91 protein-coding genes, 2 tRNA genes and 1 other RNA gene (2 of these 94 only partly in view) are annotated in these 115343 nt (G+C 52.9%); 45 read left to right on the forward strand and 49 right to left on the reverse strand.

Annotated features, from left to right (window positions below; all coding sequences use genetic code 11):
- The 4 genes from SH668x_RS12825 to SH668x_RS12840 all read left to right on the forward strand — a co-directional run.
- A protein-coding gene (locus SH668x_RS12825; RefSeq protein ID WP_437185460.1) for a Sua5/YciO/YrdC/YwlC family protein crosses the window boundary here: on the forward strand, positions 1–191 show its end. It extends 925 nt beyond the left edge of the window; only the last 191 of its 1116 coding nucleotides appear in the window; its start codon lies beyond the left edge, outside the window; its stop codon occupies positions 189–191.
- A gap of 3 nt (positions 192–194) precedes the next feature.
- Positions 195–728 carry a ribose 5-phosphate isomerase B gene (gene rpiB, locus SH668x_RS12830; protein ID WP_437185461.1) on the forward strand — a complete coding sequence of 178 codons (534 nt, stop codon included), beginning with the start codon at positions 195–197 and terminating at the stop codon, positions 726–728.
- Between the two features lie 108 nt (positions 729–836).
- Complete coding sequence (gene gcvH, locus SH668x_RS12835; protein WP_437185462.1) at positions 837–1217, forward strand: glycine cleavage system protein GcvH; 381 nt, start codon at positions 837–839, stop codon at positions 1215–1217.
- Positions 1218–1410: 193 nt separating this feature from the next.
- Complete coding sequence (locus SH668x_RS12840; protein ID WP_437185463.1) at positions 1411–2805, forward strand: UbiD family decarboxylase domain-containing protein; 1395 nt, start codon at positions 1411–1413, stop codon at positions 2803–2805.
- Positions 2806–2829: 24 nt separating this feature from the next.
- Here the strand turns inward: SH668x_RS12840 and SH668x_RS12845 are convergent, their stop codons facing one another.
- From SH668x_RS12845 to SH668x_RS12875, 7 genes are all read right to left on the reverse strand, one after another.
- Positions 2830–3753, reverse strand: coding sequence for a prenyltransferase/squalene oxidase repeat-containing protein (locus SH668x_RS12845; RefSeq protein ID WP_437188549.1), 924 nt, complete (start codon positions 3751–3753; stop codon positions 2830–2832).
- Between the two features lie 137 nt (positions 3754–3890).
- Positions 3891–5756 (reverse strand): polyprenyl synthetase family protein, encoded by a 1866-nt coding sequence (locus SH668x_RS12850; RefSeq protein WP_437185464.1) that lies wholly within the window; start codon positions 5754–5756, stop codon positions 3891–3893.
- A gap of 127 nt (positions 5757–5883) precedes the next feature.
- On the reverse strand, positions 5884–7686 hold the full coding sequence (locus SH668x_RS12855; protein WP_437185465.1) for a prenyltransferase/squalene oxidase repeat-containing protein: 1803 nt from the start codon (positions 7684–7686) through the stop codon (positions 5884–5886).
- Between the two features lie 66 nt (positions 7687–7752).
- Positions 7753–8814: an ATP-binding protein gene (locus tag SH668x_RS12860; protein ID WP_437185466.1), complete on the reverse strand. Its 1062-nt coding sequence runs from the start codon at positions 8812–8814 to the stop codon at positions 7753–7755.
- A gap of 127 nt (positions 8815–8941) precedes the next feature.
- Positions 8942–9400: a glycine cleavage system protein H gene (locus SH668x_RS12865; protein ID WP_437185467.1), complete on the reverse strand. Its 459-nt coding sequence runs from the start codon at positions 9398–9400 to the stop codon at positions 8942–8944.
- A complete protein-coding gene (locus tag SH668x_RS12870; protein WP_437185468.1) occupies positions 9393–9959 on the reverse strand; it encodes a hypothetical protein in 567 nt (188 codons plus the stop codon). Before SH668x_RS12870 ends, SH668x_RS12865 begins: the two co-directional genes overlap by 8 nt.
- Before the next feature lies 1 nt (position 9960).
- Positions 9961–11202 carry a DegT/DnrJ/EryC1/StrS family aminotransferase gene (locus tag SH668x_RS12875; protein ID WP_437185469.1) on the reverse strand — a complete coding sequence of 414 codons (1242 nt, stop codon included), beginning with the start codon at positions 11200–11202 and terminating at the stop codon, positions 9961–9963.
- Positions 11203–11284: 82 nt separating this feature from the next.
- Between SH668x_RS12875 and SH668x_RS12880 the strand changes: the two genes are divergently transcribed.
- Positions 11285–12424, forward strand: coding sequence for a GTP-binding protein (locus tag SH668x_RS12880; RefSeq protein ID WP_437185470.1), 1140 nt, complete (start codon positions 11285–11287; stop codon positions 12422–12424).
- A gap of 204 nt (positions 12425–12628) precedes the next feature.
- On the opposite strand, the gene SH668x_RS12885 is transcribed toward SH668x_RS12880, so the two are convergent.
- Positions 12629–15406 (reverse strand): PSD1 and planctomycete cytochrome C domain-containing protein, encoded by a 2778-nt coding sequence (locus tag SH668x_RS12885; protein WP_437185471.1) that lies wholly within the window; start codon positions 15404–15406, stop codon positions 12629–12631.
- A gap of 205 nt (positions 15407–15611) precedes the next feature.
- Between SH668x_RS12885 and SH668x_RS12890 the strand changes: the two genes are divergently transcribed.
- Positions 15612–16874: a lysophospholipid acyltransferase family protein gene (locus tag SH668x_RS12890; protein WP_437185472.1), complete on the forward strand. Its 1263-nt coding sequence runs from the start codon at positions 15612–15614 to the stop codon at positions 16872–16874.
- 271 nt (positions 16875–17145) lie between these two features.
- Positions 17146–18558 (forward strand): BBP7 family outer membrane beta-barrel protein, encoded by a 1413-nt coding sequence (locus SH668x_RS12895; protein ID WP_437185473.1) that lies wholly within the window; start codon positions 17146–17148, stop codon positions 18556–18558.
- A 189-nt stretch (positions 18559–18747) separates the two neighbouring features.
- Here the strand turns inward: SH668x_RS12895 and SH668x_RS12900 are convergent, their stop codons facing one another.
- Positions 18748–19809 carry a hypothetical protein gene (locus tag SH668x_RS12900; RefSeq protein WP_437185474.1) on the reverse strand — a complete coding sequence of 354 codons (1062 nt, stop codon included), beginning with the start codon at positions 19807–19809 and terminating at the stop codon, positions 18748–18750.
- A gap of 359 nt (positions 19810–20168) precedes the next feature.
- Here SH668x_RS12900 and SH668x_RS12905 point away from each other — a divergent pair, with 359 nt between their 5' ends.
- Both SH668x_RS12905 and SH668x_RS12910 read left to right on the forward strand, forming a co-directional pair.
- The gene (locus SH668x_RS12905) at positions 20169–22178 is read left to right on the forward strand and encodes a hypothetical protein (protein ID WP_437185475.1); all 2010 of its coding nucleotides are present in this window, start codon (positions 20169–20171) and stop codon (positions 22176–22178) included.
- A 75-nt stretch (positions 22179–22253) separates the two neighbouring features.
- Positions 22254–23393, forward strand: coding sequence for a hypothetical protein (locus tag SH668x_RS12910; RefSeq protein WP_437185476.1), 1140 nt, complete (start codon positions 22254–22256; stop codon positions 23391–23393).
- Between the two features lie 45 nt (positions 23394–23438).
- Here SH668x_RS12910 and SH668x_RS12915 read toward each other — a convergent pair whose 3' ends face one another.
- From SH668x_RS12915 to SH668x_RS12930, 4 genes are all read right to left on the reverse strand, one after another.
- Positions 23439–24905 (reverse strand): hypothetical protein, encoded by a 1467-nt coding sequence (locus SH668x_RS12915; RefSeq protein WP_437185477.1) that lies wholly within the window; start codon positions 24903–24905, stop codon positions 23439–23441.
- 26 nt (positions 24906–24931) lie between these two features.
- Positions 24932–27544: a VWA domain-containing protein gene (locus tag SH668x_RS12920; protein WP_437185478.1), complete on the reverse strand. Its 2613-nt coding sequence runs from the start codon at positions 27542–27544 to the stop codon at positions 24932–24934.
- Between the two features lie 256 nt (positions 27545–27800).
- Entirely contained in the window at positions 27801–28268 is a 468-nt protein-coding gene (locus tag SH668x_RS12925) for a hypothetical protein (protein ID WP_437185479.1), read from the reverse strand.
- Positions 28269–28455: 187 nt separating this feature from the next.
- Positions 28456–28653: a hypothetical protein gene (locus SH668x_RS12930; RefSeq protein WP_437185480.1), complete on the reverse strand. Its 198-nt coding sequence runs from the start codon at positions 28651–28653 to the stop codon at positions 28456–28458.
- A gap of 359 nt (positions 28654–29012) precedes the next feature.
- On the opposite strand from SH668x_RS12930, the gene ffs reads away from it, so the two are divergent.
- An RNA gene (gene ffs, locus SH668x_RS12935) (signal recognition particle sRNA small type) lies at positions 29013–29110 on the forward strand.
- 384 nt (positions 29111–29494) lie between these two features.
- Here the strand turns inward: ffs and SH668x_RS12940 are convergent.
- Both SH668x_RS12940 and SH668x_RS12945 read right to left on the reverse strand, forming a co-directional pair.
- On the reverse strand, positions 29495–30244 hold the full coding sequence (locus SH668x_RS12940; protein ID WP_437185481.1) for a LysM peptidoglycan-binding domain-containing protein: 750 nt from the start codon (positions 30242–30244) through the stop codon (positions 29495–29497).
- Positions 30245–30546: 302 nt separating this feature from the next.
- Positions 30547–31482 carry a cobalamin-binding protein gene (locus SH668x_RS12945; RefSeq protein WP_437185482.1) on the reverse strand — a complete coding sequence of 312 codons (936 nt, stop codon included), beginning with the start codon at positions 31480–31482 and terminating at the stop codon, positions 30547–30549.
- A gap of 561 nt (positions 31483–32043) precedes the next feature.
- On the opposite strand from SH668x_RS12945, the gene SH668x_RS12950 reads away from it, so the two are divergent.
- On the forward strand, positions 32044–34107 hold the full coding sequence (locus tag SH668x_RS12950) for a type II and III secretion system protein family protein (RefSeq protein ID WP_437185483.1): 2064 nt from the start codon (positions 32044–32046) through the stop codon (positions 34105–34107).
- 200 nt (positions 34108–34307) lie between these two features.
- On the forward strand, positions 34308–34997 hold the full coding sequence (locus SH668x_RS12955; protein ID WP_437185484.1) for a hypothetical protein: 690 nt from the start codon (positions 34308–34310) through the stop codon (positions 34995–34997).
- 133 nt (positions 34998–35130) lie between these two features.
- Here SH668x_RS12955 and SH668x_RS12960 read toward each other — a convergent pair whose 3' ends face one another.
- Entirely contained in the window at positions 35131–35523 is a 393-nt protein-coding gene (locus tag SH668x_RS12960; protein ID WP_437185485.1) for a hypothetical protein, read from the reverse strand.
- Between the two features lie 172 nt (positions 35524–35695).
- On the opposite strand from SH668x_RS12960, the gene SH668x_RS12965 reads away from it, so the two are divergent.
- The 4 genes from SH668x_RS12965 (at position 35696) to rpoN (ending at position 41614) form a co-directional block, all read left to right on the forward strand.
- Positions 35696–37063, forward strand: a complete 1368-nt coding sequence (locus SH668x_RS12965; protein ID WP_437185486.1) for an SGNH/GDSL hydrolase family protein — start codon at positions 35696–35698, stop codon at positions 37061–37063.
- 113 nt (positions 37064–37176) lie between these two features.
- Complete coding sequence (gene dnaX / locus SH668x_RS12970) at positions 37177–39201, forward strand: DNA polymerase III subunit gamma/tau (RefSeq protein WP_437185487.1); 2025 nt, start codon at positions 37177–37179, stop codon at positions 39199–39201.
- Between the two features lie 32 nt (positions 39202–39233).
- Entirely contained in the window at positions 39234–39860 is a 627-nt protein-coding gene (gene recR / locus SH668x_RS12975) for a recombination mediator RecR (protein WP_437185488.1), read from the forward strand.
- Positions 39861–40168: 308 nt separating this feature from the next.
- Positions 40169–41614 (forward strand): RNA polymerase factor sigma-54, encoded by a 1446-nt coding sequence (gene rpoN / locus SH668x_RS12980; RefSeq protein WP_437188551.1) that lies wholly within the window; start codon positions 40169–40171, stop codon positions 41612–41614.
- A 318-nt stretch (positions 41615–41932) separates the two neighbouring features.
- Here the strand turns inward: rpoN and SH668x_RS12985 are convergent, their stop codons facing one another.
- Positions 41933–43357 carry a UTP--glucose-1-phosphate uridylyltransferase gene (locus SH668x_RS12985; RefSeq protein ID WP_437185489.1) on the reverse strand — a complete coding sequence of 475 codons (1425 nt, stop codon included), beginning with the start codon at positions 43355–43357 and terminating at the stop codon, positions 41933–41935.
- A gap of 220 nt (positions 43358–43577) precedes the next feature.
- Here SH668x_RS12985 and SH668x_RS12990 point away from each other — a divergent pair, with 220 nt between their 5' ends.
- A complete protein-coding gene (locus SH668x_RS12990) occupies positions 43578–44636 on the forward strand; it encodes a Gfo/Idh/MocA family protein (protein ID WP_437185490.1) in 1059 nt (352 codons plus the stop codon).
- A 109-nt stretch (positions 44637–44745) separates the two neighbouring features.
- Here the strand turns inward: SH668x_RS12990 and SH668x_RS12995 are convergent, their stop codons facing one another.
- The 7 genes from SH668x_RS12995 to SH668x_RS13025 form a co-directional block, all read right to left on the reverse strand.
- Positions 44746–45717: a lysophospholipid acyltransferase family protein gene (locus tag SH668x_RS12995; protein ID WP_437185491.1), complete on the reverse strand. Its 972-nt coding sequence runs from the start codon at positions 45715–45717 to the stop codon at positions 44746–44748.
- Between the two features lie 194 nt (positions 45718–45911).
- Positions 45912–46892 carry a hypothetical protein gene (locus SH668x_RS13000; protein WP_437185492.1) on the reverse strand — a complete coding sequence of 327 codons (981 nt, stop codon included), beginning with the start codon at positions 46890–46892 and terminating at the stop codon, positions 45912–45914.
- Positions 46893–47123: 231 nt separating this feature from the next.
- Entirely contained in the window at positions 47124–47576 is a 453-nt protein-coding gene (rbfA, locus tag SH668x_RS13005) for a 30S ribosome-binding factor RbfA (protein WP_437185493.1), read from the reverse strand.
- 60 nt (positions 47577–47636) lie between these two features.
- Positions 47637–50825 (reverse strand): translation initiation factor IF-2, encoded by a 3189-nt coding sequence (gene infB, locus SH668x_RS13010; protein WP_437185494.1) that lies wholly within the window; start codon positions 50823–50825, stop codon positions 47637–47639.
- 163 nt (positions 50826–50988) lie between these two features.
- Positions 50989–52392 carry a transcription termination factor NusA gene (gene nusA, locus SH668x_RS13015; protein ID WP_437185495.1) on the reverse strand — a complete coding sequence of 468 codons (1404 nt, stop codon included), beginning with the start codon at positions 52390–52392 and terminating at the stop codon, positions 50989–50991.
- 552 nt (positions 52393–52944) lie between these two features.
- Positions 52945–54339, reverse strand: a complete 1395-nt coding sequence (locus SH668x_RS13020; protein ID WP_437185496.1) for a YbaY family lipoprotein — start codon at positions 54337–54339, stop codon at positions 52945–52947.
- Positions 54340–54467: 128 nt separating this feature from the next.
- Entirely contained in the window at positions 54468–55439 is a 972-nt protein-coding gene (locus SH668x_RS13025) for a PstS family phosphate ABC transporter substrate-binding protein (RefSeq protein ID WP_437185497.1), read from the reverse strand.
- A 445-nt stretch (positions 55440–55884) separates the two neighbouring features.
- On the opposite strand from SH668x_RS13025, the gene SH668x_RS13030 reads away from it, so the two are divergent.
- Positions 55885–55958: transfer RNA gene (locus SH668x_RS13030), tRNA-Arg, on the forward strand.
- Between the two features lie 286 nt (positions 55959–56244).
- Positions 56245–56634, forward strand: coding sequence for a DUF4870 domain-containing protein (locus SH668x_RS13035; protein ID WP_437185498.1), 390 nt, complete (start codon positions 56245–56247; stop codon positions 56632–56634).
- Positions 56635–56878: 244 nt separating this feature from the next.
- Here SH668x_RS13035 and SH668x_RS13040 read toward each other — a convergent pair whose 3' ends face one another.
- Positions 56879–57322: a YidH family protein gene (locus SH668x_RS13040; RefSeq protein ID WP_437185499.1), complete on the reverse strand. Its 444-nt coding sequence runs from the start codon at positions 57320–57322 to the stop codon at positions 56879–56881.
- 59 nt (positions 57323–57381) lie between these two features.
- Positions 57382–59466: a carboxy terminal-processing peptidase gene (locus SH668x_RS13045; protein WP_437185500.1), complete on the reverse strand. Its 2085-nt coding sequence runs from the start codon at positions 59464–59466 to the stop codon at positions 57382–57384.
- A 578-nt stretch (positions 59467–60044) separates the two neighbouring features.
- Here SH668x_RS13045 and SH668x_RS13050 point away from each other — a divergent pair.
- The 3 genes from SH668x_RS13050 (at position 60045) to SH668x_RS13060 (ending at position 63119) form a co-directional block, all read left to right on the forward strand.
- Positions 60045–60548 carry a hypothetical protein gene (locus tag SH668x_RS13050; RefSeq protein ID WP_437185501.1) on the forward strand — a complete coding sequence of 168 codons (504 nt, stop codon included), beginning with the start codon at positions 60045–60047 and terminating at the stop codon, positions 60546–60548.
- Between the two features lie 219 nt (positions 60549–60767).
- On the forward strand, positions 60768–61196 hold the full coding sequence (gene mntR, locus SH668x_RS13055) for a manganese-binding transcriptional regulator MntR (protein ID WP_437185502.1): 429 nt from the start codon (positions 60768–60770) through the stop codon (positions 61194–61196).
- Positions 61197–61265: 69 nt separating this feature from the next.
- Positions 61266–63119: an ABC transporter ATP-binding protein gene (locus SH668x_RS13060; protein ID WP_437185503.1), complete on the forward strand. Its 1854-nt coding sequence runs from the start codon at positions 61266–61268 to the stop codon at positions 63117–63119.
- Between the two features lie 97 nt (positions 63120–63216).
- On the opposite strand, the gene SH668x_RS13065 is transcribed toward SH668x_RS13060, so the two are convergent.
- Together SH668x_RS13065 and SH668x_RS13070 are read right to left on the reverse strand one after the other, a co-directional pair.
- Positions 63217–63483 (reverse strand): GlsB/YeaQ/YmgE family stress response membrane protein, encoded by a 267-nt coding sequence (locus SH668x_RS13065; protein WP_437185504.1) that lies wholly within the window; start codon positions 63481–63483, stop codon positions 63217–63219.
- Positions 63484–63589: 106 nt separating this feature from the next.
- Entirely contained in the window at positions 63590–64012 is a 423-nt protein-coding gene (locus SH668x_RS13070) for a DUF4112 domain-containing protein (RefSeq protein WP_437185505.1), read from the reverse strand.
- A gap of 539 nt (positions 64013–64551) precedes the next feature.
- Here SH668x_RS13070 and SH668x_RS13075 point away from each other — a divergent pair.
- Together SH668x_RS13075 and SH668x_RS13080 are read left to right on the forward strand one after the other, a co-directional pair.
- A complete protein-coding gene (locus SH668x_RS13075) occupies positions 64552–65022 on the forward strand; it encodes a PA2169 family four-helix-bundle protein (protein ID WP_437185506.1) in 471 nt (156 codons plus the stop codon).
- Positions 65023–65162: 140 nt separating this feature from the next.
- On the forward strand, positions 65163–65738 hold the full coding sequence (locus SH668x_RS13080) for a hypothetical protein (protein WP_437185507.1): 576 nt from the start codon (positions 65163–65165) through the stop codon (positions 65736–65738).
- Between the two features lie 227 nt (positions 65739–65965).
- On the opposite strand, the gene cysK is transcribed toward SH668x_RS13080, so the two are convergent.
- Positions 65966–66895, reverse strand: coding sequence for a cysteine synthase A (gene cysK, locus SH668x_RS13085; RefSeq protein ID WP_437185508.1), 930 nt, complete (start codon positions 66893–66895; stop codon positions 65966–65968).
- Between the two features lie 499 nt (positions 66896–67394).
- Here cysK and SH668x_RS13090 point away from each other — a divergent pair, with 499 nt between their 5' ends.
- From SH668x_RS13090 to SH668x_RS13100, 3 genes are all read left to right on the forward strand, one after another.
- Complete coding sequence (locus SH668x_RS13090; RefSeq protein WP_437185509.1) at positions 67395–68363, forward strand: hypothetical protein; 969 nt, start codon at positions 67395–67397, stop codon at positions 68361–68363.
- A 530-nt stretch (positions 68364–68893) separates the two neighbouring features.
- Positions 68894–69145, forward strand: coding sequence for a hypothetical protein (locus SH668x_RS13095; protein WP_437185510.1), 252 nt, complete (start codon positions 68894–68896; stop codon positions 69143–69145).
- Positions 69146–69242: 97 nt separating this feature from the next.
- Positions 69243–70007: a 2-phosphosulfolactate phosphatase gene (locus SH668x_RS13100; protein WP_437185511.1), complete on the forward strand. Its 765-nt coding sequence runs from the start codon at positions 69243–69245 to the stop codon at positions 70005–70007.
- Between the two features lie 70 nt (positions 70008–70077).
- Here the strand turns inward: SH668x_RS13100 and SH668x_RS13105 are convergent, their stop codons facing one another.
- Positions 70078–71556 (reverse strand): endo-1,4-beta-xylanase, encoded by a 1479-nt coding sequence (locus tag SH668x_RS13105; RefSeq protein WP_437185512.1) that lies wholly within the window; start codon positions 71554–71556, stop codon positions 70078–70080.
- A 534-nt stretch (positions 71557–72090) separates the two neighbouring features.
- Here SH668x_RS13105 and SH668x_RS13110 point away from each other — a divergent pair.
- The 4 genes from SH668x_RS13110 to SH668x_RS13125 all read left to right on the forward strand — a co-directional run bounded on the left by SH668x_RS13110 (position 72091) and on the right by SH668x_RS13125 (position 75401).
- Positions 72091–72966, forward strand: a complete 876-nt coding sequence (locus SH668x_RS13110; RefSeq protein ID WP_437185513.1) for a formylmethanofuran dehydrogenase subunit C — start codon at positions 72091–72093, stop codon at positions 72964–72966.
- 188 nt (positions 72967–73154) lie between these two features.
- The gene (locus SH668x_RS13115) at positions 73155–74432 is read left to right on the forward strand and encodes a DUF2254 domain-containing protein (RefSeq protein WP_437185514.1); all 1278 of its coding nucleotides are present in this window, start codon (positions 73155–73157) and stop codon (positions 74430–74432) included.
- 169 nt (positions 74433–74601) lie between these two features.
- On the forward strand, positions 74602–74997 hold the full coding sequence (locus SH668x_RS13120; RefSeq protein ID WP_437185515.1) for a transposase: 396 nt from the start codon (positions 74602–74604) through the stop codon (positions 74995–74997).
- Positions 74997–75401: a transposase gene (locus SH668x_RS13125; protein WP_437185516.1), complete on the forward strand. Its 405-nt coding sequence runs from the start codon at positions 74997–74999 to the stop codon at positions 75399–75401. The genes SH668x_RS13120 and SH668x_RS13125 overlap by 1 nt, the downstream gene beginning before the upstream one ends.
- A 101-nt stretch (positions 75402–75502) precedes the next feature.
- Here SH668x_RS13125 and SH668x_RS13130 read toward each other — a convergent pair whose 3' ends face one another.
- On the reverse strand, positions 75503–76174 hold the full coding sequence (locus SH668x_RS13130) for a DUF2306 domain-containing protein (RefSeq protein ID WP_437185517.1): 672 nt from the start codon (positions 76172–76174) through the stop codon (positions 75503–75505).
- Positions 76175–76363: 189 nt separating this feature from the next.
- Between SH668x_RS13130 and SH668x_RS13135 the strand changes: the two genes are divergently transcribed.
- From SH668x_RS13135 to SH668x_RS13155, 5 genes are all read left to right on the forward strand, one after another.
- Positions 76364–76699, forward strand: a complete 336-nt coding sequence (locus tag SH668x_RS13135; protein ID WP_437185518.1) for a hypothetical protein — start codon at positions 76364–76366, stop codon at positions 76697–76699.
- Positions 76700–76969: 270 nt separating this feature from the next.
- A tRNA-Gly gene (locus SH668x_RS13140) sits at positions 76970–77042 on the forward strand.
- A 672-nt stretch (positions 77043–77714) separates the two neighbouring features.
- Complete coding sequence (locus SH668x_RS13145) at positions 77715–78698, forward strand: DUF1559 family PulG-like putative transporter (protein WP_437185519.1); 984 nt, start codon at positions 77715–77717, stop codon at positions 78696–78698.
- A gap of 512 nt (positions 78699–79210) precedes the next feature.
- Positions 79211–80197, forward strand: coding sequence for a DUF1559 family PulG-like putative transporter (locus tag SH668x_RS13150; RefSeq protein ID WP_437185520.1), 987 nt, complete (start codon positions 79211–79213; stop codon positions 80195–80197).
- Between the two features lie 224 nt (positions 80198–80421).
- Entirely contained in the window at positions 80422–80892 is a 471-nt protein-coding gene (locus tag SH668x_RS13155) for a hypothetical protein (protein WP_437185521.1), read from the forward strand.
- A 97-nt stretch (positions 80893–80989) separates the two neighbouring features.
- Here SH668x_RS13155 and SH668x_RS13160 read toward each other — a convergent pair whose 3' ends face one another.
- The 4 genes from SH668x_RS13160 to SH668x_RS13175 all read right to left on the reverse strand — a co-directional run bounded on the left by SH668x_RS13160 (position 80990) and on the right by SH668x_RS13175 (position 85733).
- A complete protein-coding gene (locus SH668x_RS13160; RefSeq protein WP_437185522.1) occupies positions 80990–81889 on the reverse strand; it encodes a 4-(cytidine 5'-diphospho)-2-C-methyl-D-erythritol kinase in 900 nt (299 codons plus the stop codon).
- A 46-nt stretch (positions 81890–81935) separates the two neighbouring features.
- Positions 81936–82817 (reverse strand): alpha/beta fold hydrolase, encoded by an 882-nt coding sequence (locus tag SH668x_RS13165; protein ID WP_437185523.1) that lies wholly within the window; start codon positions 82815–82817, stop codon positions 81936–81938.
- Between the two features lie 244 nt (positions 82818–83061).
- Entirely contained in the window at positions 83062–84513 is a 1452-nt protein-coding gene (locus SH668x_RS13170) for a hypothetical protein (protein WP_437185524.1), read from the reverse strand.
- A gap of 104 nt (positions 84514–84617) precedes the next feature.
- Positions 84618–85733 carry a Gfo/Idh/MocA family protein gene (locus tag SH668x_RS13175; protein ID WP_437185525.1) on the reverse strand — a complete coding sequence of 372 codons (1116 nt, stop codon included), beginning with the start codon at positions 85731–85733 and terminating at the stop codon, positions 84618–84620.
- Positions 85734–86010: 277 nt separating this feature from the next.
- On the opposite strand from SH668x_RS13175, the gene SH668x_RS13180 reads away from it, so the two are divergent.
- The gene (locus SH668x_RS13180; protein ID WP_437185526.1) at positions 86011–87312 is read left to right on the forward strand and encodes a sialidase family protein; all 1302 of its coding nucleotides are present in this window, start codon (positions 86011–86013) and stop codon (positions 87310–87312) included.
- Between the two features lie 157 nt (positions 87313–87469).
- Here SH668x_RS13180 and groL read toward each other — a convergent pair whose 3' ends face one another.
- From groL to SH668x_RS13195, 3 genes are all read right to left on the reverse strand, one after another.
- Positions 87470–89089: a chaperonin GroEL gene (groL, locus tag SH668x_RS13185; RefSeq protein WP_437185527.1), complete on the reverse strand. Its 1620-nt coding sequence runs from the start codon at positions 89087–89089 to the stop codon at positions 87470–87472.
- Positions 89090–89200: 111 nt separating this feature from the next.
- Positions 89201–89509 (reverse strand): co-chaperone GroES, encoded by a 309-nt coding sequence (gene groES / locus SH668x_RS13190; protein WP_437185528.1) that lies wholly within the window; start codon positions 89507–89509, stop codon positions 89201–89203.
- A 579-nt stretch (positions 89510–90088) separates the two neighbouring features.
- Complete coding sequence (locus SH668x_RS13195) at positions 90089–90472, reverse strand: hypothetical protein (protein WP_437185529.1); 384 nt, start codon at positions 90470–90472, stop codon at positions 90089–90091.
- Between the two features lie 181 nt (positions 90473–90653).
- Here SH668x_RS13195 and SH668x_RS13200 point away from each other — a divergent pair, with 181 nt between their 5' ends.
- Positions 90654–91160, forward strand: a complete 507-nt coding sequence (locus SH668x_RS13200; protein ID WP_437185530.1) for a DUF420 domain-containing protein — start codon at positions 90654–90656, stop codon at positions 91158–91160.
- Positions 91161–91170: 10 nt separating this feature from the next.
- Here the strand turns inward: SH668x_RS13200 and SH668x_RS13205 are convergent, their stop codons facing one another.
- Both SH668x_RS13205 and SH668x_RS13210 read right to left on the reverse strand, forming a co-directional pair.
- Positions 91171–91818 carry an RNA polymerase sigma factor gene (locus SH668x_RS13205; protein WP_437185531.1) on the reverse strand — a complete coding sequence of 216 codons (648 nt, stop codon included), beginning with the start codon at positions 91816–91818 and terminating at the stop codon, positions 91171–91173.
- A gap of 119 nt (positions 91819–91937) precedes the next feature.
- Positions 91938–92999, reverse strand: a complete 1062-nt coding sequence (locus SH668x_RS13210; protein ID WP_437185532.1) for an AAA family ATPase — start codon at positions 92997–92999, stop codon at positions 91938–91940.
- 405 nt (positions 93000–93404) lie between these two features.
- Between SH668x_RS13210 and SH668x_RS13215 the strand changes: the two genes are divergently transcribed.
- From SH668x_RS13215 to SH668x_RS13235, 5 genes are all read left to right on the forward strand, one after another.
- Positions 93405–93647, forward strand: a complete 243-nt coding sequence (locus tag SH668x_RS13215; RefSeq protein WP_437185533.1) for a hypothetical protein — start codon at positions 93405–93407, stop codon at positions 93645–93647.
- Between the two features lie 197 nt (positions 93648–93844).
- Entirely contained in the window at positions 93845–94828 is a 984-nt protein-coding gene (locus tag SH668x_RS13220; RefSeq protein ID WP_437185534.1) for an amidohydrolase family protein, read from the forward strand.
- Between the two features lie 239 nt (positions 94829–95067).
- Entirely contained in the window at positions 95068–95166 is a 99-nt protein-coding gene (locus tag SH668x_RS13225; RefSeq protein ID WP_437185535.1) for a 50S ribosomal protein bL37, read from the forward strand.
- Between the two features lie 213 nt (positions 95167–95379).
- A complete protein-coding gene (gene hpnC / locus SH668x_RS13230; RefSeq protein ID WP_437185536.1) occupies positions 95380–96288 on the forward strand; it encodes a squalene synthase HpnC in 909 nt (302 codons plus the stop codon).
- A gap of 1032 nt (positions 96289–97320) precedes the next feature.
- Positions 97321–100344 carry a vitamin B12-dependent ribonucleotide reductase gene (locus SH668x_RS13235; RefSeq protein ID WP_437185537.1) on the forward strand — a complete coding sequence of 1008 codons (3024 nt, stop codon included), beginning with the start codon at positions 97321–97323 and terminating at the stop codon, positions 100342–100344.
- A 286-nt stretch (positions 100345–100630) separates the two neighbouring features.
- Here the strand turns inward: SH668x_RS13235 and SH668x_RS13240 are convergent, their stop codons facing one another.
- From SH668x_RS13240 to SH668x_RS13275, 8 genes are all read right to left on the reverse strand, one after another.
- Complete coding sequence (locus SH668x_RS13240) at positions 100631–101977, reverse strand: Gfo/Idh/MocA family protein (protein WP_437185538.1); 1347 nt, start codon at positions 101975–101977, stop codon at positions 100631–100633.
- A gap of 180 nt (positions 101978–102157) precedes the next feature.
- Positions 102158–103507 (reverse strand): enolase C-terminal domain-like protein, encoded by a 1350-nt coding sequence (locus SH668x_RS13245; RefSeq protein WP_437185539.1) that lies wholly within the window; start codon positions 103505–103507, stop codon positions 102158–102160.
- A gap of 111 nt (positions 103508–103618) precedes the next feature.
- Positions 103619–104581, reverse strand: coding sequence for an ROK family protein (locus SH668x_RS13250; protein WP_437185540.1), 963 nt, complete (start codon positions 104579–104581; stop codon positions 103619–103621).
- 154 nt (positions 104582–104735) lie between these two features.
- Positions 104736–105689 carry a sugar phosphate isomerase/epimerase family protein gene (locus tag SH668x_RS13255; RefSeq protein WP_437188553.1) on the reverse strand — a complete coding sequence of 318 codons (954 nt, stop codon included), beginning with the start codon at positions 105687–105689 and terminating at the stop codon, positions 104736–104738.
- Positions 105690–105956: 267 nt separating this feature from the next.
- The gene (locus SH668x_RS13260; protein WP_437185541.1) at positions 105957–107108 is read right to left on the reverse strand and encodes a 3-keto-disaccharide hydrolase; all 1152 of its coding nucleotides are present in this window, start codon (positions 107106–107108) and stop codon (positions 105957–105959) included.
- A 15-nt stretch (positions 107109–107123) separates the two neighbouring features.
- Positions 107124–108809, reverse strand: coding sequence for an ATP-binding protein (locus tag SH668x_RS13265; protein ID WP_437185542.1), 1686 nt, complete (start codon positions 108807–108809; stop codon positions 107124–107126).
- 60 nt (positions 108810–108869) lie between these two features.
- On the reverse strand, positions 108870–109952 hold the full coding sequence (locus SH668x_RS13270) for a hypothetical protein (RefSeq protein WP_437185543.1): 1083 nt from the start codon (positions 109950–109952) through the stop codon (positions 108870–108872).
- A 108-nt stretch (positions 109953–110060) separates the two neighbouring features.
- A complete protein-coding gene (locus tag SH668x_RS13275; RefSeq protein WP_437185544.1) occupies positions 110061–111638 on the reverse strand; it encodes an Hsp70 family protein in 1578 nt (525 codons plus the stop codon).
- Positions 111639–112411: 773 nt separating this feature from the next.
- On the opposite strand from SH668x_RS13275, the gene SH668x_RS13280 reads away from it, so the two are divergent.
- The gene (locus SH668x_RS13280) at positions 112412–113269 is read left to right on the forward strand and encodes a YiiX/YebB-like N1pC/P60 family cysteine hydrolase (RefSeq protein ID WP_437185545.1); all 858 of its coding nucleotides are present in this window, start codon (positions 112412–112414) and stop codon (positions 113267–113269) included.
- Positions 113270–113291: 22 nt separating this feature from the next.
- Here SH668x_RS13280 and SH668x_RS13285 read toward each other — a convergent pair whose 3' ends face one another.
- Positions 113292–114611 carry a hypothetical protein gene (locus tag SH668x_RS13285; RefSeq protein ID WP_437185546.1) on the reverse strand — a complete coding sequence of 440 codons (1320 nt, stop codon included), beginning with the start codon at positions 114609–114611 and terminating at the stop codon, positions 113292–113294.
- Between the two features lie 136 nt (positions 114612–114747).
- Between SH668x_RS13285 and SH668x_RS13290 the strand changes: the two genes are divergently transcribed.
- Positions 114748–115343, forward strand: partial view of a DUF1570 domain-containing protein gene (locus SH668x_RS13290; RefSeq protein WP_437185547.1) — the 5' portion only. It continues 568 nt past the right edge of the window; the window shows 596 of its 1164 coding nt (coding positions 1–596); the start codon lies at positions 114748–114750; its stop codon lies beyond the right edge, outside the window.

Consider the following 115343-nt stretch of genomic DNA (forward strand, 5'->3'; position numbering starts at 1 on the left):
ATCGTGATGCAGTACTCAGCGCCTATCCGGATTTGTCGAATCAGGTTCGGTTGCTCTCACCTGAATCTGTAGATGTTCCAGACCCGATTGGCGGCGGACTCGATGAGTACGTTCGATGTCGGAATACGATCACCAGAAATCTGGAACATCTCCTCGAATCGATCAATGTTGAAAGTCGGGAAGGAAACTGAAATATGAAAGTCGCCCTTGCAAGCGATCATCGTGGAGTCAGGGTTAAGGGCCAAATTCTGATTCAGGTCGAAGAATTGGGACACTCCGTAGTCGACTTCGGTCCAAATGACACCAAAAGTGTCGACTACCCGGATTACGCCGCCAGCGTTGCAGACGCCATCAACTCCGGGCTCGTCGATCGCGGGATTCTCGTGTGCGGAACCGGCATGGGGATGTGCATCGCAGCGAATAAATTTCAGGGCGTCCGTGCAGTCACCTGTCATGACGACGTCACTGCGGAATATAGTCGCCGACACAACAACGCGAACGTCATGTGTCTCTCCGCAGATATGCTCGGAGATCGATTGCTTGGCCGAATCGTGGAAATCTGGCTCCGCACCGAGTTCGAAGGAGGACGTCACCAGCGCCGCCTCGAAAAAATCACCCTCATTGAGCAAGCAAACGGCTGCTTAAAACCAGAAAACCAATGCGTGACGAGTGCAATTGGCGTTGCGAATCACGATCTCGACATCGCAAATGCTGGCAAGAGTTCGTGACAGTGCATTATGATTCAGACCTAGCTGCCAAAAGGCTTCAAGCCAACTCGCAAGCAGAAGAAGTTCCTTCCAGTCTCGATTGAAATTATCCAACAGGTTTAAGTCGACATGAGCCCAGAAGCTTTGAAGTTCGCAAAGACACATGAGTGGGTTTCACTTGAAGGGGACATTGCCACTGTCGGAATCAGCGACTTCGCGGTCAGAGAACTGACCGACGTTGTGCACATGGAATTGCCAAGCGCTGGCAAAACCTTGAAGGCCGGTCAGGAAATGGGCGAAATCGAAAGCGTCAAAGCGGTTTCGGACCTTTACTCCCCTGTCAGCGGTGAAATTGTCGAAGTCAACTCGGAACTCCCGGACGATCTTTCGAAACTTTCCGACGATCCATTCGGGGCTGGTTGGATGGTCAAAATCAAAGTTTCAGATCCAAGCGAATTGGCCAAGCTCCTGACATTCGATCAGTATCAGGACGAATGTGAATCACACTAATTCGGGTGTGAATCACTCTCAGAGTTCAAACAAATCAACCTGTGTTTGCCTCGCTTTGAAGTGCAAACGCAGGTGATTTTTTGTGCCCTGACAGATCTTTTCAGTGTGATGGTTTCCCTGAAGCCATCACACTTTGATTGAGTTCCCGTAAAGAATGTTTCCGCCGCTGCCGTCCACCTGACGCTGATCCGCTATGGCCTTCGATGATCTCACAAAATTCCTGCAGGTTGCAGCGGACGCTGGAGAGTTGGAGCGCATCCCCGTTGCTATCGAAACCGATCAGGAAATCGCGGCACTCACTCAGCAAATCTGCAGAGAATTTCGTAACGCCTGCCCTGTCATTCTGATTGAGAATCCGTCCGGTTCGCAGATTCCCGTTGTCACAAATCTCCTTGGAAGTCCATCAAGGTTTCTGGCCACGCTTGGAGCAACTCATTTTGACGAGGTCATCGAGCGTCTCAAAGCGGCGCTCGATCCCATTCCGTCTCATCGGGACTGGAAGTCGACGTTTGCAGCGGCAGTCAATTCAGACCGTGCCAAATACTCTGCGAGAACGATCCGGCGGGGCATGGCGCAACAGGTCATCAAAGTCGGGGCAGATATCGATCTGCGAGAATACCCAACACTCCGTTGCTGGAGTCGGGAAACGAATCCTTCGATCACGGCAGCGGTCATCATCACGGAATCAATCGAAGGGGTCCCTTCAGTTGAGCGTCTTCCAGTTGAGGTTGTGGGGCCTCAGACTCTGCAAATCCACTGGCATTCGAATAGTAAGACATACGCAAACTGGCTGGATCGGCAGACAACGCGAGCAGCGTTGCCCATCGCACTCGCATTAGGGGGCGACCCGTTACTCAGCTACATCGCTTCCCTGCCGCTTCCGAATTGGCTCGATGCCTGGTACGTCATGGGAGTCTTCCGGAACGATGGTCTGAACCTGATGCGGGCTCGTTCTCTCGAAATGAACGTGCCCGCCGACGCTGAGATCATCTTCGAAGGAGAAATCGAACCGGGCGAGCTTCTGGGGACCGGACTTCTTGCCAGTGAAGCCGGGATCTACGAAGAACGAACAAACCTCCCCAGGATGTCGCTCACTGCGATTACGCACCGCGCCAACCCGATTTTCCCTGCTCGCGTCTGTTCCATCGACACCAGCGAAGACCTCGTCACGAACTCCTTGACTGAAAAGTTAATACTTGCCGTCCTGAAAATCACCGGGAATTCAGTACACGACTTGCACCTGCCGGACTCTGGCTTCGCTACCGGAATGATCGTTTTCAGTACGCGTGCTACAGATGTTCAAAAGATTTTTCGGGCGATCAGTGGACTTCCGCTTGCAACAACTTCTCGACCGCTCGTTGCGGTCGGTGAGAACATCGATGTTCGGAATGTCGACGCGGTCGTGAAAGAAATCTCATTGAGTCTGCTGCTCAACGACCGCGCCCCTCAACGGCATCTCGCTCACTTGACCTCGCCAAATTGGATCGACGCGACGAACGCTTCTGATTCGTCGACACTGAGCCTGCAGTGTCGACCGACATCGCAAATCCTGGATCAGCTCGCCCGTCAATTTCGTTCTGCGGAATAGTCGCTGGATCGGCCCGATTCAGCTCTACAATTTGCTCTGCATCTCCAGTAAAAGTGCCTGCGTTCCCAGCCCATAAAAGCTGTATTCGACGTCTGGCGAATGATCCCAACCGGCAGCGAGATAACCTCCTTCAGGAACTTCAAGAGCATCCAGAAATCGCTGGAGTTTCGCAGGCGGTAACAATTCCGGTTTGCCAATTTCCAAAGCGGTGAGATATCCGGTGAACGTTGAGAGCAAATCAGAGAACGGGATTCTGGTATTCGCCTGAAACCCGCCGTCATCTCCACGAACTTCTTCTAGAAACCTCGCGATACCATCAACCACCGTCGAGTCCATTCCTCCAACAATCTGAAGCAATGCAACAGCAGCAGCAGTGGGATTTGTGCCACTACTCCGCATCGGAGCGATTTCTACGAACCCTCCATCATCACGTTGACGCTCGAGTACGAAACGCTTCAGGAGTTCAGGTTGCGGAATCGGCTGGGCAATCAGCTCATAACAGCAGGCGATCAAAAATGAATGGTAGGTGCTCCCGGATGCCCCCGCGAAGGACTTCGCATAGCCACCATCCGCAGTCCGGCAACGTTCAAACTGAACGGCTAGTAGTTCTGGCCAACCTGCAGGAGCATCGCTAAGCAAGTCTGTTCCGGTCGAGATTTGAAACAGAAATGCTGACGATAGCCAACTGATCAAATCCACAATCGAGCGAGGTTGAGCGCCGGGAGACTTGAGGAACGTTCCGACCTTCTCAGCGACCTCCCCGCTGAGTTTGTCGATTCCGTGCAGCCCTCTTAACGCGAACGATGTGTAATACAGGTCGGGCTGCGAACCATCTTCGAACAATGGATTTCCATTGAGATCGACATCTCTCCCGCAGAATCCTCCACAGTCCGTCTGACGCGACATCAGAAATGCTGAATGCCGAACACGCGCCGCTTCTGGGAGCATTGCGAGACCGGTCCGGATCCGATCGCCAAGATGTATCAGATACGGTATCGACACTGGATTACGATGCTGGAAGGAGAACAGTTCGAAATAGGCTCAACGTCGGAGCGGCCGAGGGGCAACATGTCCCTGAACACCGTTCAGGAGTGGAGTGACGCGTTTAGGGAAACAAGGGACGCCGGAGGTCCGCTTGCCGTTTCCCGAGCCAACACCGTGTCGATGATGAAATAAAGAAGCTGACGAAACGCTTCGTTCTCTACGGCGTCGGCGAGTGCCTCGGCCCGCGCACGGCACTTGTCCACGAGTGCTTCAGACTTTTCAAAAATCCCGAGATCAGTGTACCACTTCCGCAACAGTGCGGTTCGGGATCCGTTTGGATACTCACTTTGATCGTGAATGAATTCTTCGAGTTGACGTCGCGTCTCGGGTGCGGCTGCTTCCAGTGCCATTGCGAGGAGTAATGTCGGCTTCGCGAGTTCTGCATCGCGCCCGGCGACTTTCTTGTTGTCGATTCCTTCATCCCAGTCTTTGAGGTCATTCAGAATCTGGAAACCGACTCCGACATGTCTGCAGAACTGCGGGATCATGTCGTTGTATTTGTCGGAAGGGCCTGCAAGTCGCACCCCAGCAAACAACGCTGCCTCGAACGCAGGCGATGTTTTCAGTGCATAGATCTTCATTGCTTCCAGCGGGGTGAGGGTCGTCGCCTGAGAACCAGTCCAACGCAGTTCGGCCCCCTGACCTTCACACAACTTCAAGTGTGCAGAAGCGAGACGATCAACGAGATCCGCAACCTGATCCGGTTCCAAATCCGCATGAGCCTGTGTCAGCAATCGATACCCAAGACCAATCAGATGGTCACCGACGTTGATAGCAGTTCCCACATCGTACTTGTGATGGAGAGTCTCACGACCGTAGCGGTAGTCATCACCATCTTCGATGTCGTCGTGAACGAGCGAAGCTTTGTGAAATGCCTCCATTGCCGCTGCAACTCGACGCACCCCCAGCGGGAACTCCAATGGGACAGAATCAACTCCAGAGACAGGAGCAGCGGCATCCTGAGTCAGAGCATGGTAGACGGCTAACGTCACGAATGGACGCAAACGCTTTCCACCATGTATCAGCGCATCACGAGAGACCGCTTCAGTGAATGTCGCTGGTCCCAGTGGATCTGTGGACGTCGCGAGTGCTTTCGACTTTGGCAACACTTCATCAATTTGCTCGTCGAAAATCCGATTCGCTGCCCGCATCAGAGGAACATAGCCCGCTGTTTCCAGACTTTCCATCGGTTCGTACTTGTCGAGGCACTCCCAGACCCAAGGCTCGTCCATCTTTGTGTTCTTACAATCCCCGGAATGCAGGGGAACCGCAAAGGACGGAACGCCAGCCAGCAGCACTTTGTCGATGGCTTTTTCCAGAACATTCAGACAGGCAACTCCGAGGATGCCGTCGATATGGCCAGAAACGATGATCTTCAAGACAACTGGAGATCCTTCTGCCACCAGAACTTTATAACCAAGCTGCTCTGCTCTGACTTTGTAGTCCGCGATTGAACACGCCCCGCATTTCTCACAGTCGAGGCCGAACTCATCGTACTCCGCAGGGCATCCATCTGCATGTTTGAGACAATGCGGCAGGAGCAACATCCGACGATTAAACGGAAGCGCCAGAAATTGCTTCTTCCAGAAGTAGTTTCCGATCAGAACCATCGCGAAGCCGAGATACGCCTCCGGCAATTCCATCTGATCGAGAAGGTCGCGACCAAACGTTTCCAACTGAGCGCGGTTAAATGGGCGGCTTCGATCCAGCCCTTTAGCGTAGACTTCCGCTGCAGCTTTAATCTTCTCTCGAAGCTCAAGAGTGTCCGGAACCAGTTTTAGATGCGAGGTGCTTCTGCGCCCCGGAGTGACAGGCTTTCCAGGTGTATCGCTTGTATTTGGTTTCGCTGCAGCCTCTTCCACACTTTCCGGAAGAACCGTCTCTGTATTGGCGGGAATTACTGACATGCGATTTCCGAAAATTCTGACAAACCACGGACCACTGAATCAACGGAACATCGAAGAGATCACTCAACGTGTTCAATTTGAACTGCTTGCACCAGTTCCTCCAGTGAGATGCTCCAGTAACTGATTCTCAGCTTGGTGCCCCCAATTGTAGGAGTTCAGTTGTTCTTCGTAATGCTGCAACCGCAAAGATTTGTGGATACAACCGTTCATAGTACCAGAGCTTGGCAAAATAGAAACCAATTGGAGTCGCCGGGAGTATTTCCGGGGAACCTTCAATCCGTTCAATCAACCAATTTAACCCTAATTGCAATTGAGAGTTCCGCAGATTTCCGGAATTTAGAAGCGAAACTAGTGCGAGGCTCGTTTCTTCAACGGACGAGGGAATTCCAACCATTCCCCCCCAACCGCCATCCTGATTCTGCTGACCAAGCAACCATTCTTCCCCAGCTTTCATCTCGGGCGTGGTCGTTCCATACCGTTCCTGAAACGCCAGGAGAACCCGACTGGTTCCGTAGACGGGGTTAATGTCATCGGGGGCATCCTGATTTCCAAACCAAAGAGGCTGCCAGCTTCCATCTGGACGCTGACAGGACCGCAGATACTGAAATCCACCATCAATCGCTCGCTCGATACTTTTCCCCCGCTTAGCAGACTCAAATCGGGTCCCTTGGGCAGACCGACTCCAGACAACGAGAGCACGCAGCGCGTGCGCGGTGATATCTTCTGAACTGCGGTCGAAAGGGAGAGCTCCCCAGCCACGACAAAACGTTGGCCATCCCTGATTGCGATTCTGGAGACTGAGCAGCCAATCAATCCCGCGACTGGTTGCCTCAAGACACTCCTCTTCACGGGAAGTTCCGCGGGAGAGCTGTAGTAATGCAAGAATGGCTCCCGGGGTATCGTCCGCATCGGGCACTCCTCCCGATAAGTCCGTCCACGCCCATCCCCCCGGGGCAGCATTAGTATAGGGGTGAATCGTCTTGAGTTGTTGTGCCAAAAGCCAATCGATGATCTGGTTTCGCTGCAAATCACTGATGTCTGACGCATGAAGAGCGTTGACAGAAAGTGTCGTCACCCAAGTGGCCAAATTCGTATCGATCGGCCAGCTTCCATCTTCACGAACAGAATCGACAATGAACTTCAGCCCGAGCCTCACGACTGGATGGTCAGCCAATCCAATCCCCAACAGGCTCATGGAAACAAAGCTCGTGAGAGGCGTCGCCTCGAGAAATCCGCCACTTTCTGGCTGAATCTTTTCCAGCAGCCTGAGCGTTGGCTTTCTCGCTGCCTCACGAACCGCTGCAAGCATTGGATTCCACGACGGAGTTTTCACATGCTTCAACTGTCCAATGGCAATCAATGCGGGGAGCGCATAGCTCACCACCGGAAGGCGAACCGTCTTGTAAAACTGGTGCGGGAGACACCCTAATTCAAATGGCAGCGCCGACACCTCGTTCCAGTCGACTCTCCCTGCCAATGCACATTGAGTGAGGATCGGGACAGAGAAGGTCCGATCTTTCCCATATCTCTTTTTGACGGCAGCGACACCACCCTCGGCTTCGAGATACCGATCCAGCTTCGCTACGGATTCAGGAAATTGCGATTCCACATTAGCGAGAGAAAACGCAGCGCGCACCAGCATACTCGTCGAGATGTTGCTGCGAGAGAGTACTGTGTCCCCCCACCCGCCGTCTTCGAGTTGAGCCTGAAGAATCCAGCGGATTCCATTGCGGATCAAGCGATCGTAAATCTCTGACCGGCTCCGCTCGTCTCGCTGGGCCATTGAGAGTGCGGCAATTGCAGTGGCGGTCGAGAGTGCAGAAGCGGATAGCTCTCCAACCCAGTGGCCTTGAGAAGTCGCTTCAGACAGGAGTGTTTGTGCCCCCTTACGGTAGGCGTCATGAATTCGGTCGTTTGAGAGAATCTGCATGAAATCAGTGAGGGCTTTCCGAAATCACGTTCGGTGATGAGACACGACCAGGCCAACACATTCCGACTAGAAGTCGATGTCGTCGAGAGCATCTACGAGACGGTCGAGATCGTCTTTTGGCTCATTCGAATCTGCATTCTGCCGCTTGGGAATTCCAACTGTCATCCCAACTGCATCCCTGCCATCAAGAACCAGTTCCTGATCACGCTCCATGGCAGCCATTTCCAACGCGGTCGGTGCGCCGAATAGCTTCGAGAGGTCGATTTTGAAATCTCCAGCACCCGAGGTCGGAGCCCCTGCGATTGCCGGAGATTTGTGTTCAGGGAAGATGATTGCATTCGCTGGGCAAACGCGACTGCATGCAGGGCATCCCCGTTTACAGTTATCCTGTTCCTCAACCAGAATGCGATCGAGCGTGTCGACCCCGTAGACCCCAAACAGACAAAAATCGATGCACTCCATGCAGTTGGTGCATCGGCTGTAATCGATCACCGGATACCAGCGACGCTTTGGCTCAACATTCACCGCAGCAACGGGAGTCACCGGCGCCGACGCAAACCCAAGAATCCCCGCTGGCAGTTGAAACTCTTTCGCCGCTTGTGGCGGTGAGACTGCCGGTGTTGGTGTTGGCTGTTTTCCAAACGAGAAATCCAGCGAAACCAGCGGCCCGCTCGAAGCACTTGCAGTTTGGGCGATGCGCTCAATTTCCTGAATATAAACTGCAGGGTCAGAGTGCTTCCGCAAATCCAGAATGTAAATCGAACGCTTCGATGGCAGAACAGAACCAATCGCGTCTGCACGCTGCTCTTCGACAACGTCTTCCTCTTCGTCGACATCGGAAGGGGGAAGCTGAGTCAGCCCGACTTGCCCGGGGATTCCATTGCGATCGAGCACCCAGCGGGTTGCCCGTTCGTAAAGCCAGCTACAAACAACAATGTCTCCGCTGATCGATTTCAACCAGAGTAACCCGTGATGGTCAGCGGGGAGGTCGTACAAATTGGGAATGACAGAAACTTCAGCCGTGCCGGAAAGCATTAACTGAGTGGCAATCTCTTCTTCCAAATGTCGCTTCGTCGGGTTCTTTCCCGGAGCTTGCGAAACAACAACTGTAATTTTGCGACCTGCCATCGATTTCCGATTTCCCATTTCGCTCTGGAAACAACCGTGTCGTATTCACTGGACTTGACGACGGGCTGCGTGCCGTTTGCTGACTCGAATCATATCATGGCTAATCTGAGGGCCTGAGTCCAATTCATCAGGAGTTGTACTGACCTTTCAGTACTCGTTGGGTCTCTTCCCAAATGGAATTCAGATGAGCAGCATATTCCTCGGCGGAAATGACTTCCGCATCTGTCTCAAGTGAAAAGAGCCAACCGCTCGCGTAATTGTCGCCGTTAATCAGCGAGGGATCCTGCAACAATGCAGGATTCAATTCGTGAATGAGGCCTGCTCCTGGAGCATAGACAGACGAAATCGCCTTTGAACTCTCGATTTCTCCAATTTCCTGTTTGGCCAACACTCGCGTCTGCTCGTCGATGGTCCAGTCCAGAAAATAGACGTCCTGCAGGAGGCGGACCGCATAAGCTGTCAGTCCAACATGAGGCGGACCCCCAGCTGGATCGGGCTGAATCCACATATGGCTGCGGAAATAAGAACGATCTGCTGGAATTTTCGCGGGGAACTCCCCCATCATGAACACAATCGGTTCAGACATCGTCAAGCCGGTCAAGAAGATTAGAAAGTTCATCACCGACTGTCGGCACTGAATTTTCCGCACTCAAGGTTTCTGATTGATTGGAAGTACCACTCCCTGAAACATTCGGTTCAGGGGCCTTTTTCAGTATAGAATCGCTTGGAACAGGACGAAAGCCCGCTCCCGAACGCTTTGCAGGCGCCGCCGGTGGAACCTGAAGAAGAATCCGTTCTAATTCGTCGACACAAGCTGTGTAGGAAATCGCGGCTTGTTGAAAGTTGAGATGGGTCGACGCCAAGGGGGCATTCACTGTGAATTCATTCGCAGCGAGCCGCAAACGACGAATTTTCTTCTTGAGCTGTCGGAAATACGCTTCCGGTTCATCAACTCTCGACTCCAGCGACCGAGTCACATCAAATACAGTTCGGGGAAGGGACAGCAATTCAGGAAAGTCCTCGACTTCCGTCGAATGCTTCACAAATGTTCTCACCATCCACGCATGACTGAAGAGGATCTGGCACCGCTGTACCAGAGATGAGAGATCGTGTTCAGCTAGAGGTTGCTCCGACTGTGACGCCATGTCAGTCCTCCTCCCACAACGCAGGAGTACTGCGATAGAGATTCAAAAGTTCTTTCAAGCTGCGCGAGTGCCGCTGGATATTCTGTATCGTCTCGACAAGTTTTCTGGCCGCTTCCAGATCCCGCAAGAGAATCGGGTGATGGAGTACAAGCCCCATCTCATCGATTCTCGTCGCATTTTCCAGTTGACCGACCGGTCGAAACCGGCTTTTTGAGTGGATGCAGTGCAGACCACGAAACACCGGGGCAATTGGTACTCCTTCCGCTCTCAAAGCAGCGACGAACGCTTCCCGTTTGAGTCCATTACACCGCTCAGGGCGGTACATTAGGAAGAGCTTGTAGAAATCTGGCTCGTTGAAAGATTCCTCAAACGGAGATGCCACGAGTTCGACCGCATCCTCATCGCCCAAGTGTCGCCGCATGCCTTGAACGAAGTTGTTGCGGTCCTTTCGCTGTGAGTCGATCGACTCCAACTGTGGAGTGATCACAGATGCTTGAAGTTCTGACATTGGTGAGACATCTGAGCCACGGATCTTCCAGCGACGAACACGTGCTGCGATGTCGTCACGATTGGAAAAAATCGCGCCAGACCGCCCTGCACTCAACAACTTGGAACCACCGAAACTGACGACTCCCACGTCTCCCCAGGTCCCAGCACGACGCCCTTGCACAATCGCTCCAGGCATCTGACAGGCATCTTCGAGAATCTGAAATTGACGTTGATCAGCGAGTTCACACAACCGCCGCATGTCGACCGTACCACCGTGCAAATGTGTCGCGATTACGACGCGAGTTTTCTCAGTCAACGCTGCCTCTACTCGCGTGACATCGAGTTGCGCAGACTTTTCCGCGACATCAACGAGAACCGGAGTCGCTCCCAGCGCGAGGATGTTCAGAAAATTTCCTTTGAAGTCGGACGCTGCGAGAATCACCTCGTCCCCTTCTTGCACATTCACCCCTCGAAGAGCCAGTTCAACAGCGGAAGTTCCACTGCTGCAGAGGAGAACGTGCTCGACTCCAAGAAATTGTTTGAGGGAGCCGATCAGTCCGCTCGTAAATTCTCCTTCGTATCGATTCCAAAGCTGAAGATCGGCACACCGAACAAGCGCTTCGCGACACGCGGGGCTGAAAGACATGGGGAAATCCGGACCTTCTGGAAACGCCTTACTCCCGCCGAAAACGGCGAGCCTCTCCAGTTCTTCTGAGTCGTCATCCTTACTGAAGTTGCGATCAGCTTGCATCATGTTCTGATTGTTCTGGCACTGAGTCTTCAGCTACGATATTGCTCTAACGAACGTCTGATTCAATCGAGAGTTTTGAGGAAACATGATGTCTGAACCAGTAAAAACGATCCGCTTCGTCATGATCGGAGGTTTTTTAGGCGCAGGCAAAACCACAACTCTCGCACGTCTGGCCCGACATTATACCAGTAAAGGGCTCAACGTCGGTATCGTGACCAATGATCAAGCTGCCGATCTGGTCGACACTCAATCGTTGCGTGCACAAGGCTTCTTGGTCGGAGAAGTTGCCGGGGCCTGTTTCTGCTGTCGCTTTGACAATCTTGTCCAGACAATGGAAGGCCTGACCGTCGAACAATCTCCGGACGTCATTCTTGCAGAACCGGTCGGGAGTTGCACGGACCTTGTCGCCACCGTCATACAACCGATGCGACAACTCCATCAGGCGTTCGTTTCAGTCGCTCCGTACGCGGTGCTCCTAAAGCCACATCAAGCCCGTAAACTGCTGCGAAAAGAAGGAGGAACAGGCTTCTCCCCCAAAGCGGCATACATTTTTGAGAAGCAACTCGAGGAAGCTGATCTGATTCTCGTCAACCGGGCAGATGAACTGAAACCCGAAGAATTACAGGACCTGCTGCAACTTCTGGAGGAAAAACACCCTACAACCCGTCGCCTGGCGATCTCTGCCAAAACTGGCGCAGGCTTTCCAGAGCTCCTCGAATTTCTTGACCTCTCCGGGGATTTTGGCCGCCGCGTCTTGGACATCGACTACGATGTTTACGCTGAAGGAGAGGCTGAACTCGGCTGGCTCAACAGCTCCCTGCAAGTCAAATCCGATCAACCATTCGATCTCGACAGCCTGCTGACGACCACAGTTGAGCGCCTGCAAAAGCGATTTGCTGAACGAGGCTTTGAAGCGGCTCACCTCAAAGTCATCGGTCTCTGGGAGGGCTTTTTCGGAGTCGCCAACCTCATCAGCACCTCATTCGCAGCAGAGTTGTCACTGCCGTCCCGATGTCAGGCGACGACCGCCGACGTCGTGGTGAACTCCAGAGTGGCGTGCGATCCTGACGTTCTCCGAGATGACGTCGCTGAGGTGATCGCAGAAATCGCCGAAGAACGCGGCCTCACGATCAAGGAACGCCAGACGCAATCATTCCGGCCCGGGCGTCCTGTCCCAACGCACCGGTTGCAGCCATCGCCCCCAGATATTCCGCCGCAATCCTGAGCTACGTCGGAAGGTGTAAAGGTGCAACGGACTCGATTCAAAACCAAGTCCGTGGCACCGCGATTTCTACAAGACGACCGCGAGAAGTTCCTGAGCGACGATCTAGAGCGCCTCTCACGAGAGTGTGGCGTTCCGGCGGCGATAACCGCAGCGTTTGAACGAGTTTTTGTAACCGTTCGCCGCCACACACCCCTGACACTGGGGCTAGTCGACAACCATGAACTCATTGGTCATAAACAGGGCCTGAATCAAATCTTCCAGCGGATGCTTGGTGAGGAAAGTGCTTAACGAATCCAGTTCCTCAACCGTCGCTTCACGGGAATAGATTCGCTCGATCAGGATTCGAGATTGCTCTCGAAGATCGGAAGTCTGGTTGCGGACCAGATCTGCCAGTTTCTGCGACACGCTCATCGAGAACGACGAGTTCATCGCAAACAATGCCTGCTGCGGGACGACAGTCTGCGGTCGTCCAGGGCTGGACGTATCCGGAGCTGGATAGTCGAAGGTTCGCAACAATCCAGGAAGGTTATTGCGGTCGATCTTCGCGTAGAGCGTCCGCCGTGGTGAATCGGTCGCGTTCTCAATATCAAACGCTTGGCCGCCCAGTTTTCCATCGAAATGGCCGGAAACGAACAGCATCGAATCTCGCATTGCTTCGAAGTTCAAACGCAGACGATTCTGACGCCACAACAGTTGATTTTCAGGATCGATGTTGCGTGCATCAGGGCGGTCTGCACTGCTTTGCAGATAGACGTTGGACAGCAAGATGCGACGATGCAGCGACTTGAGTGACCAATTGTCCTCATGCACAAACGACCATGCCAGATAGTCCAGAAGTTCCGGATTCAATGGAGGTTCAGCCCGCGTTCCGAAATCACTTTGTGTCGCCACAATGGGAGTGCCAAAATGCCACGCCCAAACGCGATTCACAATCACACGTGCAGTTAATGGATTGTCTTCCGCGACAATTCGCTCAGCCAGTTCTGCCCGCCCGCTTCCATTTTGAAACGGAACCGATTCATGAGGTTCAAGAATTCGTGGAGCATGGCGATCGACTTCATCACCGCGACGACCGGGGTTCCCACGAATATAAATGACAGGCTTCGTCGGTGTCGCATTATCCAGCATCACCATCGCACGTGGAGGCGAGTCTGGAGAAACAACGTCCCATTCAGCGACGGCAGCATTCAACGTTGCCAAGTGGTTTCTCTGGTCAGTCTCAAAGAGTGGTGACCCTTCCTGAACGGGCAGGTCAGTCAATGACGCTGGTCCGTAGATGACTTGCCGAATCAGTTCCAGATCCCCGTTGTCGAGGGCAGCGATTGGAGGATCTTGTTTCTGCCCCTCCTTCCAAGCGGTCACTGCACGCTCGAGAAGTCGGCCGTACGCACGTGCGACTTCCAGGCGGCTTTTCGGGGGATTCGCGCGGAATTCCTCTTTGATCAGAGAGGGAATTTCCGCTTGCTCGTCGATCTGGCTCCACACTGGATGATCTGCTTGCGCGATCTCCTCATCCGTGAGGGCCATCAGCTTCTGCCAGGCTAAAAAGACAGGCTTATTTTCGTTCAGCTGACGCTGAATCACTTCCGCCCAACGGTTGATCAGTCGCTTTCTCGGCGCTCCATGCACGAGTCCCAGATCGGTTTCTTCCGGAATCAATTTCAATTGCACAGCAGCAGAAGGGACGTAGTCGACAAGCTGATCAATCGCGCGATTCAACAACTCGTGATGCTGTTGATGAACGTAATCGGTAATCGCTTGTTTTCGTTTATCCCGCTCCACCTGATACGCCTGAAATTGCGGTGTTGTTTCATCAACGCCTGATAATCGTGGCAGTGGCTCCGGTTCATGGCTACTTTGAAAAACACCGAAGAGTGAATAGTAGTCCGCTGTCGGAATCGGATCGTATTTGTGGTCATGACAGCGAGCACACGCGACGGTCATTCCCATCAGTCCACGCGTCACCACATCGATTCGGTCATCGATGATGTCTTCGATCCGGAAGAGAAAACGAGGCCCGACTGTCAGGAAACCCATCGCCGCCAATTTCGGGTCTCCTTCAGGGAGTCCCATTGTGTCCGCAGCAATTTGCAGCTTCACAAACTCGTTGTAAGGCATATCGCTGTTCAATGCGTTCACAACGAAATCGCGGTAGGTATATGCAAATGGGTAATTCTTATTCGAAGTGAATACATACCCTTTTGTGTCCGCGTAGCGAGCAAGGTCCAACCAATGGCGTCCCCAACGCTCGCCGTACATGGGGTCAGCGAGGAGCCGATCGACAAGCTTCTCGACTGCTTGCGGATCTTGATCGTTTTCGAATTCCCGAACCTCCTCGATCGTCGGAGGAACCCCGTGCAGATTCTCCTTGAGTCGGCGAATCAAGACCTGGCGTGATGCCGGCTCACTGAAAGAAAGGCCAGCAGCGTCGAGTGGAACAGAAACAAACTTGTCGATTGTAGATGGATAAAGCTCCGGACGTGCTGGCGTCGGGACAGGTGGATTCTGAATGGGGAGGTAGGCCCAGTGCTGCTGGACCGCCTCTATGAAGTTGATCGTTCCATCGGCATTTTTGGGAATCCCCATCTTCAGCCCCCCCGCAGGGAGAGCCTCTTCCGGCCAATATGCCCCCGACTCAATCCACGTTTTCAGAATGGCTTGCTCTTCGTCGCTGAGCTTCCCGGCAGGTGGCATCTGCACATCGTTGTCATCGTACTTGATGACTTGCCAGAGCCGACTTTCATCGGGCTTGCCCGCCACCACCATGACGTTACCGCCAGAGGGCTCCAGGACCAAAGAGCGGTGATCCAGTCGGACCGAAGACTCCTGCTTCTTCTCCCCGTGACATTCGAAGCAGTGCTTGGCAAGCAGTGGTCGAACCTGAGATTCAAAGAAGACTTCAGAGTCATTTGCTAATGTGATGGCGCTGACCAACTGCAGCATAACGCAGACGCCAGTGATGCGGATTGAAAATGAATTCATCTGTGGGCCAATCTCAAAGCGAGGCGGGAAGTTCATTGGCAGGAGCCCAGTTTCTCATTCGATACATGAAATCGTATGTCAATCTTGCTGAAAAATGGAGCCTTAAACGTAAAAAGAGCCTCAATCTGCGCCGGAAACCGATGACGTAGCGACAGTTCCGGGTATCCTTCAAGCTGCTGCTGCAGGGACACAACCGGAAAGCAAAATGAACCCTCAACCCAATATCACCCCCCCGTATTCGTGGCCCTCACGGTTAAGTCCCCGGTTCGTCCAGCTGTACACCCCGTGGCGACTGGCAGAACTGCGACAGCAACAAATCAAATCAATCAACATTCAATATGCCGAGAACGTCGCGGGAGCCTTACAGGCGGGTTGCGGGGTACTCGTCGTTTCAAATCATTCCTACCACTACGATTCCTTCGTTTTGATTGAATCCGGCCGGAGCGCTGGATGGCTCCCCCAAATCATGACCTCCTGGCAAGTCTTCATGATGTACCAGCCAATCGGTCGCTGGGTTTTACAGAAGCACGGGTGCTTCAGCATCCTCAGAGAAGGTGCAGATCCAATTGCTCTGCGGCAGTCGACATCCATTCTGCAGTCAGGGAACCATCCACTACTGATTTACCCTGAAGGAGACATCTATCACTCCAACGATCGGGTGATGCCATTTCGGTCGGGAGCAGCCGCCATTGCGCTGATGGCTGCCCGAAAAAAGAAACGCCCGATTGTCATTGTCCCTTGTGCAACAAAATGCTTCTACACTACCGACCCCACCAGGGAACTTTGTGATGTGATGAGTCGGCTCGAAGAGCGTATTCACTGGCGCCCGACTCCAGAATCGCCACTGTTGGACAGAATCTATCGGTTTGGAAGCGGATTTTTGGCTCTCAAAGAGGTGGAATATCTTGGAGCCCCGCGCAGCGGCACCGTACGCGACCGCATCCAGTTTCTCGCAAATTCCATTTTGCGAATGATCCGCACAAGGAATGGATTTCACCTCGAGGAGGGTTCTGTATTCGACTATATCCGCACAACGCGTGCACTTCTCGTTCGCAAAATGAACGATCAGACGGCCATCGAACAAGCAGCGAAGCGGGGTGCACACAGTCGCTTATCAACGTCGCTCTCTCCCGACTTCCAACAGGATTTCGATGATCTCTTTTTTGTCACGCAACTCACCAGCTACCACGGGGACTACTCTTCAGCGAGTCCCACCGTCGAGAGGATGGCGGAGACCATCGACAAGTTTGAAGAAGACTTCTTCGAGCTTCCGGCTCCAACTCCACGAGGGATTCGATCGGCACAAGTGACGTTCGGGGCACCGATTGAGGTTTCCCTCGATTCAATGACCACTCAGACGCTGACAATCAGACTCGAAACGGAAGTGCAGAATCTTCTGAATTCGATTCAAGATCCTTCATCAGCGTCCACCACCGAGCGACACCAGCACACCACAATCAACCTGTAACCTCTTGAGAATTCATCCTTTAAGGAAATCCACGACCAAAGAGATGCCGCTCACTGAAAATTCACATTGACAAATTTTCTCTCCTCAGAATTGTAGGAATTCCTACTTTTTCTCCAGCTTGACTCACCTGCAAAGCCGATACAACAAGAACTGGGTCTCAGAGTCAGATCGCTTTACCGCGTCTTCGGCGTCTGAATTCAGGCTTGGTTGAAGAGATGTCGTTGGGGCAAATGTGTTGCCGACATCACAATGTCGGAGGGGAAGGGATTCCATGAACGTCAGAGTTCCATTCAATTGGCTCATGGCCATCAGCCTGCTGTCAAGCAGTGTCGCCGTAGCCCAGGCCCCCAATGCCCAATACGACCAGGGACAGGGTGGCTACGGAACATCTCCCTATGCTGGCGAGCAGTACTACCCTGCCGCAGCGATGGAGCCACAATGGGAACAATATCCCGCTTCCGACCTCTACTCAGAACTCGTCCCATATGATCGCAGCGACATCTCAGCTGACGATGCCCGCATGTTTCTGAATTTCCGCGAGATGCTTCGCGGTTCGTGGTTACGCCTCGAATATGTGCAGGGGGATTTCCTCAGCAATGGCGGCACAACCATGGGGGAAGGCTTTTTCACAACACTCCCAAACGGAAGCCTTTCCACTGAAACGGACGATTTCACCAACCCCGGCCTGTTGGTCTTCACTGACCTCACCGACCCACTGGAACCGGTGACCACAACAGCTTATGGTCAGTCTGTTAACACGAAAGGTGTCAAGTGGAGGAACGCACAGGCAATTCGATCCGGATTCGGTGTTCCAATCACAAAAAATGCCTGGCTCGAAGGAAACTTCCTCATCTTCACACAACAGTCGGAAGTCTTGAATGCTCCGACCCTCCCTGTTCCGGGCGGCCCTGTGTTCGGCGGTGAATTGGATGGCGAAATCTTTGCACCAGCCCCCAACGGCCAACATGGAACGATTGCCCCCACTTTTATTGTCCTGCCGACGCTGCTCAATGGCCAGATCGCCGATTTTACTCGCGTTTATGACATGGGATTCTCCAGCTATTACGAATCGCGATACAAAGGGGGCAACATCGACCTTGCGTTCAACTGGATCACACCTGAGATTGGCTTCCGTGCTCAACCGATTCTCGGCTACAGACACGAGCAGTACGCTGAAGGATTGGGGCTCCAGTATGTCAGGAGTGATTTCGATGAACTCGACCCACAAGTGGCTCAGGTCTCAAAAATCCGGTCGGTCACTCGCAACCAGAGAGATCAAGTTGAATTCGGACTTCGTAACGAACTCGCTATGAAGTACGTAACATTCGGAGTGCAGGAGAAGTTTGGTCTGGGTACGAACAACGTCAATGCGAACGTTGTCTCGAACCTGCAAACCATCGGCGACACCCCTGACGCTGACCTCCGAACCAGCCAAAGAAAGGTTGTCTTTGCACCGTCGTTCGACCTGGACGTCTACGCAAAAGTTCGCGTCAACGAGTGGATGAACCTCCGCGTGGGCTACAACCTGCTTCTGATGGGAAATCTGGGTGTTGCAGACAAGAGCATTTACTGGAACCAGACTGGAACCACTGACGCCCTCGTCAACGATATCCGCACCAATCTAAACTATGATCACCGAGCGATTTCTTCACTGACTCTGGGCGGCGAGATCGTTCTCCCCTAGACGTCCAACAGACTTCGATCACAGTTCAATCCCTCACCCGCAATGCTGCCGATGAGGGATTTTTTATTGACTGACGACAAGACGACTCAGATGACATTGCTCTACAAGCGACTTGGGCTACAGGTAGCGCAATACAGCGTCTGAACGAGTTTTTCCAGCATTCGGCGCGACGCTCATCTGAGACAGTCGCTAGTTTCGTTCAAAGCGGACATTGCGGACGGGCTCCAGATTTTCGCCGACTTCCAGCGTGTAGATCTGATAATCCGAAGCACCAAGCACTTGTTCAGGCTTTTCGAAATAGTCGGCGAGAAACTCGCGACAATCTGACAACAGAGCTTGAGAATCGGGCCGCAACTGAGATCTCGCCCCGATCAACAAGCGATATTTTCCTGGCCTTGAGACCTGAACGTCATACATTCCGGCGTCGTTGGTCAATTGAAACCCGCCGCCCAACCGCTCAACAGAAAGAGCGAGAATCTGCTGATCCACGTCGTCCGCACCAATACGAAATCCGGTTGCTGACAGCTTTGAACTCCCGACTCGCTTCAGTGGAAGAACCAACACTCTTGCGCCTGCCTCGGGACGATCCTCTCCAGTTGGCTGCTCAACGGTGACACTCCCCGTGACTCGTAAATCGACTGTCGAATCTCCCTTTTCAGCGACATGAGGGAACACAACTGCTGGAGAGTCATGCTCCTCAGGATTCGACACGCCAGAAACACGGTGCGAAAAATGACTCGAGAGCATTCCCCCCAGAACCCCGCCGGCAGCCATTCCAACCAACAGGAGCACACCTGTCTTCAATAAGGAATTTCGATTGCGCGACTGCTTCGTGGAAGGGCGTTCCTCGCGCGCCAAACCCTCGAGAATCTGTCCCGATGAAAGCGACTCTTCGTTTCCACTATCTTCAGAAACTCTCACGATCGGTTCAGCCACGTATCCCGCGTCACGTTGAGGGAGAACAAAAACCTCCGCGTGCTGAAAACTTGGACGCTCGACACGTTCCGCCCTCGCCAATGGAGGATCAGAATCCTCATTCGGAAGTTCTAACTCGAGTAGAGAAGCAATGACGACCTTCAGATCTGCAGCATCTTCACCCGGTATCGGCGGTGGAACGGCATTATGCAATCCCGCGATTCCAGGCACTAGCAGGCTTTCTCCGCAGGCTGGGCAATCTGCGGTGCGTCCTGCGTGGCTCATAGCGATCCCCAATAACTGATCGCATTGAGGACAGTAAAATTTGATGGGCATCTTCACCTTCGCCCCGAGCTCATACCACGAGGAAATCGCCCTAAAAAAGCGTCCAGAGGTCCCCGACAAACATTCAATCAACGTTTGGCAACGACTTTGCCGATCTTACCGATAATCCATAGGGGTGAAACGGCGAACCGGCAACATTTGCCCGCCCAAGGCTGATTGACCGCGTTGGAAATCAATCCTCACTGTTCGAGTTCACGGAAACAAGTCACCCTGAACGCCGTGACTCGAGCTGTGCTTTGATTCTACCCGTTTAGCTCCTAACTGATCAGTGCACTTTTACGTCGATTTTCGATTCCCTGTCCTGCAGCGACTGATCCTGTGTTCAGAGACTCGACGACGCTGAGCGTCCCATGGCCCGCAAACATCGCCCCGAGATCACGTTCCACTCCGGATCATTTCTGGACGTGCTGTGCAATATGGTGGGAATCCTCATCATCCTGATCGCGGTCGTCGGAATGCGAGTCGCCAATAAAGACGAACCAGAGGATGATTCCCCTGTCGATGACGCACAGCAAGTCGCCGAAATTCCAGCCCCCCCTCCCGTACCTGCAGTCACGGCAAAGGTGATCCCGCCTCCAGAGCCGATCCCAGAGCTGAAACCAATCATCGATCCGATGATTGAAGTTCGACGTCGCGAACGCGAAGCGAAGCTGGCAGCATACGCCGCCGAAGTTGAAGCCCACGAACGCAGGAGTCGTGAGAAACTCAACGAATGGGAAACACAACTCACTCAAGTCTCCCATGAGAATCAGGTACTCGTCGAGAATAAAGAGAAGGCGAAGCTCGCTGTGGAAGAGACCGCGAGATTGCTCGCGGAAGAGACGGAGAGATTCAACAAACTCGCTGCCCTCGTGGCCGCTGCTGAAAAACAAAACGCAGACATCCACAAAACCGAAAGCCAATTGCAGAAAATGGCGCTGGACCTAATGCAGCGGCGTCAGGAATTGCAGAAAGAACTCGACGCTCAGCAAGTTGCGAAAGCGATCCGCAAACCGGTCTATACTGTCGTCGCACATGATGGAAGTTCGGGAACCAATCGTCGGCCGATTCTCATCGAATGCCGGGCTGATGGTTTGATGTTTGCCTCGGAAAAGATCGAAATCTCTGCGAAGAACCTTAACGATTATTCGCCAGAGCAGAACCCACTTCTCGCTGGCACGGAAGCACTGATCGATTACTGGTCATTGCGAGACAAGCAGGAAGGAATTCAGTCCGCCCCTTACGTGCTGCTGATTGTTCGGCCCGGCGGAACGATCGGCTTCTATGTCGCCCGTGAATATCTGGAAAAGCTGAATCAGGACTACGGTTACGAGTTGGTTCCTGATGGTGCCGATATCAAATGGCCAGAAGCAGATCCGCAAGCTGTTGAGATCTGCAGGGCGGCTGTGGAAAGAGCCTCGCATGAGCGGAAAGTGCTCGGCGGACTCGGCGGTGCGTTTGGACGCGGTCGCAACCCGGATTCGACTGGCGGAGGAAGTGGACGGGAACCTCGTAGTCGATCAATTGGGTCGGAAAACAATATTGTCGGCGCCAATGGGAATTTCGCTCTCGAAGAAGTCGAGAAGCTGAGAAACGGGTCTCCTCGCGACTCGATTGGAATGCTCAGTCCTGAATGGAACCGGCAACGACAGGGACTGCGATCCGAAGCTGCTGGGTCCAACGAACAGGCTTCGAGTGTGAGCAGACTTCAGGCCGAAGAGGAGGCGATCCGTCGCGAGATGCAGGGTGCCATGTCACAGGCGCAGCAGAATGCGGGACCAGGCAGCCCTGCTGCAACTGGTCGTCAGGGTCTCGGTCAGCCAGACTCACAAACATTCAATTCACGAGTGGAATCCGCATCGCGAAATGGACTGAGTGATCAACCGTCTCAGAGCAACGCCGGGCAATGGGAAGCTGGCAACGGTCAAGCTCAAGGCGGAGCGAGTGGAATGTCCTCTGGTGCCGGAAGTCCAAAACGAGCAGGCGATCCATTGGAGCTTCCTCCTTCGCCGATCCGGGAACGGGTCGATGGCATGCCGCAAGACGGTGGGAAAGATCGCCAATGGGGCAAGCCGAATCGAGGTGGATCGATCGGCATCGAGAAGGAACTTGTACTACATCTGAAAGCCGATCGAGTTGAGATCGAAAATGGATCTTCTGCCCGGATCCCGGACGCAATCAGTCGGGTCGAATTCCAGGAACTGATCGCCACGATGATTCAGGTGGAGGCGAACAGTTGGGGTGATGCACCAGCGAAATTTGTCTGGCGTCCCCGACTGAAAATTGTCGTTCATCAAGGGAGCCATCAACAATACATCTGGATGAAAGAACTCATCCAACATTGGGGCTTTACATCGAAAGTGGAACAGGCGCCAAAGTAACTTCCAATATTGAATTCCCGTGCAGTTCCAGTTTCTCAAACCCTCACCAAAAACGAACATCCCTGCCGAGATCCCATGTCACGTCACCACGATGAAGAACTCCTGTTCGGCGCAGACTCCTTTCTGGATGTTCTGAGCAACATGGTTGGGATTCTGATTATCCTCATCGTAGTTGTTCTGGGAATGCGCGTTGCCAAACCACATGAGCCTGTCGTTGCAGCTACGGAGACCGACGAAACACTTGTGGCTGTCGCTGAAGAGCCAGAACTGATTTCCGTTCCAACTCCAGAGCCAGCGCCCGAACCTGAGCCTATTGTCGTCGAGGTTGAAGAACCAGAACTTCCTCTCACATTTCCTCCACTCCCTGAACTTGTTCCGACGCCTGAGATGATCGCAAAAGCGAAGGAACTGCGCGATCATAGGCTGAAACTGACAGATGAGATCGCGAGGTTGAAGGAGAAGGAGGAGGAAAAGAAACAAACCTATCTGACCCGCGTCCAGCAGATACAGGCACTTCAAGTGCAGATGTCGAAGCAAGCGGAAACACTGAAGTACGACCGATCCCAAGCAACTCAACTAGAAACCAACGTCGTCGAACTTCAATCGGAAGTCGCAGCTCTTCATCAGAGAATTGTTGACAGCGATCCTGATGAGGGACCAGTCGAGGTGCTGAAGCACCGTCTCCCGCCCATCGGTCGCGTTGTCACTGGCGACGAAATTCACTTCCGCCTGCACGGTAACAAGGTCTCTCGTGTTCCCGTGACCGATCTGGTTCAGGAAGTACAGCGGGACATCGAGCGCCGAAAAGAAATCCTGCTGAACCGCACGTTCTATCAGGGAACGTCCCGAGCGATCGAGGGTTACAACATGGAATACGTCTTACAGCGGCTCAGCCTGAGCGTCTCTGATCAGCTTCGGAGCGGAACCGGAACCGTCAAGATTGGTGTCACCAGTTGGGTGATCAAACCCGTCGGCCCCCTGCACTCGGAAACGGCCGAGCAAGCATTGCAGGAAGGTTCAGTATTCCATCAATCACTTTTGCTCGCTGGTCCAACAGCGACCGTTACGTTCTGGGTATATCCCGACAGTTTCGACATTCATCAGAAACTCACGTCTGCGACACGCGATGCGAATTTCTGGGTGGCATCTCGACCACTCCCAGAAGGAGTCCCGATTGCCGGGTCCCCTCAAGGTTCGAAGTCCGTGGCACAATAAGCTGACCACCGCGGACTCAACTGGACGGCGAGTCATTTCCGTTCTCTACTGCTGCCAGCCGTTGAGATAGGAGAACGTGAAAACATCGACAAGATTCTCTGTTGTGGCGTTAATTCCTAAACGGACGTAGCGACGGTCAGCGGAGATGACTGCCTGACCCGTCATTTCGCTGCCAGTGCCAGCAGTCTGAATAATTGGCTGAAATCCAACATTGCCACCCCGAGCTCGATTCAGCTGCATCCCCTGGCGACTTTCGCGAAACTGTCGTGCCACCTCAGCCGCACGCGGATCACGTTGACGCAGTTGAACGGGCTCACTGGCCGCCTGCAAAGCGCTCAGTGTGTCAGATGGGTTACGTTCAGTCAGAATCGTCACATGACGTGGAGTTGTACGTCTTCCCTCGGCCAAATCGAATGTGAGCATGACCTCATCATCTTCGATAACGAGGGTTCGAACCACCCGACTCTGATCCGGCATCCCTTCACGGAAAACGACGGTCAGCGTCGCTCGATTTCCAACGAGCGTTCCGCCGGAATTCTTCACCCGCACGCGATATGTTCCAGCGATACCGCGGGGGCAAACATAGGCTTCGTAACAGTCCTTTGAGTCCGGGCCAATCCCATCATGCAGAAATATTCCACCTGTCACCGTTTCCAGGTGTTGAATTGAACAGACTGCACCTGTCGGCTCTTCCACTTCCATGTCGAGATCAGCTTCGCCATTCCATTCAAGACGGATCGAAAGATCTCTGCTCTTGGCTTCTTTCCAACTCTGCTCGAGCCTCTTTACCAATTCATGATCATTCGCCTTGGAGGCCCGACCGATGGCATCTTTCAACGCTGCGTCGGCCAGTTTGTGTTCTTTGGCGTAGTCGGGTTGCCAGTGATTCAGCAGAATTCCTTCGGCAGCCCATTGAATCTCGTCCACATTCCCTGTCTGAGTCGCCAGTTTCAATCCCAGCACGTATGGCTCAGATCGCTCAGGAAGCAATCGGGAGGCCTGATGATAGAGCGCTAATGCCGCTTCCTTTCGCCCAAACCGGTTCAAATATGCCCCGGAGTACATCATGGTCGAGTAATCCGCCTCTCCGAAATCGGAAAGTGACAAGACCACGCGTTCGATCGACTCCTTTGGATAGTTCTCGATTTCCATGTTGAGAGCGAGTACTTCATACATCCACGGTTGAGCCTGCCCATGCAGCATGGCAGCCTGCAGACACGCAATCACCTGTGGATATTGCTTGTCCTGATGCAGCTTCATGACCCAGAAACTCACCTGATTCGGTGAAGGTTTCCGAGTGGAGAAGAGTTTGTCCCAGACCTCAGCCGGATTCCCGGTGCTCAGGTCGGGCATTGGGACATCCTTTTCGTACTCGAATAAGAACCGCTCTTTTGCAGCAGCATTATTCGATTTAGTCGCCCCTGTGGCAGGCTTCCCTTGCTGCAAAACAAAAGCAGGGTCCGCTCCTATTGGAGTCGCACCCTGCTCTTTCTTCTGACCGGCATTCAACACAGGCTTTTCAGCCTGTGCAAGTTGAATTACAGCGTCGGTTTTTTTTTAGCTGCTTCGACGGCAGACTTCAGCTGGCTTGGACCGCCGGAGAGCGGCGTCGCAGGAATGCTTTGCATCATCCCCATACCGCCCATTCCCATGCCACCCATTCCCATGCCGCCCATGCCGCCGCCCATCCCCATGCCACCCATGCCGCCACCCATCCCCATGCCGCCCATGCCGCCGCCCATCCCCATGCCGCCCATGCCGCCGCCCATTGGCTGCACTGGAATGACAAGGTCTGCGACCGGATAAACACGAGTTTGCATCTCTGCATTCGCTTTTGTGACGGTTGTGATTTTCATCACTTCATCTTCGATGATGTAGGTGAGCTCAGCATCACCAGCGACCTTCTCGAGCATCAACTTCAGAGCATTACGGAACTTGATTCCCGAAATGACCAGATTGATTTCCAGATCGTCGGAAACAGATTCATCTTCCAACGCTTTAGTATCCAGAATGATCGGGATGTTATGCTGCGTTGCGAGGAACGAGATTGCGTCCTTGAGTGGAGTTCCTGGGAACTCCACGCTGGTCTGTTGCTCGAGGACGTCGTAAATCTTCTTCTCGTTTTCGCTGTCGAGTTTCAGGTCCACAGACTTCCACTTCTGACGCATCTTGGTCAACGCCCACCAAACTTCTGCAGGCGGGTAGTTCAACGGTGGCTCATCAGGAAACGGAACGTGCGACAGTTCGACTTGATGCAGCGTCTCGAGCAACTTATCAGCTCGGAGATATCGCAAGCGACTTGCCTTATCAACCTGTCCAGCAGCTTCCGTCAAGGTGACGGTTGCAGCACCAATCGCACTTCCTGGGAAGTCGCTCAGCACGATACGAGCCTGAGCTTCCGCATCTTCGAATGCCTGTGGATTTCCTCGATATGCATCCACCATCAAGGTACGAATGCGGTCAACCATCTGCTCGAGCTGCAAATCGCGTTCTGTTGCGTAGTCGATCAGAAGTGTTGTCACTTCCAGTTCAGCACGCAATCGCTGTGCTTCCTGAGCACGAGCATCGTACATCTCACGGCGGTTCTTCACGTCACGGCGAATTGATTCAACGCGGCGGAGAAGATTGTTTGCGAGTTCAGCTGGGACATCGGTTGCCGACTTGATCGTCGCACGAGCCCGGTCCAGGACCCCTTCAGCCTGAGCCCCCATTGAGTTCTCGACGAACTCATAGGCTTGCTCAATTTGCATCTCAACTTCACGCTGGAGCTTTTGGCCCTTGGCCTGCACCATTGCCTGATAGTTGATGATGTTATCGTTACCGGCCGGGAATTCTCGATCAGCCAGACCAGCAGGCACTGGCGTTTCTGGGGCAGGAATCGATGGGACATCGTCGTCGATATCCGGTCCACCAAATGCTCCGGTTCCGGGCAATTGTGCAACCAGCATCGCGCCGGCCTGAGCTTTATCGGCAAGGATGTCCGCGTGTGTGTTTAACGGATCAACGTTCTTCAAGACAGCGGCGATGTTCTCAGCTTGAGTCAGATCACCGTTTGCCAGCGCCCTCTCCCCTTCTGCAGAGATCAGGGTAATCTGGTCTTCAAACGATTGATGGGCAAGATTGACCATCCAATCGCCAGCCATGCCAATCGCAACACCGTCTGTTGCTTTCGCATCGCGCCAGAAGTTCGTGAGGAATGTGTTTCCGAAATCTCGCTTAATCTCTGGGATTTCGAAGGTGATCGTCTGCTGAACGCCGCCGACCGCCCCTGTCACAGAGATTTTCGCTCCCTCTTTGATGTCGCCGCCAACCAGATAAACGGTTTCACGGTCTGATCGCATTGGGAGCGGGCGATTTGGCAGAAGTTCAACATCTGCCTCGCTCACGCGAACGCTTTCTGGATAGAATACCCCAACATGAGTTGCGTTGGCGAGAAGTGCACCGACTTCTTGAGTTTGTGAATTGGAGTTGGTCCATTCGTCCTGCATGACGAATCCACCAGTCTCTTCACCGAGAATTCCCATCAATCGAACGTCTGTTTTGGAACCGACAGCAAACGAGTGAACTGGAATTTTCACGTCGCGCAGGCCACCAGTCAGTTCCTTCAACTCCGCTGGCTGAAAGTAATGAGCCGAGCTCATTCCATCGCCGATGATGAGGATTGAACCGTTCTGTTCCCCTGCCAATTGCTCCTTAGCAGCGAGCAATGCCGACTTCAGATTTGATGATCCCGCTGGAAAACGGGTTTTCAGACTGACCTCAGATTGTGTCTGAGCGTCCTTTGGAGTGGTCCAACCTGCGGTTAACGGTGCTGTACGCACATCGTAGGCGAGAACCGAAACACGATCGCCAGTTGGAAGTGAATTCAGAAAGTTCGCAAGGACTGAAGTTGCCATCAGTCTGTGCTCACCAATCTGGCTAGCTGAGGTATCGAGTAAGACCACATGGCTTACGACACCGCGGTCTGCAACCTTCTCTTGGAAAGGAAGGGAGATCGAGCCGATCTTTTGCCCGTCAACACTTTCGTAAGTGCGGACGACCAGGTCTCCAGCAAATGTAAACGTTGTTCCGAGACTCGCACCGGCCAATGCAAAGCCCGTGAGTGCAGCAGGAAACCAACCGCGTACAGATCGCCAAGTGTTCTTCGTCATCGTCATCTCCGGGCCGTAGCCACTGCTCCAGAACAGGAGTAATCACCAGGCAAAGGAACCTAGGGGTATTTGAGCAGACTAGTGGTGATCAAAAAACAGGTTGCATTGTATCTCAGCAATGCAAGCCCTTAAATCAATATCCAGCGAACTTCTTCGTTCCCGTTAAACTTACGGATTTCACCCCGCACGACCGGAAATAAAGATAAAAGAAAACCGCGTTGCGAAAAAAATGAATCCTGAGTGTTCAGAAACCAGCTTATCTTCCAAATTCGACAATCTGAGTCCGTTGTGCAAACGCCTTCTGAAGCTTGGACTTCGGATAGAGTCTCACAATTTCATTGTTGTAAACAATCTGACCATTCTCGTTCGTACTGAGAAGTGCCTGGATTTCTGGAAGTGCACGACCTGCATACAAACCCGCGAACGTTTCCGGATCGACGCCGCGTCCAGACTCGAGATCTTCACGTGCGTTCCCGCCACCAGTCAGCACGAGAAACGAATTGATGCCGTCTGTGATCGCTTCGTATTTCCCGTCAATTTCCAACGCTTCTTTTGCGTCTTGAACTCGACGTGCTGCTTCTCGAACCTTGGCCCCGGATTTCTCGCTGAGAATCTGATCGCCAACCTGACCTTGGACAACTCCCTGCAGCAGGTTGGATGATCCTGCAAGATATCCGATTCCGAGTAAGGTGACCGCACTTGCAGTATTCCAAAAACGGTTCATACAAAGCCCCTTGATCACCCTCGAAATGACAATCGACATCGACCGTCCGCATCTGCCGCAACTGGAGAAATCCCGTTTCAAACCAGTATCGCTGCACGGAACTCAAACCAGACGCGAAGTGACGACCTGCGATCCAGTTTTTAACTTACAGTGTCGTTGAGACACGACACAACTCTGCCTTTTGTATTTATGCTGCGTGACGTTTGGATTTTTTGGTTCCGCCAGTCCCGCTTCCGGCCTGCACCGGTTTTAACGTCTGTCGCGGCTGGGAGTGACCAGAACCATGATAGCTCAGACTCAACAGTATCATTGAAGCAACCGCTGCCCCCACGCATCCCAGTATGGCAACTTCATTGTCGCTCAGGGATTGGAGAAATTCCATCATATTTCCGATTCCCCTGCTCTTGGGTATCATATGAATCTAAATTGCTGCAATTTCAGCGAGAGATTCACATTTCCTGAATCGGCCTGTCGTTCCATTTCGCTGGATGAAGAACCTGAACAGAAGGTGCAGAAGTTCAAAGCTGCGCTTCGCGGATGGTTCAAGGAATCGATAGCGATCGCAAAACTTGTTTCGATCGTTCCGAATGCTCCGATTTCAAGGCTCTTGCAGCCAAGTGAGAGATCCAATTTAGGAGCACCTTGCTCGAACGGACGGAAAACGTTTTTCCACGTGACTCACGGCACAAAGTCACTTTGAATCCGGAACTTGGAATGCTAATCTCTGTTTTCCGGGGGTTAGCAGGCTATCTCCCGCACGGTGGGGCCGTGTGAACCAGGTCAGGCGGGAAACCGAGCAGCCTTAAGCATTGGGTTCTCAGGTGTGTCGGGAGGTAGCCTGCTGGTCCTCGGATGTTCATCCAGGCAGCGGTAATCAGCCGGTTAGTCCGTTTATTGAGAGTTACCGATCTGCTTGCGTAGCTCAGGTTGCTTGTGGGGGAACTTCTCCCGAGCCCTCTCTTCACCTACCCCTGAGTTCTGCTCTTGCGGCAAATTCTTACTGCCGATCCTACAAGCACTTAGGCACCGCATTCCCATCATAGGTCACTGAGGGGGACCGTCATCCATCGGTGTTCGCGACATATTGTCGGCAAGTGTCTCGCATGTCTCGCATGTCTCGAATAGGGATCTCGACAACTCAGATCGAACTGGATTGGTCGCTTAACGCGAAATTCCTTCCTCACAACGTGGAAACCCAGCGCCCGCGCTCCTCCATCGCAGTGTTTTCACTGGCGGTCGGAAGGTCTTTCTACGAGCCATGGAACTTTCGGAGGATAATGGATTTTCACAGGCTCCGCGCGACCATTGGTCGGTTGACGATCTAAAGGGAACACCTCTTCGTCAATCGTGGCCACGGTGTTTGGCGTCGCTTCTGCCGCAGTGACGCTCTCGATCGCCACTGAGGCAACCGCAGAATTCTCACTGTCTGAGTCCACCGAGCGCTTGTCGCGTTTTGCGATCTGTTTCTCTCCCGGAATTCGAAGCTCCATTCCAATTCGGATTGAATCCGGTGACTTCAGTAAATCACTGTTTTCCTCAAACAGTTCCAGATATCGCCCGCTGCTTCCAAGGGTTTCGAGTGAGATTTTGGAGAGTGTATCCCCTGCCTTCACCCGATACGTGGTCGGAGCAACTTCTTCCTCAATCTCGATCTTTGGCGGATCAGGGACTTCAACATGGTGCACGGGTGTCAGCACTGGGTTCGCTGACAGGCCCATCGCAATTGACGACGAACCGCTGAAAGGTTGACCATTTGACACTTCTGATGACTGGTCGCGGTCACGAGAAGCGACTGGTGTACTTTGAATCTGATAGGCGCGAATCGGAATAATATCGAGCGGTTCGATGACAACGGGGGCGTGAATGGCTGCCTGCGGATGCTGACCCGCCTCTTCTGGCTTTGGAAAGCAGAACGCGACCGCAAACCCGATCACGAGCATTCCCATCGCCAAACCGAGTTTCGCATCGTGCCACATAGTTCTCTGCGATCACACGTTTCAATGCTGAGGTCGTCGTTGCTGGGCCGACCATCGGCTCACTTAGCAACATCACTACAACCGTTTTCCGGAAACGAACTCTAGACTCGTTCTTCGAAATGTCGGATTTCGACTTCAGAAGAATTTCCACCGCTCAGAAGGATTGAACATGCGCGGCTGGGAGTCGAGCCGAAATTCCAACATTGATGAATTTCGTCAACACTGAATTCACCAGTCGACCTGTTACACCGGATTGATAAAATCTGCTGATCGGGCAAACAATCCACGCGTTCGGCCAAAGTTCAATCGCAATGCATCAACTTGATCCAACCGGTTCCCTGGTGAGGAAATTCCCCATCGGCTCCCGTCGCGGCCTCGAATATTTCCGAGAGAATTTCGGCAGACTCCACCAGTCGCGGTCCAGGCCGATTGAAATACTGATTTCCATCGACCACGAATATTCGTCCACTCCTGACCGCAGCCAGCGATTTCCACTCCGGACGCGAGGTGAGAACATCAATCTCAGAAAGCGTGCGTGGGATATCGAACCCACAGGGCATCAAAACAATCACCTCGGGATCCGCTCGCTGCAATGTTTCCCACTCAAAATAGGGAGAATGCTCCCCTGATTTACACAGCATCGCCTTCCCGCCCGCGATTTCGACTAACTCGGGAACCCAGTTGCCAGCGGACATAAGTGGTTCAAGCCATTCCAGACAGACAACTTGTAGTGGAGGATGAGAAACGGTCGCTTTTTCCTGGACACGTTTCAATCGCTGCTGAAGACGCTCGACGAGGTCTGCGCCGCGTTCTTCTACCCCGAGTGCTCCGGCCACATGAACAATATCGTTCCACAGATCACTCATCTGCATTGGCTGCAGGGAGAGGATGGTCGGCTTGCTGCCGATAATTGCGCAAACCGCGGTTTCCACATCCTGCAGACTGACAGCGCAGACCTCGCACTGTGACTGCGTAATGATGTGAGTCGGTTGCAGGTGATTGAGCGTTTCGCCGGAGACGCGATAGATAGAGAGTGCCTCGCTCAGAGACGCTTTTACCTGTCGATCGATCTCATGACTGCTCGCGTTCACATCAATACGAGGTTCAGAGCAGACCGGCAAGGAACGAACTGAGGCTGGAAAATCACACTCATGTGATCTCCCCACCACATGATCCCCCAGCCCGATGGCATGCACAATCTCAGTTCCGCTGGGAATCAGAGAAACAATTCGCGACATGGCTGCCCCCTTTTCTTCATCTGCTGGTCAACTTCTTCCAAAGGTTGTCCGTGATTCCACTTCACAAATAAGGGAGTGGAGATCGACTGTCACTCATCGATTTTGTGACGGAATTGGGTGAATGCAATTGCTTCAGAAATCGAAACGCTGCAACCGAGCAGAACTTTAACAATATCCCCCAATGTTTCACCAAAAGAGTGATTACCCGCAACCCAAGCCGAAATCTTTACCCAAGAGAAACAGTCACCGTAACTGACAATGTACGCGGATCTTACACGAGCGGAATATTGGCGTTCAAAATGAGTGATCACAACAACAAGACCATCACCAACAGCTCTTTTCGTTCAACTCGTGACATTCGGGCAGACGATATTCGCGGTACAGTTTATAGAAAACAGACAGGTGGCGCGAACGGACCATTCCACTTCTGAAGTGATTTTGGAACGAAGTGCGACACGGGCAGCTCCTGTTTTAATGAGACTTCTACGCAACATGGCGGTTGCGTCAGTCAGACTTCCACTGTGTTCACACTGGACGGTTATGGAATCGGAGCGACATCGGATGTCGATCAATACGAATCAACCACATACGGTGCTAACCGACGCTTTTGCTCCAGCAGCGAAACTCTCGGATTTCAGCCGCCCATTCTGGTCAGCCTTCGCAGTGGTCATCGGCCTCAGTTCAAATCTGATGGCACAAGGGGGCCCTATGGAAGCCCCGATGGTACTGCAGGCTCCTCCTGTAGAAACTGCTCACGAGCTTCAGCTTGCTCCTTCACAGGAGAGGTTTGCACCTGCCGGTATTCAGCAGGTGCAATTGACGAGCGATCCGCGTCGTCCACTCGACCGTCGGCTTGAAGCGATGCCGCGAGCAGATCAGAAGCTCGAAGTCATTCATCACCGCAGCCAACTGATGGTGACCAAGACTCCAATTCGCCGGATGGCCTGGTCTGATCCAACTCTTCTCGACATCGTCCAGTTCAGCCCAACTGAAATCTCACTCATTGGCGTTGCTCAAGGAACCACAGACCTCTGGTTGTGGTTCGAAGGTCAGGAACAGCCGCTGATGTACGTCGTGACGATCATTCGAGACCCATCGATCGACGAACAGCGAAACATCAACTACGGGCGGATCGAGCGAAAGCTTCAACTGCTGTATCCCAACAGCAAGGTCTACCTGATTCCAATCTCTCGCAAGATCATCGTTCGCGGTCAGGCTCGCGACGCTGAAGAAGCTGCCAACATTATGCAGCTTGTCCGCGGAGAAGTGATCGCTCAAGAAGGATACCTCGGAGACGACTTCGGAAACGGCTACGGTAACTACGGCGGCGGGGGAGGCTTCGGTGGAATCAACGGCGGGATTCAGGGCCCACTGGGTTACAACGGAGACTTCCAGAACGGATTCTCTTCTCTCATCATTGACGAGTTAAGAATTCCCGGTGAGTTCCAGGTCAAAATCAACGTTCGAATCGCTGAAATTCAACGATCGCAACTTCGCCGCTGGGGAGTGGACTGGCAAGCATTGATCAACAACGGTGCTGTTGAACTCAGTTCCACACTCGCAGGGAACACTCCGACTCTGACCGGTGTTTTCGACAGCGGAAAGATCACATTCCTGATCGACGCTCTGGCGTCAAACGGAGTGGCCAAGGTTCTGGATGATGCGATGCTGATTACCCTGAGCGGTGAACCAGCAGCGTTCCTCTCCGGGGGTGAATTCGCGGTTCCGACAATCGTCGGGATCGGTGGAGCACAGGGCCAGACGACCTCGTTCCGTGGATTCGGAACATCGATCATCTGCACGCCAACCGTCTTGGACAACGACCTGATCCGGCTTCAGATTGTCCCGGAATTGAGCGAAGTATCGTCTGCAAATGCAGTGGGTGGAATTCCAGGGATGAATGTTCGCCGAGTTCAGACTCGTGTGGAACTCCGGGAAGGCCAGTCCATTGCACTGGGAGGTGTCTTCTCCCGACGAGAAAAAGCTGAAGTGACACGTATTCCATTCCTCGGCGAAGTTCCAGTCGTCGGCTCTTGGTTATTCAATTCCAAGCAAGCGACCGAAGACGAAAACGAAATGCTGATCGTGGTGACACCCGAACTGGTCCGTGCAATGGACCCGGATCAAGTTCCGCCACTGCCCGGATTCAACTCTCCGCATCCGAACGACACAGACCTTTACAAATATAATCGAATCGAAGGAAATCCGGACAACGGACACTACCAATTGCTTCCTTACGGAAACGGTCAGGGATATGGACAGGATGTTGGTTACAACTTCTTCAATCCAGCTCCTGCCGATGGACAGATTGCTCCTTACCCATCCGGAGGAGCAATGGGACCATTGCCCAATGGAGCCTACAACCCTCCGGCTCAAGTCCCGGGTGCCCAGTTGCCTCCACAGCAGTATGGACCAGCTCCTTCGATGCAGAATCAGTTTCAGCAACCAAATCAGCAGGTTCCACAAGTTCCGCCGAGTTACCAGGGATCGCCTTATCCAGGCAATCCGGCAGCAATGGACCCATCATCAGTGCAGTCCAATCGGAACTCACAGAATCGTGGAACTGGAACAATCCAGCAGGCTTCACGAAGTGTTCCTGCTCAGGCACCACGTCAGAAACGTTAGTTGAATCGGTTCGCGAATCATCAGATTCGCAAATCGCGGGCGAATTCAACGTTTGGATTTCAACGTTCAATCGATGACGCAGTGAAAAGTCGATAGGGCAAGCGTGATCGTCGATGAGACGATGAGCTGCCCGCACACGGCAGATTGAAAACTCCAGTGCGATGTCTGCAACTGGAGTCTGTCGAACCCAGGGGAATCTCATGGCGAAGATGTCACTCATATCGAAATCGATTACTGCACTGGGAATCGTCAGTGTCGTCACCGGATGTTCACATCATCGCGCCCATCATCGGCCGATCTGCCCTCCGGGTGGGGCCTGTGCCACAGAGTCAGCGTGCTGCGAAGAAAACCCGTGCGGTAGCTGCGACCAATGTTCGAACGCAGGCTGGTGCTCAAACTTCATCGGGGCGTTTCATCGTTCTTCGAACGCAATTCCGGAAACGCTCCCTCTGGGAAGCATCGTTCGAGCACATGCTCAAGTCATGGAAACCAATGCGGAAGCGGTCGATTTTGTGATCTATCGACTCAACTTCGTTGGTCAGACTGCGGAACTGACCTCCGATGGTAAAGATCAGGTTCTGGAAATCGCTGCCCGTATGAGAAGTGCCCCGTTCCCGGTGCTGATCGAACGAGAGCCGAACAACTCCGATCCAGAGCTTGATGCTCTCAGACGGAATCTGATTGCTCAGATTCTGACAGACCTCGGAAATCCGGATGCGCAACAGCGAACAATTGTCGGCACACCTTACGGTCCCGGTTACTGGTCGCAACCCGGTCAAGGAACCTACTACCAGTTCATCAATTCAGGTGGGATGAATAACTTTGGTGGTGGATATGGTGGAGGATATGGTGGTGGTGGCTTCGGCGGTGGTTACGGCGGAGGCTTCTAACGAAGTTTGAATTCAACGTTAGAAAAGGGACCGGCAACGATGCTCCTGTTGCGGGTCCCTTTTTTATTGCGCTCACGCGAAATCAACGAAACACCAAAACAGACTCCTCCCTCTGCGCGTGGTCGGCGTTGTCCTATTTCACCGGAATAAGACAAATTGCGCCGGAGACGAGGAAGGCAATCACAATGGACAACGCAATAATCCACGTTGCTCGCCATCGATCTCTTCGACGGGACGCAGCCTGTTCCACGGTGTCTGTACGGTTCATGTCTGCTCCGACGTTGAATACCCCCAATAAACCATAGGCGACACAGAACCGGAATGCGGCTTGAAGAATTCCCAATGCGGCCAGCATCGCAGGGAAAAAGGTCAACGCTCTCACCACGGGGGGTGCTTTCAGGACGACCAAAATCGCACTGGAAGCGATCGTCAACAAGCTGAAAGCGATCCCCATCCAGATACGGGCACGAATTTCCCTGTTACCGATGTTGCACTGCCCCGGAATGTACTCTTGCTGAGTGCTCACGCCGACTCCTTCTCAGATTTGATTTCAAGCGAATTCGCAGCGATTTTACACTGACAATGCTGTTCAGCCACATTGGATACGTTGCTGCGGCCCTTGCTGGTTCGACACTTCAAAACCAGCTAGAATCTGAACCCGCAACAAGAGTTCACTTTCCCTTCTCGAAAGAACATCGATGAAGCTGTTTCACTGGGCGTTCATTGCCCTATTTACACTTCCAATTCATCAGGTTTTCGGCCAGCAATCCGATTCGAATCGACGCGACGATCGAGCTGTTTCGAAGGTCGAACTGAACGATGGCGATTCGTTTGTGTTTCTCGGCGACAGTATCACTCATCAGTGCTTGTACACACAATATGTAGAAAACTACTTCTACACACACTTCCCCCAGCTACGACTGAACATCCATAACGCTGGAGTCAGCGGTGCGCGCGCCTGGGACGCCCTCGCCCGGTTCGATCAGGATGTCGCTTCGTACAAGCCGAAGTACGTCACCATTCTCCTCGGGATGAATGATGCGAGCTACCGCCCCTACGATGAAGCGACCTTCCAGACCTATTCCAAGGATATGTCGGAAGTCATCGCAAAAATCCAGGCGATCGGTGCTCAGCCGATTCCGATGTCTCCCACGATGTATGACGCCCGCGCCATGCGAGCCAACAATTACCGCAATTTCAACGAAGAGACCAATTCACTCTACAACTCCGTTCTCGCGTTCTATGGTGCGTGGCTGCGAGAAGTCGCCTTCGAGAAGAAGTTGAACTTCGTCGACATGCACACTCCTCTCAATCAGCTGACAAGCCAGCAACGTGAAACCGACCCAAGCTTTACACTGATCCGCGATGCAATCCATCCGGATGCGCCGGGGCAGGTGGTCATGGCGGTTTCATTGCTTTCCGATCTTCATATGCCAGGTTTGGTCTCGTCCATTCAGATTCAGAAAAATGCAGATGGTACATGGACTGCCACAGGCGAGAACGGAGAGATTACAGATCTGAACGTCGACCACGATTCAGAGATCTCCTTCAACTTCCAAGCGAAGTCACTCCCATGGGTGCTGCCAGAGAACGCTCGCCTGGGAGTAGACCTGACCTATGCAGGACATCGACTCAGCCGCGAAGCATTTCAGGTGAGCGGGCTCCCTGTCGGGGAATACGAACTGAAGATCGATGGGCAGGCCGTCGGTCAATATTCCTCTGCGGAGCTGGCGGTCGGGATTGAACTCGAGGACAATCCTCTCACCCCGCAACATCAGCAGGCAGCCAAAGTCGCGGAATTGAATGCGAAGCGAAACCAGGCACACATCGCAGCATTGCGTTTGGAGTGGTTTCAGTTTCAAGAGTTCGCAAGGCTCAAACAGAGAAGCGAAAGTGAGCCCGACAATAAAGAACTCGAGGCAACACTTGCTCAGTTAACAGAGCACATAAAGTCCATCCAATCCCGCGTCGACGTGCATAATGCGAACGCAAAATTGATTGAAGACGAGATCTTCACGATCAATCAGCCTAAAAACTCGCATTACACACTATCCAGCGTAAGATAAGTGGATGCGACGTCGAAACTTAACTCTTCGCTGCCTTTCGGAGTGACCTCCGGGAGGCAGCTTTCGCAAAGTCACTTTCCACTTGGCCGAATTTGGTCACCAGAATTGCCGTCATGGTCAGCGAACAGAATCAGCAATACACCGTCCTTGCCCGCCGGTTTCGTCCGAAGTCTTTCGACGAAGTGGTGGGGCAAGAGCACGTCGGGCAAGCAATTCAGAATGCCATCAAAAATGGCCGTGTCGCCCATGCTTATTTGTTTACTGGAGCACGCGGAGTCGGAAAGACCTCTACCGCGAGAATCTTTGCCAAAGCACTCAACTGCCCCAACGTCAAAGATGGAGTCCCCTGCAACGCGTGCGATGCGTGCCAGGGGATCGGAGCGGGGAACGACGTCGACGTTCTCGAGATCGACGGTGCATCTAACCGCGGTATCGACGACATCCGACAACTCCGCGCAAATGTCAGTATTCGCTCGATGCGATCGCCGTACAAGGTGTATATCATCGACGAAGTGCACATGCTCACCAAGGAAGCCTTCAACGCTCTCCTCAAGACGCTTGAAGAACCTCCCCCGAATGTAAAATTCGTGTTCTGCACAACCGAGCCAAACAAGGTTCCAGACACGATTTTGTCTCGTTGCCAGAGATTCGACTTTGGCACAATCGACCAAACCAGTATCGCAGGTCGCCTCAAAGAGATCGCAGAAGCGGAAGGGAAGATCGTCGATGACGCCGCCGTGGAACTCGTCGCCCGACGAGCAGCGGGGTCGATGAGAGACAGCCAATCTCTGTTCGACCAGCTTCTCGCCTTTGGCGGTGAACGGATTACCGCGGACGATGTTCATCAGCTCCTCGGTACGGCCCCAGATGAACGGCTGATTCAACTCGTCGAATCGCTTATCGCCGGCCAACCCTCCATCGCACTCGTCGAAATCGAGACAGCATTGGAACGCGGAGTACAGATCGGAAGTTTCAGCGATCAGCTACTCGCATATTTTCGCGATCTCCTTGTTTCCGCAGCAGGCGCACACAACGTGTCGCTTTCCGCTGTGACCGAGTCCAGTCGGGAAAAAGTGCATGATCAAGCGAAACGCTGGGGGCTCCAGACGATTACCGCCGCCATGCAGATCCTCGCCGAGACGAAGTCACGCATGCAGCGTGCAACCTACTCTCGAGCACTGATTGAACTCGCGATCGTCCGGATTGCTTCACTCGAACAACTCGATCAAATCGCAGCACTGCTGCGCGCAGCCAGTGGCGGGTCCGCAGCGATTCAGCTTCCACCTCGTCAGCTGCCGCCGCCTGCGAAAGCACACAGCGAATCCAATCCGGGACGCCAGGTTGCATCGGATCCAGAGCCCGCACCGCCAATCCCGGTTCCGGAGAAAATCGCCCCTGCCGCTGTCCCTGCTTCTGTCCTCGGACCAGCTCCAATGCAGCCCGTCGAGGCACAACCTGAGCCAACGATTGCTCCCCCACCGGTTTCAACCGCGAGTGTTCAGCCACCCCCGATTGCAGCTCCCGATCCCGAATTTGAAAATCTAAAAAAAAACAGTGACGCAACCGTTCGGGGAAGTATTGTCTCCACCCAGTCATTGAACGATTACCAACCAGCACAAGACGATAGCTCAATGTCGGGGGAGGAGAATCCGTTTAATCACCAAAAGACGGAACCCACAACTGCAATAGAATTTAGAGAGGGCCAAGAGGCCAGATTCTGGGAAGCCCTATTGAACGCTGTCCCGGAAAAGCTCGCCGACAATTTAAGGAACTCCTGCAGAAGAGCAATTTTTGGACCAAATCGACTGGAAATCTACTTCCCCAAGAGCTATCTTTTCAGCAAGAGTTATTGTGAAAACCCCGACTCCTTCAAAAAGCTCGTTGCTTCAGTCGACGAACTGGCAGGACAGGCAATCGACTGTCGACTTCAGATCGACCCGAATGCCGAGTCCAATGTGAAGGCTCCGCCGAAACCGGTAAAGGCTCACACAATTGAAAGGAGACGTCCCTCCGTACTCGATGGAGACCATTACGTTCAAATGGTTGCCGCCGTTTTCGGTGGAGAAGTCAAGGACGTGCGAGTCGTTCCTGAGGCGGTCCTTCCTGCCGAGGGATCAAGTGATTCAGACGAAGAATAGATCACGAATTTACAAGGAAGTGTTTCAACAGCATGGCCGCACGAGGCTTCCAACCTGAACAACATCCCTTCGGTCCGGCTGTCGGACGGTTGGTAGAACAGTTCTCGAGTTTGCCGGGAATCGGTCGAAAGTCCGCCGAACGTCTGGCAAATTATGTGTTAAGTTGTCGAGACACAGATGCATTCGCCTTAGCGGATGCGATCTATGAAGTGAAGAAAAGCGTTCGCCGATGCCGCGTCTGTTTTAATCTGACGGAGCAGGAAGTCTGCTCAATCTGTCGTGATCCACGACGAGATCGAACAGTCGTCTGTGTTGTCGAACAACCTAAAGACGTTGCAGCTCTCGAAGCGGCATCAGCTTTCCAAGGAACTTACCACGTTCTAGGGGGGCGAATCGCTCCGCTGGAAGGAGTAGGACCTGACGATCTGACCATCGGACAACTTGTTCAGCGCGTCAAAGTCGATCAGGTAAAAGAGTTAGTGATGGCCACGAATCCAACTCTGGAAGGAGACGGAACAGCACTGTTCATCTCAAACCTTCTGGAAGAGGAACCCGTTTCAATCACGCGGCTTGCTCGCGGAATTGCGACAGGGAGTGTTTTGGAATTTGCGAATAAGGAAATGTTGGCCGATGCCATGCGAGGACGCCAGCAGTTTTAGAGTGAATCTCGACAGAGTTTGGAGTGCAACGGGCAGTCAGCACACGAATTGCAAGAGTACCGGATGATGTTTTTGTCGCCATTCGCCCTGACTTTATTCGAGCCAGCGGCGAACCGAAAATCGGTTGATTGATCCAAGTGAACTGCCACTCAAGAGTGAAAACTGGATTGAGTGAACACAGAATTGGTAGTCCCCGTTCCGCACGTCGGCGTCCCCTGAACAAGTGTATGAGTTTCGCGCCGAACAGGCACTGGTAAGAGCAGCGTGCTCTAGATCGAACCGAGATGCATTTAAACGTTTCACAACAAATGCGTATGAGCCAGCAAATGAAGCTGGCTCCCCGCATGATCCAGTCAATGGAGATCTTGCAGCTCCCGTTGATGGCGTTGCAGGAACGCATTGACCAGGAACTTGCTGAAAACGTCGTCCTCGAACAGATCGCGACTAAAAAAGACGAATACAAATACGAGGCTGCTGAATCTGAATTCGAAGCTCCGAAAGTCGAAATCGACCGCCGCGAAATGGTCTCGGATGACAACAACGCATCCGACTTCGAACGCCTTGTCGAAATTTCCAAAGAGTGGCCAGACGACAACTACACGTCCGGATCGCGCCCATCGAGTAATCGCATCGAAGAGGATGGGGATCGACAGAACGACGTGATGGCGAACTGCGAAAATCGCCCTGAGACGCTTCACGATCATCTCCTTGATCAATTTCATTGCGACGCCCCTGACCATCTCCGGAATTTCGGCGACTATCTGATCCACAACCTCGACGAGAACGGTCGTTTGCAGAGTTCGCTACCCGAACTCGCACAGGTTTTCGGAGAGAACATCTCTCGCGAGGACGCCGAACAGACACTCAAGCTCGTACAACGCCTCGATCCTCCCGGCGTCGGAGCGCGTGATCTCAAAGAATGCCTCCTGCTTCAAATTACGCCGGAGACTCCTCTTGGGGAGATCATGTACACGCTGATTGCAGACCATCTTGATGATGTCTTGCAAAACCGATTGCCTCTTATCGAACGCAAAACCGGTTACTCGCTCGATACGATCAAAGCGGGTATTGAACAAATGCGGACGCTGGAACCGTACCCGGGGCGGATTTTCGATACCCCTCGAGTGCAGACCATTGCTCCTGACCTGAAGGTCGCGAAGAACGAGGCAGGCGAATATGTTGTTGAGCTGATTGACGAATACGTCCCTCAACTCCGCATTAATCGCCGCTATATCCGCATGCTCGAAGGAAACCCGGACGCTGCCACGAAGGAATTCATTAAGCGGAAAATTGAATCAGCTAAATGGCTGATCGACTCCATCGAGCAGCGTTACAATACCCTCAGGCGCGTTGCTCAGGCCATTGTGGATCAACAAACCGAGTTTCTGGATCTCGGGCCAGAGTACATCAAGCCGTTGAAGATGCAGGACATCGCAGATGTGGTCTCCGTCCACGTCACTACGGTATCCCGTGCGGTCGATGATAAGTTCATCGCCACACCTCGTGGAATTTTCCCACTCAAACGATTCTTTGGCGGCGGAACGAAGACCAGCGACGGTGAAGATGTCGCCTGGGAAAATATTCGGCTCAAGCTCAAGGAAATCGTGGATAAGGAAGACAAAGCCGATCCTCTCAGCGATGATGCACTCGTCGCCGAATTGGCCAAAGGTGGGTTGAACCTGGCCCGTCGAACCGTCACCAAATACCGCAAAGCGATGAACATTCCATCATCCCGGCAGAGACGCGAATACTAGAGCACCTCTCACGAGAGTGTGGCGTTCCGGTGGCGATAAACCCAGCGCTAGAACGAGTCTTTGCCACCATTCGCCGCCGCACTCCCCGGAGACAGGGGCGAGTCCCATTTCAGGGACCTGATCGTGCGATGCCGGCTGATTGCCTAAAACCGGGTGTCTCTCAATCCCTGCGAACCTTCGCACGAATGCGTTGCCAATTGCGAAGCAGGTGCCCCGGCCCCGCAAGACAGATCGATTGCTCTTATCGCCAAGCGCAGGCAAGGTACCCCGAGACCATTGGCCCAGCAGCACACCGAACTTCTCGTCGACACGGCAACTCTACTTGAGAATTGTCGGTCGCTTGAAGATTTGCCCCGGATCGAGCTTTGTCTGGAGCTCCATCGCATCAATTGCATAGAGCGGACTGATCTCGATGGGAACACCTTTTTCGACGATCCCGCCAGCAGCTTCAATCCATTCTCGGGCAATGCTCAACAATGCCGCGCGAGACGTCTGCGGGGAGTCATTTCCTTCCCCATTCTTGACTGGATTGAACTCTCGCGTGCGAATTCCTTCGACGACGAGCGCGACCTTCGCATGCGGCAGAGCATCGAATATGAACTGTTCGAACTTGTTTGCATTCGGTTGAGCCGGAGCAAATTCCTCGCCAACCTCGTTGATCCCGGGAACCTTCTTCAAGGCCACATGAAACGGCAACGAGAGGTCGTCTTTCAGCAATTTCTCGATGAAGTTCAGCTTGAAGACATGGATCGCAGTATTTCCAGCCCAGAAAACCAGAGAGCCATCCGGCTGTTTACGCTTCGATTCTTCAATTGGAAGATCGCTGTACTCGATGATCTCCGTTCGCCCATCGACGGAAGCAAGCACGCCCATCTTTTCTTCAGGGGACACTTTTGAGACAACTTTCGTCGTCAGCTCAGAGTTACTCAATACATGATGCCCCAGCAGGATCGGGTCACATACAATCGCAGTTGGATTGTCCACCTGATGATAATACAGGTGTTCGATCCCACGATCTCTCATCACTCCGAGCATTCCAGTGTTCTGCAGCGCCCGCAACATGCCGCCATGACCGTCAGGGCTCGTCGCGACGCGGTCTTTTCGCTCCATCAGCATCTTCCCTGTGTCGACGTCGACTGCAGGAAGTGACGATTGCTGAAAGAAGAAGACGTTCTCTTCACTCAACCCGAAATATCGGTTCTGCTCGAAGAACGCGACCGTCGGACGATGTGTCGCCTCGCTGGTCATGATGAAATACGGGATGGACGCGTCGAACTGAATTGAGCGGGCGAGAACCTGCTCGCAGAGAATCTGAAACAGTGTCCGATCCGAGATCGGCCCGATCGGGTACATTCCCTTGGGAGCATTGAATCCCAGACGCGATCCCTGACCTCCAGCGACGAGAATTGCGCCGACTTTCCCTGCTCTCAACAAATCTTCGCCAGCTTCCAGTGCATCTTTCTGGCGTTGCCGATCCGCAGCGGTCGTAGGAATGCGAACAAGCTGCTGAGGAGACGTGGCGTTCTTCGCCTTTTCCACGAAGTCGACAGATGCCCCGGAAGTCGCCTGGCGGTCATCGATGAGTCGCTGCATCAATTGAAAATCGATGGAAAGAAGCTGTGCTTCCAGCGACTTTTGCTGCTCAGGGGAGAGTTCATCCCAGAACTGCACGAGATGTTCCTGCCCGACAGCCTGCAAAGGCTTGAGAATTCTTTGTGGAATCTGAACCGACATGTGCGTCATGATGATCGCCTCCCTGCCCGAAGCCTACCACATGGAATCGTGATGTACAGCCGGGTCGAATTTTCTACAACGAGCAGCCATACTAAGTAAATCGAAATTCGTGTGCTGTAGCAAGACTTTCGTTGCGACAAAAATCGATCTCAACTCACGATTGTCATCGAATCCGCGGACTTTGATTTTAGTTTCCATCTAGAGTGCAGATGTCAGGAGAATTTCAGCAATGGCCATTGGATTCGCGGTCGTCGGCACGGGCATGATCTCCCGCTATCACGCACAAGCTCTTGCTGCCATCCCCGACGCGAAATTAATCGGCTGCTACAACCACAACCCAGAACGAGCAGCCACTTTCGCTCAAGAATTTCAATGCGAAGCATTTTCGACACTCGAAGAAATGCTCGCACGGAACGACATTCAAGTCGTCACCATCTGCACACCCAGCGGTGCACATCTTGAACCCGCCGTCGCTGCCGCCAACGCTGGAAAACATGTTCTGGTCGAGAAACCACTGGAGATTTCGCTCGAACGCTGCGATCAAATCATCCGAGCATGCAAGGCTGCGAATACACTCTTAGGTGTGATTCTCCCGTCCCGGTTCAGCCCCGCAAATATCGCACTCCGAGATGCCGTCCAGTCAGGTCGCTTTGGAAAGCTGACTCTGGGAGATACGTACGTGAAATGGTGGCGATCTCAAGAATATTACGACGCCGGGGGATGGCGCGGCACGTGGGCACTAGATGGGGGCGGCGCCTACATGAATCAGGCAATTCACAATGTCGACCTCCTTTACTGGCTAATGGGAGACGTCGAAGAGATTTGCGGGCTCACGAGCACTCTCGCTCACGAGCGAATCGAAGTTGAAGATGTCGGAACCGCGATTGCCCGATTCAAAAACGGAGCACTCGGGACCTTCGAGGCGAGCACAAGCGTTTACCCTGGGCTACTCAAGAAGACCGAAATACACGGGACGACAGGCTCAGCAATCATTGAGCAGGATTCCATTCTCCTGTGGAATTTCAAAGAGGCGCTCCCGGAAGATGCGATGCTCATCGAGAAGTACGGGAAAGGAAACGAAGTGACCGGAGGGGCCGCTGACCCAAAGGCGATTTCCTTCACCGGTCATCAACGTCAGTTTGAAGATTTCATCGACGCCATCCAAACTGGGCGATCCCCCCTCATCAACGGAGAAGAAGGGAGAAAAAGCGTCGAAATCATTCTGGCAATTTATGAATCGTCGAAATCCGGACGGCGAGTCCGATTGCCTCTCGAAAGCAATTCTTGACAACAGGACCGTTTCATTGGCACGAGACACGGAAGTCTCTCATGAAAACGCGCGAGTCCCGGTCATTGGCCAGAGGCGTCCCCCCAAGAACTGCCAGCCCCTGTGGCAGTCAGGATGCCTCTTTCATTTTCGATTTTCGCTTCTGATTCGGAACCGACTTCCATCGGCGGTGCAACCAGAAATATTGCTCTGGAGACTTCATAATCGCCCGCTCGAGTGCTCGTGAGAATCGCTCGGTCACTTCACGGACTTCGTCGTCCGCGTCAATATTCGCAGCGTCGATCACCTCTTCACAGCCGACTTCAAACCGCGCCCAGCGTCCTTCATCGAAATCATCTTCGACTCGTCGCCCGTACCCCACGACAATCAACCCCTTGGTTTCCAATGCCATGAGAGCGATCGATTTATATGTGGATGCAGGACGCCCCATGAAGTCGACAAAGAGACCACGTCGCCCGGCATCCTGATCGCACATCAAGGCCATTGAGCCGCCGAGCTGCATGAGCTCGCCCATGCCATCCCAACCACCGCTCTTCAGCAACAGCAGATGTCCCGTTTGCTCTCGGGCACTGCGAAACCAGGTTTGCAGATACGGATTATCCAATTTCCTGGCGATCACCCCCATCTGGACTCCAAACACGCCAAAGGTGGCTGTCGACGCTTCCCAATTCCCATAGTGCCCCCCGACAAAATAAACGGGGCGCCCGGAATTGATCGCTTGGACGCAGACAGCGCGATTGTAAAACCGCATTACCTCACGGCAGTTTTCCAGTCGCAGCTTCCGAGGAAACTGAATGATTTCACAGACGAGCCGAAAGAGATGGACCCACATCCCGTAAATGAGCTTGTCGATTTCTTCTGAAGTCTTTTCCCCGTTGAATGCATGGCTGAGGTTTTCACGGCTCAACTCATAACGGGTCAGTTTACGAGGAACCAGGAAGTGCGTGACCCACGCGAGAAAATGAGCCAGTCGGTTGACTTGGCGAGGAGACAGAATTTCAACAACGCAACCGAATGAACGAAAGATGAAGTACTCAATCCGCCACTGAATTTGCTGTGAAATTGTTACTGGTTTCGCCATCCGTGCTGCCAATGACATCCCGTGAAAACTGAACTCATCCTCGATCCAGCAAGTGTCGCAGCCGAACGGACATTTGGTCAACACGGGTTTTACGCAAAAGTCGGAAGCGAACTAGTTACTGACCGCATCCAGAAAGTACATAAAAAAAGCCTGCTCGTGTTTAGACACGAGCAGGCCAGCAAATCGACTTAAAATTATTTGGCTCGCTTGCGCTCTGTCTTCTTAGGCGGAGCAGGAACCTTCTTCGACACCTTTTTCACAGCTGCTGCAGGCTTTGCCTTACCAGAAATCGCTCGATCAGCAACTTTCTTGGCAGGCTTCTTCAATGCCACTGTCTTAGCGGGTTTTGTGGATGCTGCCGCTTTCGCTGCTGGAGCAGCAGCCTTTGTTGCAGTCGATTTTGAAGAGGCGGCTGCTTTTGGAGCAGGTGCCGGAGCCGCTTTGGCCTTCTTCTTTTTCTTCGTCGGATTCTTGATCAGTTCTGCAAGGCGGCTGGCAGCTTCGAATGGATCGACTTCTTCGTCTTCTGGAGTCCATTCATCGAAGTGCTCCTTCAACACTGGATCGAGAGCAACGCACTTCAAGAGATGTCCGAGCTGAATTCCCTCGGCTTTTTTGATCCCGGCTTTGACCTCTTCCTCTGCAACAACAAGGTCATTGCATTTCGCATCGACCAAGCCTAACCAATGCAATGCATTGAGTATTGTCTGGTCGACTGGAAGGACGTGTGCGCCCAGCACATGCTGAACAGTATAGCCTCGGACGAACGATGTCTGAAACGGAATCGCATCGAGCTCTTTGACTGCCTGCTCCTGAGTCTTACGACGCAGAAACTCGAGGTCGAACACGTAAAACTTTTCGAAAACGTGCTGCAACGCTTCTCGGATTCGAAGCGCTTTCCAGTCAGCTCCGGGGAGTTCTCCCAAAGCAGACTCGATCTGAGATACCGAGCTCACCCGAATCTCATTCATGTCGAAGAACGGCTCAAGCAGCGATGCAAATGCAGCCTCTGCCTGTTCCTGAGTCGCATCTTCAATACAGATCGCGAACAACAACGTGTCGAATGCAGAACGATTCGATTTAGGCAACGAATTGCCGTATCGTCGCTTCATCTCAGTGATGAGCTTCTTCAGAATCGTCTGCTTGTCTGCTGCCTTAAGTGACTTGGCAGGCATCAATGCCTCCCGCTCTAGTGCAGGTCAATCTGGAATATTCTCGCTCCGACGCCACCTGGGCCGGACACCTTCGCACGCTATCAACGACCTCAATCGCAGTTCTGAAATACAAGTGACGGTGTCTCTCAGAGTTAAACCGACCACTGGTACGTCGATATCGCATGCGGGCCGGTATACACCGGAAAACTTTGGATCAGGTCCAGGACGCGATGGCCTGACTCTCCGAAGTCATCACCCTTTGTCGCCTTCAGGTGACTCCGGCTCATCATTCGCAGGTTCATCACTTACTTCATCAAAGTCGACATTGTTGTCGTCGTCGTCGTCCTCGTATTCTTCCCCTGCCATCGGTTCATGTTGCCGGAGCAGTTTGGAGACCTCGATACTTTTCTTGATACCTCGGTCGACAATGAAGGTCAGAACGGGAGTCGAGCGTAAGTCCAACTCATCCGCAATCCGGGATTGAATCCAACCCCGGGCCGCTTCCAACCCCTTGAGAGAGAGAGATTCCATCTTCTCATCTCCCATAATACTGACGTAGACCTTTGCGGTGCGAAGGTCTACAGGAACCTCCACATGCAAGACTGTCACATTCTTGACTCGCGGATCTCGCAACTCAATCAGAACAGCGGTACTGACGACCTGGCGAATCGCCTGTGCGACTCTTGCAGTTCGACGTGTTGACATACTTTACCCAATGTTGACTACGACTCGAAAAAAGCGTTTCACTACGAAATTCGCGAACGACTACTCATCCAGTTTTCGTTTGCGCTCTTCGATGCGATAGGCCTCGAGCAAGTCCCCTTCCTTCACGTCGTTGAAGCCGTCAAGACGGATACCGCACTCGAAGCCTTCTCTGACTTCTTTCGCGTCGTCCTTACCACGCTTCAGCGAAGCAATTCCGTAATGATTCAGAACCGTCTGGTCGCGAATCACGTGAACGCGGTTGTTCCGATCGATCGTACCATTGAGGATTCGGCAACCCGCGACTGTTCCAACGCGACTGATACCGAATGTCTGCAGAACCAATGCTCGGCCAGTAGCAACTTCGACCTTCTCGGGCTCCAGCAATCCTTCCAACGCCTGACGGATGTCTTCCGTGACGTTGTAGATGATGCGATACCGTCGAATCTCAACCCGCTCCTGGGCAGCAAGAGATTCCGCACGATCTTCTGCAATCACGTGGAATGCGACGATGATCGCGCCAGTGGAGGCTGCGAGGTAAACATCACTTTCGTTCACACCACCAACACCTGTGTGCAGGATTTTGATGCGAACTTCAGGATGCTCGAACTTCTCGAGTTCGTGACGAATCGCTTCCAGTGAACCTGGAGCGTCTGCCTTGATGATCAACGGCAGATCTTTGATTCCGCCGCCTTTGCTTGAAGCAAAGAATTCTTCCAGCGAAACAGGCCCACCACGCCCAGACAATGCCGCGGTCCGTCCACGCAACCGACGTTCTTCGGCAAATTCACGGGCCTGTTCGATATCCTGCATCACAAAAATGTGATCACCGGCACCTGGGACCTCATTCAAACCAGCAATCTTCACTGGAGTGGATGGACCAGCTTCCTGAATCTCTTCTCCGCGATCTGTATACATCGCTCGAACGCGACCGTAGGAAGGCCCGCACAGAACCAGATCACCAACTCGGAGAGTTCCCAGTCGGACGATTCCCCATGCCAAAGGACCGCGACCTTCGTCGCGGAAGGCTTCGAGACAGACCCCGTCAGCAGGCACGTTGACTGGTGAACGGTAATCCTGAAGTTCAGCTGTCACCAGAATTGTTTCGAGGAGGGAATCCACTCCCAAGCCTGTCAGACCGGAAACGCGGACGACTTCAACGTCACCCCCCCATTCAGACGGGAGAATCCCGTGCTGCGACAGTTCCGTGAGGACACGCTGTTCGTTGATTGTCGGGAGATCGCACTTGTTCATCGCAACGATGATCGGAACGCCAGCAGCCTTCGCGTGGCTGATACATTCAACTGTTTGAGGCATGACGCCGTCGTCAGCTGCCACCACCAGAATGATGATGTCCGTAACGTTCGCACCGCGAGCACGCATTTCACCGAAGGCGGCGTGACCAGGGGTGTCGACGAAGGTCATCTTTTGACCATCCTTCTCCACCTGATACGCGGCGATGTGCTGGGTGATTCCTCCAGCTTCGCCAGCCGCAACGTTCGCAGAACGGATTCGGTCGACCAATGTCGTTTTACCGTGGTCGACGTGTCCCAGAACAGTGATGATCGGCGGTCGAGAGACTAGTTCCACGTCGCTTCCCTGCGAATCCAGATTGAGACGATCAGCCAGCACTTCCTCAAAGTCCTGCTCACGCGCAATTTCCAGAACGACGCCGAGCTCCATCCCCAATTCCAACGCGACATCTTCATCGAGAAGATCGTTGATTGTGACCATTTTCCCTTGCGAGAAGAGAATCGTCAGCAAATCACGAGCGGGACGCCCCAAGTCCTCTGAAAGACTTCGAACGGTGATTGGAGTAGAAACAACAGCATTGGCTTTACGTTCAACCGCTCCGGAATTGCGACGTTGTCGCTTCACAGACCGGTGAATCACACGGTCGTCTTCATCTGCACCACCTTTGGTCTTCGTACGACGTCGTCGACGAGCTTCTCTCGCCTCTTCCAGTCCGAGACCACGAGCAGGGACGCCTCCACGACCTTTGGCTGGAGTTGCTTTGTCTTCCTCTTCTGTAGTCGGGGTCCGACGAACAGAATCATCGCGATTCTTCTTCAGAATATCAGCGAGTTTGTTTTTCTTGAGGACGTCGCCAGTGAGAGCCAAGTCTGGCTTGTGAATCGGCTCTTCGACCTTCTTCGCCACAGCTGGCTTGAAGTTTGGAGTCGCCAAAGCTGGGAGCGCTGGGCCGCGTTTTTTATTATCCCGTCGAATCGGCGCTGGAGCAGCTTCTTCCTGCACTCTTGCAGGTCGCTCTTCCGAGACGCGGACGGATCCATGAGGTCGCATTTCGCGAATCGGCGACGCCGATCGACTGGTTGCGACATATTCGGCACGAGTGATTGGAGCCGGTCGTTGTTCTACAGGCGGAACTGACTCTGCAGTGAGCGTGGAAATGACTGGCGAAGCAGGTGATGCCACAGACTTCTCAGATTGAATGGGCTGTTGAGGAACTTCCGCAACCACAGCGGGCGGATTCACAATAGGTTGATTAGGCTTGGGAGCTTCCTCCTCAACTGACGCTTCAGCGGAGGCACTCACAACTTGAGCGGGCTTAAGAACTTCAACCGGCTTAATCACTGGCGCGACAGACTTCGCGACTGGAGTGATTGCAGGTTTCACGGCAGGCTGAATCGTCGAAGGAGCCGATTCGCCACTCTTCTTACCCTCAGAAGGACTTCGCTGCCCTGACTGAGACAGATCACGCATCGATCGCGTCGGCACAGGGGCTGGTCGAACCGGTGCGGGAGGAACTGAGGTAGAACTTGCAGCGGCTTCGCTCTCGACGGGCGTGCTTGCAACCGTATCCTCAACGCTGTCGTGAGTCGGCACTACCAGTGAGTCAGCAGCGACAACTTCTTGATCAGAAAGGTCGCTTGTTGAATCAGCTGGAGAGACCGTCTCATCGAGAGACTGAGCAGACTCTTTACGAGGTGGCCGACGGGTCCGCATCTGTGTCGATAGCGGACCGCCGAGATCACGAATTTCGCGGGGTCGCAATTCACGAACTGGCTCATCGCGCGACAATTCAATTGCGGCAGGGACAGACGCTGACTCAGAGGCTTTGGCCTTGCCAGACAACTTCTGAAGATGGTCCATCAGCAGATCGCGCTCGGCCGGTGTGATGCTCGCAAGTGGCGAGCTCTTCACGTCCAAACCTGCGTCGTTGCAGTGTTGAATCAAATCCTTACTGTCAAAACCGAGTTCCTTCGCAAGCGCGAAGATGCGGATTTTCAATCGTCACCCCTCTAAATTTGATCTCCGGAATCGGCCGCGAATCCGATCTCTGGAGACGTCTGGCGCTTCCGACGCTATTTGCGCCACGCAACTTATGGCCTGTCCCTGCTGCCATAATACCAAAAATGACAGCAACGTCTTTCGACTTCGGCACATGCGGAAATCAATCCGACGCACCATCATTCTTGGCAACCGACTCAGCAGCTTCTGCTTCATCGGCCAATACTACTTCCCCTGGCGCTGATACATCGCCTGCCACGTCAGGATCTTCCTGAGGCTCCACTGCTGCGGGCAGCTGGCCCTCACTTTCTGCCTCGAGTCTATTGCCAGTCATGGCATCCAACTCGGCAGCCTCTCGTTCCACACGCTTCGCGTCACGTTCGATTGCTTTGCGGCGGTCCGTTTCATTTTCTTCCCGCTCGGCTTCCCGCTCGGCAAACTCGACTACCTCGTCGATTTCTTCGCTGCTGAGTCCGCCCAACTGATTCAGGTGGTCAGGTTCAATCACAGAAAGATCTTCGAAGCTGAAGAACCCTTGCGAAACCAATGATTCCGCCAGATCGGCGGTCACATGTGGAGCAGTGCTGAAGGCAGCCACTGAACGCTCAAGCTGATCGTCGAGCTCATCCTGTGTCATGACTTCGATGTCCCAACCGACCAGTTTGGAAGCGAGGCGGACATTCTGCCCCTTCTTACCGATGGCGAGAGACAACTGATCATCACGAACCAGAACGATCACTCGTCCCAGCATCGGGCACAAAATGACGTCCTCAACTTCGGCTGGCTGCATCGCATTTGGAATGAGGACCTGGAGGGCATCACTCCAACGGACAATGTCAATTCGCTCGCCATCGAGTTCGTCGACAATCGTCTTAATACGCGACCCACGAACGCCAACACACGCACCGACACAGTCGATGTTGTTATCAGCACAGGAAACCGCAACCTTTGAGCGATAGCCGGCCTCACGTGCCAGTGAGCGAACTTCAATCACTCGCTCTGACACTTCAGGAATTTCAACTTCGAACAGGCGGCGAACAAACTCTGGATGCGTGCGGGAAAGAACAACCTTGATACGGCTGCCGGCTTTGCGAACTTCCAGAACAACGGCACGAACACGGTCGCCGACGCGGTGCGATTCGCCTGGAATCTGCTCGCTGCGAGGGAGAATTGCTTCGACTTTTCCGAGACTGACTGAAGCAACACCGTGATCGACGCGAACAACAGTACCGTTCACCAGATGCGTACGCAGATCGTTGAATTCCGAGAAGAGCGAATCGCGTTCAGCTTCGCGAATCTTCTGAATCATCACCTGCTTTGCGGTCTGGGCTGCAATGCGACCTAGCAAGTCGCCCAGTTCTTCCGGCGGCAGTTCGGAACCGTCGAGAGTCGCACTAGCGTCTCCCGTTCCACGGTGAATACTGATGACGATCTCGCTCTCGTCGCCATAGTGCTTGCGCGCGGCGGAGAGAATAGCGGACTCAATCCCGCTAAAGACGATTTCCTTATCGATGCCTTTATCGCGATGGATGGCGTCAACAATGCGGAGGACCTCAGTGCCATTCATGTGCGTTTACTGTCAACGTTTTAGGTGAAAAAAAAGTGACTACATCTCACTTGTCATCACGTCACCTGAAAAGCCAGCCACCCCCACAAGTGGCTCAAGAAAATAAATCCCTGAACACCGTGGAATCGAGCACCGGCCGTTGTCAACGCCAATGCCTACATGGACGGGCCTCTCAGCTATTCCAGCAAACAAGCCGGACTGGTTTCGTGAAATCTACAACGAACTCTTGCGAGCCAGTTAGTAACAATATGCCCCATGAACAGATGTGTCAAGAATCACACGTTTTTTGGAACGCCGAATCTCTGAATCTGCATAAAAAGCACCGTCTAACTCGACTGCTTTCCCGAGAATTGGAGCTACAAGCGATTCCCCTTCTCCAGTTCACCCATTCTCGAGGGCAATTCCGAGGCTTTCACAAGCCCCGAAACCATCGTATACAATTAAAGTCGAAGCTGTGTTTTGATCGCCATTTTGATTGGCTCAACCTAAAGCAAATCAGGCGGTCTCCAACAAAGGAGACCGCCTGAATGCATCAATTCAAATCAATCGACACTAGTTGATCCCGAGCGCCCCCTGGAATTCGCTTACAAAATTACGGCGAATCCCGTTCTGAGCTTCGTATCGCGAAGTCCAATAGGCCATATCTTCAGGATACGGCTTACGCCCCAGCAGCAACTCAATCACCTGAGCGACATACAAGTCACGGTTGTTGCCGTAGCGATTAAAGAACTGATCATTGGACAAGAGCGCCAGCTGAACCTGAGACATTGGAACACCAGATTGGATCTGCTGCATCCATGCGACGAGTTCTCGATCAGACGGCTGCCGACCAAGGTAATCGTTGAACCACTTAACGATCTGAGCGACCTGAGCATCCTGTGCCTGAGGACCGGTTGGATACGTCGGATAATTAACGTTCCCCTGAACCTGATCCAACTGGAGTGCAACAGTTCGCACTGCACCCTGATGCATCGGAACCTGCTGAACCTGGCTTGTTCGGAAGATCTCGCGGCCATTCGAAAGAACGTTCGCGTAGACCTGATATCGACCATTCACATTCAGGTTGGCTGGATCGTAGTCAATCGTAAACGGTATTGGATACGTTGTCAGATTCTCGATCTGGCGACTTGCGATCGTCACAGGAGTCGATCGACTGCCGACTACTTCCCGCAACTCGACATTCACAACGGCGTTCGCTGGTAGATTTTGACGGTTCTGAACTGCGATTGATCCGGACAACGTCGCCAGTCGGGAATCTAGTTGCACGGGAACGTTCACCAAAGAGCGATCACGGCTATTCTGAACCAACAGTGTGACCCAGCCGTTCTGATCAGCGGAGCGATCAAATTCGGTGGCACAGTCAAAAAGCTGACCATTGACGTAACCGACCTGATAACCGTTCACTGAAATCACCCGGTCATTCGGCTCGAGACCTGCACGCTGTGCAGCCCCCCCGTTGACAAGCGTGTGAATCTGAACGCCGGTGTCAGTATCCTTCGACATGATCCCCAGTCGCCACTTTTTTAACCCCAGATTTGGGTTCTGTGACCCCGGTGGAACATATCCCGGATTGTACTGCGGGTTCAGACGTGTCCGGTCATTCAGATTTGGATTGACCCCGGTTCCCGTTCCTGGAGCAACATAACTTGGTGTCACTTGCCCGGGGTACGTTGGACTCCCCGGATAGTTTGGGTTGATACCCGGAATGTTCGGGTTGTAAATCCCGGGGTTGTAAAATGGGTCCAGCGACTGCGTGCCGCCGGGGGTGTTGTTGAAATAGTTCTGACCGGGCAAATAAGCCGGATCAAAATTATTCGACTGTGGGGTTACTTGACCGGGAAGTTGGTATCGGGAGCTCACATTCGGGTCAACCGCTAATGCAATCCCGTCCGCTCCTATGGCAAAATAGCCCGCCAGCAGTGTGGCTGCTAATGAAATCCGTTTCATCACGATGCTCCTGGCTCGCATGTTGTTTTTAGTGTCTGGCTTGAAATGAAAACGCCTGCTCAAGAAATGCAATCAGGCTCGACACGAAAGTCGGGAGACAGAATTGTCTCCCGAGAGATCATTGAAATTTAGTTAAGAACCTTGAGGTCGACTGCATCCAAAGCGAGCTGTGCTGCTCGGCCATTCACTGGAAACAACTCGCCTGCCACAACGTCCTGCTGACCTTTGACACTGAAGATGTACTTCAGAAACTCTTTCTCGATCGCTGGGAGCTGTGTGTTAGGAGCACGGTTCACAATGATCTGCAGAGGACGCACCAGCGGGTAGACAGCATCGTGTGCGGTCGCTGCCGGATGATCGTCAAGCCACTTCAAAGGAACCATCTTGACGTCGGGAGTTGCGAAGCCAGCACCTCCAAAACCGATTGCGCCCGGAGTTTTGGCAATCGCGTCCACCATCTCAGCATTGCTGATATGGGACACCATTCCATCACGGAAATCGCCGCCGCCCAGAATCGCAGCCTGGAAAAACACCTGTGAACCGGTCTCGTCACGACGAGCCTGACACGTGATTGGAGTTGAAGCGAGTGCACCAGCCACTCCCACATCGCCCCAGGTCTGTGCAGTTTTGGCAGCACCACGCTTGAGGGATTTGGAGTAAATCGCGTCCAGCTGAGCAAAAGTCAACGATTCAATCGGGTTGTCTTTGTGGACATAGATTGCAATCGGCTCGATCGCTGGAGTCAAAACTGTGGGAAGGTAACCATACTTCGCGTGAAACTTTCGCACTTCTTCTTCCGAAATTGTTCGAGACAGAAGCCCGAAATTTGCCTCACCGTTGATGACGGCATCGACGGCGGAAGCTGAACCCTTTGGATCAATCTTGATTTCCACGCCGGGATAGAACTGCTTGAAGTGATCGCTCCAGATTGCCCCCTGTTGCGACAACGTGTATGAGCCGCTCAGCACGAGATTGCCGGAAAGACCTTCGACTCGCGTGTAAACGGGCAGGCCTGGATCAACGACAGACTGCGCAAAAGCCGTGCTGGCGATCAGAAGAAGCGCCCAACCAAAGCATGATTTCAATCCGTTAATCCTCATTCAACTTCCCTCCTTGATGATGATCTGCACGCATTCGACCAGCCTCCATTGTGAACCAACGGCAGACTGCATCCCTCTCCCCTCTCATCGCCCGAGAGGCCTTGTGTGCAGTTATAATCCACGGACTATATGCAGTTCGGCAAAATCTGCTCAAGATGAGTTTCCCGGGGATTTCGGAAAACGAAGGGGAGGCGGTCGGATGCGAACAATCTCGCAACCCCAAGCACCTTCACCTGGGCAGGCATGCCCCCGGGGAATCGCTATTCAGCCTCCAGTAAGCTGGACGCACTTCGTCCACAATTGAAGAGATCGATAATCGACCCTGACAGGCAAGTTTCACCTTCGATTCACTCTGGACCCCCTGCCCCCATCGTGGCATAATCGTCCCTCCATAGCAGACGCATTGGAAGTGGATTCAACTCCCGGATTTACCTGCCTGCAATTGGTCTCCGTAGCTCAGCTGGATAGAGCGCTGCCCTCCGAAGGCAGAGGTCAGAGGTTCGAATCCTCTCGGAGACACTTTCTTAACCCCACTCGACAGATGCCATTCAAGCTTCTCTGTCCGCTTTATTGCCGCCCGCTGCTATTGGCGACGCTTTTGTCGAACGCTTGTCGTTACTTCCACAATTCTATCGAAGAACAAATGCGGAGTACTCACACACGACTCGTCCAAAAATCAGTTAATTGATTTTCCTCGGAAAATAAAATAAACCCTTTGACTGCTCTGAACGTATTTAACTCCGTGGATGGCGACAGAGAAGTTGGCCCGCCTCTTTAGAAACCCCAGCCAAATCGGAAACTCAGCATGCAAGATTTCGACACAGAATCAGACGCGGACTCAGAGACACCCCCGTCCACTTACTCTGCTGAGGAGAAGAACTGGGCACTGGCGATGCACCTGTCGCAATTTGCAGGATATGCGGTCCCGCTTTTAGGATTCATCGCTCCGATTGTCATTTGGCAACTGAAGAAGGATGAATTCCCTGCGCTCAACGCCCACGGAAGGAACATCACGAACTGGATGATTTCAGTCGTGATCTACTCGATTATCGGTTTCATGCTGGCGTTCGTTCTGATCGGAATTCCATTTCTCATGTTGCTTGTGGCAGTTGCAGTAATTTTTCCGATCATCGGTGGAATCAAGGCAAGTGAGGGAGTCGCCTGGAAGTACCCCGGGACCATCAGCTTCCTCTAGCGAACGCGGAGACTTCCTGACAGTCAATCCCCCCTTGCCGATCGTCTCAGCAATGGGGGATTTCTTTACCAGCCCAATGGCCAAGCGACGAAATCGGCACCCACACTCCAAGGCCGGTTCGGACCTACGCCAGCGATTAGTTGCTCGACAGTGAAACACGCAGGAACATCTCCCGTTCGCAAATAGCCTCAAAACATTCTTCGCAAATATTGATGGCTCACTGCTGGGAACGCGAACAATCTCGCTACTTCGCCAGCACCGCTGCCCCCAAATAGACGACCATGAGCATTCCGACAAGGCTGATCACAATCGCCGCGACTGTTTCCATTGAAATCATTCGAAATTGAATCGGCTCTCCCCGCCGGAGACTTCTCACCACCAACGAGTGCTTCAACACGGCAAAGAGATTCACAACGACTCCGAGCGCGACAAGTAACACTCCCACCCAGAGCGACAGGCCCTGATCTGAAACTTCCTTGGTCCCCTGCAATTGCACAATTTCTCTGATAAACAGCCCAAATCTCGCGACGACGAAACCGAAGCCCATCATCGCCAGACCGGTTCGTACCCACGCCAGTAATGTCCTCTCGGCCGAGAAATAGGCGGAAAGGTCTCCATCTTGGTTCGACTGTTCTCCCCCTGCTGACACAGCATCCCCTCTCGACGGCGAAAAAATCATTCGGGACATAAAGAAGGCCACCCGAGTCACGAGTGGCCTTCACAAAAATTCGAACGCAACACTGAAAACTAGTTCCCTACTGGTCGTGAGGGAGCAGCCTTGCTGGTTGTCACTTGGGCTTGTAGATCGGCAACGTAGTCCAATGCGATGTTCAGAACTTCATCTTCGTAGAATCGCTTTGGAAAAATCGGAGCCCCTGGCTTAGGCACAGCGGCTTCTTCCGATGTGAGCGCTTCAGTCTCTTTCTTGGCGATCTCTTCTTCGCCACGCTCTTTCTTGGCAAGTTCTTCATTGAGCGTCAGCTGAGTACGATCCTTTCGCTCAACGTAACGAGCGATCGCCTTGTTGATCTTTTCGAAGTCCTCCGAAGCTGCAATTCGAGTTTCGCTCTTTTTCTGTAGATCAGAAACGATGGCTGGATTCACCATACGCCCCTCGGAGTACTTCACAGGTGCCACTTTGTCGAATGGCAAAGCGTTGTCCAAGGAAGACTCTCCAAGATCGAAATGATCAATCAGCGACGGAAGAACAATGTCAGAACGGACACCGTGATTCTGGGTGCTGTCACCGTTGACACGGTAGAACTGCTGGATTGTTAACTTCAACTTACCGCGATCCCCTTGACGCACTCGACTGAAGAGTTGCCCCGGAGTGACGTCCATCAAACTCTGCACGGTTCCTTTACCGTGAGTCGTCATGTCCCCAACAATCAGACCACGCTTATAGTCTTTGATGACGCCAGAGAAAATTTCAGAGGCAGATGCGGATAAGCGATTTTGCAGAACAATGAGAGGCCCGGCGTATTTGATCCCCGGTTCACGATCATCCAGCGAATTCACAAGTCCGCTCGGTTCTTTCACCTGAACAACAGGTCCTTTGTCAATAAAGTGACCTGAGACTTCGACAGCTTCCGGAAGTGCTCCTCCGCCGTTATTTCTCAAGTCGATAATCACCGCGTCAACCTGCTGAGAAGCAAATGATTCCAGAACGCGAGCGACGTCAACCGCGGCACTCTTGAAAGTACCACCTCCTTGAGCACCAGCGAAGTCGCGGTAGAACGAAGGAAGACTGATCACCCCAATTCGCCCCGGCCGACCAATTCGATCGGTCGTGTCGATGATCTCTCCCTTCACTTCGGACTCACCCAATTCGATTTTCTTACGAACCAGTGAAATCAATTTTGTCTCACCGCCATCAGCAGGCTTGACTTGAAGTCGCAAGGCTGTTCCGCGAGGTCCACGGATCATGCGGACAACTTCGCTGAGCTTCATATCGAAGACGTCGACAATTTCCCCATTTCCGGACTTGTCGACACCGACAATTTTGTCGTTGAGCTTCAGACTTCCCTCTTCTGCTGCAGCCCCGCCTGGGACGATTGCAGCGACGATTGTGTATCCATCTTCACCCTTCAGCGAAGCCCCGATGCCGTCCAAAGAGAGACGCATCTGGATTTCAAAGTCTTCCCAGCTGTGAGGAGACATGTAGGTTGAATGCGGATCGTAGCACTGAAGCAACGCTGTCAGATAAATCTCCAGCTCTTCGCCGGGGCTATACTGGTCAACGATGCGGCGATTATTTCGGTATCGCTTGGAGAGCTTTTCTTGAGCCTCTTCAATTGTCAGCCCATCGAGCTTGAACTGGAGGAGGTCAAATTTGACCCGTTTACGCCAGCGTTGATCCAACTCTTCCTGAGTCTTCGACCAGACCTGCTTCTTCGGGTCGGTTTCGATCATTTCATCGATCGAGAAGTCGTAGTTTTCCTGAACGATCGCGACAGCCATATCCATCTGATGGTCGAGACGTTGCTTGTAGCGATTGAAGACGGTGTAGGCGAAGGCGACATCGCCGGCTTTGATTTCATCGTCGAGTGTTGTTCGATGTTTTTCGAATTCCAGAATATCCGACTGAAGGAAGTAGAGTTTCTGTGGATCGAGATCTTTCAGAAAAGAGTCCAAGAGCGAGCTGGAGATATTGTCGTCGATATCTTTTCGATAGAGATGAAACTTGGGAATCATCTTGGCGACAAGTTTCGCAGTCTCCTGATCAGCAGGATCAGCGGACGAAATGCTTTGAGCGAACGCGGTCGACAGTCCTAACAACAACAGCGTCAGTGCTGTAAACCGTCTGACTCGAGTCGCATCGAGAGAATTCATGCTTATGCCTATTCAGTCAGATTGTGGGCAGTCTTTCAGTGAACGTCCGTGTTGTTCACCCTCCTCGCTTAATGCTCTCCGATTTGCCAATGAAATACATCCGTTTCGGTCAACCGAAAACCGAGTCCTCATCGCGAACTGGCTGCAGCAAAGAGTTTGTATTCTGGAGAATGGTATCTCATTAACGAGAAATCGACAAGATGCGGTCGATCCTCCAAATCATCAAAATGCCACTCGATCCAGAATTTTCTTTTCCGGGATGTCGCCTCAACTGAGACGACTTTCGTCCATCTTCTCGCATCACGTTCCACGGGACATCACAAAGAATCCCGGCGAGTCAGATCTTCTCGTCCCTGCTTCAACCATGAGTTTGGGGGATAGAACCACCAGAGTCGAATACACAGAGAGGGAGATTTGGTCATCCTCTCTGGTAAAAAAGCCCTCGGAAGCCGGGTTCTTGCACTTCCTATTCCTCTGAAGTGGTAAAATACCGTACAAGGGATCAGCTACGAACGAAATGCATTTCTGAAGAGTGTCTATCGCTCCTTCCTTCAGAGGCATTTCCTCCTGGAGTCGAGATGTCGCTTCGGACAGAAACAGAACTGAAACTCAATTCATTGTTGCTCCAAAGGAGCGCGATGCCGACCACAGTTCAGGCGCACGACCCCTCAGGCCTCGCACTGACGATCTATCTCACGCAGATCGACTCTCTCAGTTGCGCCTTTTCTGAATTGGTGTTTTTCTCACCACAATTGCAATCCGCATCGTTTCCGAAAGTTGAAAGCTGGGCGAAACAGCTCTCGCGGAGGGTCACTTATCTCCTGGAGCAAATTGGTGTCCTGGAACTCGATCCGACGAGCAGCCAGATTCTACTTCGATCGTCTCCGCCGAACTGCCCTCCGGGAGGAGTCGAGTACTACGAGATGATTGTCTCAACTTCTCCAAGCGGTGCATTCTCTCTCAAACGGTTTCGTTCGGTTTCCGGGGTTCCTGGTCGATCTCCAGCTGAAATTCAGGTCACATACGAAGTCCTCTATCGTCTGATTGACGATCTTGTTTCCACAAATCCAGCGACTCCTTGATACGATCCGTGATACGATCTGCCCGGTTTTGAGATGCACACATCCGCTTCGTATTTCGCCTTCCTCGACCAGTGTTGCCAGCTGGCACGCAGAAGTCATAAGTTCTCTCCAAAAGCAGCCCTCCGCGCTGTACGACAGAGAATTCATCTGTAAAAATACTTGGAGATTTCATCCCCATCTGACAGGCCTCGCGGCAACTTTCCCGCTCGATTGATTTCCATGACCAACACCCGTCGAATCGCTGCCCGCCATCGTCGAATCCGTAAAGATCATTCGACGGAGACGGCGGAGGACTACGTCGAAGCGATCGCGGAGATCATGGCTCAAAATGGAACCTGTCGAGTGGTCGATCTGACCCACCGGTTCGACGTCACTCACGTGACCGTCACTCGAATTGTCAGTCGATTGAAAAAGGAGGGGTTCGTCGATACGGAACCCTATCGCCCGATTCAACTCACTGAAAAAGGGAGCCGTCTAGCCGGAGAATCACAGCGACGCCACGATGTGGTGTATCGTTTTCTGATTTCAATCGGAGTTCCTGAGAATCTTGCTGCCATCGACGCTGAGGGAATCGAACATCACGTCAGCCCCGAAACGCTGGAACGATTTGCAGCCATTGCCAGTGGAGGCTCGCTGAACTCGCCTTGAGAATCTGGCCGGAGCACTCGAACCGGCTGTCGTTTCTCCCAAGCAACTTCCTTGCAAACAGGATACAGAATGTCGACAGGAACGCCCGTACTTGAGATCGAAGGCTTAAAAACAGTTTTTCACACAGATGATGGGGTGTTGCCAGCGGTCAATGACCTGACGCTGAAAATTGGTCGCGGCGAAACATTGGGGCTTGTCGGCGAATCAGGGTCGGGAAAATCTGTTACGTCGCTCTCTATTATGCGACTCCTCCCTGAAGCAAGCTCAAAGATTGCATCCGGAAAGATCACTTACCTCGGGAAGAATCTCGTTCAGCTTCCGGAATCGCAAATGCGAAAAATCCGCGGCGGACAGATCGGGATGATCTTTCAGGAACCCGGGACAAGCCTGAATCCGGTTTTCCGCGTAGGAAAACAGGTTACCGAGGCCATTCAACTCCACCAAAAAGTGAGTAGCAGGGTCGCGAAACAGCGAACCCTGGAACTCTTTCGCGAAGTCGGAATCCCGGAACCGGAACGGCGGTTCTACAGTTTCCCACATGAGATGTCTGGTGGTCAGAAGCAGCGCGTCATGATCGCGCTGGCACTCTCATGTAATCCTGAACTCCTCATCGCGGATGAACCGACCACCGCGCTAGACGTGACGATTCAGAATCAGATTCTTGACTTGCTGCGTCAATTGCAGGACCAACGAGGCATGTCGATTCTGTTCATCACGCACGATCTCGGCGTCATCGCGGAAATCGCCGATCGAGTCGCTGTGATGTTTCGAGGGAAACTGGTGGAAGAGGGCCCGATTGAAACAATCTTCCGAAACCCGCAGCACCCCTATACCAAAGGTTTGCTCGCCTGCCGCCCCCGCTTGGAGTCAAAGTTTCGTAGATTGCCGACGGTGAGTGATTTCATGGACGCGAAGAGGGAACCCGACGGTTCCTATCTGATCCGCGAAAAAGCCATCAGCCAGGAAAGCCTGCTCGCACTGGAGCAGGCGGGAAGAGGTCGACTTCTCCACCCGAGGAGTGAGCTGGTAAAAATTGGTCATCCACCACTTCCAGAGGAAACAAAAGCCGACACGCGTTATATCCCAGAGAGCCAGCGACCGCTGCTCACCCTTGATGACCTCAAAATCTACTATCCGATACGTAAGGGAATCCTTCGCACACATTCGGGAGACGTGAAGGCTGTCGATGGAGTCAGTTTGAAGGTCTATCGAGGCCAGACACTTGGTCTCGTCGGCGAATCAGGATGCGGCAAGACCACGACAGGAAGGGCGATCGTAAAACTGGCGAACATCACCAGTGGAAAAATCCTGTATGACGGAGTCGATATCTCCTCATTCTATGGGGAAGATCTGCAGCGATACCGCAGCAAGATTCAAATCATCTTCCAGGATCCTTACAGTTCCCTGAATCCGCGAATGACCATCGAATCGATGATCACCGAGGCCATGAAGATTCATGGGATTGGGAGCTCGAAATCAGACCGACGTGATCGCACAGCTCAGTTGCTCATTGAGGTCGGTCTGGAAGCGGCCCATCTCCTCCGATATCCGCATGAATTTTCAGGTGGACAGCGACAGCGTATCTCGATCGCGAGATCTCTGGCGGTTGAGCCGGAATTCCTGATCTGTGACGAATCCGTTTCGGCGCTGGACGTTTCCGTACAGGCGCAGGTATTGAATCTCCTGAAAAATCTTCAGGAGAAGCGAAATCTCACTTACGTGTTCATCAGTCACGACCTCAGCGTCGTCAAATTTATGTCAGACATGATGGCAGTGATGAACGGTGGCAAGATTATGGAATTCGGACCGTCTGAATCGATCTATGCGAACCCGCAGCACGAATACACCAAACGACTGATTTCATCGATTCCGGATGGATCTTTCGAGAAGATCATGCATCGAGCTCGACCTCGCAGTGTCTGAATGAAGTCTTTGATTGAATGAAAAAAGCCCGCAACATTCGCTGCGAGCTTTTTCGTAGAAATTCGAAGGTCTCGACCAAAGTCGACGTCGGCCTGCGTTACGCCGGCGAGCGCTTGTTCATCGAGATATAAATCATGAGTACGAGGACCGCTCCAACGATAGACATCAGGAATCCAGCAGGATCTCCTGGCTGTCCGCCGCGGACGAGGTAAGTGATCCCTCCTCCAGCAAACGATCCAACAATCCCCAGAATCATTGTCGCAATCCAACCCATTGGCTGCTGGCCTGGAACCAGCAAGCGAGCAACGAGGCCTGCCACGATACCGAAAACAATCCAAGTGATTATTGATCCAATTGTCGTCATGATAACGTCCCCGCCGTGCCTACGTCCGAAACCCATAGCGAGCGCTGACAAGCGTACCGCTAGTGTCGGTTCAACTTCGACTTCACGCTGAAGCGAGGTCACCGAATTACTTCTGACGACTAAGCAAGTGCCGTTCCAAAATGCGAACGTTCTTGACGTTTGCCTTCCATGAAACGTCAATCAAATCTCCAACAACAGGCACCGCTCCGGCGGAAAAGTCGACGGCAATGTTGAACATCATTCTCGCCAAAAGGTATTTGGGCACCGACATTTGATGCGCCAAATACACGATATAAGCGGAGACTGCAGCGGAGGCAAAGTCCCCCACCACAGGAACCAAACCGATCAGAGCATCGAATCCCACCCGGATGGAAGTTCCCGGAACGACGAAGCGATTATCCATCAACTCTGCAATCATGCGGACTCTTCGGAGTACTTCCAGTTCGGTCAGCGGTCGGGCCGCACGGTCGAAATTGCGTGAATTCGAGTCAATGATTTCGGGCATCTTAAGGTGTGCTGCTGTTTCCATATGAAGAATCCTGCTGAGAATTCACTGTGATGAATGAATGACGAAAATCGGGACTTCCCCGCTGCACTATGTTGGTGTCGAGTTCATCTTCATCTCAGTTCTCCCTCAAAACGTTGCTCACCCAGATCGAGCCAATCCATTGGTTCTCCAAAGGTCCCGATCTCTCCCGCGCATCCCCACCAGGAATTTTTCGCAGCGACAAGTCTTGCATCAACCAGAATTCGTGAATTCTGGCAGTCTGTCCACCAATCCGATCGACTTTCCTACAACCTTGCCCAACCTGCTAAGTCTTTTTCACCCCTCGTAAATTTCACTTCTTCCACAACGTGCCCTGCCAGCGGTCCACTGCCTTTTCTTATTGAGAGGCGTGAAATCGCTACGATAAACGCTGAAATTTCAGCATTCGACCCCGCTTTTCCGCCAACGACAGCCCCCGCAATTGTCGGAAAATCGGGAATAACTGGAAATCTCGGCATCTGACTTGCGACAAAGCCTTCCATCTACACGCCGCAGCGGGCAGTTTAGTTGAGAGGCTTGTCATGGCTCTTGAAACAAAAACGAACCTGAAACCCGAAACGATCAAAAAAATCAGAGAACTCGTCCAACTCAACGTTGATAGCCGGGATGGGTTTGAGCAGGCAGCTAAAGATGTGGAGGACATGACCATCTCCACGCTCTTCCAGTCGATTGCACATCAGCGACGTGAGCAAGCAGAAGAGCTTTGCAAATACATCGAGTGGAATCATGAGGAAGTCGACCGCAGCGGATCACTCGCCGCGTCGATGCACCGCAGCTGGATGTCCATCCGCGAATTGTTCTCCACCAAAAAGCTGTATTCGATTTTGGCCGAATGCGAGCGTGGCGAAGACCACATCAAGCAGGCCTATGAGGAAACATTGCTACAGACCGCTGGCTCTGCGATGAACGATGTGCTGACACACCAATACGCGCAGGTCAAAACCGCTCATGACCGGATGCGTGACTTGAGAGACGAGCACAAGGACGACTGACAGTCGTCGCGAAAACAGAACAAAATGAATCAGGTCGATCGTCGGCTTGGTGTCGAGGGTTTTTCACGCTACTTCAACGAAGTGTCGACCCGTGCTGTGCACAGGTCGGGGGTACCTGCTCAACTCAGAAGGATTGAAAGATGATGAATTACTTGAAAGCCGCAGTTTTAGCATCAGTGGGCCTCGCTGCCATCTTCATTTCTGCTGAGGATGCAAACGCTGGTCGGCGGCATCGTGGCTGCTGTGGTCACCGGTATGACAGTTGCGGCTACGATTCCGGTTGTGGTCACGCTCACCACCATCGCCGACATCGCCATGCAAGACATTATGACCAAGGTTGTTACTCCGGCGGGTGTTACGGGGGTTACAACACGGGCTGCGACACAGGTTGCCCTGCCCCTTGTGCATCGAATGGATGCGCTCCAGTTGCACCAGTTGTGATGGCGGTTCAAACTCCTTGCGGACAAGTCGTGACACATGGACACCAGGTTCCCATCGCAGAACAACATTCGGCAGGTCGCCCCACTTATAGCAATGAACACCCTGCTCACACGCACGACGCACCGGTTCCTGTTGAACAGCACTCGACACAACCTCTTGTCGTCGCCCCACAATCAGTCCCAGCAACGACCGTGAACCCACCAGCAGCAGGTTCGGTAACTCCAGAAGGCGTCACCATCGAGACAGCTCCAATCACTCAACCAGTCGTTGAGTAGAGAACTCGTCGCGGTTCAATCGATTGAATTTGACATCGACTTAACAAAAACGGGACACCGAGCGAACAGGGATCGCTCGGTGTCCCGTTTTATTTGTTTCGGAATCGCGTCTGTAGTTGATCAGAAGTACCAATGAGTGCGGCCCGCTCGACAATTTCGTCACGGGCCGGTGAAAATTCAGTGAAAGCAAACTTCGAGAGCGGACCCTCGAATCCATGCGGTTTCGATTAGTCGCGAACTGAATCGAACAAAGCTGTCGACAAATAGCGTTCGCCGGAGTCTGGAAGAATGACGACGATCGTCTTGCCAGCAGATTCAGGTCGGGCTGCGACTTTCAAGGCGGCAGCCATCGCTGCACCGCAGCTGATTCCGCAGGTGATTCCTTCTTCCTTCGCGAGACGAGGCGCGATCTGGAATGCCTCTTCGTCAGTGATCTGAATCACTTCATCAATGATACTCATATCAAGAGTGTCGGGAATGAAACCAGCCCCGATCCCCTGAATCTTGTGCTTGCCCGGAGGGGATCCGGAGAGGACCGCACTCGATGCAGGCTCAACGGCGATGGAGTAAAGTGGTTGCTTCTTTTCTTTTTCGAAGAACCACGAAATCCCGGTGATTGTTCCGCCGGTTCCAACGCCAGCGACGAGGATGTCGACTTTCCCGTCAGTATCATTCCAGATTTCTGGGCCAGTTGTTCGGACGTGGACGGCCGGATTCGCTGGGTTCTTGAACTGCTGAGGCATGAAATAGCCCTGCTCGCTGAGTTCTTCAGCTTTGCGGATGGCCCCTTTCATCCCGTCTGCTCCCGGTGTCAACACCAGTTGAGCGCCGAACGACTTGAGCATCATTCGCCGTTCCACAGACATTGTTTCCGGCATTGTCAAAGTCAGCGGATAGCCTTTCGCTGCACAAACAAAAGCCAATGCGATTCCCGTGTTCCCGCTGGTTGGTTCAACAACCTTCATTCCCGGCTTCAGCACGCCACGCTTTTCCGCGTCTTCGATCATCGCAGCACCGATTCGGCACTTGACGGAGTATGCCGGATTGCGTCCTTCAATCTTCGCAAGAACTGTTGCATGCAGACCTTTTGTAAGGTGATTGATCTTCACCAGTGGTGTGTGACCAATCGACTCTGCATTGTTTTCGAAAACGGGCATTCAATACTCCTTACAAGGAAACCAAAAAGGTCATTCCGATGACCACAATCATTAACGTAGTTACAGCTTGGAAGAAAGTGTGCTTTCATTCCCTTCTGCAAAATTCTGCTTCAACAGAAGCCAGCAAGTGCTCGTGAACGCGAAACTATGACCGAGAACCTCATCGCCGAAGCTGATTTCTCGTTCAAGAGGTGCTTTCAGAGATAACGCCCCGATCAAACCGGGCCCGCATCCCAGAGAGATTTCCCATCGTCAGACGTCGAAACGAGTGCAATGAATCGCTCCTCCGTCAGTATCGTGAAAACTGGGGTGACTAAGCAAGTTTTTCCGATAATTCCGTCTGTAATCAGTGTCAAATTTTCACTTGGCCACTTCAGGTGCAAATTCCATTCACTCTGTCGAGGGAGTTTACCGATTATTCCTTTCAGACCGGCATTAACGAGACACAACACGGCACTTCCTGCCGATCTCGACGATGCCATAAAGCCGGGGGGCTTATATGTGGTCGATCAGATTCAAGGAACGGAGTCAATCCGTTCTGATCGCAATGATGTTATCCGGGATCGTGACCGGTCCTGTTGTCTTCGCTCAGAACCCCAGTACGGACAACGAATCCGTCATTCCAATCAATCAAATTACGGGCAGATCAGAAAAGCCCGTTGTTGCAAACCTCATCAGAGCTGGTGACTCGTCGCGTAAAGCCCGGCAGGAAGCGGCTGATCAATTGCCGATCGGTTCCTTGACCGCTGATGGCCAGCGGGAAGTCCAGCAGGTTCTCAAAGACCTGAGCCTGTTCCGTCGATTGCCAACCCTGCAGGTCGAGGTTGATCCTCGAGCGTACGAGTTTTTCACCGACCACCCGGACGTCGCCGTCAGCATCTGGCGTGCGTTGGACATCTCCAATGTCCAGATGAAGGAACGAACACCAGTCAACTATGTCACTGACACGAGCGATGGAACCATTGGCACGGTGGACGTGCTCCTCCGAAGTCCAACGAACTACCTCGTTCTCTGTCAGGGTCAGTTACAAAGTCCCGGGATGCCAAAGCCGATTACCGCCAAGGCACTCATGCACCTCCAGCCACGCTTCGACAACAACGGCAAAGTGACTCATCACCTCGACCTGTTTGTCAGCTTTCCATCTCAAACAGTCGAAACTCTGGCCAAACTCACCTCTCCTGTCAGCTTTCGAATTGCTGACAGAAATTTCGAGGAAGTCTCGCTATTCATGGGTCTGATGAGCCGGGCGATGGCTCAACAGCCAGGATGGGTGGAACAGACCTCCAAACGACTGGAAGGGGTCGATCCGCAGCGACCAACTCAGTTGTTGAAAGTGACAGCATCGGTCTACGTCGATGCGGAACGCAAGCGGTTAACGGCACTCGGAATCCCGGTCACGGCTGAGACGATTCGCCCCGTCAGTGCTCAGCAGGTCGCCACAGAGCCGCAATCCAAACCTGTGCGGTAGTCCACAAAGCCTGCGACAATCCGAATACTAAGCTGCCTGAACCATCTTCATCGAAGGTTCAGGCAGCTTTTCGTTTGTCCGTTGGAATCAATTCCCATTGAGCCCTTGGCTCCTCTGATCCTGATTCGACTTTCCGCTTTTACATCCGCCAACGAAAACTTCCCAGTTGCCGCATCCCCCCGAATCCTCAGCAACGTCATGAGTCATTGCCAAAACAGCGTTCTCAATTAAAGAAAAGTTCATGAAAGAGTCTTGTTTCCAAAATAAAATGTGCCCTAATAGCAGATCTCATGCGAGTCTTCCGTCGACGACTGGTTCCCCGAGCCAGCTCACGGATTCGAATGAGTATTTCCGGGAATCCTTCCTGACTGTGCTGGCCCCAGTTGCCACCCCGGAAATGGCGAGAAGACAGCCGATCACCCACGACAATGTTGCTGCAGTTAATCCAAAATCAAAGCCAGTCAGCTTGGGGCAGGCGTTTTGGATTTTGACTGACTCAATGTCCCTGCGAATTTAAAAGGAGTTATCGCATGCTGAATCACTCTATCCTCAGCAATGCAACGGAAATTGCATCTGAAAGCGCTCCTCTCCTTGCTGATCTGGAACGAAAAATCGCCGGACTCACCGGAGGTCGGATTCGCGACTTGAAAGTCGAACAGACCGAAGATGGTTTCGTGCTCAGTGGTCGAACAACGACTTACTACATCAAACAACTCGCCTCGCAGATCGTCCTTGACGAATCTCGAGAGCGACCACTTCAGAACACCATAGAAGTCGTTTGATTTCGGGGCTTCACAATACGCCCCGATGGATCACCAAAGTTCTCCCGAGAAACTTTGCGACGTTGGCACTTTCGCCGACCCGCAATACAATCGGTGAATGCCAAACGTACACATACATCTACTTCCCAGCTTTCTTGATGGACAATCTCTGCAAGGAAGTACGGCCATTGTTATCGATGTACTTCGAGCCTCAACGACAATGGTTCATTCTCTTGCACATGGCGCCCGGGCAGTGGTCCCGTGCCTCACAGTGGATGAAGCGATCGCGAAGTCCAGTCAATTCCCATTCAGCACACGACTGTTGGGTGGGGAACGACGTGGGGAACTGATCCCCGGCTTCGATCTCGACAACTCGCCGCTGAAGTACACCCCGGAAGTGGTCGGCAAAAAAACCGTGCTCTTCACCACCACCAACGGCACCAAAGCGCTCCTGAGTTGCCAGGAAGCAACCCACGTCGCGGTGGGAGCGTTCGTGAATTTGACGGCAGTCGTCACGGCGATTCAGAATTGGGGAATCGACGTGCACTTCGTCTGTGCAGGAACCGACAACCATTGGGCCGAAGAAGATACGCTTTTTGCAGGGGCGGCCGCATCCGAGTTAGTGAAATCTGCAGACTCAAAATGGAACGTCGATGACCTGCAAACGCAAATGGTGATCGACTATTTCAACGCAAGGAACACAAGTCCAGAGTCACTTCGCCAGGCATTCCTCAGCGGACATGGAGCGAAGAACCTGCAGCGTCTCGGCCTCCAACCTGACATCGAGCGCGCGATGCAGAAGGACCTTTTTGAAATCGTTCCCGTTTGGAATTCTGAATCCAACGAGATCACGATTCTCGGCGAGAGCAAATTTCAGGGCTGATTGTCCCCCCATCGCTGCATTCATTTGCAGTTCGCATCAAGGCTCACACGACCGCCATTGAGTGGTCGTGTCAGGCCATATCATGATGCATCTGGTACGCCATCGTCTCTAGGAGCAACTTCGGCTGATCGTTGGCTCCAATCAGGCCGGCATGCGGGAACCGATGCGAAACTCCGTCGCTGAACTGACTCAGATAAATACCGGTTACGGTCGGTTTCGCGAGGAGCAGCGGAATGACACCTTCAACCCAGCGTGCTTGCCGTTCGTCGTTCCAGTGTTCTGACGCCACTTCAAAGCGTGGATTCGCTAAAGGATCGATACCGCTGGCTGATGGACACGCCAAATTCACATGGATTTGAATCTGCAGTTGACTCCACAGATCGATGAGCTTGGAAATCGCAAGCAGATCCCGGGGATAACATCCTTCAGTCCCGTAGCCTTTGGTGATCTCCAGGGTCACGCCAGTTAATCCCAGATTCGAGCGGACGATGGCGTCAACGAACTGGAACGGTGTCAACCGATTCGCACCGTGCCGCTGATACTCTCCCCAAGGGGAATCGATCCGAATGAAGTATTGAGCATCCGCGTCAGTGCGATGAGCAGCCTCCAGCACTTTAGCTGTGAGAGCCAGGCACTGATCCTCGCCCAGATCCAGGCCGCCCGCCAAATTTCCGCTCGATGCCACTTCCCACAAACGGATCACTCCGTTGTACCTGGAAATACTTGTCTCGACAAAATCACACAGGAAACAGGGAAGGTTTTTGAAATCTTTCTTCCAGGGAATCAACCAGTCCGGTGTGGCACCCGGACTTAAATCGACAACTGGCCCACCTTTCAGGAGCAGTCGATTCTGCTGGGCGAAATTGACAATCTCGTCAATCCGCGACCAGTCATGGCCCCCTTCACTGACTTCGACTTCCTTCCAGTCAAAAGGGAGCGAAATGGAATTGAACGCTTGATGGAAGATTTGCTGATGTTCTGGATTCGCCAGTGCGTCATTCACGACGCAACCGAGAATCCGAGGGGCATGATGTAATTGACGCCGGTTGCTCGCCTGTCGCTGAATCACATAAGAATCGCAAAGCAGATTCGCTGCCTCACAAGCATGTTCGATCGCGAGAACAGCCTGCTCGTGGCGAAAGGGCGAGTGCTCACCACATGTCCCCGCTTTCGTGAGGCCGTTGAATGAATTTCGGATCGACTCTGTGACGACATCCGGGACCACCATCCCCATGCTCACCCAGTTCGCGAGACTTTCACGTATCTCAGCCAACTTCCCCCTCGCCAGTTCCAGTGCCAACGAATACGGCTCATTACGATCGCGTAAAGAGGTAGTTGAAAGCAGAACATCCTCGCCGGAACGAAGTCGCCAAATGACATTCAGTTTGACACTTTCGGTCCCCTGTCGCTCACAAACGAGTTCCCGCTCACTCAACCAGATTTGACAAGGGACCACCCTGCCATCGAGCGCACTGCAATAGGAACCAAGCAAGTCATGGGATCGTACACCGGTAATGGGCGAATGGACTAGAAATCTCATTCCACCCATAATTCGGTCTCTCCATTAACCCAGTCGAGGACGATGAAATGATCCAGCGATATTACGTGGCTTGTGAATTCACTTCGTCAGATGTCACTTCACTCTACAAACTCAGAAAGCAGTAACTCGATATTTCACTTGTAGTTGCACCCAAAACGCAGAATCCGGCGCAGCTCCAGTTTCACGAGTTTAGTCCTGCCAAATGCTGCCAGCAAGTTGTCCAATTGTGACATTCTACTGATTCGAGAATTTCGTGTTCATCCTAACACGCATGCCGTATTTCATAGCCCATTTCGATATCGCGAGCAAAGAAATTCCACCCTCGACTTGCATCTATCAGGAATCTCAAAGGACCCGAGAATCCCGATGGGTCTCCCTATTCATCCTTCGCCCCCAACATCCATCCCCTCAAAAACGTCGACAAAATTGGGAATTTCTCCCTGAGAACGTCCCTGAAATCCCTTTAGCCAGAGATTGAAAATGATCTAATTCTCATTATTCAAAGACTTCCCATCGATCGCCACGAAATTCTGGATTGGATGAATGCCTCTCACTTTTCGTCTCCGCGGACTGGATCACGCTTCAGTCAATGCAGCCCCGTTGCAATTGGAGACGCTCCGGCAAATGGAGCCTGAGTCCATCGCTGAACTTCAGCTCTGGTGCGGAAATCGAAAAACCCAGTGCGGTGAACTCTTTGAGATCTCTGGTTCACTGGATGATGGACACCTGCTCTTCGAGGGGGACTGCACTCGTGTATCTCACATTGGCGCAAATCTGAAATCTGGCCTGGTTCACGTAAATGGCTCGGCTGGTTCCCATCTCGGAGCGAATCTCAACGGCGGCTCGATTCAGGTCCGGGGAAACGTCGGCAATTGGGTGGGTGCCGAGATGAAGAAAGGCCGAATCGAAGTCTTCGGAGACGTCGGTGATCACGCAGGAGGAGCCTATCCCGGTTCCAAAAAGGGGATGCGGGGGGGAGAGATCCTCGTTGACGGCAACGCGGGGCATTTCGTTGGCGAGCGACAAAGACGCGGCTTGATTGCCATCAGCGGAAACGTGGGTGAGGCGGCGGGGCTCGGAATGATCGCCGGGACGATCCTGATCAACGGATCGACAGGTCCGAAACTGGCAGCGGGGATGAAACGCGGATCGATCATCCTTCTCGGTCAACGCTCACTCCCTGCAGATGCGATCACGTTTCGTTACGCCACAACGACCTCTCCCACATTCCTTCAACTCTACTTCAGACACCTTCTCTCTCTAAATTTTCCGATCTCCCCTGAGGTGATGAACTCGGAATTCAAGATCTATCGGGGCGACTTCCTGGAGTCAGGACTTGGTGAGATCATCACTCGCAACTCAATCGAAATGGGTGAGGATAACTTCAGTAGAAGGCCCCCGCTTCAGACGTTGAGCTGAAGTTTCAGGTGACCGAACCGATTTCATGACGATTATGAGTTTGGGAAGAGTAATCACAGCCCCCGAACGAACCGTCGCTCCCATTCGCCGAACTCCTCCAGAAACCGGAGAGGGCGTCTCGTCCGAATGGAAATATTCAGCATCAATGTAGGTTGACCGAAATGATTTCAAAGAGGCAATGGATATTAATGCAGGCCACGCGAAAGCTTTGGGCGCGAACAACTCTGTTCGCACTGCTTGGTGTCGTGAGCGCGTTGATTTCGATTGGAGCTCAATGGATTTACCCCGGTAAAATCCCCTTCAAAATCGGTGCTGATTCCGTTGATGGAATTCTTGGAATTCTCGCCTCGAGCATGTTGTCTGTGACGACGTTTTCGCTCAGCGTCATGATCGCTGCCTATTCTTCAGTCACCACAAACGTCACTCCGAGAGCCACGAAACTCCTGATTCAGGATTCCACGACTCAGAACGCACTGGCAACATTCATTGGCTCATTCCTCTACAGCCTCGTCGGCATCATCGCGCTGAGCACGGGTGCCTACGGAGACGGTGGAAGACTCGTCCTGTTTCTGGTCACGCTGCTGGTCATCGGGCTGATCGTATTTACGCTGCTGCGATGGATCGATCATCTTTCCCGCTTCGGACGTGTGGGAGAAACGACAGATCGCGTGGAAGCTGCAGCGACTCGTGCGATTGAGGACCGGCTGGAGAATCCCTTTCTCGGTGGCCATCCACTACGGGATCCCCAGAAAGACATCCCAAAGGACGCAGTCCCTGTCTACTCCGAGCAAATCGGCTACATCCAGTACATCGATATGCAGGCATTGCAGACCTATGCTGAACAAAGTGCTGGCGACGTCTTCGTGACATGCCTTCCGGGAACATTTGTCTTCCCATCGCGCCCCCTGCTCTGGGTGAAGCAACCAGAAGACAAGAGACGTTTGAAAGCACTTGAAACCGCTTTCACCGTGAATGATGAGAGAACATTCGAACAGGATCCCCGCTTTGGACTTGTCGTCCTTGCCGAGATCGGATCCAGAGCACTCTCAGCCGCGACGAACGATTCCGGAACAGCGATCGATATGATTGGTCGTGGCGTTCGACTTCTCAGCCGATGGAGCGAGAAAAAGGATTCGCCTGGAATGCAGCCCGAACACTTCCCCAATGTCTGGGTTCCTCCACTGCTGACTGAAGAGTTGTTCGATGACCTCTTTCTCTCGTTTGCACGAGACAGTGCTGGCACACTTGAGGTGCAGATCCGCCTGCAAAAGGGATTTCTGGCGCTGACTCAGCTGGGAGATGAGCGTGTTCGCGAGAATGCAGTGAGACATTCTCAACTGGCTTTGAAACGGACCGAACTCGCCCTGACGTTAGAAGAGGACAAGGCCATCCTCCGAGAACTCGCCAAACGAGTCGAAGAGGCTGCCACGGCCATTCTGATGAACGCTCCCGTCAGCTCGAAATGAACCGCAAAAGGAAGTCGACGCAGGATGGCCGCTCCGTCCGGATGGTTTCAATCCGCGCTCCCGTGGGGGAGCGATTAACTATTTACTTAGAGCGTTCGGACAAAACTGATCTTGGCACGTTTTGAGGATTGTGGGAAGGTCTGGTTTTTCTGTTCATGGAGGAACCGACATGGCTGGCCAATTGCTCAGTGATGATTTGTGGAACGAGATCGAATCGTTCTTCCCAACCTACGAGTTCTCTCCCAAAGGGGGCCGACCTCCTGCGGAGAACCGCACCGTCTTCACCTGCGTTCTGTTTGTGCTCAAGACTGGGATCGCCTGGGAAGACCTGCCACTGGAGCTGGGCTGTTCTTACAAGACCTGCTACCGGCGGCTTCGCCAATGGATCGATCTGGGAGTCCTGCAAGACATTCATCGCCACCTCCTCACGCAGCTCAACGCCGCTGGTCGCCTAGAACTGGCCGACGTGCTCATCGATGCTGGGTTGATTAAGTCCCCGCTGGGAGGACAAAAATCGGCCCGAATCCGACAGACCGCGGCCGCTGCGGCAGCAAGTCGCACCTGATGACCACTCACAACGGGATTCCATTGGCCAACACGCTCACTGCTGCCAATGTCCCTGATCTGAGACAACTTCTCCCGCTGGTGTTTCTGAAGTTTCCCAAGATTGGTGGCAAGCGAGGACGGCCACTGGACCGTCCCCGTAGCGTGATCGCGGACAAGGGCTACGACTGCCAGACCACCCGTGATCTTCTCGCCGTGGCCGGGATTGAAACGCACATCCCCAAGCGCGGAACGCGACAGGCCTCTTCTCTAGGCGGCAGCCGCTGGCCCGTTGAACGGACGATCGCCTGGCTCAAGCAGTTCCGTCGAATCCGGATTCGCTGGGACAGGCGGGAAGAGATTTTTCAGGCGTTTCATGACATCGCTAACTCACTGATCACCTGGCGATTCCTCAACGCCGATTAAGTTTTGTCCGCCGGCTCTAAATAGGAATCCAAGTGCTACTTGGTCACGGATCGGTCTGGTACATCAGTTCCGAGACGCCACCTGAAACCCGTCATGCTCTGTTAACTATTTCTGCTGGTGATCACGTCGGTGAAATTTAACGGAGGTCGGCGAGACCGGAGAAGGTGCAATTCGAGGAGAGCCAGCGACACCAACCAGCATCCCCACGCCACCAGGGAATCGAACCAGCTGGGGCCAAATTCAAAAACGGTCGCGGCTCCCGCAACCAGCCTCAAGAGAACTGCTGAGCAGAGCAATGTAAGATTGCGCAGCATCCAACAGCGGTGCAAAGCAAATTTTCGCTCCAGAGCTGTCCGCCAGCCTATAACCATGGTCAAACCCGTCAGAACTGCCAGCGTGGCAAAGCTAACACCGGCGACTGGTCCCGGTGCAGCGTAATGGGCCATCCATAATCCGCTCGGCGCCAAAACACAGATCACATTGACTGCCTGAATTCGTCCAAGCCGACGATGCCAGGCCGGAGAGTGCATGCGAAACCGTGTACTGATCAGCAACATACCCAGGACCAAAGAGACCGGACCAGAGAAAATGTGCAACCAGAATGCCCACTGACAGCCGTCGAAGAAATAGTCTTCACGCCCCCTGAGAAAGTCCGAATTGAAGTTCGGCGGAAAATAGACTCGATAAGTCAGAACAATGCTGACATTGACCTTGAGAATCAGCAGTCCCACAAGGGATGTCAAGATTCGCCACTGATTCCAAGTCTTGTTCATCAACGACAACTCATCCCGACGAAATCCCAAAACCCTCTAGCCCTGGATTCAAATCCGCATACCGCGGAGCACCAGTCAAGTTGAATTGGCCTTCGAAGCGGACCGCGCCCGCCGCAGTGAGAATACCTGACGAAAATTGAAAAGAGAAATGATTGAGTAGAGCGCCTTTCGTTCTGCTGTAAAGTCGCCATGAACTTCATGATTGCTGGCGCTAAAACTCGTGCACGAGCGCTGCATCACCGACAATCATTCTTCTGGAAGCAACTTCTATCTCCCTGCGAATCGCTCGCAAGTATGCCGCCCCCGACTCACATCAGTTCAGCCCCAGAAGTTCACGCTGGAACAATCCTTGTCCATCTGATTCTGCGTGCTGACCTGAACGTTACCTACCGAGGTGATATTGAGGTTGTCGATGTATCAGACTCTGTACGTGATCGCCTGTGGCAGACTACTCTGCCGCAATATTCGATGCTTGAAAAAGTTTGGCGGCGCCAGCGAACAAAGCTGAGTCGCGATCTGGCCTGAAAGGTGACGTAAAAAAATGCCAGCTACATGTCGGCACCCCGCTCCAGGCTGGCTATAACTTGAAACTCAGACAAGACGCTCCAAAATTGGGTCTCCTCCTGCTGTTGCCGGAAGGGATGCAATACGGCGGATTTGCTCCCGACATGACTACTCAGATCTCTTTTGTTCAGCTATGATCTGTGACCGCAGTTGCGATCGCTAGGTTTGTTGCATGCCGCCATGACAACCGATTCAAGGATTGCCCCTGCTGGTGTGCCAACAAGACAAATCGCGGGTGTAGCTCATTTGGCAGAGCGCTAGCTTCCCAAGCTGGAGGTAGCGAGTTCGAACCTCGTCACCCGCTCTTGTGTTCGTTTTCTGCTTGAAAGCGGATCAGATCTCACTAGAGAGCCTCCATTTCATGGAGGCTCTCTTCTTTTGTGTTCAGGTTTTGTGTTCAGGGAATTTTCGCACATTTGAACACACTTCTGCGAAGTTCCGCCTGCACGGACAACATGGGCCATGCTTCATCATCTATCCCTGCCGATCCTCAACTTCGAGTCCTTGATCATTCAAGTTGGCCCCCACTCATCCGACCAATCCTATGAGGCAAAAAAACCTTCATTTGCTCACTTATTGACATTGCGAAGGGCAACCGGGTTCCATCAGAGGCTTTCATTGACTGGGGGATAAATTGAGCGATCTTGCCAATTTTAGTCGCACTCAAGGCATCCCTCATTTCTTATACGAATAGTCAACATCCCCCCTGTATCCCCGATCATTTGCATGGTCTCTTGAATTGATTGCGCAGAAGAACTCATCGCAACTCATTCCCCACTAGGCACATCAGTTGCTACCAATCAGCGTCAATCGTTGACAATCCCTGCAACTGATGTCAAAACACCCACTTGACTTCCGCCAATTGACTTAGTTCCCACGAACTACTCTCCGGCGATCTTTCAATGGATCTACAGCATCATTAAAGCTGAAGTCAACTCGCATCAATTCCGCTTGATTCACCTTAGGACTGCAATAGATGAAGAGTTTGAGACGACACAAAGGATTCACTTTAATTGAGCTTCTTGTGGTGATCGCAATCATCGCAGTGCTCATCGCCCTTCTGCTCCCCGCAGTTCAACAAGCTCGTGAAGCCGCTCGACGATCCCAGTGCAAGAACAACATCAAGCAGCTCGGATTGGCTCTTCACAACTATCACGACACGTTCAATGTCTTCCCATACGCTGCCGCCAACGATGGCTTCGCCAACTGGGGAGCGAGCCCAACGAAAAACGCCAAGGGGTTCGTTTCGTTGCTTCCATATTTCGATCAGCAGGCATTGTTTAACCAGTACAACCACGACTTCGCTTACGGAACGCATAACCAAGGGGGCGGAACAATCGCCGGTGGAACAGATCCCGCCACCAATACAAACCTGAACCTGAGCAAGAACATTCTTTCCGTCCTTCTCTGCCCATCGGACGCTGGAAGCCCGACTGAAGCGGACGGATCTGGATTCTATGGCTGCGGAGTTGTTGGATCTGCTCGTTCCAGCTACCAATTCAGCGTTCGACTGGATGGTTGGATCTCGGACACGACCAACCAACTCTGGTCACGTGAACCCGCTGCCGAGCGCGCAATGTTCGGAATGAACTCAAACAGCCGAATTCGCGATGTCACCGACGGCACAAGCAACTCCGTCGCGTTCTCAGAGACAACCCTTGAAGTGTATGACGGTAAGACCGGCAACTGGGCCTGCTCGTCCCATGTTGGAGTCGGTGTCAACTTCGGAGGCGATGAAGGGATCAGCAACTGGCGATGTTGCTGGTGGACCAGTCCACCATGGATCTCCAACACTCCTAACACCAACGGTGCAAACAGTCGGCCAGGTAGCGGACACGTTGGCGGATGCCATGTCCTGCTAGGCGATGGATCTGTTCGTTTCGTTTCGCAGAACATCGATCGCAACACTCGGATCTACTTGTCTCGAATTGCCGATGGACAGGTTCTCGGAGAATTCTAAGCCGACCAGACCCTTCACAGCAGAAACGTGAGAGGGCTGGCTGCGAACTTCAACCGCAGCCAGCCCTCTTCTCATTTTCAGTCACACCGATGCGTTTACAGGCAGCCGATTGGTTCGTCTGCAAATTGTTTTCGCGTTCTACAATGCCCTATTTTACCGCTCGTTGCCGTACTATTCGGCAATGCATCCGATAGAGACACGCTGAAGTTATCGATCACCCGCAAGACACCTCTCAACTGTTTGCCAAATTCAAACATCCATATACAACGTGCAATCTCGGCAAATCTCCATCAATTCTGGCACATGAATTGCATTGGCTGGCCCACTAGTGCTCCCACAACCCATTTGAATATACAATAAGCAAAAGCAATCTATTCGCAATCAAAGTACTTGCGAGCCGCCAAATATTCAATCACACTCATATCTCGTCGCATAAGCATTTCCTGAAGTTTATAGTTCGCGTTTTCGGTGTTCGGTTCTTTCTTATCTCTCTTTTTGAGGAGTCGGCAGTGATGAAAGTGTGCTCAAGGCGAAACCAAGGATTTACTCTGATTGAGTTACTAGTGGTGATTGCCATCATCGCGGTGCTCATCGCTTTACTCCTCCCAGCTGTCCAACAAGCGCGTGAGGCAGCGAGACGGTCACAATGCAAGAACAACATCAAGCAGTTGGGCTTGGCACTGCACAACTACCACGACACTTTCAACGTGTTCCCATTCGCAGCAGCTAACGATGGATACGCGAATTGGGGTGCGAATCCAACGAAGAACACAAAAGGCTTTGTCGCTCTACTTCCTTACTTTGACCAGCAGGCACTCTTCAATCAGTTCAACCCGAACCTTGCCAACGGTATTTTCAACGTTGGCGGCGGCACAATTGCCGGAGGAACTGACCCAGCTTCGAACACCAACCTGAACCTCAGCAAAACAGTTCTCACGATGTTGCTCTGCCCATCGGATAGCGGATCCCAGACTGAGCCATGGGCAACTGACCATTATGGTTGCGGTGTCGCCAATTCCGCTCGTTCCAGCTATCAATTCAGCGTCAGGCATGAAGGCTGGCTGGCTGACCCTGTCGGTCACCTCTGGTCAAATGAGGCATCCACAGAGCGTGCTCTGTTCGGGCTGAATTCCAACAGCAAAATCCGTGATATGAAAGACGGGACGAGCAATACTGTCGCGTTCTCAGAGACTACTCTCGAAGTCGTGGACGGACGAACAGGAAACTGGGCGTGCAGCAACCACGTTGGACTCGGAGTCAACTTTGGATCAGCAGTCGGTATGAATAACTGGCGGTGCTGTGGATGGGCCAGTCCAGCCTGGGCATCAAACACCCCTGGCATCAACGGCGAACACAGCAAGCCTGGCAGCGCTCACACGGGTGGTTGCCACGTACTGCTCGGCGATGGCTCCGTCCGATTCGTTTCGCAAAATGTTGATTCCAACACCCGCGTTTATCTCTCACGAATCGCAGACGGTCAGGTTCTGGGTGAGTTCTAATCACCTCTAACAGCTCTCAGCGGCACAGCGCCACGCAGAATTACTCCCGCGACGTGAGTCAATTCTGCGTGGCCGATGGCTTTCAGGACACATTTCTAAAGCAAGACCTGTTGCACATCAGACAAGTGAATTCACGAACCACGTCCCAATTTCACACGTGATTGCAATGCGAGGCTTTCCCGAGCATCACGCATTTTTTTGATTGAAAGAATGGCGATTTTAACATGCTGACCCAGTTCTCGATTACCCGACCTACCCTACTGATTGCTCTCATCATGGCTGCTTCGGGTTGTGGTTCTTCGGTGCCGACTCCTGAAATCGTACCAGTGACGGGGACGATCAAAATTAATGGCGAAATTTCTCCACGAACAACCATCTACTTCAGACCGAAAGGCACGACCAAAGGGACAGGTGGATTTGGATCCTCGGGCGAAGATGGAACATTCAAGCTGTTCCACAACTCCGGCGGTGAAGGTGTTGAGCCAGGCGAGTACACAGTGGCCTTCTCCAAATTTGCGATGCCAGATGGAAGCGTTCCCCCAGCAGGGAAGTCTCCAATTGACACCGGCGCAAAAGAATCGCTGCCACGTAACCTGGTCAATCCAGACCCAATCTCGTCTCCCTACGTTGCCGTGGTCAAAGCAGACAAGAATGAACCATTCAATTTTGACCTGAAGGTCAAAGGTAAGAAGTAACGCCTCAGCCATCCGCGATCAGCAGAGAGATCCCGCCCAGCGATTGGCGGGATCTTTTTATTTGACGACCTCCCAGTGAACTCGACTCACGCCATAATCACACTCCGGAGAGCGCCACCAGCACCCCGTACCGTCCATCGGCTTGATAACGGTGAGCCAGCGATCTCGCTGCCCGGAGAGTGTGGCATACAGCAAAGCAAACGCTCCCACTCCCAGTCATTCCAGCGGCAATGACCTGCTCTTTTTCCAATTGCCCAAGTAACTCATCGATCTGAGGATTCAATTCTCTGGCAGCGGCCTGCAGATCATTGAATACTCCCCGAGCAATCCCTGCCATTCCCCCTTGCCGAAGAAACGCGCACACATCACTGGCGAATTCCGACTTCGACTCGCGAGGTTTTGATCCCCATTGTTTGAAAACTGATCCCGTGGAGAGTCCCGTTTCTGGCTTCACAAGAACGATCGGTAAAGGATGAGAAACTTCAATCGGCGAAATCTCTTCCCCGCGCCCCCGGCACAGGGCGGCAGGATGCGAATCGAGAAAGAAGTTCACATCACTCCCCAGCCTCGCAGCGACTCCGTGCAATTCCTCAGAAGTCAGGCTGAGTTCCCAGAGCCGATTGAGTGCGACGATCGCTGCCGCTGCGTCGCTGGACCCGCCTCCTAACCCGGCTTCACTGGGAATACGTTTCCACAGCGAAATCGAAGTGCCTGAGTGCGGATGGAACTCCTGCATCATCAGTCTGGCCGCTGTCACAACAAGATTGCGGTCATCGCTGGGAATTTCGGATGAATACTGGCTGCAGGAATGGCAGGCCAACTGGACAACGCCGACGTCAGCCGCAGAAAAGGCCAATGTGTCATGCACTCCGACGGAGAGCATGACCGTTTCGAGCTCGTGGTAGCCGTCTTCGCGTTTGCCGAGTACTGCCAACGACAGGTTGATCTTCGCAGGCGTCTCGACAAACAGCGATTCCCCCTGCCTCCAAAGACGCATTTTCAGACCTCATTTCAAAGCGAGACAGAACACGTCAGACCAGGCCTCAGGATGCAAGGAATTCCTGGAGCTTCGGAACCATGCGCTCGTGTGCATCTTCAAACACGTAATGCCCTGCATCTGGATAGCGAACGGTCTGGGCGTGTGGAAAGCGTTGCTCCCACTCATCGAGGAATTGGGTGGTGAAACACCAGTCCTTTTCCCCCCAGAAGAACAGTGTCGGATGATTCTTGAACTGAGCCAGTCCATTCTCCACATTGACCAACGTTTGGTAGGACGGATGCGAAGGAGCGAGTGGAATTTCTTCTACAAACCGACGTACTGCGATTCGGTTCGCCCAGTTGTCGTACGGAAGCAGGTAGCCCTTCTTCACAGTTGGCGTCATCCGCGCATGGTCTGCGACTGCCATCGTGATCGCTGCCCCGGCAAAGAGATTGAGCCCTTGCACCCCGAGCGCACCGAGAAGTGGAAGCCGGCAAAGGGCGATCCGTTTGGGGATGCGCTGTGATCGGAACGCTGCGGTGTTCATCATCACAAATCGACGATATCGGTCAGGGGCGGCGACGGCAGCCCCCATCCCGATGCAACCGCCCCAGTCATGGCCGATCAGGGTGATCTCTTTGAGATCAAGAAACTGAACAAGGTGGTTCAGGTTGTCGATATGCTGCCCGATTCGGTATTCGTAGTTTTGCGGCTTGTCGGACAACCCCATTCCGATGTGATCGACTGCGATACACCTGTACTGACTGGAGAGCCCTTTGATCATGTTGCGCCAGGCAAAACTCCATGTCGGGTTTCCGTGGACAAACAACAATGTCGGCCCCGTCCCCTCATCCACGTAGGAATAGCGTAATCCATCCAAATCGAGATGACGCGGGGTGAATGGATATTCACTTTTCAAATCAGCTGGGATGACAGGAGCGGACACGATATCTGTTGACTTTCCAGTTTCTGGTGGCGTTCAGCAAATCCTACTTTAGAAAGAGAATGCGATTTCAACCAGAAACCTGAACAGGAAGCTGTCATCGCCTGGGAAATTCGTTGTTCCGACACGCAATTTCCGGCCTACCCACCGATATCGGGCCCCCTCAGCCAATAAATCAGTTGGTCAATTGCCGCAGGACCGCCAAACTCGCATCCGCTGAAATTCAAAGACACACATTTGGAGCGGTTCAAAGGGAATCGCCCGCTTTCACCGGAGCAATTTCGACCTGATAACTGCCGGAATTGTTGGTAATTCCATTTCCGTGATCATTCACGCGAATCCAGAGTTCCCCGGAGGTCGGTGCGATCCAAGTCAATTCCTGACCAATTTTGAATGTGCTGAAGCTTGAATTCGTATGGAATGCGTCTGCTGTCGCATCGTGATCCGGGAGGAGTCCCCCCATCAACAGCCCGATGGGACTTCCACAAGCGAATTCGATTGAGATGCCATCAGGGCCGCTTTCCCACGCACGCGTTGTTTCATCGAGGACAACCTGACCGGTCGCAGTGAAACGGACGGTCTCTCCCGCCGTCACTCGTAATCCGCTCGAACGCCACGATGATCTCGCCGGAACTTCCAGCTGTTCCGGTGTCGACAGCGTCTTCAATGGCTCAGCCGACGTTTCAAATGCATTCGCCACACCATCCATGCCGTAGCAAAGTCGCTTAATATATTCCGACCACTCGGCAGCAAGCAGAGGTGCGTCCGCCTGAAACTGCGCATTGAAGTACTCGGCAAGAGCCCTTCCCTCCAGATGCTGACCAAGCCCCTGAAATCGCTTCTGGTATCGGGGATGATCTTCCAAAAATTTGCAGAGCGCCCAACTGTACGCATACGGGACTGCGTTGGGTCCATTCCATTCTGACAGCTCGAAATCCCAGAGCTTCGACAATGAGATCGGACGTTGCTGCACAATCTCCCGCTGGATCAGCTCGATACGGCCGAGCCCCGAGAATGGCTCCGGACCATCAGGCATGACCCCAAAATGCACTCCACCATCTGGCTGCAAGTGATGGGTCCCGAAAAATTCCGCCATCCCTTCGAGGTACCACCGTGAAGGATAAGTCTGCAAATTGATTGTCATGAAACAGTGAGTCGCTTCATGGATCATCAGATGTCGACGGTAATAGTCGCTGTTCATCTTGTTCATCCAGAATTCCTGACCGATATGCCGCCCGAAGCGGAACATCGGAGGACCTTCCGGAAGCATCCCGGCAGCCACAAAGCGGGACGGATCATCGATCAGAAATCCGGTGATCTGAAATTCGGTTCCTTCGCGGTCCGGCGGAAGTTCGCCGAAGTATTCAACCCAGCGTTCATACACTTGATCGATGATCGCAGGCAGAGTCGCTGCCTCCTGCGGATCAATATCCGTGTACAGCACGAGTCGCTTCGAAGCGTATTTCCGAATTCCAAATTCCTCGGCCCGGACATCATCCCGAATCGGCCTGGAGTCTGAAGGGCGGTACACTTTCTGAAGCGTCACCGCTTGGTCCGGGGCATCCAGTTCCTCCATCAGCTCGTCGATTTGCTCTTCCGACGGTGGAGTCGGAGCAGGTTCGCGAACAACTGGTTGCTGAGCCGGCAACGAAGAGGGCTCCCGCAACTGAGATGGAGCTGCGGGAGCCGACTGTTCCATTGCCGTCTCTTTTAAATCTTCTTGCGGGCCGCATCCCATGCAAAGCACGAAGAAGAGGACGACACTCATCATCGTGCGTAGAGGTCGATCCGTCGCAAAAAATTTCATGTCAGGCCAGCCGAAGAGATCTGAACAAGTCTCGCATCGTTCCGTGCCGACTCAAGGCAAGCGTCGAGAACGATTTGAGTCTTCAGGGAAATCTCAGGCCAGTATGCATCAAGCCGACCGCTCAGCACAATATCAGCGAAGTTGCGGAAGAGCTTCGACTCCTGAGAATTTGGAGTGTTGTTGCTGAATTCCCGCACTGCCACCCGTCGGCTGTAGTTCTCCATGTCGAACTGGGAACCAGAAATGTTGAAGTCACTTTGTGAGACATTGAAGGCAACTTCGTTTCCGTAGTTGGGAAGCACGAAGTCTGCCACCTGGAGGTTCCCTTTAGTCCCGCTGACATGAACAAACTGCTGATGATTATTCAGAAACGAGCAGTAAAATCCCGCTGAAACTCCCCCTTCGAACAGGAGTTCTGAAGAGACTTCCATCGGAACTGCAGTCGGACTATCAGCACGTCCCCGCTGTGCGAGCATCCGTGAACTCACCTGAGTTGGCATCTGGAAATTCATGGTCCAGAGCGCAAACCTGATCAGATACCAGCCGAGGTCCCCAAGTGACCCCTGCGGCTCGAGTTCGCTGCTCATGCGAATGTTGCTGGTGAGAAAGTCCTCCGGAGCGAGGAAGCTGAACTGGCCGGCAATTCTGCGAATCTCACCGATACTGGTGCCATCGTCGAGTACTTTGCGGAGTTCCTGCATCCTTTGAGAATGCATGTACATGACGCCGTCCATGAACTGGACATTGTTCTTCTGACAGGCGTCAATCATTTTCTTGAGCTGAGCGGCATCAATTGCACACGGCTTTTCGCACATGACGTGCTTCCCCGCGTTCGCAGCTTTGATCACCCATTCCGCGCGGAGCCCCGTCGGCAACGGAATGTAAACTGCGTCAACATCTTTTCTCGCCAGCAGTGCCTCGTAGTCGTTCGCTGTCGGGACGATATCAAAAGGAACCTGTGCCTGCAGTTGGGAGATAAATTGCCCCGCTCGATCAGCACTACGGCTTGCCACGCCGACGACGATCCCGTTGCCGGAATTGCGAATCGCTGCCCAGTTCTTCTGCGCGATGCCTGCTGTTCCGAGAATTCCCCAACGACAAAGCTTGCTCATCTCAATTCAATCCCAAAGGTTTTCCGACTGCACAGCCTTATTTTGACAACGATGTTAAAAAAAGATATCGCTCTCACATCAATTTTCGCCAAGACTTTGTATTTTAGCGGAATTTCAGTCATTTGTGTGCGCCTCACTGCACGCAAGCGATTCAACGTTTGACTTCCAACTTCCTTAATTCGCTTGTTGATAGCACGTGTGATGTTTCGGATAAAAGGATAAAGATTGTCAGAACCGACCATCAAAGTCGTACAACACTCTGCATAAGGATCGCTCGATGGATGATATTTTCTGGAGAACCAAACGTCTCGCTGCAGGAGTCGCCATCTCGGCACTGTTAGGCGTCTTTTGTCCCTGCAGCGACATCCGCGCGCAAGATGCTTCGACAGATCGTGCAGGTGAACTGAAGGAATTAGCAGCGGAGGTCAAATCTCGATTCCCTGCCACCACTCTCTTTCGCAATGGGGAAAACGGATACAACTATTTCCGAATCCCAGCGATCGTCTGTTCAACAAAAGGGACACTTCTCGCTTTCTGCGAAGCTCGACAAGGAGGAGACGCCAGCACCATCGACCTCGTTCTCCGCCGCTCGATGGACAATGGCCAGTCATGGGAAGATTTACAGGTCATCCAGAATCACAAGGATTACGCTGACTTTCTGGGCCCGGAAGTGAAAGAGATTTCGCTGAACAATCCCAGCCCGGTCGTCGACACCATCTCGAGCGAACACGCAGGGCGAATCAACCTCATCTATAACGTCGAAAACCAGTTCATCTTCCACATTTCAAGCGACGATGACGGCCTCACATGGTCTCCACCGAAAAACATCTCTTCTGGCCTGATCAATGAGGGTTGGGGATGGATTGCCTGTGGTCCGGGACACGCCATTCAGCTTCAGTCTGGCCCGAAACGTGGCCGACTCCTCGTTGCCACAGATCACCGCATCGGTGATGGGGGACATGACCGAGGCCCTCTCGGAATCCACACACTCTTCAGCGATGATTTTGGAAACACCTGGCAACTCGGTGCTCTGGATGAAACTTATGACGACGAGTTCAACGCGAATGAAAATCTCGTAGCAGAACTGCGCGATGGCTTGCTGTACTTCACAGTCCGGGATGAGGGGGGAAATTCGCCCGGAAATCGTGGCGAAGCATGGAGCGATGATGCCGGTGAAAGTTACCGGGAACACAAGGAGGGGCGATACCGATACGTCACACCCTCCTCCCCGGTACTCGACACTCCGATCGTTCAGTCTGGCTTGCTGGGAATTCAAGGTGCCGATGAAACTGGAAAAGATGACCTACTGATTTTCTCAGGACCAGATTTGAATGGCCCTTCTGGTGGGGGGCGGGTCGATTTGCGTATCCGTTTCAGCCAGGACAACGCAAAAACTTGGCAGGATGGACCGCTGATCCACGTTGGACCTGCCGCGTATAGCGATCTCACGCCGATTCAGCAGGATGAAACGACGATTGGCATTCTCTTTGAAGCCGGTGTTACAAAGGGGAAACACCATGACGGAATTGACTTCGTCCTCTTCCCACTCGAACGATTGAGTTCCGGCAACGAGCAATAAGACTGCCTGAGATTTCAAGTCGAGAATCAGTTGTCCCCCTGCTCTTCGGATGCTCCATTCAACGAAAAAGGTCGGAAGTCATTACTGGCTTCCGACCTTTTTGTTTTATCACAGACTCGTGCAATGGATCACGTGCCTGTCTGTCAACGAGGAGACCTTAGTACAGGTCGCCGTCGTGGCTATGTCCGCCAGCAGACTTCTTCTTCTCTGGCTTCTCAGCGATGAGTGCATCGCTTGTGAGGAGAAGAGTTGCAACGCTGGAAGAGTTGAGCAGAGCAGTACGAGTCACCTTCACTGGATCGATGACACCGGCCTTGACCATGTCTTCGTAAGTGTCAGTTGCTGCGTTGTACCCTTCGTTACCGCTTCTCTCGGAAACGCGATCGCAAATCACAGCACCATCAACGCCTGCGTTGTTGGCGATCTGTGTCAGCGGTGCACGGCAGGCTCGCTTGATGATGTTGAATCCAACTTCTTCATCGTGAGTGAGCTTACCTGGTTCGACAGCAGTCGAAGCGCGGAGAAGAGCGACCCCACCACCTGGAAGAATACCTTCTTCCACAGCAGCGCGAGTTGCGTGCAGAGCGTCTTCGACGCGTGCCTTCTTCTCTTTCATTTCGGATTCGGTAGCGGCACCGACGTTGACCTGTGCAACACCACCAGACAACTTGGCGATACGCTCTTCGAGCTTCTCACGATCGTAGTCGCTGGTCGCGTTATCAGCTTCACGCTTGATCTGTTCGATTCGGCTCTTGATATCAGCAGTCTTGCCGGCACCTTCGATCAGCGTTGTGTTGTCTTTGTCGATCACAACCTTCTTGACGCGGCCAAGGTCCGACAACTGAAGATTGTCGAGCTTGATGCCGAGGTCTTCAAACACGGCCTGTCCGCCGGTCATGATTGCAATGTCCTGCAACATGGCCTTACGGCGATCGCCGTAACCTGGAGCTTTCACAGCAGCGATCTTGAAAGTACCGCGGAGCTTGTTGATCACGAGAGTCGCGAGGGCCTCCCCTTCGACGTCTTCAGCGATGATCAGCAGTGGCTTGCCGGAGTTCACAACTTTTTCGAGGACAGGAACGAGGTCCTTGATGTTGCTGATCTTCTTCTCGTGAATGAGGACGTATGCGTCTTCGAGAAGAACTTCCATTCCCTGTGCATCGGTCACAAAGTATGGAGACAGGTAACCGCGATCGAACTGCATCCCTTCGACGACTTCGAAGTCTGTCTGCAGCGACTTACCTTCTTCAACAGTGATCACGCCGTCTTTACCAACAGCTTCCATCGCGTCTGCGAGGATCTTGCCGATGGTGTCGTCTCCGTTGGAAGCAACTGTTCCAACTTGAGCGATGGCTTTCTTGTCGCGGCAAGGAATCGCCATTTCCTTGAGTTTTTCGATGATCGCGGTGACAGCTTTGTCCATTCCGCGTTTCATTTCCAACGGGCTGACACCTGCAACGACGGACTTGAGACCTTCGTTGTAGATGGCTTCAGCCATGATGGTCGCTGTCGTGGTTCCATCGCCAGCGATGTCGCTGGTCTTGCTGGCCACTTCGCGGACCATACGTGCGCCCATGTCTTCGAACTTGTCAGAGAGTTCGATTTCACGCGCCACGGAAACACCGTCTTTAGTGACGGTTGGAGAGCCGAAGCTCTTTTCAATGATGACGTTTCGCCCTTTAGGGCCGAGGGTGACGCGAACCGCCTTGGCGAGCTTGCTGACGCCACGACGCATCGCTTCTTGTGCTTCCTGGTCGAAAGCAATCATTTTGGCCATGGAATATCTCCGTAGAGGTGTTTTGGTGGTGCTTCACGCGATGAACGCGAGATTGTCTTCATGGCTCAACGGTGGCAAATTCGATGCACACCGATGACGAAGACGGATGGTTCAGTAGGTGCAGAGAATGTCGCTCTCACGGAGGAGGAGGTATTCCTCATCACCGATCTTGATCTCATCACCGGCGTAAGAAGAGAAGATCACTTTATCCCCTTCTTTGACGGTCAAAGGCAACTTCTTGCCATCACTCTTTGTGTGGCCATCGCCAACAGCAATGACTTCTCCACGCTGTGGCTTATCTTTCGCTGAATCCGGGAGAACAATTCCTCCAGCTGTCGTGGATTCTGCTGCCTGACGCTTGAGAACGACTTTGTCTCCGAGCGGAACGATTCGTGAACCGCTTTTGGCCTTCTTCGCCATGAATAATGACTCCTCACACCGATAGTTTGTCAGTCCCAGCCGTCCGCCTGCCACGCATGCAGGACAGTCACACATGCGGCTCAAGGCGCTTCAGTGCAGCTGCACCCGACCGGAAGTTTGAACATGCTTACTACAAACGCTGTGCCAACACTCTACAGAACTCCTATCCGACCACCACAAATAGAGTTAAGTCAAACACACACCTGAGACAACCGCAGCTTTTGGCGGACATTCCTGAATGCTCTCGTCCTTCAACCGCCAATGTGGCAGGAGGTCTTGCGGGGTCACGAAGTGCAACTTCCGGTCCCGAAGCACAGCATTGAGAGACGCGTCACATCACTCATTGGCGATATGACGCCCTGAGAGATGGGCAGATTTTAAGAGGAGGAATTTTCTCTTCGCCAACTGGCCCCAAGCACAATGGCAGTATGCTGAAGACAAAGATCTCTCGGCACCAAACGACGCCACGGAAAGTTGAACACGCCCTCGCTTACCAAGCGTGTGGGCAAAAATGAGTGCGTACTCCGACCGTATATCGAATCCGATTGAAGCTTACAGAAGGATCCCGCTGACTCGGGTTCAGAGAACGACAAGCTCGGGCTCGTGCTGGCGCACTTCGGATTTTCGAGCAGACATAGGAATTTCATCTTCGAAATCATCGTCCTGCTCAACGAATTCGAAGCTGAAGTCCCCTCGCTGGACCCGGTCGAGCACCGCTCGACCGTCTGATGAGACTCGGTAACTCAAGCCGCTCTGCCCTACCTCAAATTCAAACTTCAGCCAGCCTAAAGCGATCAACTGACCGTGAATTGCCGACAAATCGGAGGATTGAACCCCTTCCACGGCCTCGACCCTGTCAGACCAATGAGTCCCGCCCTCCCCTTCTGGTCGGACGGGAGCATTCTTCGCATCGTCCAAATACGCCTGAAGCACGAGTTGCCAGGCGGGGTTAGTCGAGAGCATTTGTAGATCGAATGAGTCCATGACCGCTGATATCGGGAGTCGAATCACCAGGACTGGAAAATGGAATCTGCAATCGAGACGACCGGCATAATTGGAATCGTACTTTCAATCCAATTCTCACAATCCGTAAATGCAGAACTGGAATGCGTGCGGGATTTGAAAACGTGACTATAATCCCGCCATGCTTAAACATGGCTTTCTCGGCTTCGATGCCTCGTTCATGATGGACTTCGTGGTGATCGCACTCATCGCGATCGTCCCTGTCATTTTATATAGCCTGTTTGTCGTCAAAGTTCAGCGGAACTTTTTGCTTCATCGGAATCTGCAAATTGTTCTGGGGACGATCCTCTTGGTAGCAGTCGCTGCCTTTGAAATGGATACTCAAGTCATTCATGGCGGATGGCTGAACATCGTGAACAAAAATGCCGAAACCCCGAGACTCGCGGGAGAAGAACTGCTTGCGGTCAAGAAAGTGGTTTACATCCACCTGATCTTCGCGATCACGACTCCCTTCCTCTGGATCGCGACCCTCACGCATGCCCTGATGTATTTTCCGCGGATTCCATTTCCCGGTCCAGCGAGCCGACGCCACAAAGCGCTCGGGTGGCTGTCGACAATCGATCTCGTGCTGACATCGGTGACGGGGATCTGGTTTTACTACGTCGCGTTTGTCCAAACCTTAAATTAAAAACGCGCCGTCAGGAATCACTCTTCGGCAGAGGTGCGATCAGCTTGTCTGGACGTTCAAAGTGCTCGACAGGAACGGCCGCCTTCAGCTTCGAGAGCACGTATTGCTTGTGATTCGCCACGTCCTGCTCGGAAATTCCAAGTTGCGATGCCACGTGTTTGTTTGGCATCCCGACAACAAAAATGAGTTCCGCGCATTTCATGCGTTCAAACTCCCCGCGGGTGTACCAGCTTCGAATCAGATCTCGAAGTATCGTTGCGATTTGCTGCTGTTCCTGATCTCGCTGTTCGCGGCTCCTTGCCAAACTGGAAGCCATTCGCATTCGCCCCGCAGGCTCCCCCCCCTGATCGTCAGAAATATCGGAGAACTTGGGACGACGCCCCCGGCGACGCAGCGCATCAGTGATTTTGTGAGCCGCAATCGCAAATAGAAATGACTCGAGTGGAGTCGAATCCTGATAATTCGGCAGCGCGGTCAGGAAGCCGATAAAAGTCTCCTGAACGAGGTCTTCCGCCAAAGTGGCATCAGAAAGTCGACTTTGCACGAATGCCTGCAATCGGCCTTCGTATTCAGCGATGCAATCCCTCCACGCAGCTTCATCCCCTTGCCGAATTCGCCGGACGAGTTCGCGATCAACAATTGTGGAAGGGATCGACATTCAGTTCATTTCGATCTGACAGAAGCAATCACCGGAGATGAATTCAATTGAACATGAATGAGAGATTGGCCCCGCGATTCCGCGATTCCCCTTCAATCTCCCGCCCGACTCAACCTCATCTACACCGGCGAAACGTCTGCTTTGACTCGCTTCGCCTTCTCTGAAACGGAATTCGGGACCATCTCGATCAATTTTTGAATCACTTGATCCGGATTGATGTTATCGCTGTCGGCCTGGAACGTCGTCAAAATGCGGTGACGCAGCACAGGGGCAGCGACGGACTTCACATCGTCAATTGTGACATGAAACCGCCCTTCGAGGATCGCGCGAGCCTTCGCACCCAGAATGAGATACTGCCCCGCGCGTGGACCCGCTCCCCAGGAAAGGTATTTCTTGACAAAGGAGGTCGCATCCTCTTCGTTTGGACGAGTCGCTCGAACAAGATCGCGTGCGTAGACGAAAACGTGATCCGCAACCGGAACCCGCCGAACGACTTCCTGCAGTGCGATGATCTGGGCTCCAGTCAGCACAGGTTTCAAATCCGGTTCCGAGTTCCCAGTTGTCTGCTTGAGAATTCGTAATTCTTCATCTGCTGTTGGATAACGAACAACAGTGTTGAACATGAAGCGGTCTAGCTGCGCTTCGGGAAGTGGATAGGTTCCTTCCTGCTCAATCGGGTTTTGAGTTGCGAGTACGAAGAATGGGCTCGGAAGCCGGTACGTATTCGAACCCACGGTCACGTGACGTTCCTGCATCGCTTCCAGCAACGCAGCCTGTGTTTTCGGCGGCGTTCGGTTGATCTCATCGGACAGCAGCACATGTGTGAACAACGGCCCCTGCATGAACTGAAACGCTTTCCGACCTGTTTCTGGATCGTCCTGCAGAACATCTGTTCCAGTGATATCCGATGGCATCAAGTCGGGAGTGAACTGGATTCGCCGAAATGAGAGCTGCAGAATTCGAGCGACGGTGCTGACCAGCAGCGTTTTCGCGAGTCCCGGGACTCCCACCAAAAGACAGTGCCCGCGGCTGAAGAGCGCAATCAGAAGCTGATCAACGACTTCATCCTGACCAATGACTACTTTGCCAATCTCTTCTTTCAGCCGGGCGTAGGCATTCCCTAACCCTTTAATGGCTTGGGCTTCGAGTTCTGTCAGGTCTTTAGTTGACGGGTCACTCACGTTGATACCATCCAATTGCAATTCGAAAGAGACCGGGTTCACAGCATCTGCTTCACTATAAATCAAAATCGCTCTGATTGCACAGCACGGCCAATTGATCACCCCAAGGACCGACGACGCTCTGAATGTCAAATGTCCATAGATGCGAAATCACATACAACAACTCGTATTTTTTGAATCAGTCGACAATCTCCAAACTCAGCAAAAAAACTTCGCATTCCAGCGAATCCTCGTGCATGATGAATGGAGCCTGTAGCGCAACAGAAGGTGAAACGGAATTCACCGCAGATCTCTTCTTTCTGACGATCCGCTTCATCCACTTGTCAGCCCCCTGATAGAAAGCAGCTGTATTGACCGTGTGATCGATGAAACGGGTGACGCTTCAATTGGAACGGAGTCAACCGAATGTTTCGTATTGCTTTGGGCTTGGGCAGCCTTCTCATTGAATTTATTAGTCTCTGCACTCACGGAGCGATGATGGCCTCAATGCTGGGGGTCAGTATTGTAATCGGTGCGATCCACTTCTTGTTCGACTCTCGCCTGCTCGACTGGATCACAAACAAAGTCACCGGATTCGATCTTCCAGAGACACTCCAATCCGATAACAGACTTGCTCCGGAGAAGGAACGCTCGCTGCGGGATTATTGATTTCTCACCAGAAACGGGGTCAGCACTCTACCGCAGGTCCTTCCCACTCCCTGCCGATCAACCGTTCTGACACACGGGAGATTTTTGATCTCTTGATATCTGATACAGTCCCTGAAGATCATCGCGAACCTCTCCTTTCATCGAGCTTCGCAATGGATCTTCAATGGAACTGTTTTCGTCTCTTCCGGGAGTGGGCAATGTCGCCAATCAGTCGCCGTCGTTTTCTTCAAGCGAGTGCCAGCCTCAGCACAGCATCACTCATCCCCTATTCAATTGGGTTCGCAGCGACCACTCCAGAATCAGACTCACGTCAAGAGGACGAGATGTCTGGATGTCCCGTCTCCGGGATCATCGATACGCACACGCATTTTTTTGATCCGACTCGACCAGAAGGAGTTCCCTTTCCGCATCCCAATGACAAAATCCTCTATCACCGCACTATTCCCGAGGACTTTATCAAAATCACCCAGCCCTACGGGGTGACCGGAACGGTCGTCGTTGAAGCCAGTCCGTGGATCGAAGACAACCAATGGCTCCTCGATCTGGCTGAAGAGAACCCTGTGATTCTCGGAATCGTCGGAAGTCTGGACCCGACTCATGAAGACTTCCTGAAGCATGTCGCCCGCTTCCAGAAAAACCGGTACTTCAAAGGAATCCGCTTTCATTTTCCTGAGGACTCAGTCAAGAATTACCCCATGCTGATTGAGAACGTGCGAGAGTACGCCGCGACTGGATTACTGGTGGAATTCAACGGTGGAGTTTCCCGCTTCGCAAACATTCTCGAACTGAAAGAGATTGTTCCTGAACTCAAGGTTGTCATCGATCACCTACCGATCAACCAGAACGAATCTGGCGACCACTTAAGAGCAGAGGCACAACTGAAAGTCCTCGCCGAGTACTCGAACGTCTTTGGAAAAGTCTCGTTCGTCCTTCAAAAACGCCAGGCGGATGATGAAATCAGACTTGCCGACCACATTGAACGCCTCGACTTTGTGTTTGAAACGTTCGGAAGAAAGCGTGTGATGTATGGCAGCAACTGGCCGGTCAGCAATGTGTTCGTCACTTACGGGGCAGTGATCAACACGATCAAACAATATCTGTCGATGCGTCCCGCTGAGGAATCCGAATTGTTCTTTTCTGGAAACGCCCAACAGATTTACGGCCTTTTACCCCGTAATTGAGTGCTGCGCAGCGATTGAAATCACTGAAGATGAAAGATGGAACCGGGTGGATCTACTTCGAGTTTTCCCAATGGTCGGGCCCAAAACAAATATTCTCACCAGTTTCTGTCAAGTTTTTCCGGTAATGAGTTGAAAAGAGACTTTCCTTTCAGGCCTTCAACCGATATCTTTCTCGGCTCCACAAATTTAACTGTGAGCGGCGTTACACAGCCGATTTTTTGAAATTCCCAGAGGTTGTCATGGCCAAAACTCAACGCAAACTGAAAAAAGCCAATCATGGCGCACGCCCAGCGAGCTCAAAGGCTCGTCGTATCAAACGCGCTGGAATCAAGACATAATGTGATTCCCTGCTCGCAGATGCTTGGCGCCATTGATCGCCCCAGCTCTCTGCGACACGCAGAACTTGCATTCTGAAGACTCAAGGACGCTCTCAAGGCGTCCTTTTTTTACTGAGCAGGGTTTAGCCCTGAAACAGGCCGCAGCGTCTCGCTGCTCCAGCCCTGCATCCAGTCGGTTTGAGGCACCCACACCGCTCGGCATCGCGTGCGCCCATGTCACATTCCACCGTGATCGACGATCTCAAACGCTGGGGCCCCGAATCAGTCGCGGAACCGCTCTCTCCTGCAGACTCTGAACGCTACTGCCGAAAACTGGCGACTTCACATTACGAGAACTTCCCTGTCGCCAGTCTGTTTCTTCCTCGTAAGCTGCACCAGCACTTCTATAACGTTTACGCCTATTGCCGCTGGGCAGATGATCTTGGAGACGAGACGGGTGACCCTTCGTATTCCCTCAAACTCCTTCACTGGTGGAACGAGCAGCTCGAGGATTGCTACAACGGAAAGGCCACTCATCCTGTCTTTGTGGCACTCAGGCCGACCATCGAGAAGTTCTCAATCCCGATCACTCCGTTTGCAGATCTGATCTCAGCTTTCGTTCAGGACCAGGTCGTCCGTGAGTACGACACGCAGGGGCAGCTTCTGGATTACTGCCGTCGAAGTGCCAACCCTGTTGGCCGGATCATTTTAAAGCTGGGGGACGTTTCCAACGAGCTGACAGACAGCCTGTCTGATTCGATCTGCACCGGATTGCAACTCGCGAACTTCTGGCAAGATGTCTCCCGCGACTTCCAAATCGGGAGAGTTTATCTCCCGTCTGACGTGAGGTCAGCGTTTAATTACAGCGACGAAGACCTCCACGAGCGTCGTACGACTCCGGAATTCATCGAGTTAATGAAGCATCAAGTCCATGAAGCAGAAACCTTGCTTGCGGACGGGCGAAAGTTGCTTTCGCATCTACCGGGGAGACTCAAGCTCGATATCGACCTCATCTCTCGCGGTGGCTTATTGATGCTCAATGCCATTCGCGAGATTGACTACCGAGTTTGGGAGACGCGTCCAGTGGTCACGAAATCTCAACTGGCGTTCGCGGGGATCAAGACGCTGCTGCGAATTCCGTAGAAATCCACCGGGATTTTCTGTCTCATCCTGGAACAGCACGCAGTCAGCTCCATACCAGCTCATTTCCCCCTGCTCATCAATTGGTCGGTCCCAATTTGAGCATACGCGTGAGGCACGATCTCTAAAGACTCTGCGATAAATCTCCGCACACCTCCCGCACTCATCAACAGCGGCCCCTACTCCCAAAAACTGGACTTCACCGTGGGTGCAGTTGGACAATCACCCAGCCACTTTCCAGGTGATTCTGACCATTGTGGTAGTGACTTCGTACGAGTTCCTCATTGGGTCCGACAACCGGCGTCTCCACGAACGATCACACGATCGATCCGGAAAAATCAAACCACTAGATGTAGTGCCCTAATTTGAATGGCAATTTGGGAAGTTCGAGCTGACCTTAATCCACTCAGAGTCAGAAAATGGCGGTGGTCAAGGGAAAATGAGCGGACTTTTCCGAGAACGCATTCAAAAAAAACACTTTGCCGTCACGTCCCGATTCGACACAACACAATGAGTCCACGACACTTACAATTCGCACAAACAACCTCCTGCCTCGTATCTCAGCAAAATACATCTGATTGGTTTAACCGTTATGAAGCATCCTGCAAAATTCATGAAAGTCGTAAAGCCAAATGGAGCCATTGTGTTTGGATGATTTCGCGTCTCAAATCGAAAACGCATGCAAGGAAGCCGATTGACAATGTCTCGTCGTCGTTTATAGTCGCTGAATCAAGTCGTCACCACATCTAGCGACAACACCAGACGCAAACACAACCAATTGTGCAAACACATCGAATTCAGCTGCGAATTCGATCTTTCTATCAATACGAATTTTCGTTTTGAACTTCTGATTCAATCGTCCATGAAATTCCCCTTTCGTGGATGCTGCTGCGCGCTGTGTATTGGACGTTGAGAGGTGCCACGTCGAGCTTGATTGGAGGAACGCTGTCGCCGATGTCAGCATGAGTTTGTGGGAACTCTTCCTCGACAGTGTTTGAAAGAATGGATGAATAAAGTCATCAGGAGCCGTGCACGATGCACACTTCAAAGGGAATTGCATTGAATCAGATTTCTTCCGGGTCCGTAGCCGCCTCCCCATTGCACGTTGACCCATACTTCTGCCCGGTTGGAATTGATCCATTCGACACCGTGGAGTGGGAGCCACGCACAGCTCAGATTAAAGACGAAGTGGGCAAAGTCCTCTTCGAACAGACTGACTGCCAGATTCCCAAGAACTGGTCACCACTCGCGACGAACGTGGTCGTGTCCAAATACTTCTATGGCGAGCCAAACACTGCCGAACGCGAAACGAGTGTTCAGCAGGTGATTTATCGCGTCGCCCGCACAATCGCCGACTGGGGAACAGAAGACGGCTACTTCGAAACACCTGAAGATGGCGAAAACTTCTACCGTGAACTGGCCTGGCTGTGCCTGCACCAGCACGGAGCATTCAACTCGCCGGTTTGGTTCAACGTTGGATTGCACACTCAGTACGGAATCAAAGGGTCTCAAGGGAACTACCACTACAATCCCAAGACCAAAAAGATTGAACGTCCTGCGACGCCTTACGAATACCCGCAAGCGAGTGCCTGCTTCATTCAATCCGTCGACGACACGATGGAAGGAATCATGGAGCTTGCAACATCAGAAGCAATGCTCTTCAAGTTCGGCTCGGGAACAGGAACCGACCTGTCGACGATTCGTAGCTCTCGCGAAAAGCTCTCTGGTGGGGGAACTCCATCAGGTCCGCTCTCGTTCATGCGGGTTTACGACCAGATCGCTGCTGTCGTGAAGTCGGGTGGAAAGACCCGCCGTGCTGCCAAGATGCAGTCCCTGAAAGACTGGCATCCGGACATCATGGACTTCATTCAGTGCAAAACCAAAGAAGAGAAGAAAGCTCATACTCTCATCGCAAGCGGTGAGTATGACTCCAACTTCAATGGCGAAGCGTACTCCTCGATCATGTTCCAGAATGCGAACCTCTCGGTCCGCCTTTCGGACGAGTTCATGCGCGCTCTGGAAGCAGATGCAGATTGGACCACTCGCTGGGTCACCGATCCCAGCAAGTCGGGACCAACCTACAAGGCCCGTGAAATCATCCGCGAGATGGCCAAGGGAACATGGCAGTGCGGCGATCCAGGCGTCCAGTACGACACCACGATTAACAACTGGCACACCTGCAAGAACAGCGGTCCGATTAACGCGAGTAATCCGTGTTCGGAATACATGTTCCTCGACGACACAGCCTGTAATCTGTCGAGCATCAACTTGAAGAAGATGCTGCGAGAAGACGGAACACTCGATATCGAGCGGTATCGCCGCGCTTGTGCGATCTTCCTGACAGCTCAGGAAATTCTGGTCGACCACGCCAGCTACCCAACACCCAAAATTGCCGAGAATTCCCACAAGTACCGCCCATTGGGATTGGGATTTGCGAACCTCGGCAGCTTGCTCATGACAATGGGAATTCCTTACGACAGCGATGCTGGCCGTGGAATCGCAGGGGCATTGACAGCACTCCTGAACGGTCAGGGCTACCTGACGAGCAGCCAGATTGCTGCGAACATGGGTCCATTTGCCGGTTATCGTGCGAATGAGCAATCCATGCTCGAAGTGATGCAGATGCACCGCGATGCAGTCGAGAAGATCAGCATGGCCTGCCCTGCTTACCTTCGCGACGCTGCCCGACAGGTCTGGAACGAATGTCTGCAATCTGGACGTCGCTATGGATATCGGAATGCTCAGGCAACCGTGCTGGCTCCAACCGGAACCATCGCATTCATGATGGACTGCGATACCACCGGAATTGAGCCGGACATTGCACTGATCAAGTACAAGCAACTCGCTGGCGGCGGGATGCTGAAGATCATCAACCGAACTGTTCCTCACTCCCTCAAAACCTTGGGTTATGACGAGCAGCAGATCAAGGCGATTCTCGAGCACCTTGAGACTCGCGAGACAATCGAAGGGGCTCCCGGACTCAAGGACGAGCATCTGGCAGTGTTCGACTGTGCATTCAAAGCTGCGAATGGCAGCCGCACAATTCACTGGAAAGCTCACGTCAGCATGATGGCAGCGGCCCAGCCGTTCCTCTCGGGTGCGATTTCCAAGACAGTCAACATGCCTTCCGATTCGACCATCGAAGACATTGAAGAAGCTTACATCGAAGGTTGGCGACTCGGCCTGAAGGCCCTCGCGATTTACCGCGACGGTTCCAAGCAAAGCCAGCCTCTTGCGACCAAGAAGGAAGGGGATCGCAAGTCGGGTTCAGCTGCTGTTGCCGAAGTGACAACTCTTGTCCGTCGTCGTCTGCCAGATACCCGGCACTCGCTCACCCACAAGTTCTCAGTCGGTGGTCACGAAGGATACCTGACAGTCGGGCTCTTCGAAGACGGCCACCCAGGGGAACTCTTCATCACGATGGCGAAAGAAGGATCGACGATCGGTGGACTGATGGACGTCATCGGTACCGAAACGTCTCTCGCCCTGCAATACGGCGTTCCTTTGGACGCGATGGTGAAGAAATTCAGCCACGCTCGCTTTGAGCCGAGTGGATGGACAACCAACCCGGATATCCCGGTCGCCAAGAGTCTTGTCGACTACATCTTCCGATGGTTGGGGATCACTTTCATCGATGGTTACCGCGAAGCGAATACGCCAAAGCGAGACGATTCAGAATCGAGTGACTCAGAGAGCTCCTCAAATTTTAGCAATCCCTCTTCGCAAGAAGCGAAGAGGGTGACCAGTGCCAAGGACAATCGGCCTGAGGTCGTTAATCGTCTTTACACTGACTCATCAAAAAAGTCTGACACTGCACACGAAGATGGCCATCGCAATGGCAACGGGAATGGGCACAGCAACGGTCACGGCAATGGCCACAAGCCAGCCGCCAAACCGACATCGGGTCACGATGAGCTGCTCTCCCTGAACACACGAAGTGAGCAGTTCGCCCACTTCCAGAGCGATGCCCCCGCCTGTGATGGCTGCGGTGCAATTACCGTGAGAAACGGCAACTGCTACCTATGCCATAACTGCGGACAAAGTATGGGCTGCAGCTAGAGCGGACATTTCTCCCCCCCCCACATGGTTGAGAATGAAAAACCAAGAACGCCGAGCTTCTCAAGGGAGGCTCGGCGTTTTCGTTTTGTATGCTCACGACACTGCTGGTTGCGAAGCTGGCTGCGCATCCTTGAAACTGTGCGTCCGGATGGGTGATAGATCCCATTACAGCGGGCAGAGAATGCAATCAGGCCCGTCACCGTTCTTCATGATGACGAGCCTGACTGAAATTTTGAGTATGACCACTCAGTTGCAACGGAGCAGAAACTCCAGACTGGGAACTTCCCTACAGCGACCAACCAGCGCGTGGCGTTCGCTTCAGGAACATGTCAGCTTCTGGACAATCGACTGCGACCATCTTCTCGGCGTCCCAGACGATTTTCTTGCCAACGCGGTAGGCCACGTTTCCAAGGTGATTCGCCTCAGTCAGAGGACCGGCGTAAGAGAACGGACTGCCGGTCGGAGTTCCGTTCAGACATGCGTTAATCCATTCCGCATGTTGCCCTGGCGAATCTGGGATGAACGGTTCAGGTCGCTTGAAGTTCGCAAATTTCTCTTCTGGAAGAAGTACGTGGTTTCCATAGTCGGCGAGCAACATGCCGTCATCACCGATGAACAGGACACCACTCCCCCATTGTGGAATCTTATTGTCGATCCAGATTTGCGGCTTCATGTGTCCCTGATACCAGGTGAGCGTACATGCCGGCATGTCTCCACGTGGTCCGTACTCGTACTTCGCTGACATCGTCGCGGGTGCAAGTTCAGGATGAGCTGGAGGCCCAAAGGCTTCAATTGTTTTTGGAGCGTCGAGATTCAACGCCCAGAACGGCAGGTCATTCCAATGGCTTCCGAGGTCAGACATGGTGCCGCTGCCGAAGTCCCACCAACGGTACCATTTCGGACCGGGGAAGTAGACATCGTGATATGGACGCTCTGGAGCAGGTCCGAGCCACAGATCCCAATCGAGAAACTCTGGCGGAGTCATCACTTCAGTTGGGCGATCCTGTGCGAACACGATGTCGCCACCGGCCTTCGCATCATCTTCAGATTGCAGCCCCCACGCTCGAGATACCCAGACGTGAGCTTCTCGAACGGGACCAATCGCTCCACTCTGAATCAACTCAACGACGCGGCGGTAGTTCGGGAATCCGTGAATCTGGGTTCCCATCTGAGTCGCGACATTGGCTTTCTCGGCCGCCTTCTGAATCGCGCGTGATTCGTAGACGTTATGTGTAAGTGGCTTCTCGCAGTAAACGTGCTTCCCAGCTTTCAGTGCTGGCATCGTCGCAAACGCGTGGGTATGTTCTGACGTGCTCACGACAACAGCATCGATGTCGTCCAGCTTTGTGTAGAGTTCGCGGAAGTCGACATAGGTTCTGGCGTGCGGATAGTTCGCAGCGGCTCCCTTCAGATTCTGCTTATTGACGTCGCAGAGCGCAACGACGTGCACGTTGGGATTCGCTGCGATTTCGCCAAGATTTCCGCCCCCTCGCCCGCCGACGCCGATGAAGGCAACATTCAATTTCTGATTTGCCGATTGAGCCTTCAGCATCGCTGGAGCAGCGAATATGCCCGCCCCTGCAGCGATGGATCCTTGAAGAAATTGTCTTCGGCTCGTCTTGAATTGTTTCATTCTATTGGAACTCCGGTGCAAATGAGATGGATATCTTCTTCCGCATCGATGATATCACGTGCGAAGCGAAGTGAGAACACGAAGCTCTTGAATGCAGCAATGAGGACAACCAATAAAAAATCGAGTCCCTTCAGCAGGGACTCGATTCATGTCAGTTACATGCTCAAATTCGAATTCTATTTAGAAACCGAGTCCGAGGCCGTTCAAACACCCGGTTGCAATCTGCCCGTTCTTCACATCGAACATCTGCGGCAGATCGCGAGCCCAGACCTTGTTCCCCGCCGGGCAATATTGACGAGCGTTCGCTTCCAATCCCACAACACCTGGAATTCTGGCTGCAAGCGATGCTGAGTGCAGGTATGAAAATCCAGGACTCACGAGATCCTGAACAATCATGAACATTCCGAACTTTTGTGCTGCAGCAGCGGCGAACAATGCTTCGGTATGACCGTGACACGATTTAATGGTGACGCCCGAATATCCGAGTTGTCGAGCTTCCAGCAATGAGTCGTAGTCGACGAGCGCTTCATCAATCACTACTGGCTTCAAATCCGCGATGCGCTGAACCGACTGAGGATTCGCCTGAATGTTGCGAGGAGTAGGTTGTTCGATGAACTGAATACGATCGAACAACTGGGCTGAAGCCTCACGAAGCTTGTTTAATAGCGTGACTACGTACTCTTCTGTTTCGCAATTCTCATTGAAATCGAGCCCGAATACCCAGTTCGTGACATCAGTGCAACGATGAGCCTCCGCACACACCTGATCAACGCTGAGAACACGCTGCAGATCTGCATCCAAATCCTGCCCACTCAGCGAGATTTTGAAATGGGTCAGCCCTTCCGCCGCGATCCACTCATTGAGTGTGCCAGGCAGACCGTCTTTCAACGGGTTCACGACATCCGCAGACGTCAGCGGATCGAGAGCCCCCACGAGATGGTAGAGCGGCACAGACTCTTTTGAAGTGCGCAGCGTGTACTGATCGAGGTACTCACCCGCGAACTTGTCATCCAGGTAATACGCGAGATCATTGTCCATGAATTTCGATGACAATGTATCGTAGCTGTTCTTCCCGTTCACTTTGCCGAAGCCGTCATGCAGAGCAGCGTCCAGAGCGCTCGCTGCCACATGTTGAGCCAACGGCGGAACAGGCTCCGCCAACTTGTGATCACGAGAGACCACTTTTCCGAGATGATCGTACTCCGCTGAAATCGTATAGATCAGATCAACCGGGTGAGCGTAATCATCCAGACTATCAGCCAATCCGACGACGCGCTCTGCAAAATCCGCCATCGTCTTCATCGCCTGATCGGCCGTCACGGTTTCCGATGGCCAAGCCCAGGACGGGGCGATTGGCATACTTCCCAGGCCGAAGGCGTGTTTCCTGTCTCGCTGCTCAAGAGTGACTTGCACGTTTATTAATTGCTGCTTTTCGATCACCCTCCCTCCGAGATTGAGGGGAGTTCTAATCGGGAACTCCTCGAGCGTGATGAGAGCTTGCTTAATACGTACGTCGGACGACCTGTTCATGACACCAGTGATGTTGGACGGCGGTAGGGTTTCGAGAGAACGAACATGCCGGATTCTAAAAACAGACGAATCTTCGTTGCAACTGCGATTTCGGTAACTTCTACAGAATCGCTATTTGGGCAATCCTCGTGAAGACAATGCGATCGCCCCCATCACCCCAGCTTTACTCCCGAGCTGTGATTTTTCAACAAGGATGTTGTCCACAGGGAAGAGTCTTCCGACGTGTGAGCGAAGATCATCCCGCATGCGTTGGAGCAGCAATTCGCCCAGATTGGCGACTCCTCCACCGATGACAACCAATTCTGGATGGATCATGACGACGACGTTGATCACCCCGACCGCCAAATAGGAAGCAGCTTTGAGTATCGCGTCCTTGACAGCAGTATCTTTCTCGGCGACATCGCCTATCACTTCGGCGGTCACACGCCCGGGGTCGCCATCCACAAGCTCATGAAGTGCGGGAGCCATTCCCATCTTCATCAGGCGGATTCCCTCGGAGGCCAGCGCTGTCCCACTGGCGAGTGTCTCCAGACACCCGTAGTTCCCACAGCCACACAGCGGACCATTTGGATCGACGGTCTGATGTCCTAACTCACCTGCGGCCCCCAATGGGCCGAGTCGCAACTTCCCGTCGATGACGATTCCGCCTCCGACACCGGTGCCAACCGCCATGAACATCATGTTGTCGACGCTGCGACCGTGCCCGTAAACCAATTCACCATACGTTGCCATACGGACATCGTTAAGAAGCAGGACTTCACTTCCAATTTGCTGATTGATGATCTTGCCGACCGGAACATTGATCCAGTGAGTTGTCATATTCGGCAGGTATCGAGTGAATCCCTGGTGAACATCCACCATTCCGGGAAAGCCCATCCCAATTGTCTTCAGCTGGGCCCCGGTTTCCTTGGACAGGGTCAAAATTCGATCGCATATTCTCTTGAGAACCTTCTCAGGCGCTTCGTGAGACTCAGTGGGCAGGCTTTCCTCTCTCACCAGCTTGCCGTCGTAATCACCGACAGCAAACTTGATCGTGGTCCCGCCCACATCAACACCAAGGAACAATTCAGACATTGCTTTCCTTTGAACACGTCGAGTCGAGAATCTGCTTGGAAACCTTTTACTACCTGTTGAAAACCTGCCCTCGATTGAACAACATCACAATTCGCGGTGAGCAGTCAAATAGCTACCCACCGCGAATTGAAAACCGCCAAATTCAACTCCAACCTTAGTAAGCGGCTGCCAGCTGCTCACGAACTTTTACCAGGAGTTTCTTGGTCAGGTGGATCCCTTCCACTTCGCTGACTCCTCCTCCTTCGAATTCAATCCCAACGTAACCGCGATAACCTGCATCGAGAACGATCTTCATCATGCGGGAGTAATCGGTTCCGGTTTCATTACCATCAGCATCGAATTCGTGTGACTTCGCACTGACGGCCTTCGCGAACGGCATCAATTCTTCGACACCTTTGTAACGGTCGTACGTTTCCGTATCAGAGATCCGGAAATTGCCAAAATCAGGCAACGTCCCACAATTTGACAGATTGACTTTGCGCATCACCTCTGAGAGCCAGGAACCGTCTGAGGAGATCCCACCATGGTTCTCGACCAGAACATTCAGGCCGCGTTCCGCTGCCAACTTGGATAGACGAGTCAGCCCATCGGCGGCCAGTTCCACCTGCTGCTCACGTGATCCTGAGCTTGCTGCATTGACTCGAATAGAATGACATCCGAGAAACGCGGCTGCGTCGAGCCACTTGGTGTGATTCTCTACAGTCTTGATTCGTGCTGCTTCGTCCGGATCCCCCAGATGCCCTTCACCGTCCACCATGATCAGCAAGCTCGTGACGCCGACGTCTTCCGCACGGTTGCGCATCTCAGTGAGGTAATCAACGTCTTCAGCCTTTTCCTTGAAGAACTGGTTGACGTACTCGACAGCGTCAATACCGAACTCTTTCTTGGTAAACGCAGCAAATTCGAGGTTGTCCAGCTTCAGGTCAGATGAGCCGAAAAATGCTCGATGCAAAGACCACTGGGCCAGCGAGATCTTGTAAAGCGAACCCGGCTGGGCTGCATTCACCGCCTGTGTGAACAATCCCGGAACGCTCGTCCCAGCACCAGCTAGCAACCCTAAGGACGCCAAACCAAGTCCACTCTGTCGAAAGAAATCGCGTCGATTCATCATTTCCTGCATCTCTCATCTGATCAGAAACTCTTCGGGCAAGTCAGATTTCACAAATTCCCGCCCTCTACAGGGCAATGAATGCGCTGTGAAACGGCCAGTGGTCCTTTGATCATAAATCGTCGTACTGGCTGACTTACCGAAATCACGGTCAACTGCACAATCCCTCATCAACGCTGAATTGTCAATTGGAAGAGCGCGGACGTTCTGAAAAGAGCGTTTACAGTGAGATGTGACTGCCACCACATCAAAGACAACTGAAATGTGTCACTCGAATCGGGGACCGAATGACACATTCCCGACGGAATTCATCTGCACCCATAGCGGCGGAACGCTGGCTGCGTAAGGAACCGGTGGCCCCTTTAATGGGAGCTGAACCCAGGTGGCTGGCGTGGAGTTCTCATCGGAACCCGGGACGAGCCAGATGTTGCGGAACAGAACCGGATTGGCATGATCCTGAATCTTTGTCGGGAGGATTTCTGGCCCTTCAGCCAGTCCAGCCCCAGTCTTACTTTTAAGTGCGACGTCGTTCTGAATCAGCACGCCGTTCTGCCAGACGCTGAACCGGGCATCCGCAATCTTCTGACCTTTTTCGTCAAATTTCGGCATCTTGAAATCGACGTCATAAGATTGCCAGACAAGAGGTGGATAGCACATATTCACATCCGGCGACTTGATCCGATACAGGGAACCGCATTCGTTGAATTCCCCTTTGAGCCCGAACGAATCGAGCATTTGCAGCTCATAGCGTCCTTGAATGTACAGGCCACTGTTTCCGCGATCCTGCCCGCGTGCCAATGGCTTGAAGGGAAGCAGGAATTCGAGATGTATCCGACAATCTCCATAAGCATCTTTCGTCGTCGCACCTTCACGGAGGACCCCCTCTGGAGTGATCTTCCCACCGACGAAATGTTGAGTGGAGCTTCCATCGAACAGCACGATCGCTCCCGCGGGAGGAAGCGCCCCCAACGTTGGACTCGAACGATCGACTTTCTGAAGTTCTCCGTATCTGACTCCTTCAGAATTCCAAAGTGTCGCCGATTTTCCATCAATCTCGATCAAATCGCCGTGGCGCCACAGCCGGAGCACATCTCCAACGACCTTCCCCGAGTACTCAAACCGGTCCCCCTTCCCCGGTTTCTCGCCTGGGAGACCGGTGTAGAACTTAACAGCCTCGAAGTTCCCGTCTCCTAAAGCAACCACCTGCAAGGCAACAGCAGTACTGCTCCGTTCAGAGTTCATGAACCGCTGAAACCCGCGAAACTCCCCTTGTAACTGGTAATCAAGCCCCGCAGTATCGCGATCCAGATGAGTAGCGACCTTCTCATCCGCTGCACATAGAACCGCAGCCCCTTCCAAATTGAGCACCAGTCCAGCGACAAGGAGAAGAAGTAACGTTTTCGACAGACGGGGCACCATGCGTTTCACTTACTTTCATTTCAAGTCAGGTAATACGTTGACGCCGTCAGCACTTTCGCCTTCGTCAATAATGAAGGGCCACTCCAGTCGGAAACAGGTTCCGACATCCGCTTTGGTTCGCACCGCAATCGTCCCGCCATGTTCCTGAAGGATTTTCTGACTGACCGCCAATCCGAGTCCGGTCCCTTTGAGCCCTTTACTGGACTCGAACAACTGAAACAGTCGCGACAGTTCGCCCTCTTCAATACCGATGCCGTTGTCTTCAATCTCGACCCAGACATGATCACGGTTCCGGTCGATCCCGCTGCGAATCTGCAGAAGTGGATGCTCCCGACCTTCAAGTGCATCAATCGCATTTGTAAGCAGGTTCAGAATCGCCCGATGCAACCCCTCCGGATCAAACTGGCATTTCGGGATATGCGAGACTTCTTTGACCGACAATTCGATTCCGGCAGCGTCGAATCGAGGCTTCATCAGTTCGGTCACATCGTTGAGCACGGCCTGAATTCGGGACATGCTCATCTGCGGTTCACGTTCTTTGCTGAACGTCAGCATGTCCATCACAAGGTTGTAAATTCGCTCCTGATTCCGATCAACGACTCCCCAGCCGCTTCGTACCATCTCATCGTTGTTCTGCTTTAAGCCGGTGTCGATGAGGTATCCCCCGCCACGAAGACCTTGCAGAATGTTCTTGATGTGGTGGCTCATGACAGCCACAGTTTGACCGACTGCTGCCAGTCGCTCAGATGTGACAAGTGCCTCCTGAAAACGGGAGTTTTCGATGGCAAGAGCCGATTGACGTGCGATTGCAAGAAGCAGTCGCAGGAGTTGATCGCTGAATCTGCTGGAATCCTGCTGCGATTGCGTGGCCAGCGACGATCGCGTCGTATCGACGTAGATCACACCCATCAGTTCATAACGACCTCGCATCGGAACGCACATCGCTTCGCGTATCCCCGCCTTGACGATACTTTGGCCGGAGTCGAAGCGACTATCATGTTGAGCGTCAGAAGTGCGAACCCCTTTTCCATTGTGGATCACATGCTCGACGATGCTTGTCGAAATGGGCATGCGTTCATCGACGTTTACCCCGACTCGATGGCTGACAACTCGAGGTTCGATCTTCTCGTTTTTCGAATTGGCGACCAGCATGCAGCCGCGATCCGCTCCAACAGCTTCCAGAGTCAGATCCAGAATTCGCTTCAGGAGGTCATCCAACGACGTCGTGGGTCGAACCACTTCTTCGGTGATAGCGTATAATATCTGCAGGTTTGCTCCATCCTGCGACCACCCTCCGAAGTTGAGTTGGTCGGTTGCATGGGCCTGACCAACAATCCGGGAATGATCATCGACCGCATTTTTCGCGACGAGATTGATGCGGTCGACCGCCTTCCGCGAAACGGTCTGCACATCCTGCGAGAAGACTAAAACTGTGCGACCAATCTGAATCTGATCGCCAGCATTCACTCGGGCTGTCGTCACGGACTGCCCGTTGAGGTACGTTCCATTGGAACTGTTAAGATCTGTGAGTTGCCAGCGTCCCTGATTGAATTCGATCAGGGCGTGCTTGCGAGAGACTTCCGTATCTAGAATACGGATTTCGTTCTGACCACCACGTCCCAGATGCATTGGCTCCGGAACCAGGTCGTACTTACGCCCTTGCTCGGGACCTTGAATCACCAACAACGCTGCGTCACTCACCAGTCCCTCACTTAGATTCTCAATCTCTGAACAGGTCAGTCAGCGAGTCACTCTCCACGATCACTTCCAGTATTTCTGAGTCACCCAGCCACTCACGCCTGCTCCAATCAGAACGGCGATGACCACGTTCGTCCAAAAGCTGATCGGGACCTGGGCACCAAGTGCTGGACTGACGGTCTTCAGGATCTGCGGCAACATCGGAACGATCACCGACCAGCACATGAAAATCATGCCCAGACTCTTCCGCTTCTGCTGCTCTTCGAGTGGAAGTTCAGCAAACGAAAGGCTCTTTCCGGGTTGACTCTTCGAGGCTACGGCCTTCACATTGCCACCGGAACCCGCTTTTCCGGACGACTTCGCTGCCATCTTGCCTGAAGACGATTTTCCGGTCTGTTTCGTGGAGGTTGAGACTTTCGCTTCGTCCCGTGCTCCAGGAGCGTAATACTTCGCGATCGCCTGGCTAACCGCTCGTGGGGCTGCAATGACAGTTCGAACGGGTGCCTCGAACCGGAGCCGAAGTTCCTCTTCCAGCTCATGTTCAATCTGATCAACACTCGCGATCAGCAGTTCCCCGTCATCGACGAACAAAGGAATGAAGGAGTGCTGTTTCACCAGCTGCCGCGGGACCATGTCGAGCGCATCGTCTTCCGGAAGCATGTCTTCGAGATCGACGTAGGAAAACCCTAACTGCATCGCCAGTGCCTGAGCCGCTTTTTCAGCCGACACAAACTTCATCTGAACGACTGAATCGCGGTGAGAGAGTCCGCGACGGTCTCCAAATTCGGTTGCTTCCCGAGCTTGTTCCCGGGTGATGTCGTTCTGCCGGACGAGCACGTCCAGCAGTGGCATGCGACCAAAACGGTCTAGCTGTGGCGGAATCTCTCGTCCCAGCGACTCGTCATAGTCACGTTTACGGTCCAGGTCAGTCAGGCACAACATGGCTTTCGCCATCTCGTTCAACAGATCCTGAGACTGAACGGAATACTGACCTGTCGCGTATTTTCGAACGTGCGCGTTCAGCTTCTTATAGTGCGCGCGTATTTTTTCGCTATCGTCTTCAAATCGCTTCACGCGAAGCAGTTCGTAGTGATCCGGCGGCCGTGGTCCTTCGGGAATTCCGAGCCATTCCTTATAGAAATCCATGTCCGCGCTCTACCGTTTCTAAAGACCGAAGATGATCGTTAGGAAAGCCAAAGCTCGATCAGAGCTGACAGTCCAACTCTGATCGAAACTTCACTTTGAAATCCACGTTTACTCGACGGAGTACTCAGAGGCGAGCACTTCGAAAGCACTCAAGTTCTCTTCACTCAATCCTGAATTCCGCAGGATTTCAGTCTTGGCTTCGACATTTGATGTCAGTTCACGGGCACTCGCGTGAATACGACCGTTCTTGTCATATTCATAAGTGACCTGAACCGGAGATCCAGCTGGAAGATTCGGAGGCAAGCTCAGAATTCGGAAATCGCCGATCGTTGTGCATGCATCTGGATCGACAGCATCCCCTTCCAGAACGGAGATGTGAATTCGCTGCTGATTCGGCGTATTGGTAACAAACTTCTGGGTGACCTGGAACGGAATCGCAGTATTCTTTGGAATCATGATGTGATTGATCTTGCGAGTCCGATTGTTCGGGTCGCTGATCTTCACTCCAAGTGAGTGGGAGTTCACATCTGTTGCTGTCACGGAACGCAATCGGGTCAGCACAGCCTGCCCCATACGTCCGCCTCCGCCAGTTGCTCTTGCTTCGAGAATCGCAGCGTGGATTGCAGCTCCTTGAGAAACAGCTTCTTCAGGAGAAATCTCCCGCGATGGTGCCTTGCCGGTCACTTCCCGCAGCATCGTTTCGACAACGGGCATGTGGGTCGATCCACCAACCAACACAAGCTCGTCGAGTTCACCCGGAGCCACGCCTGCCTGCGCCATCACCAGTTCGGTGGTGTCGCGAGTACGTTGCATCAGATCGCCAGTGAGGCGTTCGAAGTCGCTACGAGTCAGGGCGGAAGTGAGGTTCTTCCCTTTGTAATAGATATTGATCGAGACCTGAGATTTCTGGCTCAGATCGCGTTTTGCCTGCTCACAATCTTGAGTGAGCTGCATCATCATTTCAGCGTTTTCGCGAGGGTCTTCCCCATGCTTCTTGTGGAACTGCTCGGCGAGGTAATCGACGATGCGGCGGCTCCAGTCGAGACCTCCCAGCATCACGTCCCCGTCAGTCGCCAGCACGCGGAAGTTTGTCGCATTGTAGCGAACGACCGTCACGTCGAACGTTCCCCCACCTAGGTCGTACACCATAATTGTTCGCTCACCGGCGAACGCTTCTGGACGACCAAGTTGCCCCATCTGCCAAGCGTATGCCAGCGTGGCAGCGGTCGGCTCGTTGATGATGTCAATGACGTTCAGCTTGGCGATGCGCCCGGCATCCTGAGTGGCCTTACGGCGAACATCGTTGAAGTAATACGGAACGGTGATCACCGCGTTCGCGATCGGTCCAACCACTTTTTCTGCATCCTGAGTCAGCTTTTTCAGGATCATCGCGGAAATCACTTCGGGCGTATAAGTGCGGCCAGCATGCACCAGCGAGAAGTCTTTGTTACCCATCTGTCGCTTGATCGCCTCCACAATGTTATGTGGATCTTCGAGCGACATTCGCTCGTAAGTTGGACCAACGATGACTTTTTTGTCTTCCCCGAGAATCACCACCGAGGGAGTAATCATCTTCCCGTCAGCATTGGGAAGCGACACCGGATCTCCCTGAGCGTTCAACTGAGCGATCGAGGAGTAGGTCGTTCCCAAATCAATTCCGACGGTTTGGCCAGGCAATATTTCCATGACGATTCCCCCCGCTGTGTACGCTAGAAATTTTCAGTTCGACGAGAACGAGCTTGGCTGGAATGACAACAACATCTGGAATCGTTGCTGAGCTCACGACAGCCATATTCGCTTCGGTGATTTGATTCAAAATGAGTTCTGCATTCTGACGGCGTGGTGAATGCGATTCAAGCGTCAGTAACGATGTGTGAATTCAACTTCATCAGGTTTTCTCACTTTTGTGCGTGCAAACATCCTCTCGTGCACATCAGCACCACTCTGATCGCAAACAATGCCCTGTCAGCCGACGACGACGTTTTCACCCGCTTCTCCCTTCAAGCGGAGCAACGGTCCCTACCCGTGGCCCAAGTTCTACGACGAAGAACACTGCTCTCTTGAAGCTTCCACTACGTATACAAAAAAACACCCATCAATCCGTAATTTGTGAACCGTACGGCAGAATCAACCGACAAAACACCCCGACAATAAAATCCCCTCAACACATTACTACAACGCCACTTACCAACACGACACACACACTCAACCTACCAGATTGACCGAACAAACGAGATTTTGACCTTGCCCCCAGACAGCACTTTTATGGTACTCATTCCGCGTCTCTCGAAGTTGGATCAATTCAAGGGACAGCGTTTCGATCCATTCCAGTCAATTTCAACACAGACGTTTTGATGTCGCCGTTCACGTGCTCAGTGGAATCGACCTCACCGTCAGCCAGAGGATCAGGAACTGAAATATCCTGTCACTCTGAACATCGCTGAGGATCGGCGCAATACATGCAGATAGGGACTCGAAGGACTTGTGCGAACACAGGCAGCTGCGCGCAAACCTGGCTTACGTTGCATCTTTACTCTCTATTTCAAATCTCAATCTGTCTTGTTTTTGTACTCCAATCGCAATTCATCGCAGCCGACGATATTCTCCCAACGCCAGCGATTTCCGTACTGGCGACGCGCGTGACACCAGAGAAGCCAAAGCTCTCTGCCTCGCCCATTGCTCTCTCGGAGACACCGGATTCGCCCTCGGTCGTTGACCAAATCGCAAGTCGCTGCCAAACCGGCTCACTCATTTTTAGCCGAGGTGATTGTCTGGCTGTGAAAACCTACACCTGCAGCCGATTCACTCATGTCGCAACAATCGTGATGGAAGAGAACACTCCGTGGATCTATGAAAGCACCAGCGGCCACGGTGTCCGGAAAGTTCCGCTCAAAGAGTACCTCGAGATTGATTCCCCACACCGGATCTCCCTGCTTCATCCGAACCGCGCGTTTACAACACAGGAATGCACGAAGTATCAGGCTGCACTCGACTCACAGATTGGTCGCGAGTACTCGGTGACCCACTTTGTCACCGGGACCCGTTCCGAGGGATTGCATTGCGCTGAGTACCTGACAGATTCCCTCATGGCGATTCATTGGCTCGAGGTCAAAAACTCAGCCAAGGTGTCGCCCGGCAGCCTGTACGATGGAATCACCAAACACGGAGTCTACCTAGAAGATTCCGAACTGGTGATCGCCAGAAAAATTGAGGCAATTCCGGAACCAGAGACGTGGTACGGATCGCTTTGGCAGGAAACGAAATCGACCTGCCATGGCGGAACACGTCAGCTTTCGCGGTGGTTCTTCTGCCAGTGATGCCACCAAATCGAAGTTGCCATCATGGCGCGACGAATTGCAGTTCAATTGGAAGTTCGACGGATTCATAAAGCCACGGCGAAAAATACTCGAATCGGAATTCTTTCAAATCTGACTCGAGTGCTGGGAAGCGAAATCGAACCTCATGAACCGAAGTTTCTCCATACTTCACAGAGACATTCGTTGAGTGAATGGGCTGCGAGTTTTCTTCCGATCCTTTCGCGAGCCAAGCCCATCGATACAGGCCGTCGACTCGATGAGAATCCCAGCGGGTTCCATCCGGATATGTGACTCGAATCGTCACATCACCCCCCGCGTCATCGCTAACCGCAGACAGGAATTCAACTGTCATCGCACCTGCGATTCGTCTCGCACCGGGAGCTTGATCGAGAGAAAATTCCAGCAACTCCTCTCCCAGTTGACAGAAGGCCTGCACCTCTCCTTTGAGTACTCCCTGCGGTGGCTGTGTGAGCCCATCGGGCCGACGAAGCGAGATATCAATGGTTTGGAACGGATCGCCAGCGAATTCCGTCTCATGAAGCGACTCCGGGCTAAACGCCCGCCAGATCGCATCCCCCTGTGTCAGAGAAAAATCCCCGTCCCGAAAACGCAGGAACCGGCAGGCAAAGTGTGGCTCAAGATCAAAGCGAATTCTGGCCCGGCACGTCGGCGGCACTTCCTCTGTCATCGCCAGATTCGCTGGCGGCAGGAGTTCACTCTGAATTCGAATCGGTCCTAAGACTTCAATCTGCCCCTCAGGCAAAAGAGGTCTCTCCGAGTTGAATTGAAGCTGGGAACCTGAATACCAGTCCCAACCAATCTCCCCTTTCCGACAGAGACGATCGAATCCCTCCCAGAATGGAATTGATTCAAACGAAAGCTCAGAGATCTTGTGAGAGTTGAATTCAGTCCAATGCTCGAGCATCCCGCCGTTGTCTGCTTGCCTGAACAGATCATGCCCAATTGGCTCCAGGTACTGCTGCTCTCCAGTCCACTTCACCGTGACCAGACTCCCCTTCAGCGAGTCTCTGGCAGCTTGAATTTCAACTTCCCGCTCAACACGATTCAGGACTTCTAACAAACCGGAATTCGCCCCTTCGGCAGCCTTGTGGAGTCCTTCCGTGACCGGCAAACCGATCTCAACCAGTCGAGACTCTGCCTGCGCGCGCACTTTACGTTCAAGGGAGTTGAGGCTCTCAATCAGCGCATGAACTTCGACGTCGAGTTCTTGAACATCCGTATGCGTATTGCGATCCGCGTTGTCGTCGTTCCCCAGCACCAACTGCAACGAAAAACTGACGAAGCACAACAACGCGACTGCATTTCTCAGCAAGTTCCACATCGTGATTCACATTCCGCTATCAGAAGCCGGCGGAGCACACTTTCGACCGACGACACATCGTGTAATCCATACAATCCGTGCAGTCCGACTTTGACGAGGCCAGTATCGATACTGAACTCTGAACATTTGGGAGTTAATGTGGCGTAGAGTTGGCGAACTCGGAAATTCACATCCGCAATTCTGGCGCCCTCGGATTATGACAGACCTCCACAATCGAAATCCACCCAGCCGGGCGATCAGATACTCGCTGAGCATGGTTGTCATCTGCGCAGCTGCCATCGCATCTGCCGGCCCGATGATTGAACTCAAAGTGAACGGGACGGTTTACCAGGGAATGAATGTTGCCCACGACAAGGTCCATTGTTGGCTGCTGAATCGCGATGGATCACTTCAACTCCTGAACGTCGCCGACATCTCAAAATTCAAAAAGCTCGGAGAGTTTCAGGCTGAGAAAACCTCGACCGTCGCAGAGAGGCTCAAAAAGGAATACGGGCGCAAGTACGAAGTCCGAACACGCGGGAACTACGTCGCTGTTGCTCCACCAGGAAAAACAGAAGAAATACTGGCAACTTTGAACGAGGTAGAATCTGCATTTTCGGGGTATCTACGTCGACGCAATTGGCCGCTTTCCTCACTCGGGCTTCCGAAAATTGTCGTTCTTCACCCCACGAGAGAGGCCTTTGAGAACGAAGCCCGTTCCGACGACGACAACAGTTCCCTCGAACTCGTTCA

Source organism: Planctomicrobium mucosum, from assembly GCF_051466335.1.
In the GTDB taxonomy this organism is placed as follows: Bacteria; Planctomycetota; Planctomycetia; order Planctomycetales; family Planctomycetaceae; genus Planctomicrobium.

Coding starts and splice junctions, on each gene's coding strand:
- SH668x_RS13270 (WP_437185543.1), bottom strand. CDS start 109,952: ATGGATTTCTATAAGGAATGGCTCGGAATTCCCGAAGGACCACGGCCG.
- SH668x_RS13095 (WP_437185510.1), top strand. CDS start 68,894: ATGCTGAATCACTCTATCCTCAGCAATGCAACGGAAATTGCATCTGAA.
- rpoN (WP_437188551.1), top strand. CDS start 40,169: ATGCGTATGAGCCAGCAAATGAAGCTGGCTCCCCGCATGATCCAGTCA.
- SH668x_RS13080 (WP_437185507.1), top strand. CDS start 65,163: ATGATGAATTACTTGAAAGCCGCAGTTTTAGCATCAGTGGGCCTCGCT.
- SH668x_RS12965 (WP_437185486.1), top strand. CDS start 35,696: ATGAAGCTGTTTCACTGGGCGTTCATTGCCCTATTTACACTTCCAATT.
- SH668x_RS13130 (WP_437185517.1), bottom strand. CDS start 76,174: ATGAACAAGACTTGGAATCAGTGGCGAATCTTGACATCCCTTGTGGGA.
- SH668x_RS13150 (WP_437185520.1), top strand. CDS start 79,211: ATGAAAGTGTGCTCAAGGCGAAACCAAGGATTTACTCTGATTGAGTTA.
- groL (WP_437185527.1), bottom strand. CDS start 89,089: ATGGCCAAAATGATTGCTTTCGACCAGGAAGCACAAGAAGCGATGCGT.
- SH668x_RS12855 (WP_437185465.1), bottom strand. CDS start 7,686: ATGCAGATTCTCTCAAACGACCGAATTCATGACGCCTACCGTAAGGGG.
- SH668x_RS13075 (WP_437185506.1), top strand. CDS start 64,552: ATGGCTCTTGAAACAAAAACGAACCTGAAACCCGAAACGATCAAAAAA.
- SH668x_RS13260 (WP_437185541.1), bottom strand. CDS start 107,108: ATGGTGCCCCGTCTGTCGAAAACGTTACTTCTTCTCCTTGTCGCTGGA.
- SH668x_RS13175 (WP_437185525.1), bottom strand. CDS start 85,733: ATGAGCAAGCTTTGTCGTTGGGGAATTCTCGGAACAGCAGGCATCGCG.
- nusA (WP_437185495.1), bottom strand. CDS start 52,392: ATGAATGGCACTGAGGTCCTCCGCATTGTTGACGCCATCCATCGCGAT.
- cysK (WP_437185508.1), bottom strand. CDS start 66,895: ATGCCCGTTTTCGAAAACAATGCAGAGTCGATTGGTCACACACCACTG.
- SH668x_RS13065 (WP_437185504.1), bottom strand. CDS start 63,483: ATGACGACAATTGGATCAATAATCACTTGGATTGTTTTCGGTATCGTG.
- SH668x_RS12900 (WP_437185474.1), bottom strand. CDS start 19,809: ATGCCCATCAAATTTTACTGTCCTCAATGCGATCAGTTATTGGGGATC.
- SH668x_RS12955 (WP_437185484.1), top strand. CDS start 34,308: ATGGCGAAGATGTCACTCATATCGAAATCGATTACTGCACTGGGAATC.
- SH668x_RS12930 (WP_437185480.1), bottom strand. CDS start 28,653: ATGATGGAATTTCTCCAATCCCTGAGCGACAATGAAGTTGCCATACTG.
- SH668x_RS13155 (WP_437185521.1), top strand. CDS start 80,422: ATGCTGACCCAGTTCTCGATTACCCGACCTACCCTACTGATTGCTCTC.
- SH668x_RS12990 (WP_437185490.1), top strand. CDS start 43,578: ATGGCCATTGGATTCGCGGTCGTCGGCACGGGCATGATCTCCCGCTAT.
- SH668x_RS12875 (WP_437185469.1), bottom strand. CDS start 11,202: ATGATGCAAGCTGATCGCAACTTCAGTAAGGATGACGACTCAGAAGAA.
- SH668x_RS13160 (WP_437185522.1), bottom strand. CDS start 81,889: ATGCGTCTTTGGAGGCAGGGGGAATCGCTGTTTGTCGAGACGCCTGCG.
- SH668x_RS13020 (WP_437185496.1), bottom strand. CDS start 54,339: ATGAAACGGATTTCATTAGCAGCCACACTGCTGGCGGGCTATTTTGCC.
- SH668x_RS13070 (WP_437185505.1), bottom strand. CDS start 64,012: ATGGAAACAGCAGCACACCTTAAGATGCCCGAAATCATTGACTCGAAT.
- SH668x_RS13215 (WP_437185533.1), top strand. CDS start 93,405: ATGTTTCGTATTGCTTTGGGCTTGGGCAGCCTTCTCATTGAATTTATT.
- SH668x_RS12850 (WP_437185464.1), bottom strand. CDS start 5,756: ATGTCAGTAATTCCCGCCAATACAGAGACGGTTCTTCCGGAAAGTGTG.
- SH668x_RS13220 (WP_437185534.1), top strand. CDS start 93,845: ATGTCGCCAATCAGTCGCCGTCGTTTTCTTCAAGCGAGTGCCAGCCTC.
- SH668x_RS13180 (WP_437185526.1), top strand. CDS start 86,011: ATGGATGATATTTTCTGGAGAACCAAACGTCTCGCTGCAGGAGTCGCC.
- SH668x_RS13060 (WP_437185503.1), top strand. CDS start 61,266: ATGTCGACAGGAACGCCCGTACTTGAGATCGAAGGCTTAAAAACAGTT.
- mntR (WP_437185502.1), top strand. CDS start 60,768: ATGACCAACACCCGTCGAATCGCTGCCCGCCATCGTCGAATCCGTAAA.
- SH668x_RS13225 (WP_437185535.1), top strand. CDS start 95,068: ATGGCCAAAACTCAACGCAAACTGAAAAAAGCCAATCATGGCGCACGC.
- SH668x_RS13115 (WP_437185514.1), top strand. CDS start 73,155: ATGCAGGCCACGCGAAAGCTTTGGGCGCGAACAACTCTGTTCGCACTG.
- SH668x_RS13105 (WP_437185512.1), bottom strand. CDS start 71,556: ATGGGTGGAATGAGATTTCTAGTCCATTCGCCCATTACCGGTGTACGA.
- SH668x_RS13040 (WP_437185499.1), bottom strand. CDS start 57,322: ATGTCCCGAATGATTTTTTCGCCGTCGAGAGGGGATGCTGTGTCAGCA.
- SH668x_RS12885 (WP_437185471.1), bottom strand. CDS start 15,406: ATGAATTCATTTTCAATCCGCATCACTGGCGTCTGCGTTATGCTGCAG.
- SH668x_RS13145 (WP_437185519.1), top strand. CDS start 77,715: ATGAAGAGTTTGAGACGACACAAAGGATTCACTTTAATTGAGCTTCTT.
- SH668x_RS12870 (WP_437185468.1), bottom strand. CDS start 9,959: ATGGCGTCACAGTCGGAGCAACCTCTAGCTGAACACGATCTCTCATCT.
- SH668x_RS13090 (WP_437185509.1), top strand. CDS start 67,395: ATGTGGTCGATCAGATTCAAGGAACGGAGTCAATCCGTTCTGATCGCA.
- SH668x_RS13035 (WP_437185498.1), top strand. CDS start 56,245: ATGCAAGATTTCGACACAGAATCAGACGCGGACTCAGAGACACCCCCG.
- SH668x_RS12890 (WP_437185472.1), top strand. CDS start 15,612: ATGAACCCTCAACCCAATATCACCCCCCCGTATTCGTGGCCCTCACGG.
- SH668x_RS13255 (WP_437188553.1), bottom strand. CDS start 105,689: ATGAATCGACGCGATTTCTTTCGACAGAGTGGACTTGGTTTGGCGTCC.
- SH668x_RS12950 (WP_437185483.1), top strand. CDS start 32,044: ATGTCGATCAATACGAATCAACCACATACGGTGCTAACCGACGCTTTT.
- SH668x_RS12895 (WP_437185473.1), top strand. CDS start 17,146: ATGAACGTCAGAGTTCCATTCAATTGGCTCATGGCCATCAGCCTGCTG.
- groES (WP_437185528.1), bottom strand. CDS start 89,509: ATGGCGAAGAAGGCCAAAAGCGGTTCACGAATCGTTCCGCTCGGAGAC.
- hpnC (WP_437185536.1), top strand. CDS start 95,380: ATGTCACATTCCACCGTGATCGACGATCTCAAACGCTGGGGCCCCGAA.
- SH668x_RS12940 (WP_437185481.1), bottom strand. CDS start 30,244: ATGTGGCACGATGCGAAACTCGGTTTGGCGATGGGAATGCTCGTGATC.
- SH668x_RS12925 (WP_437185479.1), bottom strand. CDS start 28,268: ATGAACCGTTTTTGGAATACTGCAAGTGCGGTCACCTTACTCGGAATC.
- SH668x_RS13275 (WP_437185544.1), bottom strand. CDS start 111,638: ATGGAAATATTGCCTGGCCAAACCGTCGGAATTGATTTGGGAACGACC.
- rpiB (WP_437185461.1), top strand. CDS start 195: ATGAAAGTCGCCCTTGCAAGCGATCATCGTGGAGTCAGGGTTAAGGGC.
- SH668x_RS13250 (WP_437185540.1), bottom strand. CDS start 104,581: ATGTCTGAATTGTTCCTTGGTGTTGATGTGGGCGGGACCACGATCAAG.
- SH668x_RS13280 (WP_437185545.1), top strand. CDS start 112,412: ATGCAGATAGGGACTCGAAGGACTTGTGCGAACACAGGCAGCTGCGCG.
- rbfA (WP_437185493.1), bottom strand. CDS start 47,576: ATGTCAACACGTCGAACTGCAAGAGTCGCACAGGCGATTCGCCAGGTC.
- SH668x_RS13000 (WP_437185492.1), bottom strand. CDS start 46,892: ATGCCTGCCAAGTCACTTAAGGCAGCAGACAAGCAGACGATTCTGAAG.
- dnaX (WP_437185487.1), top strand. CDS start 37,177: ATGGTCAGCGAACAGAATCAGCAATACACCGTCCTTGCCCGCCGGTTT.
- SH668x_RS13050 (WP_437185501.1), top strand. CDS start 60,045: ATGTCGCTTCGGACAGAAACAGAACTGAAACTCAATTCATTGTTGCTC.
- SH668x_RS13100 (WP_437185511.1), top strand. CDS start 69,243: ATGCCAAACGTACACATACATCTACTTCCCAGCTTTCTTGATGGACAA.
- SH668x_RS13205 (WP_437185531.1), bottom strand. CDS start 91,818: ATGTCGATCCCTTCCACAATTGTTGATCGCGAACTCGTCCGGCGAATT.
- SH668x_RS13200 (WP_437185530.1), top strand. CDS start 90,654: ATGCTTAAACATGGCTTTCTCGGCTTCGATGCCTCGTTCATGATGGAC.
- SH668x_RS13025 (WP_437185497.1), bottom strand. CDS start 55,439: ATGAGGATTAACGGATTGAAATCATGCTTTGGTTGGGCGCTTCTTCTG.
- SH668x_RS13135 (WP_437185518.1), top strand. CDS start 76,364: ATGAACTTCATGATTGCTGGCGCTAAAACTCGTGCACGAGCGCTGCAT.
- SH668x_RS13245 (WP_437185539.1), bottom strand. CDS start 103,507: ATGAACAGGTCGTCCGACGTACGTATTAAGCAAGCTCTCATCACGCTC.
- SH668x_RS12905 (WP_437185475.1), top strand. CDS start 20,169: ATGGCCCGCAAACATCGCCCCGAGATCACGTTCCACTCCGGATCATTT.
- SH668x_RS13120 (WP_437185515.1), top strand. CDS start 74,602: ATGGCTGGCCAATTGCTCAGTGATGATTTGTGGAACGAGATCGAATCG.
- SH668x_RS13170 (WP_437185524.1), bottom strand. CDS start 84,513: ATGGAACAGTCGGCTCCCGCAGCTCCATCTCAGTTGCGGGAGCCCTCT.
- SH668x_RS12910 (WP_437185476.1), top strand. CDS start 22,254: ATGTCACGTCACCACGATGAAGAACTCCTGTTCGGCGCAGACTCCTTT.
- SH668x_RS12880 (WP_437185470.1), top strand. CDS start 11,285: ATGATGTCTGAACCAGTAAAAACGATCCGCTTCGTCATGATCGGAGGT.
- SH668x_RS13285 (WP_437185546.1), bottom strand. CDS start 114,611: ATGTGGAACTTGCTGAGAAATGCAGTCGCGTTGTTGTGCTTCGTCAGT.
- recR (WP_437185488.1), top strand. CDS start 39,234: ATGGCCGCACGAGGCTTCCAACCTGAACAACATCCCTTCGGTCCGGCT.
- SH668x_RS12860 (WP_437185466.1), bottom strand. CDS start 8,814: ATGGCAGGTCGCAAAATTACAGTTGTTGTTTCGCAAGCTCCGGGAAAG.
- SH668x_RS13045 (WP_437185500.1), bottom strand. CDS start 59,466: ATGAATTCTCTCGATGCGACTCGAGTCAGACGGTTTACAGCACTGACG.
- gcvH (WP_437185462.1), top strand. CDS start 837: ATGAGCCCAGAAGCTTTGAAGTTCGCAAAGACACATGAGTGGGTTTCA.
- SH668x_RS13240 (WP_437185538.1), bottom strand. CDS start 101,977: ATGAAACAATTCAAGACGAGCCGAAGACAATTTCTTCAAGGATCCATC.
- SH668x_RS12945 (WP_437185482.1), bottom strand. CDS start 31,482: ATGTCGCGAATTGTTTCTCTGATTCCCAGCGGAACTGAGATTGTGCAT.
- SH668x_RS12845 (WP_437188549.1), bottom strand. CDS start 3,753: ATGCTCCCAGAAGCGGCGCGTGTTCGGCATTCAGCATTTCTGATGTCG.
- SH668x_RS12920 (WP_437185478.1), bottom strand. CDS start 27,544: ATGACGAAGAACACTTGGCGATCTGTACGCGGTTGGTTTCCTGCTGCA.
- SH668x_RS12840 (WP_437185463.1), top strand. CDS start 1,411: ATGGCCTTCGATGATCTCACAAAATTCCTGCAGGTTGCAGCGGACGCT.
- SH668x_RS13235 (WP_437185537.1), top strand. CDS start 97,321: ATGCACACTTCAAAGGGAATTGCATTGAATCAGATTTCTTCCGGGTCC.
- SH668x_RS12995 (WP_437185491.1), bottom strand. CDS start 45,717: ATGGCGAAACCAGTAACAATTTCACAGCAAATTCAGTGGCGGATTGAG.
- SH668x_RS13195 (WP_437185529.1), bottom strand. CDS start 90,472: ATGCTCTCGACTAACCCCGCCTGGCAACTCGTGCTTCAGGCGTATTTG.
- SH668x_RS13110 (WP_437185513.1), top strand. CDS start 72,091: ATGCCTCTCACTTTTCGTCTCCGCGGACTGGATCACGCTTCAGTCAAT.
- SH668x_RS12985 (WP_437185489.1), bottom strand. CDS start 43,357: ATGACGCACATGTCGGTTCAGATTCCACAAAGAATTCTCAAGCCTTTG.
- SH668x_RS13125 (WP_437185516.1), top strand. CDS start 74,997: ATGACCACTCACAACGGGATTCCATTGGCCAACACGCTCACTGCTGCC.
- SH668x_RS12865 (WP_437185467.1), bottom strand. CDS start 9,400: ATGTCTGAACCGATTGTGTTCATGATGGGGGAGTTCCCCGCGAAAATT.